The 113,081-nt window shown below is 68.6% G+C and carries 110 protein-coding genes, 3 pseudogenes and 2 riboswitches (2 of these 115 cut by a window edge); of the genes and pseudogenes, 49 read left to right on the forward strand and 64 right to left on the reverse strand.

What is annotated here, in order from left to right; all coding sequences use genetic code 11:
- A protein-coding gene (locus tag QGN31_RS13360) for a nitroreductase/quinone reductase family protein (protein WP_014384763.1) crosses the window boundary here: on the reverse strand, positions 1–59 show its beginning. Its footprint begins 388 nt before the window's first position; 59 of the gene's 447 nt are visible here — the first part of the coding sequence; its start codon is at positions 57–59; its stop codon lies beyond the left edge, outside the window.
- Between the two features lie 122 nt (positions 60–181).
- On the opposite strand from QGN31_RS13360, the gene QGN31_RS13365 reads away from it, so the two are divergent.
- The 3 genes from QGN31_RS13365 to QGN31_RS13375 all read left to right on the forward strand — a co-directional run bounded on the left by QGN31_RS13365 (position 182) and on the right by QGN31_RS13375 (position 3,049).
- A complete protein-coding gene (locus QGN31_RS13365; RefSeq protein ID WP_014384762.1) occupies positions 182–865 on the forward strand; it encodes a TetR/AcrR family transcriptional regulator in 684 nt (227 codons plus the stop codon).
- A gap of 137 nt (positions 866–1,002) precedes the next feature.
- Positions 1,003–1,506 (forward strand): VOC family protein, encoded by a 504-nt coding sequence (locus tag QGN31_RS13370; protein ID WP_009957622.1) that lies wholly within the window; start codon positions 1,003–1,005, stop codon positions 1,504–1,506.
- Between the two features lie 49 nt (positions 1,507–1,555).
- Complete coding sequence (locus QGN31_RS13375; protein WP_014384761.1) at positions 1,556–3,049, forward strand: FAD-binding protein; 1,494 nt, start codon at positions 1,556–1,558, stop codon at positions 3,047–3,049.
- 147 nt (positions 3,050–3,196) lie between these two features.
- On the opposite strand, the gene QGN31_RS13380 is transcribed toward QGN31_RS13375, so the two are convergent.
- Positions 3,197–5,116, reverse strand: coding sequence for an ABC transporter ATP-binding protein/permease (locus QGN31_RS13380; protein WP_008257000.1), 1,920 nt, complete (start codon positions 5,114–5,116; stop codon positions 3,197–3,199).
- 87 nt (positions 5,117–5,203) lie between these two features.
- On the opposite strand from QGN31_RS13380, the gene QGN31_RS13385 reads away from it, so the two are divergent.
- From QGN31_RS13385 to gcvP, 12 genes are all read left to right on the forward strand, one after another.
- Positions 5,204–6,847: an acetolactate synthase gene (locus QGN31_RS13385; protein ID WP_201359128.1), complete on the forward strand. Its 1,644-nt coding sequence runs from the start codon at positions 5,204–5,206 to the stop codon at positions 6,845–6,847.
- 37 nt (positions 6,848–6,884) lie between these two features.
- Positions 6,885–9,209, forward strand: coding sequence for an accessory Sec system translocase SecA2 (gene secA2, locus QGN31_RS13390; protein ID WP_009957618.1), 2,325 nt, complete (start codon positions 6,885–6,887; stop codon positions 9,207–9,209).
- 93 nt (positions 9,210–9,302) lie between these two features.
- On the forward strand, positions 9,303–9,932 hold the full coding sequence (locus tag QGN31_RS13395; RefSeq protein ID WP_201407371.1) for a CDP-alcohol phosphatidyltransferase family protein: 630 nt from the start codon (positions 9,303–9,305) through the stop codon (positions 9,930–9,932).
- Positions 9,925–10,836 (forward strand): DUF881 domain-containing protein, encoded by a 912-nt coding sequence (locus QGN31_RS13400; protein ID WP_038536441.1) that lies wholly within the window; start codon positions 9,925–9,927, stop codon positions 10,834–10,836. Before QGN31_RS13395 ends, QGN31_RS13400 begins: the two co-directional genes overlap by 8 nt.
- Positions 10,837–10,888: 52 nt before the next feature.
- Positions 10,889–11,221, forward strand: coding sequence for a small basic family protein (locus QGN31_RS13405; protein WP_008256991.1), 333 nt, complete (start codon positions 10,889–10,891; stop codon positions 11,219–11,221).
- Between the two features lie 24 nt (positions 11,222–11,245).
- Positions 11,246–12,058 (forward strand): DUF881 domain-containing protein, encoded by an 813-nt coding sequence (locus QGN31_RS13410; protein WP_008256990.1) that lies wholly within the window; start codon positions 11,246–11,248, stop codon positions 12,056–12,058.
- Positions 12,059–12,085: 27 nt separating this feature from the next.
- On the forward strand, positions 12,086–12,484 hold the full coding sequence (gene gcvH, locus QGN31_RS13415; protein ID WP_008256987.1) for a glycine cleavage system protein GcvH: 399 nt from the start codon (positions 12,086–12,088) through the stop codon (positions 12,482–12,484).
- A 238-nt stretch (positions 12,485–12,722) separates the two neighbouring features.
- A complete protein-coding gene (gene garA, locus QGN31_RS13420; RefSeq protein WP_014382626.1) occupies positions 12,723–13,196 on the forward strand; it encodes a glycogen accumulation regulator GarA in 474 nt (157 codons plus the stop codon).
- Positions 13,196–13,945 (forward strand): transcriptional regulator FtsR, encoded by a 750-nt coding sequence (gene ftsR / locus QGN31_RS13425; RefSeq protein WP_008256983.1) that lies wholly within the window; start codon positions 13,196–13,198, stop codon positions 13,943–13,945. Before garA ends, ftsR begins: the two co-directional genes overlap by 1 nt.
- A 111-nt stretch (positions 13,946–14,056) precedes the next feature.
- Positions 14,057–14,551 (forward strand): bifunctional nuclease family protein, encoded by a 495-nt coding sequence (locus QGN31_RS13430; protein WP_008256980.1) that lies wholly within the window; start codon positions 14,057–14,059, stop codon positions 14,549–14,551.
- Between the two features lie 255 nt (positions 14,552–14,806).
- Positions 14,807–15,436: a MerR family transcriptional regulator gene (locus QGN31_RS13435; protein ID WP_008256979.1), complete on the forward strand. Its 630-nt coding sequence runs from the start codon at positions 14,807–14,809 to the stop codon at positions 15,434–15,436.
- A gap of 61 nt (positions 15,437–15,497) precedes the next feature.
- A riboswitch (glycine riboswitch) is annotated at positions 15,498–15,595 on the forward strand.
- A riboswitch (glycine riboswitch) is annotated at positions 15,596–15,722 on the forward strand.
- A gap of 52 nt (positions 15,723–15,774) precedes the next feature.
- Positions 15,775–18,600 (forward strand): aminomethyl-transferring glycine dehydrogenase, encoded by a 2,826-nt coding sequence (gcvP, locus tag QGN31_RS13440; RefSeq protein ID WP_201409360.1) that lies wholly within the window; start codon positions 15,775–15,777, stop codon positions 18,598–18,600.
- Between the two features lie 20 nt (positions 18,601–18,620).
- Here the strand turns inward: gcvP and QGN31_RS13445 are convergent, their stop codons facing one another.
- The 7 genes from QGN31_RS13445 to QGN31_RS13475 form a co-directional block, all read right to left on the reverse strand.
- Positions 18,621–19,265 (reverse strand): TetR/AcrR family transcriptional regulator, encoded by a 645-nt coding sequence (locus QGN31_RS13445; RefSeq protein ID WP_201409359.1) that lies wholly within the window; start codon positions 19,263–19,265, stop codon positions 18,621–18,623.
- A gap of 120 nt (positions 19,266–19,385) precedes the next feature.
- On the reverse strand, positions 19,386–20,369 hold the full coding sequence (locus QGN31_RS13450) for an oxygenase MpaB family protein (RefSeq protein ID WP_009957610.1): 984 nt from the start codon (positions 20,367–20,369) through the stop codon (positions 19,386–19,388).
- 31 nt (positions 20,370–20,400) lie between these two features.
- Positions 20,401–21,291, reverse strand: a complete 891-nt coding sequence (locus QGN31_RS13455; RefSeq protein WP_008256968.1) for an oxygenase MpaB family protein — start codon at positions 21,289–21,291, stop codon at positions 20,401–20,403.
- Positions 21,292–21,641: 350 nt separating this feature from the next.
- Positions 21,642–23,765 (reverse strand): substrate-binding domain-containing protein, encoded by a 2,124-nt coding sequence (locus QGN31_RS13460; protein WP_201409357.1) that lies wholly within the window; start codon positions 23,763–23,765, stop codon positions 21,642–21,644.
- Positions 23,766–23,868: 103 nt separating this feature from the next.
- On the reverse strand, positions 23,869–26,064 hold the full coding sequence (locus QGN31_RS13465; protein WP_201409356.1) for a malate synthase G: 2,196 nt from the start codon (positions 26,062–26,064) through the stop codon (positions 23,869–23,871).
- A gap of 312 nt (positions 26,065–26,376) precedes the next feature.
- Entirely contained in the window at positions 26,377–27,417 is a 1,041-nt protein-coding gene (locus tag QGN31_RS13470; RefSeq protein ID WP_326544619.1) for a hemolysin family protein, read from the reverse strand.
- A complete protein-coding gene (locus QGN31_RS13475) occupies positions 27,414–28,784 on the reverse strand; it encodes a hemolysin family protein (RefSeq protein WP_009954823.1) in 1,371 nt (456 codons plus the stop codon). The genes QGN31_RS13470 and QGN31_RS13475 overlap by 4 nt, the downstream gene beginning before the upstream one ends.
- A 311-nt stretch (positions 28,785–29,095) precedes the next feature.
- Between QGN31_RS13475 and QGN31_RS13480 the strand changes: the two genes are divergently transcribed.
- A complete protein-coding gene (locus QGN31_RS13480) occupies positions 29,096–29,719 on the forward strand; it encodes a GNAT family N-acetyltransferase (RefSeq protein ID WP_008256958.1) in 624 nt (207 codons plus the stop codon).
- Here the strand turns inward: QGN31_RS13480 and mbtN are convergent.
- From mbtN to QGN31_RS13515, 7 genes are all read right to left on the reverse strand, one after another.
- A complete protein-coding gene (gene mbtN / locus QGN31_RS13485; protein ID WP_014384755.1) occupies positions 29,686–30,861 on the reverse strand; it encodes a mycobactin biosynthesis acyl-ACP dehydrogenase MbtN in 1,176 nt (391 codons plus the stop codon). The genes QGN31_RS13480 and mbtN overlap by 34 nt on opposite strands.
- Positions 30,862–32,430, reverse strand: a complete 1,569-nt coding sequence (gene mbtM / locus QGN31_RS13490) for a long-chain-fatty acid--ACP ligase MbtM (RefSeq protein ID WP_008256952.1) — start codon at positions 32,428–32,430, stop codon at positions 30,862–30,864.
- The gene (locus QGN31_RS13495) at positions 32,423–32,677 is read right to left on the reverse strand and encodes an acyl carrier protein (RefSeq protein ID WP_008256950.1); all 255 of its coding nucleotides are present in this window, start codon (positions 32,675–32,677) and stop codon (positions 32,423–32,425) included. The genes mbtM and QGN31_RS13495 overlap by 8 nt, the downstream gene beginning before the upstream one ends.
- A 54-nt stretch (positions 32,678–32,731) precedes the next feature.
- Positions 32,732–34,168, reverse strand: coding sequence for a GuaB1 family IMP dehydrogenase-related protein (locus tag QGN31_RS13500; protein ID WP_202284949.1), 1,437 nt, complete (start codon positions 34,166–34,168; stop codon positions 32,732–32,734).
- Between the two features lie 39 nt (positions 34,169–34,207).
- Positions 34,208–35,677: an NADP-dependent phosphogluconate dehydrogenase gene (gene gndA, locus QGN31_RS13505; protein WP_014711685.1), complete on the reverse strand. Its 1,470-nt coding sequence runs from the start codon at positions 35,675–35,677 to the stop codon at positions 34,208–34,210.
- Between the two features lie 101 nt (positions 35,678–35,778).
- Positions 35,779–36,729, reverse strand: coding sequence for a M56 family metallopeptidase (locus tag QGN31_RS13510; protein WP_008256947.1), 951 nt, complete (start codon positions 36,727–36,729; stop codon positions 35,779–35,781).
- Between the two features lie 14 nt (positions 36,730–36,743).
- Positions 36,744–37,163 carry a BlaI/MecI/CopY family transcriptional regulator gene (locus tag QGN31_RS13515; RefSeq protein ID WP_008256945.1) on the reverse strand — a complete coding sequence of 140 codons (420 nt, stop codon included), beginning with the start codon at positions 37,161–37,163 and terminating at the stop codon, positions 36,744–36,746.
- A gap of 337 nt (positions 37,164–37,500) precedes the next feature.
- Between QGN31_RS13515 and QGN31_RS13520 the strand changes: the two genes are divergently transcribed.
- On the forward strand, positions 37,501–37,923 hold the full coding sequence (locus tag QGN31_RS13520) for a PaaI family thioesterase (protein WP_065507922.1): 423 nt from the start codon (positions 37,501–37,503) through the stop codon (positions 37,921–37,923).
- A gap of 50 nt (positions 37,924–37,973) precedes the next feature.
- On the opposite strand, the gene QGN31_RS13525 is transcribed toward QGN31_RS13520, so the two are convergent.
- From QGN31_RS13525 to QGN31_RS13535, 3 genes are all read right to left on the reverse strand, one after another.
- The gene (locus QGN31_RS13525) at positions 37,974–39,359 is read right to left on the reverse strand and encodes an NAD(P)/FAD-dependent oxidoreductase (RefSeq protein WP_014384750.1); all 1,386 of its coding nucleotides are present in this window, start codon (positions 39,357–39,359) and stop codon (positions 37,974–37,976) included.
- A 206-nt stretch (positions 39,360–39,565) separates the two neighbouring features.
- Complete coding sequence (locus QGN31_RS13530) at positions 39,566–39,946, reverse strand: DUF4189 domain-containing protein (RefSeq protein ID WP_201407372.1); 381 nt, start codon at positions 39,944–39,946, stop codon at positions 39,566–39,568.
- Between the two features lie 212 nt (positions 39,947–40,158).
- Positions 40,159–40,836 carry an SDR family oxidoreductase gene (locus QGN31_RS13535; protein ID WP_008256934.1) on the reverse strand — a complete coding sequence of 226 codons (678 nt, stop codon included), beginning with the start codon at positions 40,834–40,836 and terminating at the stop codon, positions 40,159–40,161.
- A gap of 187 nt (positions 40,837–41,023) precedes the next feature.
- On the opposite strand from QGN31_RS13535, the gene modA reads away from it, so the two are divergent.
- On the forward strand, positions 41,024–41,800 hold the full coding sequence (gene modA, locus QGN31_RS13540; protein ID WP_201359119.1) for a molybdate ABC transporter substrate-binding protein: 777 nt from the start codon (positions 41,024–41,026) through the stop codon (positions 41,798–41,800).
- A gap of 36 nt (positions 41,801–41,836) precedes the next feature.
- Here modA and QGN31_RS13545 read toward each other — a convergent pair whose 3' ends face one another.
- Positions 41,837–42,499: a DUF2510 domain-containing protein gene (locus tag QGN31_RS13545; protein ID WP_014382616.1), complete on the reverse strand. Its 663-nt coding sequence runs from the start codon at positions 42,497–42,499 to the stop codon at positions 41,837–41,839.
- A gap of 229 nt (positions 42,500–42,728) precedes the next feature.
- On the opposite strand from QGN31_RS13545, the gene QGN31_RS13550 reads away from it, so the two are divergent.
- The 5 genes from QGN31_RS13550 (at position 42,729) to QGN31_RS13570 (ending at position 47,438) form a co-directional block, all read left to right on the forward strand.
- Entirely contained in the window at positions 42,729–43,526 is a 798-nt protein-coding gene (locus tag QGN31_RS13550) for an ABC transporter permease (protein ID WP_193375560.1), read from the forward strand.
- A gap of 9 nt (positions 43,527–43,535) precedes the next feature.
- Positions 43,536–44,639 (forward strand): sulfate/molybdate ABC transporter ATP-binding protein, encoded by a 1,104-nt coding sequence (locus tag QGN31_RS13555; RefSeq protein ID WP_201359118.1) that lies wholly within the window; start codon positions 43,536–43,538, stop codon positions 44,637–44,639.
- Between the two features lie 141 nt (positions 44,640–44,780).
- Entirely contained in the window at positions 44,781–45,932 is a 1,152-nt protein-coding gene (locus QGN31_RS13560) for an alanine and proline-rich secreted protein Apa (protein ID WP_201359117.1), read from the forward strand.
- A gap of 131 nt (positions 45,933–46,063) precedes the next feature.
- Entirely contained in the window at positions 46,064–46,363 is a 300-nt protein-coding gene (locus QGN31_RS13565; RefSeq protein WP_008256923.1) for a GlsB/YeaQ/YmgE family stress response membrane protein, read from the forward strand.
- Positions 46,364–46,409: 46 nt separating this feature from the next.
- Positions 46,410–47,438, forward strand: a complete 1,029-nt coding sequence (locus QGN31_RS13570; RefSeq protein WP_014382612.1) for a zinc-binding alcohol dehydrogenase family protein — start codon at positions 46,410–46,412, stop codon at positions 47,436–47,438.
- A 6-nt stretch (positions 47,439–47,444) separates the two neighbouring features.
- Here QGN31_RS13570 and QGN31_RS13575 read toward each other — a convergent pair whose 3' ends face one another.
- From QGN31_RS13575 to QGN31_RS13590, 4 genes are all read right to left on the reverse strand, one after another.
- Complete coding sequence (locus QGN31_RS13575; RefSeq protein WP_201359116.1) at positions 47,445–48,203, reverse strand: CPBP family intramembrane glutamic endopeptidase; 759 nt, start codon at positions 48,201–48,203, stop codon at positions 47,445–47,447.
- Positions 48,204–48,264: 61 nt separating this feature from the next.
- A complete protein-coding gene (locus tag QGN31_RS13580) occupies positions 48,265–50,628 on the reverse strand; it encodes a phosphoketolase family protein (protein WP_201359115.1) in 2,364 nt (787 codons plus the stop codon).
- Positions 50,629–50,658: 30 nt separating this feature from the next.
- Complete coding sequence (locus QGN31_RS13585; protein WP_201359114.1) at positions 50,659–51,507, reverse strand: SDR family oxidoreductase; 849 nt, start codon at positions 51,505–51,507, stop codon at positions 50,659–50,661.
- Between the two features lie 101 nt (positions 51,508–51,608).
- Complete coding sequence (locus QGN31_RS13590; protein WP_008256912.1) at positions 51,609–52,532, reverse strand: undecaprenyl-diphosphate phosphatase; 924 nt, start codon at positions 52,530–52,532, stop codon at positions 51,609–51,611.
- 206 nt (positions 52,533–52,738) lie between these two features.
- Here QGN31_RS13590 and QGN31_RS13595 point away from each other — a divergent pair, with 206 nt between their 5' ends.
- The 3 genes from QGN31_RS13595 (at position 52,739) to QGN31_RS13605 (ending at position 58,997) form a co-directional block, all read left to right on the forward strand.
- On the forward strand, positions 52,739–55,147 hold the full coding sequence (locus QGN31_RS13595) for a CaiB/BaiF CoA-transferase family protein (RefSeq protein ID WP_201359113.1): 2,409 nt from the start codon (positions 52,739–52,741) through the stop codon (positions 55,145–55,147).
- A 93-nt stretch (positions 55,148–55,240) separates the two neighbouring features.
- Entirely contained in the window at positions 55,241–56,725 is a 1,485-nt protein-coding gene (locus QGN31_RS13600; RefSeq protein WP_201359112.1) for an acetyl-CoA acetyltransferase, read from the forward strand.
- A gap of 112 nt (positions 56,726–56,837) precedes the next feature.
- Positions 56,838–58,997, forward strand: a complete 2,160-nt coding sequence (locus QGN31_RS13605) for an NAD-dependent epimerase/dehydratase family protein (protein ID WP_201409484.1) — start codon at positions 56,838–56,840, stop codon at positions 58,995–58,997.
- Here QGN31_RS13605 and QGN31_RS13610 read toward each other — a convergent pair.
- The 7 genes from QGN31_RS13610 to QGN31_RS13640 form a co-directional block, all read right to left on the reverse strand.
- Positions 58,971–60,203: an NAD(P)/FAD-dependent oxidoreductase gene (locus QGN31_RS13610; protein ID WP_201359110.1), complete on the reverse strand. Its 1,233-nt coding sequence runs from the start codon at positions 60,201–60,203 to the stop codon at positions 58,971–58,973. The two genes, QGN31_RS13605 and QGN31_RS13610, sit on opposite strands and share 27 nt — an antisense overlap.
- A gap of 45 nt (positions 60,204–60,248) precedes the next feature.
- On the reverse strand, positions 60,249–60,974 hold the full coding sequence (locus QGN31_RS13615) for a DUF72 domain-containing protein (RefSeq protein WP_201359109.1): 726 nt from the start codon (positions 60,972–60,974) through the stop codon (positions 60,249–60,251).
- A gap of 6 nt (positions 60,975–60,980) precedes the next feature.
- Entirely contained in the window at positions 60,981–61,607 is a 627-nt protein-coding gene (locus QGN31_RS13620) for an endonuclease (RefSeq protein ID WP_201359108.1), read from the reverse strand.
- 43 nt (positions 61,608–61,650) lie between these two features.
- Positions 61,651–61,983 (reverse strand): TfoX/Sxy family protein, encoded by a 333-nt coding sequence (locus tag QGN31_RS13625; protein WP_009953025.1) that lies wholly within the window; start codon positions 61,981–61,983, stop codon positions 61,651–61,653.
- Positions 61,984–61,991: 8 nt separating this feature from the next.
- Positions 61,992–62,369, reverse strand: coding sequence for a nitroreductase family deazaflavin-dependent oxidoreductase (locus tag QGN31_RS13630; protein ID WP_036390302.1), 378 nt, complete (start codon positions 62,367–62,369; stop codon positions 61,992–61,994).
- Positions 62,370–62,430: 61 nt separating this feature from the next.
- Positions 62,431–64,752: an endopeptidase La gene (lon, locus tag QGN31_RS13635; protein ID WP_201409485.1), complete on the reverse strand. Its 2,322-nt coding sequence runs from the start codon at positions 64,750–64,752 to the stop codon at positions 62,431–62,433.
- Between the two features lie 93 nt (positions 64,753–64,845).
- Positions 64,846–66,105: an alpha-hydroxy acid oxidase gene (locus QGN31_RS13640; protein ID WP_051444559.1), complete on the reverse strand. Its 1,260-nt coding sequence runs from the start codon at positions 66,103–66,105 to the stop codon at positions 64,846–64,848.
- A 19-nt stretch (positions 66,106–66,124) separates the two neighbouring features.
- On the opposite strand from QGN31_RS13640, the gene QGN31_RS13645 reads away from it, so the two are divergent.
- Positions 66,125–66,562, forward strand: a complete 438-nt coding sequence (locus QGN31_RS13645) for a DUF1810 domain-containing protein (protein ID WP_201408302.1) — start codon at positions 66,125–66,127, stop codon at positions 66,560–66,562.
- On the opposite strand, the gene QGN31_RS13650 is transcribed toward QGN31_RS13645, so the two are convergent.
- From QGN31_RS13650 to QGN31_RS13660, 3 genes are read right to left on the reverse strand one after another with little or no spacing between them, the layout of a single operon-like run.
- Positions 66,548–67,876: an alpha-amylase family glycosyl hydrolase gene (locus QGN31_RS13650; protein WP_036459060.1), complete on the reverse strand. Its 1,329-nt coding sequence runs from the start codon at positions 67,874–67,876 to the stop codon at positions 66,548–66,550. The two genes, QGN31_RS13645 and QGN31_RS13650, sit on opposite strands and share 15 nt — an antisense overlap.
- Before the next feature lie 10 nt (positions 67,877–67,886).
- Positions 67,887–68,423 carry an alkyl hydroperoxide reductase gene (locus QGN31_RS13655; RefSeq protein WP_009953017.1) on the reverse strand — a complete coding sequence of 179 codons (537 nt, stop codon included), beginning with the start codon at positions 68,421–68,423 and terminating at the stop codon, positions 67,887–67,889.
- A gap of 38 nt (positions 68,424–68,461) precedes the next feature.
- Positions 68,462–69,049: a peroxiredoxin gene (locus QGN31_RS13660; RefSeq protein WP_008256883.1), complete on the reverse strand. Its 588-nt coding sequence runs from the start codon at positions 69,047–69,049 to the stop codon at positions 68,462–68,464.
- A 101-nt stretch (positions 69,050–69,150) separates the two neighbouring features.
- Here QGN31_RS13660 and QGN31_RS13665 point away from each other — a divergent pair, with 101 nt between their 5' ends.
- From QGN31_RS13665 to QGN31_RS13680, 4 genes are read left to right on the forward strand one after another with little or no spacing between them, the layout of a single operon-like run.
- Positions 69,151–70,086, forward strand: a complete 936-nt coding sequence (locus QGN31_RS13665; RefSeq protein WP_014382600.1) for a hydrogen peroxide-inducible genes activator — start codon at positions 69,151–69,153, stop codon at positions 70,084–70,086.
- 36 nt (positions 70,087–70,122) lie between these two features.
- The gene (locus QGN31_RS13670; protein ID WP_014942169.1) at positions 70,123–70,824 is read left to right on the forward strand and encodes an EthD domain-containing protein; all 702 of its coding nucleotides are present in this window, start codon (positions 70,123–70,125) and stop codon (positions 70,822–70,824) included.
- Between the two features lie 9 nt (positions 70,825–70,833).
- Complete coding sequence (locus QGN31_RS13675) at positions 70,834–71,277, forward strand: TIGR03618 family F420-dependent PPOX class oxidoreductase (RefSeq protein ID WP_009953013.1); 444 nt, start codon at positions 70,834–70,836, stop codon at positions 71,275–71,277.
- An 18-nt stretch (positions 71,278–71,295) separates the two neighbouring features.
- The gene (locus QGN31_RS13680) at positions 71,296–72,045 is read left to right on the forward strand and encodes an enoyl-CoA hydratase/isomerase family protein (RefSeq protein ID WP_014711664.1); all 750 of its coding nucleotides are present in this window, start codon (positions 71,296–71,298) and stop codon (positions 72,043–72,045) included.
- A gap of 15 nt (positions 72,046–72,060) precedes the next feature.
- Here the strand turns inward: QGN31_RS13680 and QGN31_RS13685 are convergent, their stop codons facing one another.
- A complete protein-coding gene (locus tag QGN31_RS13685; protein WP_008256874.1) occupies positions 72,061–72,246 on the reverse strand; it encodes a (2Fe-2S)-binding protein in 186 nt (61 codons plus the stop codon).
- 339 nt (positions 72,247–72,585) lie between these two features.
- Between QGN31_RS13685 and bfr the strand changes: the two genes are divergently transcribed.
- The 6 genes and pseudogenes from bfr to QGN31_RS13715 all read left to right on the forward strand — a co-directional run bounded on the left by bfr (position 72,586) and on the right by QGN31_RS13715 (position 79,262).
- Entirely contained in the window at positions 72,586–73,065 is a 480-nt protein-coding gene (gene bfr / locus QGN31_RS13690) for a bacterioferritin (RefSeq protein WP_008256872.1), read from the forward strand.
- Between the two features lie 37 nt (positions 73,066–73,102).
- Entirely contained in the window at positions 73,103–75,175 is a 2,073-nt protein-coding gene (locus tag QGN31_RS13695; RefSeq protein ID WP_176476798.1) for an MDR family MFS transporter, read from the forward strand.
- A gap of 65 nt (positions 75,176–75,240) precedes the next feature.
- A complete protein-coding gene (locus QGN31_RS13700) occupies positions 75,241–75,735 on the forward strand; it encodes a carboxymuconolactone decarboxylase family protein (RefSeq protein WP_009953008.1) in 495 nt (164 codons plus the stop codon).
- Between the two features lie 110 nt (positions 75,736–75,845).
- Positions 75,846–76,726, forward strand: a pseudogene (locus QGN31_RS13705) (TIGR03854 family LLM class F420-dependent oxidoreductase).
- A gap of 57 nt (positions 76,727–76,783) precedes the next feature.
- A complete protein-coding gene (locus QGN31_RS13710) occupies positions 76,784–78,136 on the forward strand; it encodes a glutamine synthetase family protein (RefSeq protein ID WP_201409486.1) in 1,353 nt (450 codons plus the stop codon).
- A 10-nt stretch (positions 78,137–78,146) separates the two neighbouring features.
- The gene (locus tag QGN31_RS13715) at positions 78,147–79,262 is read left to right on the forward strand and encodes an amidohydrolase family protein (protein WP_014382595.1); all 1,116 of its coding nucleotides are present in this window, start codon (positions 78,147–78,149) and stop codon (positions 79,260–79,262) included.
- A gap of 412 nt (positions 79,263–79,674) precedes the next feature.
- On the opposite strand, the gene QGN31_RS13720 is transcribed toward QGN31_RS13715, so the two are convergent.
- From QGN31_RS13720 to ag85B, 8 genes are all read right to left on the reverse strand, one after another.
- Positions 79,675–80,118, reverse strand: a complete 444-nt coding sequence (locus tag QGN31_RS13720; protein WP_201359139.1) for a nuclear transport factor 2 family protein — start codon at positions 80,116–80,118, stop codon at positions 79,675–79,677.
- Between the two features lie 85 nt (positions 80,119–80,203).
- A complete protein-coding gene (locus QGN31_RS13725) occupies positions 80,204–81,526 on the reverse strand; it encodes a cytochrome P450 (RefSeq protein ID WP_014382594.1) in 1,323 nt (440 codons plus the stop codon).
- A 55-nt stretch (positions 81,527–81,581) separates the two neighbouring features.
- Positions 81,582–82,004: a lipoprotein LpqH gene (locus tag QGN31_RS13730; RefSeq protein WP_008256850.1), complete on the reverse strand. Its 423-nt coding sequence runs from the start codon at positions 82,002–82,004 to the stop codon at positions 81,582–81,584.
- Between the two features lie 12 nt (positions 82,005–82,016).
- A complete protein-coding gene (locus QGN31_RS13735; RefSeq protein ID WP_036459059.1) occupies positions 82,017–82,850 on the reverse strand; it encodes an SDR family oxidoreductase in 834 nt (277 codons plus the stop codon).
- Positions 82,847–83,326, reverse strand: a complete 480-nt coding sequence (locus tag QGN31_RS13740) for an SRPBCC family protein (protein ID WP_170320593.1) — start codon at positions 83,324–83,326, stop codon at positions 82,847–82,849. Before QGN31_RS13740 ends, QGN31_RS13735 begins: the two co-directional genes overlap by 4 nt.
- A 35-nt stretch (positions 83,327–83,361) precedes the next feature.
- Entirely contained in the window at positions 83,362–83,799 is a 438-nt protein-coding gene (rpfC, locus tag QGN31_RS13745; RefSeq protein ID WP_036459058.1) for a resuscitation-promoting factor RpfC, read from the reverse strand.
- Positions 83,800–83,904: 105 nt separating this feature from the next.
- Positions 83,905–84,489 (reverse strand): chorismate mutase, encoded by a 585-nt coding sequence (locus QGN31_RS13750; protein WP_051444558.1) that lies wholly within the window; start codon positions 84,487–84,489, stop codon positions 83,905–83,907.
- 90 nt (positions 84,490–84,579) lie between these two features.
- Complete coding sequence (ag85B, locus tag QGN31_RS13755; RefSeq protein WP_009952996.1) at positions 84,580–85,572, reverse strand: diacylglycerol acyltransferase/mycolyltransferase Ag85B; 993 nt, start codon at positions 85,570–85,572, stop codon at positions 84,580–84,582.
- A 626-nt stretch (positions 85,573–86,198) separates the two neighbouring features.
- On the opposite strand from ag85B, the gene QGN31_RS13760 reads away from it, so the two are divergent.
- Positions 86,199–87,335: a DUF7159 family protein gene (locus QGN31_RS13760; RefSeq protein ID WP_036459056.1), complete on the forward strand. Its 1,137-nt coding sequence runs from the start codon at positions 86,199–86,201 to the stop codon at positions 87,333–87,335.
- 19 nt (positions 87,336–87,354) lie between these two features.
- Here QGN31_RS13760 and QGN31_RS13765 read toward each other — a convergent pair whose 3' ends face one another.
- From QGN31_RS13765 to QGN31_RS13775, 3 genes are read right to left on the reverse strand one after another with little or no spacing between them, the layout of a single operon-like run.
- A complete protein-coding gene (locus QGN31_RS13765; RefSeq protein WP_009956806.1) occupies positions 87,355–87,915 on the reverse strand; it encodes a YceI family protein in 561 nt (186 codons plus the stop codon).
- Positions 87,916–87,927: 12 nt separating this feature from the next.
- Positions 87,928–88,941 (reverse strand): alcohol dehydrogenase, encoded by a 1,014-nt coding sequence (locus QGN31_RS13770; RefSeq protein ID WP_014382589.1) that lies wholly within the window; start codon positions 88,939–88,941, stop codon positions 87,928–87,930.
- A gap of 9 nt (positions 88,942–88,950) precedes the next feature.
- Positions 88,951–90,237, reverse strand: coding sequence for a cytochrome P450 (locus QGN31_RS13775; protein WP_014382588.1), 1,287 nt, complete (start codon positions 90,235–90,237; stop codon positions 88,951–88,953).
- 245 nt (positions 90,238–90,482) lie between these two features.
- Here QGN31_RS13775 and QGN31_RS13780 point away from each other — a divergent pair, with 245 nt between their 5' ends.
- The 3 genes from QGN31_RS13780 (at position 90,483) to QGN31_RS13790 (ending at position 91,488) form a co-directional block, all read left to right on the forward strand.
- On the forward strand, positions 90,483–90,887 hold the full coding sequence (locus QGN31_RS13780) for a hypothetical protein (RefSeq protein WP_008256836.1): 405 nt from the start codon (positions 90,483–90,485) through the stop codon (positions 90,885–90,887).
- Positions 90,888–90,898: 11 nt separating this feature from the next.
- Complete coding sequence (locus tag QGN31_RS13785; protein WP_008256835.1) at positions 90,899–91,189, forward strand: hypothetical protein; 291 nt, start codon at positions 90,899–90,901, stop codon at positions 91,187–91,189.
- A gap of 77 nt (positions 91,190–91,266) precedes the next feature.
- Positions 91,267–91,488: an Rv1893 family protein gene (locus QGN31_RS13790; RefSeq protein WP_008256834.1), complete on the forward strand. Its 222-nt coding sequence runs from the start codon at positions 91,267–91,269 to the stop codon at positions 91,486–91,488.
- A 26-nt stretch (positions 91,489–91,514) separates the two neighbouring features.
- Here QGN31_RS13790 and QGN31_RS13795 read toward each other — a convergent pair whose 3' ends face one another.
- Positions 91,515–92,645 (reverse strand): nitronate monooxygenase, encoded by a 1,131-nt coding sequence (locus QGN31_RS13795; protein WP_014384719.1) that lies wholly within the window; start codon positions 92,643–92,645, stop codon positions 91,515–91,517.
- Positions 92,646–92,897: 252 nt separating this feature from the next.
- Here QGN31_RS13795 and QGN31_RS13800 point away from each other — a divergent pair, with 252 nt between their 5' ends.
- Positions 92,898–94,847 (forward strand): flavin-containing monooxygenase, encoded by a 1,950-nt coding sequence (locus QGN31_RS13800; protein ID WP_202348989.1) that lies wholly within the window; start codon positions 92,898–92,900, stop codon positions 94,845–94,847.
- A 10-nt stretch (positions 94,848–94,857) separates the two neighbouring features.
- Positions 94,858–95,883 carry an alcohol dehydrogenase catalytic domain-containing protein gene (locus tag QGN31_RS13805; RefSeq protein ID WP_036459054.1) on the forward strand — a complete coding sequence of 342 codons (1,026 nt, stop codon included), beginning with the start codon at positions 94,858–94,860 and terminating at the stop codon, positions 95,881–95,883.
- A gap of 4 nt (positions 95,884–95,887) precedes the next feature.
- On the opposite strand, the gene QGN31_RS13810 is transcribed toward QGN31_RS13805, so the two are convergent.
- Together QGN31_RS13810 and dtd are read right to left on the reverse strand one after the other, a co-directional pair.
- A complete protein-coding gene (locus QGN31_RS13810) occupies positions 95,888–96,799 on the reverse strand; it encodes a class I SAM-dependent methyltransferase (protein ID WP_136245343.1) in 912 nt (303 codons plus the stop codon).
- Between the two features lie 16 nt (positions 96,800–96,815).
- Positions 96,816–97,247: a D-aminoacyl-tRNA deacylase gene (dtd, locus tag QGN31_RS13815; RefSeq protein WP_136245344.1), complete on the reverse strand. Its 432-nt coding sequence runs from the start codon at positions 97,245–97,247 to the stop codon at positions 96,816–96,818.
- A 52-nt stretch (positions 97,248–97,299) separates the two neighbouring features.
- Here dtd and QGN31_RS13820 point away from each other — a divergent pair, with 52 nt between their 5' ends.
- The gene (locus QGN31_RS13820) at positions 97,300–97,605 is read left to right on the forward strand and encodes an MTH1187 family thiamine-binding protein (RefSeq protein WP_136245345.1); all 306 of its coding nucleotides are present in this window, start codon (positions 97,300–97,302) and stop codon (positions 97,603–97,605) included.
- Here the strand turns inward: QGN31_RS13820 and QGN31_RS13825 are convergent.
- Positions 97,602–98,096, reverse strand: coding sequence for a macro domain-containing protein (locus QGN31_RS13825; RefSeq protein ID WP_179293464.1), 495 nt, complete (start codon positions 98,094–98,096; stop codon positions 97,602–97,604). The genes QGN31_RS13820 and QGN31_RS13825 overlap by 4 nt on opposite strands.
- 34 nt (positions 98,097–98,130) lie before the next feature.
- Here QGN31_RS13825 and QGN31_RS13830 point away from each other — a divergent pair, with 34 nt between their 5' ends.
- On the forward strand, positions 98,131–99,426 hold the full coding sequence (locus QGN31_RS13830; protein WP_014382581.1) for a competence/damage-inducible protein A: 1,296 nt from the start codon (positions 98,131–98,133) through the stop codon (positions 99,424–99,426).
- Between the two features lie 3 nt (positions 99,427–99,429).
- On the opposite strand, the gene QGN31_RS13835 is transcribed toward QGN31_RS13830, so the two are convergent.
- A complete protein-coding gene (locus QGN31_RS13835; RefSeq protein ID WP_407937426.1) occupies positions 99,430–100,626 on the reverse strand; it encodes an MFS transporter in 1,197 nt (398 codons plus the stop codon).
- 154 nt (positions 100,627–100,780) lie between these two features.
- Here QGN31_RS13835 and QGN31_RS13840 point away from each other — a divergent pair, with 154 nt between their 5' ends.
- Positions 100,781–101,848 carry an amidohydrolase family protein gene (locus tag QGN31_RS13840; RefSeq protein ID WP_064892902.1) on the forward strand — a complete coding sequence of 356 codons (1,068 nt, stop codon included), beginning with the start codon at positions 100,781–100,783 and terminating at the stop codon, positions 101,846–101,848.
- On the opposite strand, the pseudogene QGN31_RS26355 reads toward QGN31_RS13840, so the two are convergent.
- Both QGN31_RS26355 and QGN31_RS13845 read right to left on the reverse strand, forming a co-directional pair.
- Positions 101,789–101,967, reverse strand: a pseudogene (locus QGN31_RS26355) (gamma-glutamyl-gamma-aminobutyrate hydrolase family protein); the annotation flags it as partial. The gene QGN31_RS13840 and the pseudogene QGN31_RS26355 overlap by 60 nt on opposite strands.
- A 9-nt stretch (positions 101,968–101,976) precedes the next feature.
- Positions 101,977–103,371 (reverse strand): HNH endonuclease signature motif containing protein, encoded by a 1,395-nt coding sequence (locus QGN31_RS13845; protein WP_202348988.1) that lies wholly within the window; start codon positions 103,369–103,371, stop codon positions 101,977–101,979.
- A 214-nt stretch (positions 103,372–103,585) separates the two neighbouring features.
- Between QGN31_RS13845 and QGN31_RS13850 the strand changes: the two genes are divergently transcribed.
- A complete protein-coding gene (locus QGN31_RS13850) occupies positions 103,586–103,975 on the forward strand; it encodes a phage holin family protein (protein ID WP_008256813.1) in 390 nt (129 codons plus the stop codon).
- 2 nt (positions 103,976–103,977) lie between these two features.
- On the opposite strand, the gene QGN31_RS13855 is transcribed toward QGN31_RS13850, so the two are convergent.
- From QGN31_RS13855 to QGN31_RS13885, 7 genes and pseudogenes are all read right to left on the reverse strand, one after another.
- Entirely contained in the window at positions 103,978–104,940 is a 963-nt protein-coding gene (locus tag QGN31_RS13855) for an FAD-dependent oxidoreductase (RefSeq protein WP_036459048.1), read from the reverse strand.
- A 135-nt stretch (positions 104,941–105,075) separates the two neighbouring features.
- Positions 105,076–105,645 (reverse strand): annotated as a pseudogene (locus QGN31_RS13860) (hypothetical protein); the annotation flags it as partial.
- A 98-nt stretch (positions 105,646–105,743) separates the two neighbouring features.
- Complete coding sequence (locus QGN31_RS13865) at positions 105,744–106,238, reverse strand: SRPBCC family protein (RefSeq protein ID WP_009955988.1); 495 nt, start codon at positions 106,236–106,238, stop codon at positions 105,744–105,746.
- Entirely contained in the window at positions 106,238–106,867 is a 630-nt protein-coding gene (locus tag QGN31_RS13870) for a nitroreductase family protein (RefSeq protein WP_009955986.1), read from the reverse strand. The genes QGN31_RS13865 and QGN31_RS13870 overlap by 1 nt, the downstream gene beginning before the upstream one ends.
- 104 nt (positions 106,868–106,971) lie before the next feature.
- Complete coding sequence (locus tag QGN31_RS13875; protein WP_197748743.1) at positions 106,972–107,943, reverse strand: NAD(P)H-dependent flavin oxidoreductase; 972 nt, start codon at positions 107,941–107,943, stop codon at positions 106,972–106,974.
- Between the two features lie 8 nt (positions 107,944–107,951).
- Positions 107,952–108,344: a tautomerase family protein gene (locus tag QGN31_RS13880; RefSeq protein ID WP_008256803.1), complete on the reverse strand. Its 393-nt coding sequence runs from the start codon at positions 108,342–108,344 to the stop codon at positions 107,952–107,954.
- 188 nt (positions 108,345–108,532) lie between these two features.
- Positions 108,533–109,132, reverse strand: coding sequence for a TetR/AcrR family transcriptional regulator (locus QGN31_RS13885; protein ID WP_036459045.1), 600 nt, complete (start codon positions 109,130–109,132; stop codon positions 108,533–108,535).
- 103 nt (positions 109,133–109,235) lie between these two features.
- On the opposite strand from QGN31_RS13885, the gene QGN31_RS13890 reads away from it, so the two are divergent.
- Positions 109,236–110,804: a phytoene desaturase family protein gene (locus QGN31_RS13890; RefSeq protein ID WP_014384709.1), complete on the forward strand. Its 1,569-nt coding sequence runs from the start codon at positions 109,236–109,238 to the stop codon at positions 110,802–110,804.
- 10 nt (positions 110,805–110,814) lie between these two features.
- Here QGN31_RS13890 and QGN31_RS13895 read toward each other — a convergent pair whose 3' ends face one another.
- The 4 genes from QGN31_RS13895 to QGN31_RS13910 all read right to left on the reverse strand — a co-directional run bounded on the left by QGN31_RS13895 (position 110,815) and on the right by QGN31_RS13910 (position 112,702).
- Complete coding sequence (locus QGN31_RS13895; RefSeq protein WP_043954846.1) at positions 110,815–111,417, reverse strand: YbhB/YbcL family Raf kinase inhibitor-like protein; 603 nt, start codon at positions 111,415–111,417, stop codon at positions 110,815–110,817.
- Positions 111,418–111,479: 62 nt separating this feature from the next.
- Entirely contained in the window at positions 111,480–111,926 is a 447-nt protein-coding gene (locus tag QGN31_RS13900) for an SRPBCC family protein (RefSeq protein ID WP_009955978.1), read from the reverse strand.
- A gap of 36 nt (positions 111,927–111,962) precedes the next feature.
- Positions 111,963–112,379, reverse strand: coding sequence for an SRPBCC family protein (locus QGN31_RS13905; protein WP_014384707.1), 417 nt, complete (start codon positions 112,377–112,379; stop codon positions 111,963–111,965).
- On the reverse strand, positions 112,376–112,702 hold the full coding sequence (locus QGN31_RS13910) for an ArsR/SmtB family transcription factor (RefSeq protein ID WP_009955976.1): 327 nt from the start codon (positions 112,700–112,702) through the stop codon (positions 112,376–112,378). The genes QGN31_RS13905 and QGN31_RS13910 overlap by 4 nt, the downstream gene beginning before the upstream one ends.
- 91 nt (positions 112,703–112,793) lie before the next feature.
- Here QGN31_RS13910 and QGN31_RS13915 point away from each other — a divergent pair, with 91 nt between their 5' ends.
- Positions 112,794–113,081, forward strand: partial view of an MBL fold metallo-hydrolase gene (locus QGN31_RS13915; protein WP_014384706.1) — the 5' end (the start) only. Its footprint extends 426 nt past the window's final position; only the first 288 of its 714 coding nucleotides appear in the window; the start codon lies at positions 112,794–112,796; its stop codon lies off the right edge, out of view.

Genomic DNA, 113,081 nt, shown 5'->3' on the forward strand with positions numbered 1-113,081 from the left:
CGGATCACCACGTTGGCCGCGCGGGCGGCCCGGTTCGGCTCTTCATAGCGCGTGGGCATGGCGGGTCCTTCCGGCGAAGCTCCTCGGAATTAACGAGAGCGGCGCTCTCGCGTTTGATGACGCTGCCACACCCCGGTTCGGAAAGCAAGAGCAGCGTTCTCGGTTGTGTCAGACTGACCGCGTGGGCAAACGCCAGCAGTCGCGGGAACAGATCGAGGCGCGCATCATCGAACTCGGTCGCCGCCAGCTGGTGGAACGCGGTGCGGCCGGACTGTCGGTGCGCGCGATAGCCCGCGACCTGGGCATGGTGTCCTCGGCGGTGTACCGGTACGTCGCCAGCCGCGACGAGTTGCTGACCTTGCTGCTGGTCGACGCCTATTCCGACCTGGCCGACACCGTGGAACGCGCCCGCGAAACCGTGGGAGAACTGTGGAGCGACGACGTCATCGCCATCGCGAGGGCGACCCGGCGGTGGGCCGTCGCGCACCCCGCGTGCTGGGCGCTCCTGTACGGCAGCCCGGTCCCCGGTTATCACGCGCCTCCGGAGCGCACGGTGGCCGTCGGCACCCGGGTCGTCGCGGCCTTGTTCGACGCCGTCGCGTCCGGAATCGCCACCGGGGACATTCGCCTGACCAATGACCTTGCGCCGCAACCGATGTCGTCGGACTTCGACCGCATCCGGCACGAATTCGGATTTCCCGGTGACGATCAGGTGCTTGCCAAGTGCTTTTTGTTGTGGGCCGGGGTGCTCGGTGCCATCAGCCTGGAGGTGTTCGGGCAATACGGCGCGGACACCCTGACCGACCCGGAAGCGATCTTCGACACCCAGGTGCGACTCCTGGTGGACGTGCTCGCCCAGCATTGACGCCTTGGAGCGCCGGCGGGACAGGGGCGCGAATTAGAACGTGTTCACCCCGGGATTTCGGGCGGGGAACGATTCGGCATGGCAAAGTCGTTCGGCCCCTTTCTGGCGGCGCGGCGGCTGGACTATTGTGCGAGACGATGACCCCTCTTCTCGAATCGCCGACGCAGATCGCCTGGGTTACCACCGACCTCGACGCGACAGAAACGGCGCTCACCGGCCTGTTAGGCGTCAGGAAGTGGGTGCGCATCCCCGACGTGCACTTTGCTCCGGACGCCTGCAGCTATCACGGCAAGCCCGCCGATTTCATCGCCAGCATCTCTCTGAGCTATCTCGGCGACATGCAGCTGGAGCTGATCCAACCGGTGCGGGGCGAGAACATCTATAGTGACTTTTTGCGCGAGTGCGGGGCCGGTTTGCACCACATCTGCATGGAGGCTGAAAGCCCCGAGCAATTCGAGGCGGCGCTGGTCCAGGCCGCCGAGCGGGGCGCCGCGGTCGTGCAGCAAGGCGTGATGCCCGGCGGAATCCAATTCGCCTACGTCGCGGCGCCGCAGGCGGGCGTGCCGTTTGTGGAGTTCGCATACATCGCGCCCGAAATGAGGGCGTTTTACGACTACATCAAACAGGAGCAGCGGCGATGAGCCGCGCCGGCGACGATGCAAAGCAGAGCGATCAGGAGGAGTGGCGCCAATGAGCACCGAGATACCGCCAACAGTCAGCGCCAACGACGTGACGTCGTGGTCCGACGAGGTCGACGTGTTGGTGATCGGCTTCGGCATCGCCGGCGGCTGCGCCGCGGTCAGTGCGGCGGCCGAAGGGGCGCGGGTGCTGGTGCTCGAACGCGCGGCCGCGGCCGGCGGCACCACTTCCCTTGCCGGAGGGCACTTTTACCTCGGCGGCGGGACCGCGGTGCAGCAGGCGACCGGCCAGGACGACTCCGCCGAGGAGATGTACAAGTACCTCGTCGAGGTGTCGCGTGAGCCCGAACTCGACAAGATCCGCGCCTACTGCGACGGCAGCGTCGAGCATTTCAACTGGCTGGAAGACTTGGGCTTTCAGTTCGAGCGCAGCTACTACCCGGGCAAAGTCGTCGTGCCGCCGGGCACCGAGGGCCTCAGCTACACGGGCAACGAAAAGGTGTGGCCCTTCTGCGAGCGGGCCAAGCCGGCGCCGCGCGGGCACTCCGTGCCGGTCCCCGGCGAGCTGGGCGGCGCGGCCATGGTCATCGACCTGCTGGTGAAACGCGCCGACGCCCTGGGCGTGCAGACCCGCTATGAGACCCGGGCGACCAATCTGATCCTGGACGACGACGGCGCCGTGGTCGGCGTCGCCTGGAAGCACTTCACCGAAACGGGCGCCATCAAGGCCAAGGCCGTCATCATCGCGGCCGGTGGCTTCGCGATGAATCCGGAGATGGTCGCCGAGCACACTCCCGCATTGGGCCAGCCGCGGCGCACCAAGCATCACGGGCTGGCGGCGCCCTACATCCTGGGCAACCCCAACGACGACGGGCTGTCCATCCGGATGGGGGTCTCGGCGGGCGGGGCCACCAAGCACATGGACGAGCTGTTCATCACCGCGGCGGCCTACCCGCCCGAAATCCTGCTGACCGGTGTCATCGTCAACAAGGAGGGCAAGCGCTTCGTCGCCGAGGACTCCTACCATTCGCGCACCTCGGCGTTCGTGCTCGAGCAGCCGGAGCAGACCGCCTACCTGATCGTCGACGAGGCGCACACCGAGATGCCCGCGATGCCGCTGATCCGTTTCCTCGATGGCTACGAGACGATCGCGGAAATGGAAGCCGCGCTTGGCATCCCGGCCGGCAACCTCGCGGCCACGCTGGACCGCTACAACGAGTTCGCCGCCGCCGGTGAGGATCCCGATTTCCACAAGCAGCCGGAATTCCTTGCGCCGCAAGACAATGGGCCGTGGGCGGTGTTCGATTTGTCGCTCGGCCGCGCGATGTACTCGGGCTTCACGATCGGCGGCCTCGCGGTGACCGTCGACGGTGAGGTGCAACGGGACGACGGCACCGTGGTGCCCGGCCTGTATGCCGCCGGCGCCTGCGCGTCAAACCTCGCCCAGGACGGCAAGGGTTACGCCAGCGGGACACAGCTGGGTGAGGGTTCGTTCTTCGGGCGCCGCGCCGGAGCGCACGCGGCGCGGCGGGCCGGGGGAGCGTAGGCGCGCGACGACCCAGCGCCGGAGCGCACGCGGCCCGAAGGGCCGGGGGAGCGTAGGCGCGCGACGACCCAGCGCCGGAGCGCACGCGGCCCGAAGGGCCGGGGGAGCGTAGGCGCGCGACGACCCAGCGCCGGAGCAGCGTAGCCGCTAGACCTGCGCGGGCTCCTTTTCGACCGGCCCCAGCTGCCACGCGCCGCCGCCGAGCAGGTGCAGCTGCTGCTCGTGGTGCTGCTCGACGGCGGGCCGATGGCTCACGCTCACGAGCACGCATTCCGGCAGCTCCGCCCGAACCAGTTGGTACAGCGCGTATTCCAGGCCGCTGTCCAGCGCGGAGGTCGCCTCGTCGAGGAAGACCGCCTTCGGCCGGGTGAGCAGGACGCGCGCGAACGCGACGCGCTGCTGCTCGCCGGGGGACAGCACTTTGGCCCAGTCCTGCTCCTCGTCCAACCGGCTGATGAGCGGCGCCAGAACAACCTTGGTGAGCACGTCGCGCAGTTGGTCATCGGCGACGCCGTCCGGCGAATTCGGGTAACACACGACGGTGCGCAACGTGCCGAGCGGCACATATGGCAACTGCGACAAGAACATCGTCTCGTTGTCGCCATCCGGACGGCACAGCGTTCCCGAGGCGTAGGGCCACAATTCGGCCAGGCTGCGCAGCAGCGTCGTCTTGCCCGCTCCGGAGCGTCCGGTGATCACCAGGCTGTCGCCCAGGTCGAGCTGGATGTCCAAAGAGTCGACCAGCTGGTCGCCCTCCGGCGTGCGCACCTCGATGCCGCGCAGTTCGACGGCGGTCTCCTCGCTGGGTTTGACGAGGATGGTGGGCAGCGCGCGCCCCTTGTCGTTGGCATCGACGAGGCCGTGCAACCGGATGATCGCCGCCCGGAAGGCCGCGAACGCGTCATAGTTGTTGCGGAAGAACGACAGTGAGTCGTTGATGTTGCCGAAAGCCTGCGCGGTCTGGGTAACATCGCCGAAGGCGATCTCCCCGGTGAACAGGCGCGGCGCCTGAATCGCCAACGGCAGCGGAATGATGGTCTGCGTCGCCGACCAGTTCCATCCGTTGAAGATAATGGTCCGGCGCACGTACCTGCGGTAGTTGTCGATGATCGGCGTGAAGCGCCGCCACAATTGGGTACGTTCGACGCGCTCGCCACGGTAGAAGCCCACCGCCTCCGCGGCGTCGCGCAACCGCACCAGGGCGTAACGGAATGCGGCGTTGAGTTTCTCGTTGTTGAAGCTCAGCCAAATCAGCGGGCGCCCAAGCCAAATCGCGACCACCGTCACGATCAAGACATAGACCAGGACGGTCCAGAACATCGCACGCGGCACGTTCGCGCCGAAGAGATTGAAGTCCCCGGACAGGTTCCACAGGATCGCGGCGAACGAGATCACCGATGCCACCGCGTTGACGGCACCGAACAGCAGGGTGCTGGTCGTCCCGTTGGACGGGATGTTCGGGGTGCCGCCCACCCCCGCGGTGAAGATGTCGATATCCTGCTGGATGCGCTGATCGGGGTTGTCAATGGTCTTGTCGATGAACAGATCCCGGTAGTAGGCCCGGCCCGCGAGCCAGTCGTCGGTGAGATGGCCCGTCAGCCACATGCGCCAGGCGATGATGAACCGCTGCGTCAGGTAGATGTCGAGGATCACCCGGGCGATGAAGATGGCCGCCAGCAGGATGAAAATCCCCAGCGAGACCCAAAAGTTGTGGATCCCCGAGTGTTTGACTTCCTCGTTGCCCGTGGCGAGCCCCTTGAGTGCCACCTGCAAAGCCGTGTACATGTCGTTGCTCTGATAGCTGAACAGCACATTGAGCCGGACCGAGAACAGCACCAGCAGTAGCAGCACGCCGAGTCCCAGCCATGCCTTGACGCTGGTCGGCCCGACGAAGTAGCCGCGCGTGATCCGCCAGAATTGACGGCCCCACGGGGTCAGGTACCTGGCTGCGACCAGCGCGGCCAGCAGACAGACGGCACCGATGACCCACGCGATGGCGAGCCACCGCAGGGAGTCCTGAAATGCCGACGACCAATCAATGGACGGTTTGAAGAGCTTCGAGTCCAATTTCGGCGTCTCCTTCTGAGGTCGGCACTTTCCCGCAAGCTACCCGAGCCCGCAAGCTACCCGAGCGGTTGTCGATAGGCTGCGCAGATGAGCATCGACGCTCCGTCCAGCCAGACCGTACATGCCGGCCGACTCGTCGCGCGCCGGCTCAAAGCCAGCGGAATCGACACCGTCTTCACGCTGTCCGGCGGTCACCTGTTCTCGATCTACGACGGCTGCCGCGACGAGGGTATCCGGCTGATCGACACCCGCCACGAACAGACCGCGACCTTCGCCGCCGAGGGCTGGTCGAAGGTGACCAGGGTCCCGGGCGTGGCGGCGCTGACCGCGGGGCCGGGCGTCACCAACGGGATGAGCGCGATGGCGGCGGCGCAGCAGAACCAGTCGCCCCTCGTGGTGCTGGGCGGCCGGGCGCCGGCCCAGCGCTGGGGGATGGGCTCGCTGCAGGAGATCGACCACGTGCCGTTCGTCGCGCCGCTGGCCCGCTTCGCCGCCACCGCGCAATCGGCGGCCGACGCCGGGCGGCTCGTCGATGACGCGTTGCGCGCCGCGGTCGGCGCGCCGTCGGGCGTGGGATTCGTCGACTTCCCGATGGACCACGTGTTCTCCATGTCGGACGACGACCCGCGCCCGGGGGCGCTCGTCGACGTGCCGCCCGGGCCCGCGCCCGATGACCGGGCGCTGACCCGGGCCGTCGGTCTCCTGGCCGCGGCGAAGCGCCCGGTGATCATGGCCGGCACCAACGTGTGGTGGGGACACGGCGAAGCCGCGCTGCTGCGCCTGGCGGAGGAACTCCAGATCCCGGTGCTGATGAACGGGATGGCCCGCGGCGCGGTCCCGGCCGACCACCCGATGGCGTTCTCCCGGGTTCGCGGAAAAGCGTTGGGGGAGGCCGACATTGCGCTGATCGTCGGCGTGCCGATGGATTTCCGGCTCGGCTTCGGTGCGGTGTTCGGGCAACAGACCCAGCTCGTCGTGGTCGACCGTGTCCAACCCGAGCGCCGCCATCCGCGGCCGGTGCAGGCCGAGCTCTACGGTGACCTGCTGACGATCCTGGCGGCGCTGGCCACCGCCGGGGGCGCCGGGCACCGAAACTGGGTCGAGGAACTCCGGGCGGCCGAGACCGCCGCGCGCGCCAAGGAGAACGCCGAGCTCGCCGACGACCGCGTCCCGCTGCACCCCATGCGGGTGTACGCGGAGTTGGCGCCCATGCTGGACCGCGACGCCATCGTCGTCATCGATGCCGGCGACTTCGGCTCCTACGCCGGCCGGGTGATCGACAGCTACCTGCCGGGGTGCTGGCTGGACAGCGGCCCCTTCGGCTGCCTGGGTTCGGGGCCCGGCTACGCCCTGGCCGCCAAGCTGGCCCGGCCGCAGCGCCAGGTGGTGCTGCTGCAAGGCGACGGCGCGTTCGGCTTCAGCGGCATGGAATGGGACACGCTGGTCCGGCACAACGTGCCCGTCGTGTCCGTGATCGGCAACAACGGCATCTGGGGCCTGGAAAAGCACCCCATGGAAGCCTTGTACGGCTATTCGGTGGTGGCCGAACTGCGCCCGGGGACCCGCTACGACGAGGTGGCGCGCGCCCTGGGCGCCCACGGCGAGCGGGTGGCCGCACCCGGCGAGCTGCGGCCCGCCCTGGAGCGCGCCTTCGCCAGCGGAATGCCCGCCGTCGTCAACGTGCTCACCGACCCGGACATCGCCTATCCACGCCGATCCAACCTCGCATGATGAGTGGGCGCCGCAGCCCACCGCGTACCGTTGACCTGTGCCTAAGACGACCCGCGCTCAACCCGGACGGCTGAGCAGCCGCTTTTGGAAGCTGCTCGGCGCCAGCACCGAAAAGGACCGCAGCCGCTCCCTCACCCAGGTCAACGACTCCTCGGAATACGACGGCGAGGCGGCCGGTCTGAGCGACGAGCAGCTGCGCAAGGCGGCCGGGCTGCTCAACCTCGAGGACCTCGCCGACTCCGAGGACATCCCGCAGTTCCTCGCCATCGCCCGCGAGGCCGCCGAACGGGCGAGCGGGTTGCGGCCGTTCGACGTTCAGCTGCTCGGGGCGCTGCGGATGCTGGCCGGCGACGTGATCGAGATGGCCACCGGCGAGGGCAAGACCCTGGCCGGCGCGATCGCCGCCGCCGGGTACGCGATCGCCGGGCGGCACGTGCACGTGGTGACGATCAACGACTACCTGGCGCGCCGTGACGCCGAATGGATGGGTCCGCTGATCGAAGCCATGGGGCTGTCGGTCGGCTGGATCACCGCAGAATCGACCAGCGAGGAGCGCCGGGCCGCGTACGGCTGCGACGTCACCTACGCCTCGGTCAACGAAATCGGCTTCGACGTGCTGCGCGATCAGCTGGTGACCGACGTCGACGACCTGGTGTCGCCCAACCCCGACGTGGCCCTCATCGACGAGGCCGACTCGGTGCTGGTCGACGAAGCGCTGGTGCCGCTGGTGCTGGCGGGAACCACGCATCGGGAGACCCCGCGGCTCGAAATCATCAAGCTGGTCGGTGAACTCAACGCCGACACCGATTTCGACACGGACTCCGACAGCCGCAACGTCCACCTGACCGACGCCGGCGCGCGCAAGGTCGAAAAGGCGCTCGGCGGCATCGACCTGTACTCCGAGGAGCACGTCGGCACCACGCTGACGGAGGTCAACGTCGCGCTGCACGCGCACGTGCTGCTGCAGCGCGACGTGCACTACATCGTGCGCGACGACGCGGTGCACCTGATCAACTCCTCGCGCGGACGCATCGCCCAGCTGCAGCGCTGGCCCGACGGGCTGCAGGCCGCCGTCGAGGCCAAGGAGGGCATCGAGACCACCGAAACCGGCGAGGTGCTCGACACCATCACCGTGCAGGCGCTGATCAACCGCTACGCCACCGTGTGCGGCATGACCGGCACCGCGCTGGCCGCCGGTGAGCAGCTGCGCCAGTTCTACAAGCTCGGTGTGTCGCCGATCCCGCCGAACAAGCCCAACATTCGCGAAGACGAGTCCGATCGGGTCTACATCACCGGCGCGGCCAAGAACGACGCGATCGTCGCGCACATCGCCGACGTCCACGAGACCGGGCAGCCGGTGCTGGTCGGCACCCGCGATGTCGCCGAGTCCGAGGACCTGCACGAACGGCTGCTGCGCCGCGGCGTGCCCGCGGTGGTGCTCAACGCGAAGAACGATGCCGAGGAGGCCCAGGTCATCGCCGAGGCCGGCAAGTTCGGCGTGGTCACCGTGTCGACGCAGATGGCCGGGCGCGGCACCGACATCCGGCTCGGCGGCTCCGACGAGGCCGACCACGACCGCGTCGCCGAGCTGGGCGGGCTGCACGTCGTGGGCACCGGCCGGCACCACACCGAGCGGCTGGACAACCAGCTGCGGGGCCGCGCCGGGCGGCAGGGCGACCCGGGGTCGTCGGTGTTCTTCTCCAGCTGGGAAGACGACGTCGTGGCGGCCAACCTGGACCACAACAAACTGCCGATGGAGACCGACGAGGACGGCCGGATCGTCAGCCCCAAGGCGGCCGGGCTGCTCGACCACGCCCAGCGGGTCGCCGAGGGCCGCATGCTCGACGTGCACGCGAACACCTGGCGCTACAACCAGTTGATCGCCCAGCAGCGCGCCATCATCGTCGATCGGCGAAATACGTTGCTGCGCACCGCGACCGCGCGCGAGGAGCTCGCCGAGCTGGCGCCCAAGCGCTACGAGGAACTGGCCGAGGAGATCTCCGAAGAACGCCTCGAGACGATCTGCCGGCAGATCATGCTCTATCACCTGGACCGCGGCTGGGCCGACCATCTGGCCTACCTGGCCGACATCCGCGAGAGCATCCACCTGCGGGCGCTGGGCCGGCAGAACCCGCTGGACGAGTTTCACCGGTTGGCCGTCGACGCGTTCGCGTCGCTGGCCGCCGACGCGATCGAGGCGGCCCAGCAGACCTTCGAGACCGCGAACGTCCTCGAGGAGGAGCCGGGACTGGACCTGTCCAAGCTGGCGCGGCCGACGTCGACGTGGACGTACATGGTCAACGACAACCCGCTGTCGGATGACACGCTGTCCACCCTGAGCCTGCCCGGCGTGTTCCGCTAGACCACCCGCCGAGCGTGCGGCCAGCCGGGCGTTCGCGCTCGAGTGTGCGCCCAGCCGGGCGCTCGGCGTGGAGTCGCGTTAAGGTCACGGCTCATGGAGCCGGTGCTTCCGCCCAACCGGGTGCTGACGGTCCCCAACGCGCTCAGCGCCATCCGCCTGGCGCTCATTCCGGTGTTCGTCTACGCCTTGCTGGTCGTGCACGCCCACGGATGGGCGGTCGCGATCCTGATGTTCAGCGGCGCCTCGGACTGGGCCGACGGCAAGATCGCGCGGTTGCTCAATCAGTCCTCGCGGCTCGGCGTGCTGCTCGACCCCGCCGTCGACCGCCTCTACATGGTCGCCGTTCCCGTCGTGATGGCGTTCAGCGGGATCGTGCCGTGGTGGTTCGTCGCGATCCTGCTCGCACGCGATGGCCTGTTGGCCGCGACGCTGCCGCTGCTGTGGAGCCGGGGTCTCTCGGCGCTGCCGGTGACCTACATCGGCAAGGCCGCGACGTTCGCCCTCATGTCGGGCTTTCCGCTGGTGCTGCTGGGCACGTGGGACGCGCTGTGGAGCCGGGTGGTGGGCGCCTGCGGATGGGCGTTCCTGATCTGGGGCTTGTACGGCTACCTGTGGGCGTTCGTGCAGTATGCGGTCCAGATGACACTGGTGTTGCGCCGCATGCCCAAGGTCGATCGCGGGTCGCGCCCGCCGGCCGTGGCGAAGGCGACCGACCATGGCTGACGTGGACCGCCGGCTCGGCGGCTATGACCCCAACGCCGGTCACAGCGCGCACGTGGCGGCCCGGCCGCAACAGATTCCGGTGCCCTCGCTGTTGCGCGCGCTGCTGTCCGAGCACCTGGATCCCGGCTACGCCGCGGCGGCGGCCAAGCGAGCTACCACCGAAGGACGCCAGCGCGCGTTCGGTTGGCTGTGGCAGGCCCTGGCCGCGCTCCTCATCGCCACGGTTTTCGCCGCCGCGGTGGCGCAGGCCCGTTCGGTCGCCCCCGGGGTGCGTGACGCCCAGCAACTGCTGTTGGGCAACGTGCGGGCGATGGAAGGCTCGGCGACGCAGTTGGCGCAGCGGCGCAACCAGCTCTCGACACGACTCGACGACGTGCAGCGCCGCGTGCTGGCCGACGATGCCGAGGGGCAGCGGTTGCTGAAACGGCTCGACGCGCTCAGCGTGGCGGCCGCCAGCACGGCGATCATCGGTCCCGGCCTGAAGTTGACCGTGACCGATCCGGGCGCCAGCCCGAACCTTTCCGACGTGTCCAAACAGCGGGTCGGCGGCAGCAGGCAGATCATCCTCGACCGCGACCTGCAGCTGGTCGTCAACTCGTTGTGGGCCAGCGGCGCCGAGGCGGTCTCGGTCGGCGGCGTGCGGATCGGGCCCAACGTGACCATCCGGCAGGCCGGCGGCGCGATCCTCGTCGACAACAACCCGACCAGCAGTCCGTACACCATCCTGGCGATCGGGCCGCCGCGCTCGATGCGCGACGTCTTCGACAACAGCCCGGGGCTGCAGCGCCTGAGGCTGCTGGAGATTTCCTACGGTGTGGTGGTTACGGTGGATGTTGCCGACGGTCTTTCGCTGCCCGCCGGATCCGTCCGGGATGTCAAGTTCGCCAAGCAGATTGGGCCATAGTGAGAAAAGTCCCGAACACACAGTTTCGCCTGTGCGAGACGGGAAACCCCGCATGATCGGTATCGCGGCGCTGGCGATCGGCATCGCGCTGGGCCTGGTTTTTCACCCCTCGGTGCCCGAAGTCGTGCAGCCCTATCTGCCGATCGCGGTGGTCGCGGCGCTCGACGCCGTGTTCGGCGGGTTGCGTGCCTATCTGGAGCGGATCTTCGACCCCAAGGTCTTCGTGATCTCGTTCGTGTTCAACGTCTTCGTGGCCGCGCTCATCGTCTATGTCGGCGACCAATTGGGGGTGGGCACCCAGTTGTCGACGGCCATCATCGTCGTGCTCGGTATCCGCATCTTCGGCAACGCGGCGGCCCTGCGCCGCCGGCTGTTCGGGGCGTGACGCCATGACCCGATCGAGCTCAGCGTGAGTCAGGATCCGACGGATCGCGACGCCGGCGCGGCGCCGGATCAGGCCGCGCCACACGGGCGTCACGAACAGCGCGGGAAACACCCCCGCGGCGGGTTGTCCGGCATGCTGCGCGGCGGCCGCTCCCGCCTGGGTTTCGGCACGCTGGCCGTCCTGTTGTGTCTGCTTCTCGGGATCGCCATCGTCACCCAGGTTCGCCAGACCGAATCGGGCGATTCGCTGGACACGGCACGCCCCGCCGACCTGTTGGTGCTGCTGGATTCGTTGCGGCAGCGCGAGGGCACACTCCGCAGCGAGGTGAACGAGCTGGAGAACACGCTGAATTCGCTGCAGGCGTCCGGCAACAACGACCAGGCCGCCATCCAGTCCGCCCAATCCCGGCTGGCGGCGCTGTCCATCCTGGTCGGCGCCGTGGGCGCCACCGGGCCCGGCGTCACCGTCACGATCGAGGACCCCGGGCCGGGGGTTTCCCCCGAGGCGATGCTCGACGTGATCAACGAGTTGCGCGCGGCGGGCGCGGAGGCGATCGAGGTCAACGACGCCCACCAGTCCGTGCGGGTGGGCGTCGACACGTGGGTCGCGGGTGCGCCGGGGTCGCTGACCGTCGACTCCAAAACGCTGTCGCCCGCGTATTCGATTCTGGCGATTGGTGATCCGCCCACCCTGGCCGCGGCGATGAACATTCCCGGCGGCGCGCAGGACACGGTCAAGCGCGTCGGGGCGCGGATGTCCGTCCAGCAGGCCGACCGGGTGGACGTGACCACCTTGCGGCAACCAAAACCGCACCAATACGCTCAGCCCGTCAAGTGAGCAATTCCCGAACAGACAGGATCACTCGTGAGCGATATCCCGCCCGATCTGCGCTACACCGCCGAACACGAATGGGTTCGTCGAAGCGGCGATGACACACTGCGGGTGGGCATCACCGACTTTGCACAGTCGGCGTTGGGCGATGTCGTGTTCGTTCAGCTGCCCGACGTGGGCGCGGAGCTGACCGCCGGTGAATCGTTCGGCGAGGTCGAATCGACGAAATCGGTGTCGGACCTGTACGCCCCGGTCTCGGGCAAAGTGTCGGCCGTCAACACCGATCTGGAAGGCAGCCCGCAACTGGTCAACTCCGATCCGTACGGGGCCGGGTGGTTGCTGGATGTGCAGGTATCCGACGTCGCCGAAGTGGAGTCCGCCATTTCGTCGTTGCTCGACGCGGAGGCCTACCGCGGAACGCTGACCGAATGACGATTGCTAATGTCCCTGCAGCCTCGCACGGCGAGGCCGACGGTGCAGCCGGCACGTGGGGGAACCGACGTTTCGGATCGCCAAGTGGTGGGCGCATTGCAGGCCGGTGCGCGGTACCGTCGACAGATCTACCTTTTGAAGACCGGCATACCGGGCAACAAGACCTGGTGCGGAGGCCGGCCGAGCGGCCCGGACAGACAACGCCACAGCGGCCAGTGAGGAGCAGCGCGTGACGGACATGGACTCAGGAAGTCAGCAAGACCAGAATTCGGACGAAGTCACGGTAGAGACGACCTCTGTCTTTCGCGCCGACTTCCTCAACGAGCTCGACGCACCCGCGCAGGCGGGCACGGAAAGCGCGGTATCCGGGGTCGAGGGACTCCCGGCGGGTTCGGCGCTGCTGGTCGTCAAACGGGGTCCCAACGCGGGATCGCGGTTCCTGCTCGACCAGCCCACCACGTCGGCGGGCCGGCACCCGGACAGCGACATCTTCCTCGACGACGTGACCGTCAGCCGCCGCCACGCCGAATTCAGGTTGGAAAACAACGAATTCAGCGTCGTCGACGTTGGTAGTCTCAACGGCACTTACGTCAACCGTGAGCCCGTGGACTCCGCGGTGCTGGCCAACGGCGACGAAGTGCAGATCGGCAAGTTCCGCTTGGTGTTTCTGACCGGACCCAAGCAGGGTGAGGATGGAGGATCTTCGGGCTAGTGAGCGCACCCGATAGCTCGGCACTGGCCGGGATGTCGATCGGGGCGGTCCTGGAATTGTTGAGGCCGGACTTCCCCGATGTCACCATCTCCAAGATTCGCTTCTTGGAGGCCGAGGGGCTGGTGACGCCGCAACGGGCCGCGTCGGGTTACCGGAGGTTCACCGCGTACGACTGCGCGCGGTTGCGCTTCATCCTTACCGCGCAGCGTGATCACTACCTGCCGTTGAAGGTCATCCGGGCGCAACTGGACGCCCAGCCCGACGGCGAGCTACCGCCGTTCAAAACCTCCTATGCCGTCCCGCGCCTGGTGTCGGTGAACCGAAGCGGGGAGGCCGGCGCGGACGCGGGAGCGGACACCTCGGCGGTGGCGGCCACGCACGTCCGGCTGAGCCGCGAAGACCTACTGGCGCGTGCGGGCGTGGACGACGACCTGCTGACGGCCTTGCTCAAGGCCGGCGTCATCACCACCGGTCCCGCGGGTTTCTTCGACGAGCACGCCGTCGTGATCCTGCAATGCGCGCGGGCGCTGTCGGACTACGGCGTCGAGCCGCGGCATCTGCGCGCATTCCGGTCGGCGGCGGACCGGCAGTCGGATTTGATCGCCCAAATCGCCGGGCCGGTAGTCAAAGCCAACAAGGCCGGTGCCCGGGATCGCGCCGACGATTTGGCGCGCGAAGTTGCGGCGCTGGCCATCACGTTGCACACGTCGTTGATCAAATCCGCCGTTCGCGACGTTCTGGATCGCTGAGGACTAGACTTCGGTCGACAGCTTGGTTTCGGCGGTAGGGCGGATTTTTGACCTCGCCGCCGCTGGGAATGCCAATCCAACCGGCGCCACGAATGCGGAGGACAGACACAAATGGGTGAGGTTCGTGTTGTCGGCATTCGCGTAGAGCAGCCGCAAAACCAGCCGGTGTTGTTGCTGCGCGAAACCGACGGTGACCGTTACCTGCCGATCTGGATCGGCCAGTCGGAGGCTGCCGCCATCGCCCTCGAGCAGCAGGGTGTCGAGCCGCCTCGTCCGCTGACGCACGATCTGATCAGGGATGTCATTGCCGCGCTTGGGCATTCGCTCAAAGAGGTGCGGATCGTCGATCTGCAGGAAGGCACTTTCTACGCCGACCTGGTGTTCGACCGCAACATCACCGTGTCGGCGCGGCCCTCGGATTCGGTGGCGATAGCGCTGCGCGTCGGCGTCCCGATCTATGTCGAGGAACCCGTGCTTGCCCAGGCCGGGTTGCTGATCCCCGACGAGACCGACGAAGAGGGCGGCACCGCCGTCCGCGAGGACGAGGTGGAGAAGTTCAAGGAATTTCTCGACAGCGTGTCTCCCGACGATTTCAAAGCCACCTAGCGCGCTCCGGGCGGATCGCGCTCGACTAACCTGGTGGGGACATCACGGATCCGTCTCAACTGGCAACGTGATGTCGACACGCTGGCGGATAGCCCGCCCAGTTGGCCCCGGGGCGGCCATACTTTGATCACGACTTCAGGCGCGGCGGCTATCGGAAAGCGTAAGCTCACTAGCACTCGGGCCTGAGCAGACGTGGCTGCGGTGCAGCCAACAACGCAGCTAACGACGAGAGCGCGATCGCGGAGAGGAACCACCGTGAGCGAGCAGCCACGCCAAGAACAGCTCAACCTAGCTGAGCAGGGCACCGACGCGAGTAGCGACCGCAGCATCACCGCGGCCGGCCCCCCCGTGCAGCCCGGCCTGTTCCCGGACGACTCCGTGCCCGACGAACTCGTCGGCTACCGCGGTCCCAGCGCGTGCCAGATCGCCGGCATCACCTACCGGCAGCTGGACTACTGGGCGCGCACCTCGCTGGTGGTCCCGTCGATCCGCAGCGCGGCGGGCTCCGGAAGCCAGCGGCTCTACTCGTTCAAAGACATCCTGGTTCTCAAGATCGTCAAGCGGTTGCTCGATACCGGCATCTCGCTGCACAACATCCGCGTCGCGGTCGACCACCTGCGGCAGCGCGGTGTTCAGGATCTGGCCAACATCACCCTGTTCTCCGACGGCACCACCGTCTACGAGTGCACGTCGGCCGAAGAGGTCGTCGACCTGCTCCAGGGCGGGCAGGGCGTGTTCGGCATCGCCGTGTCCGGCGCCATGCGCGAGCTGACCGGCGTCATCGCCGACTTCCCGGGCGAGCGGGCCGACGGCGGCGAGTCGATCGCCGAACCCGAGGACGAGCTGGCGTCCCGGCGCAAGCACCGCGACCGCAAGATCGGCTGACGGCGCGCCCCGACAGCGCGCGACCGCGCGCACCCGTGGCCGAGTAAACTGGGCCGCGCATCGTATTCGAGCGGGAGAGTTCCGTGACGGCCAGTCACGGACGCCGAAGGAGCAACACCTCTCCGTCAACCTCTCAGGCACCCGGACCGCGCGAAACAATGATGCCTCTGGAAAGCGGTGACGACCCGGCGGGTCGACACCCGCCGATGGGGAAAGGCGCCCGGGACAGGCATCCGGCGCCGAATCTCTCAGGCGCCCGGCGCAGGGTGAAGACAGAGGGAGAGGGCCGTTCGTCCTCTGCCTCGATCCGTCGTCGCACGCCTACCCAGGAGTTTCCAGTGCCCGATCAATCCACGTTCGCCGCCCGGCACATCGGCCCGGACAGCCAGGCCGTCGCCGCCATGCTCGCCGTGATCGGTGTCGACTCCCTCGACGAGCTGGCGTCCAAGGCGGTCCCGGCGGGCATCCTGGATCGGCTCGCCGACAACGGCGCCGCGCCGGGACTTGACCGCCTGCCGGCACCGGCCAGCGAGACCGAGGCGCTGGCAGAGTTGCGGGCGTTGGCCGACGCCAACACGGTGGCCGTGTCCATGATCGGTCAGGGCTACTACGACACGCTCACGCCGCCGGTGTTGTTGCGCAACATCTTGGAGAACCCCGCCTGGTACACGGCGTACACGCCGTATCAGCCGGAGATCAGCCAGGGCCGGCTCGAGGCGCTGCTGAACTTCCAGACGATGGTCGCCGACCTGACCGGCCTCGAGGTCGCCAACGCCTCCATGCTCGACGAGGGGACCGCCGCCGCCGAGGCCATGACGCTGATGCACCGCGCGGCCCGCGGCAAGAGCAACCGGCTGGCCGTCGACGCCGACGTCTTCGCCCAGACCGCGGCCATTCTGGCCACCCGCGCCAAGCCGCTGGGCATCGAGCTCGTCACCGCCGACCTGCGGAAGGGCCTGCCCGACGGCGACTTCTTCGGCGTCGTCGCCCAACTGCCCGGCGCCGGCGGCCGGGTCACCGACTGGACGGCTCTGGTCCAGCAGGCCCACGACCGCGGCGCGCTGGTCGCGATCGGCGCCGACCTGCTCGCGTGCACGCTGATCACGCCTCCCGGTGAGATCGGCGCCGACGTCGCCTTCGGTACCACCCAAAGATTCGGTGTGCCAATGGGATTCGGCGGACCGCACGCCGGCTACCTGGCCGTGCACGCCAACCACGCGCGCCAACTGCCCGGCCGGCTGGTGGGGGTCTCGCTGGATGCCGACGGCAACCCGGCCTACCGGCTTGCGCTGCAGACCCGCGAGCAGCACATCCGCCGCGACAAGGCGACCAGCAACATCTGCACCGCGCAGGTGCTACTGGCGGTCATGGCCGCGATGTACGCCAGCTACCACGGCGCCGAGGGGCTGACCGCGATCGCGCGCCGCGTGCACGCTCACGCCGAGGCGATCGCCGCCGCGCTCGGTGATGCGCTGGTGCACGACAAGTACTTCGACACCGTGCTGGCCCGCGTGCCGGGCCGCGCCGCCGAGGTGATCGCCGCGGCCAAAGCCAAGGGCATCAACCTGTGGCGCGTCGACGACGACCACGTGTCGGTGGCCTGCGACGAGGTCACCACCGACGAACACGTCGCCGCGGTGCTCGAGGCCTTCGGGGTGCAACCGGCCGAGCCGGTGTGCGCCGGCGTCATCACCCGCACCTCGGAGTTCCTGACCCATCCCGCCTTCACCCAGTACCGCACCGAGACGGCGATGATGCGCTACCTGCGCACCCTGGCGGACAAAGATATCGCCTTGGACCGCAGCATGATTCCGCTCGGCTCCTGCACGATGAAGCTCAACGCGGCCGCCGAGATGGAGCCGATCACCTGGCCGGAATTCGCCCGCCAGCATCCGTTCGCGCCGGCCTCCGACACCCCCGGGCTGCGGCGTCTGATCGCCGACCTGGAGACCTGGCTGGTGCATATCACCGGCTACGACGCCGTCTCGCTGCAACCCAACGCCGGCTCGCAGGGCGAATACGCCGGCCTGCTGGCCATCCACGACTACCACGCCAGCCGCGGCGAACCGCACCGCGACATCTGCCTGATCCCGTCGAGCGCGCACGGCACCAACGCGGCGTCGGCGGCGCTGGCCGGGATGCGGGTGGTGGTGGTGGCCTGCCACTCCAACGGCGACGTGGACCTCGACGACCTGCGCGCCAAGGTGGCCGAACACGGGGAACGGCTGTCGACCCTGATGATCACCTACCCGTCCACGCACGGCGTCTACGAGCACGACATCGCCGACATCTGTGCCGCGGTGCACGACGCGGGGGGCCAGGTCTATGTCGACGGCGCCAACCTCAACGCGCTGGTCGGCCTGGCGCGGCCGGGGAAGTTCGGCGGCGACGTCAGCCACCTGAACCTGCACAAGACGTTCTGCATTCCGCACGGGGGCGGCGGGCCGGGCGTCGGGCCGGTAGCCGTGCGTTCGCATCTGGCGGCGTTCCTGCCCGGGCACCCGCACGCCCCCGAGCTGCCCCACGGGCATCCGGTGTCCTCGGCGCCGTACGGGTCCGCCTCGATCCTGCCGATCAGCTGGGCCTACATCCGGATGATGGGCGCCGAAGGTCTGCGCGCGGCGTCGCTGACCGCGATCACCTCGGCCAACTACATCGCCCGTCGCCTTGACGAGTACTTCCCGGTGCTCTACACCGGCGAGAACGGCATGGTGGCCCACGAGTGCATCCTGGACCTGCGCGGCATCACCAAAGACACCGGCGTGACCGTCGACGACGTCGCAAAGCGCCTGGCGGACTACGGCTTTCACGCGCCCACGATGAGCTTCCCCGTGGCCGGCACGCTGATGGTGGAACCCACCGAGAGCGAGACCCTGACCGAAGTCGACGCCTTCTGCGAGGCCATGATCGCGATTCGCCGCGAGATCGATCGGGTGGGTGCAGGGGAGTGGTCCGTCGACGACAACCCGCTGCGCGGCGCCCCGCACACGGCCGAGTGCCTGGTCATCGGCGAGTGGGACCACCCGTACACCCGCGAAGAGGCCGCCTATCCGCTGGGCAAGGACTTCCGGCCCAAGGTGTGGCCGCCGGTGCGCCGCATCGACGGCGCCTACGGCGACCGCAACCTGGTCTGCTCGTGCCCGCCCGTGGAGGCGTTCGCCTGACGGCGGGGTCTGGTGCGGGATCACCCCGGCGTTCGCGCCGGGGACTGCAACGCCAGCGGCACCAGGTATCGGCGGGCGAAGTCGCGGGCCTCGTTCGGGTTGTAGATCGGGATGACGGACTCGGGCGTCTTGATCAGCGAAATGATCAGGCGCCCGATCATCTCCCCGACGATCTCGGTGTCCAGGTCGGCGGCCAGTTCGCCACGCTCCTGCCAGCGGCGCAGCCACGTCGCGATGTAGCCGCGCGTCATGGCGATCAGGTGCTCGTCGGTCAGGTAGGCGGACAGCTCCCCGGCGGCGGGCGATTCGCGGATGCTTCGGGTCAACAACTTGGGGGCGGAGGCCTCGTGCACGAACGCGGCGAAGACTTCGGCGATCCCTTCTTCCGGTGATCCCGCGCGACCCGCGACCTCGGAGACCAGCGTGCTCAGCCGCAGCGATTCGTCCATGATGGTCAGCCGCACCAGGTTTCGCTTGTGCCGAAACCGGCGGTAGACGGTGGCGACGCCGACACCGGCGGTGTCGGCGATGTCCTGCATGGTGGTGTTGGAGAATCCGCGCTCGGTGAAGCAGGTGCGTGCCGCGGTGACGATCGTGCGGGCGGTCGGATCGAGGCTGGCCAGGCTGTCGGGCAGCGCGCCGAGCAGCATCGCGGGGTCTGACATCTGCCCTCCAGCCGGTTGGGGTATCAGGTCAATTCTGCGCTCCATCAGCGTATTCACCCGCATTCGCGGCGCGCCGGTGCGGGTGCGCCGCCACCGCCGCGAGAAAGCCGGGCTTGCGGGTCAATTCCGCTCGGGCGCCGCGAAGGAATCCAGCAGCACCGAACGGTAGCGGTCGCGGAGCCGCTCGTATTGGTAGCGGTTGTAGGCCAGGGGTTCCAACGTCAGCCGGCGCGGCAACCATCGCCAGCCCAGCTGCAACGCGGCGACGTAGACGACGAACTCGACCTGCTCGCGCGCGCCCCACCGCACATTGAGCAGCCGGCGCATCGTGGGGTGGGCGACGGCGGCCGAACACACGACCACCGGGCGCGATGCCAGAGTGGTCAGCACCGGCCAGACCACTTGCAGCACGGGCCGCAGTTGCCGGGAAACCAGCAGCTTCGGGATCGGCGGGGCGACGAAGCTGCGATTGGCGAATTGCAGAAACTCGTTGTCGGCCAAGTCTTTTGCCGCGACGGCGTCGTAATGTTCGAGCATGTCGTGCAGGGTCGCCGGCAGCTTCCCCTGCTTGCTGGGCAGCTCCAGAAACTGCAGTTCCGAACGCAGGGTCTGATAGACGACCTCTTTCTCCGCGAGGGTGAGGCGACGCCCGCACACCCGCAGATAACCCTGGTACAAGAGGTTGAGACCGCTCACGGCCACCCAGGTCCACACCTCGGGGTTGAGCGCGCTGTAGCGGGTGTCGCTGAACGAGTCCTTTCCCGTGCCGCGGACGTCGCGGTGCAACCGTTTGAGATCGTCCCGCGACGCCTTCACGTCCGAGCTGTCACCGAAGGCGGCGAGGGCGGTGAACGCCGCACTGCGGATCCCACGGTCGGTGAAGTTGTCGGCGAAGCGTCCGCTGCGGTCCACCGCGGCCGCGATTTCGCGATGCGCGACCTGGTCGAGGGCCAGGCGGCCGAACGCCGCGGCCAGCGGCGACCCGGCGAACCACCTGACGTCGTCGGCCAGCGCCCGGTGCGCGGAATTCCATTCCGCTTCGGGGGGCACGAACGTCGCCGCGGAAGCGTTGCCGCGCCGGTCGATTCGGCTTGTCATCGTCATCCCGTTCCTCCTTGTGCGCGTCGGTGGGCCGTCACACGACGGTCGCCCCGATCCGGTGCCGCAAACGCATGTCCCACACCACCGCCTGCACGCCGAGGCGCGTCAAGAACCGCGGCGTGAACAGGTCCAGGACCCCGAGGAGGCGCTGCCAGCGGTCGAACCGGCGTTGCTGCGCGGCCGTCCAGCCGAACCCGAGCTTTTCGCGCAGCTGCGGCGGCAGGTACCCCAGCGTCATGAAGAGGTTCCACCCGCCGAACAGCGCCGAGACGGGGGCGGGCAGAAAATCCAGGCGCGCGATGCCGATCAGGTAGCTGCGCATGCGGTCGTCGAAGTCGAGCCGGTCGAGTTGCTCCTGCCAGTACCGGTCTGCGGCTTCGCGGTCGGCGGGCCACATTTCCGGCGGCACCTGCAATGTGGTGGCGAACACCGACGCCGCCCGGTGGATGGTGTCGGGGTCGCGTCGGGAACGGCCGCCCCGCAGCCTGCGGGTGTCCTCGAACACCGCGGCCATGCAGGAGGCGACCCACAGCTGTAACTGCGGGTCGAAGGCGTTGTAGCGCACCGGGCTTTGCGGGCCGGAGCGCACCTGGGCGTGTGCGGCGTTGACGGCCTCCCGGTACACACGGCGGTCCCGTGCGTTGCCGGCGATGGCCACCGCGATGTAGGTGAAGGTGGTGCGGGCGCGTTTGAACGGATGCTTGTACAGGTTGCCGCTGTCCACCTTGCTTTCCATCACGCCATAGGCCACACCGGAATTCGCCAGCTGCATCACGACGTTCGCCGCGCCGTAGGCGGGGGACAGCCACGGCGATATCTCCTCGGCGAGAAACGAGGTGTCGGCGGAATCCGTGTCCGCCCGCCGGTCGCGCCGCTCGGGTCCGGCCGGGACGTCCTCCGGGTCGGTGGGCAGGGGCTGGGCCATGGGGTGCCTTCCTGGGTTGGCCAACGGCTCAACGAGATTCGGTGCGGTGCGCGAAGGGGAGGCGGGCGCGCCCGGGTGCCGCGCGGCCGCCGAGCAGGGCGCGCCAGGCGCTCCCGCGTCGCCGGGTCGCCGAAGGGGGTCCGGTCGGGCGCAAGGCCGGTGTCGCGGCGGCGTCCAGCGGTGCAGAGGACATCGTTGCGCTGCGTCTTCCTGGATCAACGTTGATAGAAAGAACGGTTTGTTCTATCACGAGTGTGGCACAGCCGACCGCGATTGGATAGACGGTGTCCGAATTTTCCGGTTTTCCGTGCACGATGCCGGCGGCCACATCGTGACCGACGCCGGGCCGGCTAGCCCAGGAAGGCGTTGACCGCCGTCGCGAGCTCCGGGGACGCCGACGTTGCGATGTTCTGGTAGCTGCCGCCGCTGAGCTGGGCGACGGCTTCCCACGTCGATCGGTCCGGATCGGCCCCGAAATCGATGACGTTCACCGCGATCGGCTTGGCCGGGTCGGCGCTCTTGCGGATGAAATCCTGTAGCCCCGGACCGTCCAGGGTTTGGTCGGTGTGGGGTCCGGAGGTGATCACCAGAAGCGAATTGGTTTGGCCCGCACGGTAGTTGGCCTGCATGTCTTGGTAGATCATGCGCAGCGTGGTGAACGACACCGCGCCGCCGCCCGAGGAGTATTGCTTGTCCAGGGCGGCCAATAGTGCGGCCGAGCGTGGCTGGCCGCTGGAGCCGCCGACGGGGTCGGCCAGCGGGCCGCTGGCCACCTCGGAGCGGCCCTCGTGACCGTCGAAGGTCCACAGGCCGACGACGGCGCTGGCGGGCAGGGCCTTGATCCGGTCCTGAAGCGCCGCAATCACGTTCGCCAGCCGGGACTTCGCGCCTTCCTGGCCGGGCATCGACTGGTCGAGCATGATCGTCGTGGCCTGCCCGGTCGACGGGGCGGCCATGGCCTCGGCAAGGGTGGCGCGCATCGGGTCGTCGCCGACGGTCAGCGTGGACGGCAGCGTCGGGAAGGTGGTCACCGGGCTGCTGGGGGTTTTGACCCCGTTGACCCGGAAGCCCGCCTTCGCCAGCTTGGCCAGCTGATCGGGCTTGTGCATGAAGCGGGAGAACTCGCTGGCCGCCGTGGCCTGTTCGCGCGTGAGCCACGAACCGCTGAGCAGCACGGTGGGATAGTCGGCCACCGGCGCGGGACCCGGCGGCAGCCAGGAAGCCAAGGCGCTCTTGGCATCCGGGAGCGATTGGCCGCGCTGGAACAGCTGCTGTTCGGTGGTGATCACGGCGTGCACCGGCGCGGTCGCCGGGTCACCGGGCTTCAGCAGCGTGTTCATCGCCTCGGTCAACGAGTTGTCGGCGAGCTTGGGTTGCGCGCTCAACAGGGAGCGCACCGCGCCTGTGCCCTGGGGCACCGGCGCGCCGGGCGGTACGGACGCGGCCGCGACCGCCTCACCGGCGAGAAACGATGCGTCCCCGTTGCCGCCCATCGGCAGCGCCAGTCGCAGCGACCCCCATGCGGGTAAGTTCAACCCCGCCAACGCGTTCGGGTTGGTCTGCAGCCCGGGCAGTGCCGCCCAGTTCTGCTTGGCGAGGGCCGGTGCCAGTTCGGGACGCACGGCAAGCACCACTGGGGAGCTGACCAGTGAATGGCTCTCGCTGATCGTCTTCTGAGTCGCGGCTCCCGCCAGCCGTGCGGCGGAGATCGAGCTGCCGGGGATCCACAGCGCCGGCTGGCCGCCCAGTTCCGCCGGCCACTTGCCGATGAAACCGTTGAGCACGGCGTCGGAGTCGGCCGGCTTGACGTTGACCACCATGCAGCGGTCGCCGATCGGTCCCGCCGATTTGTTGTAGCTTTCGGCGAGTTCCTGAACGGACGTGGCGATCGACGGGTCGGCGACGACGGCGACGGTCTCTTGACCGCCGACGCAACGGCCGGCCGCCTTGTGCGACCGCTTGGACAGCACGTCGCCGAAGAAGCTCCACAGGATCACCGATCCCACCACGACGACGACGGCGACCAGCGCGACGATCACCCCGATGCTGACGCCGCGGCGACCGCCCTCGCTGCGATGGCCGCCCCGCCAGTCGGCGAGCCCCCGGTGCCCGCCGCGAAACAGCGAGGGGGATTCGGCCGGCGGCTCCGAACTCGCCGGTCCGCCCTGGCGCGGCGGAAACTCCGGGTACTCGTCGGCCGTGCTGTCGGCGAACGCGTCGCCCGCGGCGTACGGCTCGTCGTCGGCGTAGGGCTCATCGTCGTCGGGATAGTGACGTTCGTCCGAGTAGTAGTCCTCGTCCGCGTAGTCGTCGTCGGCGTAGTCGTCGTCGGCGTCCGAGTAGTAATCGGCCGCCTCGCCGGCGTCCCGCTGCTGATGTCCTGCGTCGTCACCTCGGGACGGCTCGTCGACCACGTCGTCGCGAGAAGGCTCGTCGAGGGAGTCGTCAGGGTCGGGCGCACTGTGCCTACCCATAGCAGTGCCCGCGGCCTTTCCGTCGTTCCATCCGAATGAACTCGCCGCCGATTTTAGTCATCCGCGGCACTATTACACGTGCGAACCCGATTCCAGCGCAGGCTCAATTCGACTGCGCGGCGCGCGCCTTGGCCTCGCGCCGACGGCGGTGCAGGATCGGCTCGGTGTAGCCGTTGGGCTGCTGCGTTCCGGTCAGGATGAGGTCCTGCGCCGCCAGGAACGCCAGGCTGTCGTCGAAGTTGGGCGCCATCGGCAAATACGCCGCATCCTTGGCGTTTTGCTCATCCACCAGCGGGGCCATCCGCTCGAGGCTGGCCCGCACGTCCTCCTCGGTGATCACACCGTGGCGCAGCCAGTTCGCCAGAAGCTGACTCGAAATCCGCAGTGTCGCACGGTCTTCCATGAGCGCCACGTCGTGGATGTCGGGCACCTTCGAGCAGCCGACGCCCTGGGCGACCCAGCGCACCACGTAGCCGAGGATGGACTGGCAGTTGTTGTCGACCTCCTCGCGGATCTCCTCGGGAGCCCAGGCCAGTTCCTTGGCCAGCGGGATGGTCAGCAACTCGTCGATGTTGGTGCGCTTCTTGCCCGCCAGCTCCTCCTGCACGGCGCCCACGTCGACGTAGTGGTAGTGCATCGCGTGCAGGGTGGCCGCCGTCGGCGAGGGCACCCACGCGGTGGTGGCTCCGGCCTTGGGCTGGCCGATCTTCTGCTCGACCATGTCGGCCATCAGTTCGGTCATCGCCCACATGCCCTTGCCGATCTGCGCCTTGCCCTTGAACCCGGCGGCCAGGCCGATGTCGACGTTGGCGTCCTCGTAGGCCTTGATCCAGGTGGTGCTCTTCATCGCGCCCTTGCGGATCATCGGACCCGCCTCCATCGAGGTGTGGATCTCGTCGCCGGTGCGGTCCAGGAAGCCGGTGTTGATGAACACCACCCGGTCGGCCGCGGCCTTGATGCAGGCCTTGAGGTTGACGGTGGTGCGCCGCTCCTCGTCCATGATGCCGACCTTGAGGGTGCCCTGCGGCAGCCCGAGGACGTCTTCGACCCGGCTGAACAGCTCGCAGGTGAACGCGACCTCGTCGGGCCCGTGCATCTTGGGCTTGACGATGTAGATGGACCCGGTGCGGCTGTTGGCCAGCGGCCCGTTCGCCTCACTCGTCTTGAGCCCGTGAATCGCGGTCAGCCCGGTGAACAGCGCATCCATGATGCCCTCGAACACCTCGTGACCCTCCGCGTCGACAATCGCGTCGTTGGTCATCAGGTGGCCGACGTTGCGGACGAACAGCAGGCTGCGGCCCGGCAGGGTCAGCTCGCCCTCGCCGTCGGGCGGGGAGTAGGTGCGGTCCTGGTTGAGCACCCGGGTGAAGGTCTTGCCGTCCTTGTCGACGTCCTCGGACAGGTCGCCCTTGTTCAGGCCGAGCCAGTTGCGGTAGCCGAGCACCTTGTCGTCGGCGTCGACCGCGGCCACCGAGTCCTCGAAGTCCATGATCGTGGTCACGGCCGATTCCAGGATCACATCCTTGATGCCGGCGGCGTCGGTCTTGCCGATCGGCGAGTCCGGATCGATGAGGATCTCGATGTGCAGGCCGTGGTTGACCAGCAGCACCGACCAGCTGGGGGAGCCGAGCTCGCCGGTGTAGCCGGCGAACTTGTCCGGGTCGGCCAGGCCGGCGGAGCCGTCGGCGGTCGCGACCTTCAGGCGGCCGTCCTCGACGGACAGACCGGTCGCGTCGGCCCACGAGCCGGATTCCATCGGCACGGCCTCGTCCAGGAATTTGCGCGCGTAGGCGATGACCTTGTCGCCACGCACCTTGTTGTAGCTCGACCCCTTTTCGGCGCCGTCGTCCTCCGAGATGACGTCGGTGCCGTACAGGGCGTCGTAGAGCGAACCCCACCGGGCGTTGGCGGCGTTCAGCGCGAACCGGGCGTTGAGCACCGGCACCACGAGCTGGGGGCCCGCGGTCGTGGTGATCTCGTCGTCGACGCCCGAGGTGGTGATCGTGAAATCCGCGGGTTCGGGCAGCAGGTAACCGATTTCGGTGAGGAACTCGCGATAGGCGTCGATGTCAAGCGGCTCGATGACCCGCTGCCGGTGCCACTTGTCGATCTGGGCCTGCAGCTCGTCACGCCGGCGCAGCAGATCCTGGTTCTTCGGGGTGAGGTCGGTGACGACCTTGTCCACGCCGGCCCAGAAGCTGTCCGGGTCGATATCGGTGCCGGGCAAGGCCTCTTCGTTCACGAAGTCGTAAAGCACCCGGGCTACGCGCAAGTTCCCCGCCGACACGCGATCAGTCATGATTCTCCTCCGTCATGGGCCGCCCTGGACCCTCCATGGGCCGTCGAGGGACCAGAAAGGCCCAGATTGGCAATGTCATCAGCCTACCGAGCACAGCCTGGCGAGCGTTATCCGCCGACCTGCCACAGCAGGTCAGGACGCGCTGACAGCCCCAAGAATGATGCTGCGGTGGTAACCGGAATCGATGTCCAGCAACGCACATTCCGTGCGCAAGCGGCACTATGCCCTCCGGCGCCCTCCAGCACTTTCTTAACTGGTAGCCGTGAAAGATCATACGGGCTGCGCGCGGTCGGGCCCGCCGGGCCAGTCTCGCTAGGCCTCGCGCATCGTCCCGACGAAGTCTTCGACCAGGTCTTCCATCGCCACCATGGCCACCACGGCGCCAATCTCGTCGATGACCAGCGCCAGGTGGCTGTTGCTGCGGCGCAGCCGCGACAACGCCTCGGCCAGCGGCAGCGACCTCGGCAGTCCCGGCAGGGGCCGCACCTTTGCCAGATCGATCACCGTCTCGGGATCGTCGTCGAGCGTCAGCACGTCCTTGATGTGGAGGTAACCGACGAAGCTGCCGTCGACGTTTGCCACCGGGAAGCGGAAGTAGCCGCTCTGGGCCAGGGCTTCCTCGACCGCTGCGACCGTCGGGCCCTTCCCGGCGCCGGCCACCGGCACCGCGCGCACCCCGGACAGGGGCACCGCCACGTCGCCGACCACCCGGTGGCGGATCTGCAGCGCACGCGCCAGCCGGGTGCCCTCCTCCTGGTCCAGCAGCCCCTCGGACGCGGACTCGGCGATCATGGCGCTCAGCTCGACGGGGGAGACCGTGATCTCCAGCTCCTCCTTGCGCTCGACCCCGAGCGCGCGCACCACCACGCTGGCGCACTTGTCGTAGAACACGATGAACGGCCGGGCCGCCCGCACGTAGGCCAGGTACGGCGGGACCAGCAGCATGGCCGTGCGCTCCGGACCGGCCAGCGCGATGTTCTTGGGCACCATCTCGCCCAACAGCACGTGCAGCGTCACCACGATGACCAGAGCGAGCGCCAACGACAGCGTGTGCAGCAGCGCCGGGTGAATCGCGGTCAGCCCGAGCCCCGTTCGCAGCAGGTCCGAGACCGCCGACTCACCGATCCGGCCGAGCAGCAGCGACGCGGCCGTGACGCCCAGCTGCGCGCCGGCCAGCATGGACGGCAGCTGCTCCCCGGCGCGGATCACCGTGACGGCGGCGGCTATGCCCTGTTCCGCCAGCGCTTCGAGGCGGTCGCGCCGCGCCGAGATGAGCGAGAACTCGGCCCCGACGAAGTACGCGTTGACCGCGATCAGCAGGCACGCCAGCAGCACGCCCATGGTGTCGCTCATCGGTGTGCCTCCGGCGCGGGAATGTCGCCGTGACCGCTCAGTTCGGTCAATTCGAGCAAGTCGATCCGGCGGCCGTCCATCCGGATGACCCGTGCCTGCCAGCGCGTCACCGCGTCCAGCAAGCCGTCGGCGTCCAGGCCGGGAAGCTTCACCGTGTCACCGGCCGCCGGGATGTGACCGATCTCGCGCAGCACCAATCCGCCGATCGTCTCGTAGGGGCCCTCGGGCGCCCGGAATCCGGTGGCGGCGGCCACCTCGTCGATGCGCAACAGGCCCGACACCCGCCAGCCGGTGCCGGCGGGCACCACGTCGGGCGTGGCGTCGTCGTGTTCGTCGCGGACATCGCCCACGATCTCTTCGATCAGGTCCTCGAGGGTCACCATGCCCGCGGTGCCGCCGTATTCGTCGACGACGAGTGCGGTTTGCAAACTGTTGGCCCGGATCTCGGCCATCACCGCGTCCCCGTCGAGGGTGGAGGGCACCACCGCGACGGGTTGCGCCACCGTGGTCAGCAGCGTGCGCCCGCGGTCGGCGCGCGGGATCGCGAACACCTGTTTGACGTGCACGATGCCGACGGTCTCATCGAGGTCGCCGTCGACGATGGGGAAGCGGGAGAACCCGGACTCGGCGGCCGCGGTCACCAGGTCGGCGACCGTGTCGTCGGTCTGCAGCGCCACGATCTTGGAGCGGGGCGTCATCAACTCCTCGGCGCTCAGCGTGCCGAACTGCAACGATCGCCGCACCAGCGCCGCCGTCGAGGCGTCCAGGGCGCCGCTGCGCGCCGACGAACGCACGAGCGACAACAGCTCTTGCGGGGACCGTGCGGACCGCAACTCCTCGGCGGGCTCGATGCCCAACCGGCGCACGATCCAGTTCGCCGCGCCGTTGGTCAATCGGATCGCCGGGGTCAACAGCAGCGAGAACAGCACCTGAGCCCCCACGACGGCGCGCGCGGTCGACAGCGGCCGCGCCACCGCCAGGTATTTGGGGACGAGCTCGCCGAACACCATCGACACCGACGTCACGATCACCAGCACCAGCGCGGCCATGATCGCGTCGCCGACCCGGTCGGGGATGCCGAGCGCGTCCAGCCAGGGGTGAGGCAGGTCCTCGACCATCGGATCGGTCAGGTAACCGGCCGCCAGCGTCGTGACGGAGATCCCGAGCTGCGCGCCCGACAACTGAAACGACAGCCGCTGGTGCGCGCGGCGGATCCAGCGGTCGCGGCGGCCGCCGCCGCGGGCGTTTGCCTCCACGGCGCTGCGGTCCAGGGTGGTCAACGAGAATTCGGCGGCGACGAAGACGGCGTTGCCGAAGATCAGCACCGCGATCGCCACAATGCTGATCACGGTGACGGTGACGTTCATGAATTACGCCGCCCGCGGGTCGACGGTGGTGGGCCGGTGACCGGGGGAGGCTCCGCATCGGGCGGCTCGTCCGACGGCCCGTGCGCCGGCAAGCCGATGGCCTGCGCGGGTGCCTGCGGCACGTCGATCCTTTCGCTGCCTGGTGACCGAGCGGACGCGGTTGCTTCCGTCTTTGCTGCCTAATGCTAGCCCGGGCGACGGCGCCGCGGCGCCGACCGCTCGCGGCGGCGCCGCGGGTTGGCGCCGGAAACCGCCGCTGACCGAGGGCAACTACGGTATGCCTACCCTTACTCAGGTACGCTCTGCGCACTATGCCCGACGCCCCACCGGACACGCCTGCCGTCCAGATCCTGCCGCGCGAACGCTTCGACATCGCCGACGAGGTCGCACAGATCCCCCGGCCACCCACGCCCGCCCTGGATGCCCCCTTCGGGCTGCGCGCGGCCCAGCTCGAGGACGCGGACATGGTGGCCGAGTGGATGAACCGGCCGCACCTGGCCGAGGCGTGGGAGTACGACTGGCCGACCCCGCGCTGGCGGCAGCACCTGGACGCCCAACTCGAGGGCACCTACTCCCTGCCGTTGATCGGGAGTGTGCGCGGCAGGGATATCGCCTACCTCGAACTGTATTGGGGCGCAAAGGATCTGATCTCGCGCTATTACGACGCCGCGCCGTACGATCTGGGGCTGCACGCCGCCATCGCCGACGTGAAGCTGGTGAACCGGGGCCTGGGCCCGATGCTGTTGCCCCGGATCGTGGCCAGCGCCTTTTCGGCGGAGCCGCGGTGCCGCCGGATCATGTTCGACCCCGATCACCGCAACACCACCGCCCGCAGGCTGTGCGAGTACGTCGGATGTGAGTTCCTCGGCGAGCACGACACGACGAACCGGCGCATGGCGCTCTACGCGCTGGAAGCCCCCACCACCGACGCGTAGCCGGCGTAATCGGGCGCCATTGCGGCGGCGACCAACTCCCACAACACCTCGTCGGTGCCGCCGCCGACGCGGGCGAGCTTCATGTCGCGCCACCACGCACCCAGCGGCGTCTCGTCGATGAGGTAACCCGCGCCGCCGAATATGTGCATGCATTCCGACATCACTTCCTCGCCGAGGCGGGCCGCGGTCACCTTGACACCCGCGGCCGCGCGCAGATCCAGCCGGCCCTGGGCCGCGATGCCGAGCAGGCCGTGCCGCAGCAGGTCGACGCGCGCCTGCAGATCCGCCATCCGCAGCCGCAGCGCCTGGTGCTCGAACAACGTGTGACCGAACTGGCGACGAGTCATCATGCGCGCCAACGTGATCCCGATCGCCCGCTGGCACGACGCCGCGATCTGACCGGCGATCGACATCCGCTCGTGGGCCAGCCCCCAGCTGATGGCCGCCAGCCCGGTGCCGGCCCGCGCGACCAGGGCGTCGGCGGGGACCCAGGTGTCGATGTGCACGGCGGCGGTGTCCAGCGGCCCGGCGCCGACCTTGTTGTAGGGCCGCTGCACGCCGACCTGGGCCGTCGGCAACGCGATCAGCGCGACGTTGCCGTACTTGCTGGACGAGTCGTGGTCGACGCTGCGCGCCACCACCATGATGTGATCGGCGATGGGGGACAACGAGACGAACTTCTTGATCCCGCGGACATCGAAACCCCCGTCCCGAGAGGAGATCTCGGTCTCGACGATCTGCAGGTCGGAGCCGCCGGACTCCTCGGAGGCTCCGATGCACAGCACGGCCTGCCCCCGGATCGCCCGTTCGCAGATGTCCCGCAGGTAGTCGGACTTGCCGAACCGGCGCAGGACGGCGATCGCCGAGTCGTGCAGGCTGACCCCCACCCCGATGCCGGCCGAGGACAACCTGCCCAGGGCGAAGGCGAGCTCGACCAGCTTGCCGACGTCGGGCAGCGCGCCGTCGCCCCATTTTTCGCTGAAGACACCGCGCGCACCGAGGTGTTCGATCAGTTCACGCGGAAACTGTTGGCGCGCTTCGGCTTCCGTCGTCCACGCCAGGACCTGTTCGTTGAACGCGTCGGCCAGCAGGCCACGGTAGCCGTCGAGGCTCGTCGGGGTTGTCTCAGGCACTGCCGTCACTTAATCCACCGCCTCTAGGGAGCGCCGCACTTCCAGGCGGCGCAGCTTGCCCGACGACGTTCGGGGCAGCGACCCCGGCGCCATGAAGATGACGTCGGAGGGAACGACGCCGCACACGGATGCGACGCGCGCGATGACGTCGGCGCGCGCGCCGGCCTGATCCGCCCCCCGGAATTCGGCGGCGACGATCAGGCCGGGGCGCGCGGAACGTTCGCCGGTGGCCAGCGCCACCACGGCGCCTTCGCGCACCCCGCGGACTCCGGCGGCAACCGTCTCGATCTCGGTCGGGAAGATGTTGCGTCCGGCGATGGTGATGAGCTCCTTAGCCCGGCCGCACACCACCAGGCCGCCGTCGGCGATGAAGCCGAGATCGCCGGTGGGAAACCAGCTTTCGCGGTCGACGGGGTCGTGCCCCAGGTAGCCGTCCATCATCGACGCGCCGCGGATCTCGATCTCACCGATGTCGCCGTGCGTGTCGTCGCGCGGCGAGATCCGGATCTCGGTGCCTGCGATGGGTTCGCCCAGCATCGCGTGGCGGCGCGAGCCCGCCTCGTCGGTGACGTCGGCGAACCGCAGCCCGGTGCCGGGGGCGGGCACGCTCACCGCGCACGTCGACTCCGCCAGCCCGTAGGACGGGGTGGCGGCGCCGGCGTCGAACCCGAAGGGGCCCATCGCGTCGGCGAAGCGCTCGAATCCCTCGCAGTCGACCGGCTCCCCGCCGTTGATCGCCACCCGCACGGCGCCGAGGTCCACGTCGGAGACCCGGCGGGCGTACCTGCCGACCAGGTTGTAGGCGAAGTTCGGCGCCGCGGTGATCGTCGCGCGGCTTTCCGACAGCCAGCTCAACCAGCGAAACGGCGAGGCGGTGAAAGCCGATGTGGGAGAAAGCCATACCGACATGCCGCCCAGCGACGACGCGAGCAGGAAGGACAGGCCCATGTCGTGGTAGAGCGGCAGCCACGAGCAGCCGACGTCCGCGGGGGTGACCGAGAGGCGGTGATTGAGGCCGCGCAGGTTGGCCAGCACCGCCCGCGGCGACAGCGCGGCAGTCTTGGGCGAGCCGGTCGAGCCCGCCGTGCCCTGCAGGATCGCGGGATTCTCGCGTCGGGCCGGCGGCTCGCCACACGTGCGGCCCGTGCGCGCCGCGGGCCCAACGTCTTCGACGACCATGTCCTCGTCGAGGCCCGCGGGATCGAGCGATTGCAGGCCGTCCAGATAGGAGCCGTGGCTCAGGACGGTGCGCACCCCGATGCCGCGGAAGCGGGTCAGCGTCGCATCGGCCCACCGGCGGCCCTCGGCGCCGCGCACCGGCCCGGGCAGGATCGAGACGCTCGCGCCCGTCAGCCAGGCACCCTGAATGGCGGCGACGAACTCGACGGTCGGTTCGCCGACCAGTCCCACCGCGGCCGGCCGGCCCCGGTCCAGCAGCCACGCGGCGACGCTCTCGGCCAGCCCGTGCACCTCGGGCCAGGGGTGGCGGTGCCAGGCCGAGGCCTCGCGGTCGAACACCACCAGATCGCTGGTGCCGCCGCGCATCGCGACCGTCAGCGCCGTGGCCAGCTCACTCATCGCGATGTTTGGCGGCGATCGCGGCCTGCAGGTCGCCGACCGTGTCGCAGTTCAGGAGTTCCTCTTCGGACAGCGAGACACCGAGCCGTTCTTCGATGGCCACCATGCCCACGGCGAAGGCCACCGAATCCAGCCCGACGTCGTCGACCAGTCGGGCGTCGGGGGTCAGGCGGGACGCGTCGACGTTGAGGTCCTCGCGCAGGATGCTCAGCAGCTCGGCGCTGACGGTGGGGGAAGAGGAGGTCATGGCGCAGTAGGTTAGCAGGCTCTATTAGGCAAGGCTAGCCTTACCCTGCGCGTGTCACCACCCCAGCGGGAGTGGATGCCCCTCGGCGAAGCCCGCGGTCGACTGCACCCCGACCACGACCCGCTCATACAGTTCCGCCAGGTTCGCGGCGCCGACATAGGTGCAGGTGCTGCGCACCCCGGAGGTGATGTGATCGAGCAGATCCTCGACACCGCCGCGGGCGGGGTCCAGCCCCATCCGCGACGTCGAAATGCCCTCCTCGAACAACGCTTTGCGGGCCCGGTCGAAGGCGGTGTCGGCGCCGCTGCGGGCGGCCACGGCCCGCTTGGACGCCATGCCGTAGCTCTCCTTGTACGGTTGGTCCTCGCGGTCGCGCATCAGGTCGCCGGGCGACTCGTAGGTGCCGGCGAACCATGACCCGATCATCACGTTGGACGCGCCCGCGGCCAGCGCCAGCGCCACATCGCGGGGATGGCGGATGCCGCCGTCGGCCCACACGTGTCCGCCCAATTCCCTTGCCGCCGAGGCGCATTCGACGATGGCCGAGAATTGCGGGCGCCCGACCCCGGTCATCATCCGGGTGGTGCACATCGCGCCCGGGCCGACGCCGACCTTGACGATGCTCGCCCCGGCGCCGAGCAGGTCGCGGGTTCCCTCGGCCGAGACCACGTTGCCCGCCGCCAGCGGCACGCCGAGGTCGAGCGACGCGACCGTGCGGATCGCCTCCAGCGTCTTGACCTGATGCCCGTGTGCGGTGTCGATGACCAACAGATCGATCCCGGCCTCGACCAGGGACCGCGCCTTGGCCCCGACGTCGCCGTTGATGCCGACGGCCGCGCCCACCCGCAGCCGGCCGCGCGCGTCGACGGCCGGCGCGTACAGGCCCGCGCGGATGGCGCCGGTGCGGGTCAGCACCCCGGCCAGCGTGCCGTCGGCGTTGGTGACGACCGCGACACCGATCGGGGACTGCTCGAGCAGGTCGAAGATCTTGCGCGGCTCGGTGCCCACCGGGGCGGTGACGAAGTCGGTCATCGCGACGTCGCGCACCCGGGTGAACCGATCGACACCCAGGTAGGACGATTCGCTCACCAACCCCAGCGGACGGCCCTCGAAAGCCACCACGGCGACCCCGTGCGCCCGTTTGTGGATCAGGGCCATCGCATCGGACACCGAGTCGTCGGGCTCGAGCACCACCGGGGTGTCGAGAACCAGGTCGCGGCCCTTGACGAACTCGACCGTCTGCTCGACCGCGGTGATCGGCAGGTCCTGCGGCAGGATCACCAGCCCGCCGCGGCGCGCCACCGTCTCGGCCATCCGCTTGCCGGCCACCGCCGTCATGTTGGCGACGACGACCGGAATCGTCGTGCCCGAGCCGTCCGCGGTGGACAGGTCGACGTCGAACCGCGACGCGACCTCCGAGCGGTTGGGCATGATGAAGACGTCGTTGTAGGTCAAGTCGTATCCGGGCCGGTGCCCGTCGAGGAACCTCATCGCAACGCGAACCCCCTTACGCCCTCCAGTGTGGCCCAGCTAGGCGGGCACTTCGGTGCGATCGCCGCTCCACAGCGTGTGGAAGCGCTTGTCGGGGTCGTCATCGATGCGGCCGTAGGTGTGCGCGCCGAAGAAGTCCCGCAACCCCTGGGTCAGCGCGGCGGGCAGCCGCTCGGTGCGCAGCGCGTCGTAGTACGACAGCGCCGAGGAGAACCCGGGGATCGGGATGCCCAGCTGGGTGGCGGTCACCACGACACGGCGCCAGCCGTCGATGGCGTCCTCGATGGCGCTGCGGAAGTACGGTGCCACGATCAGCGTCGGCAGGTCGGGGTCCTCGTCGAAGGCGTCCTTGATCCGGTTGAGGAATTTAGCCCGGATGATGCAACCGCCGCGCCAGATGGTGGCCAGGTCGCCGGGCGTGATGCCCCAGTCGTATTCGGCGCTGCCGGCCTGAATCTGGTTGAAGCCCTGGGCATAAGCGATGATCTTCGACGCGTACAGCGCCTGCCGGATGTCCTCGGTGAACTGCTTCGCATCGCCGGGCTTGGTGCCCAAGCTGCCCGATGCCAGCCCGGTGGTGGCCTTGCGCTGGGTCACCGACCCCGACAGCGCGCGGGCGAAGACGGCCTCGGCGATGCCGGTGACCGGCACGCCGAGATCCAGGGCCGACTTGACCGTCCAGCGGCCGGTGCCCTTCTGCTCGGCCTCGTCGAGGATCAGGTCGACGAGCGGCTTGCCGGTCTTGGCGTCGGTCTGGCGCAAGACCTGCGCCGTGATCTCGACGAGGAAGCTGTCCAGGTCGCCGGAGTTCCACTCGTCGAACACGTCGGCGATCTCGCCGGCGGTCTTGCCGAGGCCGTCGCGCAGGAGCTGGTAGGCCTCGCCGATCAGCTGCATGTCGGAGTATTCGATGCCGTTGTGCACCATCTTGACGAAGTGCCCGGCCCCGTCGGGACCGATGTGGGTGCAGCACGGCACACCGTCGACGTGCGCGGAGATCTCCTCGAGCAGCGGGCCCAGCGACTTGTACGACTCGGCCGGGCCGCCGGGCATGATCGACGGCCCGTTGAGCGCGCCCTCCTCTCCGCCGGAGATGCCCGCCCCGACGAAGTGCAGACCGCGCTCGCGCATCGCCTTCTCCCGACGGATGGTGTCGGTGTAGAGCGCGTTGCCGCCGTCGATGATGATGTCGCCTTTTTCCATGGCGTCGGCGAGTTCGTTGATGACGGCGTCGGTGGGATCGCCGGCCTTGACCATGATCAGCACCCGTCGCGGCTTTTCCAGCGCGTCGAGGAACTCGGCGATGGTCTCCGACCGCACGAACTTGCCGTCGCCGCCGTGCTCCTTGAGCAGCGCGTCGGTTTTGGCGATCGACCGGTTGTGCAGCGCCACGGTGTAGCCGTGCCGGGCGAAATTGCGGGCGATGTTCGACCCCATCACGGCCAGGCCCGTGACGCCGATCTGCGCGGTGCCGGTCTTGGAACCCGCCTGGGTGTCCGACGAACTCATGTCTTCGCCTCTCAATCGGGAGAACATTTCGGCAAAAGCTTTCGGTGACACTGTGGCACAGCGCAGGAATGTGCGCCCCGGGTGATCGGCTCTGCGCGACGTCAGAGGTTGAACAGGCGTTCCAGCTCGGTGAGCCAGGGCACGGCGAGCGCGATGGTGGGCACCACGAACACCGCCGCCGCGGCGAGGTAGGCGGCCGCCGCCAGCGCGGCGCTGTTGCCGCGCCCCCCCAGCCGGCGCACGCGCAGCACCGTGCTGGGACCGCTCGCCGCCAGCGCGCCCGACGGCGCCCGCCCCGACGCGCAGGCGACCAGCGCCCGGGCCAGGGGAGCGCGGCCGGCGGCACGCACCGCGGCGTCGTCGGCGAGCAACTCGACCAACAGCTGGACGGCGCCCAACGCGTTGGCGCTGCGGACCAGCCGCGGGAAGGCCGCGTGCACCGCGGTGAACGCCTCCAGCACCAGGTCGTGCCGCGCCCGCAGGTGGGCGCGCTCGTGGGTGAGGATGGCCGCGACCTCGGCGTCGGCGAGCGTGCTCAGCGTGCCCTCGCTGACCACCACCCGGCTGCGCACGCCCGGCAGGCAGTAGGCGAGCGGTTGCGGGACATCCAGCACGCGCAGATCGCGGGTGCGGGTGCAGGACTGCGAGAGCGCCGCGTCGTGGCCGACCCCGACCAGGTCGACGACCATCCGGTGGTGGGCCCGGCGCTTCCGATTGGCGATGGCCACCCGGGCGAGGGCGACCATCAATCGGGCGCCGACCAGCACGGTTAACGCGAAAACCCCGATGTATGCCGCCCACAGCGGCCACCCGAGCCGGTCGGCGGCGCCGACGATGCTGGTCGTGGGTCGCCCGTCGGGACCGGGCATGAGCAGCCGGGTGGCGATCGCGATCCCGGCGCTGAACGCCGACAGGACCGCGGCCAGCGCGACGGCCTGCCACAACACCATGGCGGCTCTGGGGGCGCGCAGCGGCCACCGCGCGCGTGCCAACATGGCCGGCACGGGACCGGTCAGTAGCACCGCGAGAATGGTGAAAGCCAGCGCGGACACACTGTTAGTGTCTCTCAGCCCTCCGGGCCTGCGCCAGCAGATGGCGAGTTGTTGCGTTGATTGGCTTCCAGTTCGGCGAGCGCGCGCCGCAGCGCCTCCGCCTCGTCGGCGCCGACGCGCTCGACGAAGTGCACCAGCGCGGCCTGCCGGCCGCCGGAGTCCTCGGCCTGGGCCAGCGCGTCCACCATGAGGCCGGCGACGAGTTCGTCGCGGCCGTGCACGGGGGCGTACCGATGTGCCCGGTCGTCGCGGATCTGGGAGACCAGGTTCTTCTTGGCCAGCCGCTGCAGCACGGTCATGATCGTGGTGTAGGCGAGGTCGCGCTGCGCCGACAATGCCTCATGGACCTGGCGCACCGTCTGAGGCTCGGGCGCGGACCACAGATGGTCCATGACGGCCCGTTCCAGATCCCCCAGCCGTGTCAGTTTGGCCATAGTTCGTTCATCTCCTGAGCGTCGAAACCAGACTACTCCCGCTTACTACCGACCGTCGTACGGAAAGCTGACAAATCTCTGTGCCGGCCACCGCGCACGCCCCGTCGCGAACAAGTCGAACCATACCCCTTGCAAAGTTAGGGCAGCCTTGCCTATGCTACTCGAGTCGAGCGATAACGGACCGCGTGAGAGTCCTGAGGGCTGCAGTGACCCCCGGTCTTACTCGATCGGCGAGCCCCGTGCCCTGTGCACGGGGCTCAGCCGTTTTCGGGGGTGTATCCGGCGAGTTGTGCTGCCGCCGAAGCCGTCCCGCACGCGATGGTGTAGACACAGGGACGTGCCAGAGCCGCAGGAAACGATCATCCCGCCGCATTTCTCCGCGCCGTTCGACCGCGAGATCGGCTTGCAGTTCACCGAACTCAGTCCCGACGGCGCCCTCGCCCAACTCGAGGTGACGCCCAAGCTGTTGCAGCCGATGGGGCTGGTGCACGGCGGCGTCTACTGCTCGATGATCGAAAGCATGGCCAGCGTGGCGGCCTACACCTGGCTGGCCACCCGCGGTGGCGGAAATGTCGTGGGAGTCAACAACAACACCGACTTCCTCCGCTCCATCGGCTCCGGCATGCTGTACGGCAGGGTCGAACCGATCCACCGGGGCCGGAGCCAGCAGTTGTGGTTGGTCACCATCACCGACGACGACGACCGCGTGGTCGCCCGGGGCCAGGTGCGCCTGCAGAATCTCGAGCTTCGCGAGGGCTGAGCAGAGGACGCCCGGATGCGCCGAATCCCGCTGCCGGGCAACGGGTTTCGCTAGCTCGCCCGCCTGGCGACGGGGCGCTTGGTCTCGGCCGCGAGCACCGCCAGCTGTTCGAGCCGGGTGCGGGCGAACGCCTGCTGTTCGGTGATGGTGAGCTGGCCCCGTCGCGTGCTCAGGAATGTCACCGTCCACGACAGCAGCGTGCTGATCTTGGTCTTGAACCCGACCAGGTAGACCAGGTGCAGCACCAGCCACGCGAACCAGGCGAACAGGCCGCTGAATTCGACCGGGCCGATCTTGGCCACCGCGGAAAACCGCGACACCGTGGCCATCGACCCCTTGTCGAAGTACTGGAACGGTTCCCGCTCGGCCGGGTTGGCGCCGTCGAGCTCGGCCTTGATCGTGCTCGCCACGTACTTGGCGCCCTGGATGGCTCCCTGGGCGACTCCCGGCACGCCTTCGACCGCGGCCAGGTCGCCGATAACGAACACGTCGGGATGGCCCGGGACGGACAGGTCGGGCAGCACCTTGACGCGCCCGGCCCGGTCGAGTTCGACCGTCGACTGGTCGGCGAGGTCGCGGCCCAGCGGGCTGGCCGAAACGCCGGCGGACCATACCTTGCAAGCGGATTCGATGCGCCGGACGGTGCCGTCGGAGTCCTTGACGGTGATGCCGTTGCGGTCGACGTCGGTGACCATGGCGCCCAGCTGAATCTCCACGCCCATCTTTTCCAGCCGGTCGGCGGCCCGCTGGCCCAGCTTGTCGCCGAAGGGCGGCAGCACCGCGGGGGCGGCGTCGAGCAGGATCACGCGCGCCTTGGTGGAGTCGATGTGGCGGAACGAGCCTTTGAGCGTGTAGGTCGCCAATTCGGCGATCTGCCCGGCCATTTCGACGCCGGTGGGTCCGGCGCCGATCACGGTGAAGGTCAACAGCTTGGCGCGTCGCTCCGGATCACGGGACCGTTCGGCCTGTTCGAAGGCGCTCAGGATCCGCCCGCGGACCTCGAGCGCGTCGTCGATCGACTTCATGCCGGGGGCGAACTCGGCGAAATGGTCGTTGCCGAAATACGACTGGCCGGCACCGGCGGCGACAATCAAGCTGTCGTAAGGGGTTTCGTAGGTGTGGCCGAGCAGATCCGACACCACGAACTTGCCCGCCAGGTCGATGTGCGTGACGTCGCCGAGCAACACCTGGACGTTGCGCTGCCGGCGCAGCACGACCCGGGTGGGCGGGGCGATGTCGCCTTCGGACACGATGCCCGTCGCCACCTGGTACAGCAGCGGTTGGAAGAGGTGGTGCGTGGTGCGGGCGATCAGTTTGATGTCGACGTTGGCGTGCTTGAGTTTCTTGGCAGCGTTGAGCCCGCCGAAGCCCGACCCGATGATGACGACCTGGTGGCGACGCTCCGGTCCAGCTGCGTTACCTGGCTGGGGGCTCATGTTTCCGCTGCTCCTGACGAGGGCTTTTGGAGGCTTTTGGACGCGCGATTGCAACTAGCAACCACGCTAGTCAGGCGGATACCCCGCAACCTAACTCGCAACATGTGTAATCAACCACACCGTGCGCATCACGCCTGGTCGTCGACCGGCAGTGTGGTGAAGTTATCAATCCCGCAGAGACAGCAGCGCCGCGCATCGCGTGGCCGTCACTGGGGGGCGCCTTCTCCCGCGCAGTGGTCGTGGCCGGCCTGGACCATTCCGCCGGGTGCGCGCGACAGCGCCGCCGCCTCGGCGTCCTCGCGCGTCGGACCCCAGCCCCCGAAATATCGGGATTTGGCCCCGTTCAAGGCGAGTGCCAGGCAGCCGCCCTGGCCGCTGGCCAGCAGACGACAGTCGCTGATGCTCTTGCGGCACGTATCCATGGCCGCCTTTTCGGCTGCGCCCTGGCTGGCGGCGCCATCGGCGATGCTGATGTGCCCGGTGGAGTCCGATATCGCCATGGCGATCCAGTTGTCGTCGGCATGCGCGAGGGGGGCCGGGGCCAACGCCACGCCGACGGCAAGCGCGGCCCATGCTCGTTTATTCATGGCCTCCCCGGCTTTTCTTCTGCGCTGCGCGACCGTGGCGCAGATAAACGCTATTCGGGAAGTATTACCGCGCCACGACGAATCCGCGAGCCGCGTAGGGCCTACAGCCCGACGAGCGGGCGCAGCGCCGCGCCGGCCGCCTCGACCACGCTGATCACCGTAGCGATCGGCCCGGCACGGGAGAAGGGTTTGCGACGGGCGCGGGTTACACGTCAGGCGAACTGAGCCAGCGCGCCGTGGCTCACGTGCAACGTCTGACCGGTGATGTGGCGTGCCGCGGAAGTGGTCAAGAACAGGGCCAGGCGGGCGACCTCGGCGGCCACCGGGGCGGGGGTACGGGTGAGTCCGTCGTAGCCCGCCTGGGCGCTGCGCCCACTGGCGACGGCGTTGACGGTGATTCCACGGGTGCCGAAGACGCTCGCCTGCCCGGCGGTCCAATTCGCCAGCGTCGCTTTGATTGCGGCGTCGGCGCTGCCCGCCGGCGGGTTCTCGGGTACCACGCTGATGATCGACCCGCCCGAGCGCAGATGATCGCCCACGGTCTGCAGCGTCAGCACCGCCGAAAGCACCGTCGCGTCAAGCGCTTTGCGCCACGCATTGGCGGTGTCGGCAATCGAGTAGGTGCGCGGGTCGCCGGCCTCCCAGGTGGGCGCCGGCACGTTGACGATGGTGTCCAGGTGGTGGGGGAACAGCGGGCGAGCCTCTTCGAGGCTGGCCGGGTCGGTGGTGTCGCAGACGATCGCCTCGACCTCGAGTTCCTTGGCGGCGATCTCCAGATCGCTCTTGCGCGCGCCCACGAGGGTCACTTTGTGGCCGTCATCGCGGAAGCCCTCGGCCACCGCGCGCCCCAGCTCCGTGTCTCCGCCGGTAACCAGTACCTCCACTGCCATGACCTCCTCTGCCTGGGACCTCAGCGCGTTACGGCGTCAATCCCCGTATATGTTACTGGACAGTAGCTAGCTGGCGAAATTTTTGCGGCCGCGACGCGCGGATCACTTGGGTAACTATTTGTGCGTCACTTTTTGCGGCGATTCGGCCGCCAGGGGGACCGCATCGTCGGCGGGCTAGGGTGCATCCATGCGTCGGATCGGGTTCCGGACCGGGTTGGTTTCGGCGATGTTGCTGGCGGGGCTGGTCGGGTGCGGGTCCACGCCGCCGCCGGCGCAGTCGCCGCAGGCGTCCGGGAAAGTGATGGTGTTCGCCGCCGCGTCGCTCAAGCCGGTGTTCACCCGGCTGGGCCAGCAGTTCACGGCCGAAAACCCGGGCAGCGGCGTCGAATTCGAGTTCGCCGGCTCCTCCGAGCTGGCCACCCAGTTGACGCAGGGCGCGACCGCCGACGTCTTCGCGTCGGCCGACACCGCGCAGATGGACACGGTCAGCAAGGCGGGCCTGCTCAGCGGCGCCCCGCGGACCTTCGCGTCGAACACGCTGGTCATCGTCACCGCGCCGGGCAACCCGAAGCAGATCGGATCCTTCGCCGATCTGGCCAAGCCCGGGCTGAACGTGGTGACCTGCCAACGACCGGTGCCGTGCGGGGCGGCCACCCATCGCGTCGAAGACAGCACCGGGGTGCGCCTCAACCCGGTCAGCGAGGAACTCAGCGTGACGGACGCCCTCAACAAGGTCACCAGCGGCCAGGCCGATGCAGCGCTGGTCTACGTCACCGACGCCAAGACGGCCGGGAGCAGGGTCGCGACCGTGACCTTCCCCGAGGCCGCCAGCGCGGTGAACGTCTATCCCATCGCGGTGCTGAACAAGGCCGCGCATCCATCCCAGGCGCAGAAGTTCGTCGACCTGGTGACCTCCGCGGCCGGCCAGCAGATCCTGGCGCAGGCCGGCTTCGCCAGGCCCTGACCGTCGTCCTCACCGCAACTCGGCGAACGCCCTCGGTTAGGGCTGGAAGGCCGGAAGAATCGAGCCGGAATCGCGGATCTCCCAGATGCTGTTCTTGGTCACGCCGTCGAAGTTGATCTTGTTCAACGTCTCCCGCGAGTAGGTGAGGTCGATGGCGACCTGGGTCGAGGTGTTGCCGTACGGGTCGGTCATCGGGAACGTGCCTTGAACGTTCACGGCGGAAGCGTCGGGGTAGGTCGCTCGGGCGTACCGCAGAATGTCGATGGTGTCCAGCCGCGCACCGTCTTTGATCAGCAGCTCGGTGTAGTTGTCTCGAATGGCGAATCGGGCGTCGACGATTTCGCCGTCCGGGCTTTGCGTGGTCGTGAAGGTGACGCCGTCGGGCTTCTTGGGACCGGCCGGCGTCGACGGCGCCGCCTCGGTCGGTGTCGACGGCGCGGACGAGGGCAGTTGGCTGTCGTTTCGTTCGAAACCCCAGCTTTTGCCGACGATCACGAGGAGAACCAGCACGGTGAGTACAGACAGCGCCAGGGCCACCTTCCCGGAAAGGCCCTTCTTGGGCGGCTCCGTGGCGAAGGCCCATTCGCTGGTCCAATTGGTCCCGTCGAAATACCGTTGCAGCCCATGGCCTACCCCGGCGGGATCCGGGTACCAGCCCGGCGCCGATTTGGGCGGGGGCGGCGCCTGTTCAGATGGCATCCAAGCACCTTCGTCCTGACGGTGACCTTCCGGCTACCCGCGGCGATGGCCGCGCAAAACCATTCTCGCGCACCGGCTGACCACCAGTCATCGGGCCACCACTTACCGCCGGCGTCGGCGGGTCCCGCCCCCACTGCGGCGCGCCGAGCACGCCGTTCCGGTGTAATGCGAGGAGCGGGTGAGCGGGTTCCGCGAAGTTGTCGAGGTGGCCGTCGGCAGGAGGCTGGGTATTAGCGCGCACAGCACGGATCTGCCCCGCTGGGTGTACCTGCCCGCGGCCGTCGGGACCGCCTTCGTGGGGCTGCCATTGCTGGCCGTCGCGGTGAAGGTCGATTGGCCGCATTTCTGGTCGCTGATCACGAGCCCCTCGTCGCGCACCGCGCTGGCGCTCAGCCTTCGGACCGCGACCGCCAGCACGGTGTTGTGCGTGGCGCTGGGCGTGCCGATGGCGCTGGTGCTGGCGCGCAGCACGGCGCGACTGGTGCGGTTGCTGCGGCCGTTGATCCTGCTGCCGCTGGTGCTGCCCCCCGTCGTCGGGGGCATCGCCTTGCTCTATGCGTTCGGGCGGCTCGGACTGCTCGGCCAGTACCTGGAGGCCGCGGGCATCAGCATCGCGTTCAGCACCACCGCCGTGGTGCTGGCGCAGACGTTCGTCTCGCTGCCGTTCCTGGTGATTTCCCTCGAGGGCGCGGCGCGTACCGCGGGGGCCGACTTCGAGGTGGTGGCCGCGACGCTCGGGGCGCGGCCCAGCGCGGTCTGGTGGCGCGTCACCTTGCCGCTGTTGGCGCCGGGAGTCGCGTCGGGCGCGGTGCTGGCGTTCGCCCGCTCGCTGGGAGAGTTCGGCGCCACCCTGACCTTCGCCGGCTCGCGGCAGGGGGTGACCCGCACGCTGCCGCTGGAGATCTATTTGCAGCGGGTGACTGACGCCGACGCGGCCGTGGCGTTGTCGCTCCTGCTGGTCGTGGTGGCGGCCCTGGTGGTGTTGGGGCTGGGCACACGCCGGCTGACCGGGGCGGACGCGAGGTAGGGCCGGGCCATGAGCGAATTGCAGCTGCGCGCGGTCGTCGCCGACCGCCAGGTGGATGTGGAGTTCTCGGTGTCCGCGGGGGAGGTGCTTGCGGTGCTCGGGCCCAACGGCGCGGGCAAATCGACTGTCCTGCATGTCATCGCGGGCCTCCTTCGACCCGACCACGGGACGGTGCGGCTGGGCGATCGGGTCTTGACCGACACCGCGGCCGGGATCGACGTCCCGACGCACGACCGCCGAGTGGGGCTGCTGCTGCAAGACGCATTGCTGTTCCCCCACATGACCGTTGCCGCCAACGTCGCTTTCGGACCGCACAGTCGTCGCGCGAGCCTGCGTCCGGCCCGCGCGACGCAGAAAGCGACGGCATCCCGCTGGCTGCGCGAGGTGGACGCCGAGCGGCTCGCCGACCGCAAACCGCGACAGCTCTCCGGCGGGCAGGCTCAGCGGGTCGCCATCGCAAGGGCGCTGGCGGCCGAACCCGACGTGTTGCTGCTCGATGAGCCCCTGGCCGGGCTCGACGTCGCCGCGGCCGCGGCGATCCGGGCGGTGCTGCGCGAGGTCGTCACCCGCAGCGGCTGCGCCGCGATCCTGGTCACCCACGACCTGCTCGACGTGTTCACGTTGGCCGATCGGGTGCTGGTGCTCGAGTCCGGCAAGGTCGCCGAAATCGGGCCGGTGCCCGACGTGCTCACCGCGCCGCGCAGTCATTTCGCGGCCCGCATCGCCGGTGTCAACCTGGTCAATGGGACGGTCGACCGCGACGGCTCGCTGGTCGCGCACGGCGGCGACCGCTGGTACGCCGCCCCACCCGAGCGGGGCGAACTGGTCTCACCCGAGCAGCATGCGATCGCGGTGTTCCCGCCCACGGTGGTCGCCGTCTATCGCGACCGGCCGCACGGCAGCCCCCGCAACGCCGTGGAAGTCACCGTGGCGGAGATGGATGTCCGCGGGTCGGCGGTGCTGGTGCGCGGCGCCCAGCAACCCGACGGCGCCCCCGGCCTGGCCGCCGAGATCACCGCGGACGCCGCCGCCGAGTTGCGGCTGGCGCCGGGGGACCGGGTGTGGTTCTCCGTGAAAGCCCATGAGGTGACGCTGTATCCGGCCGCGCACTGAGCGCCGGTGGCGGAATGTCCGGCGACGTCCGCCGTCCGCAAGGCAGTCGGCAGGTTGCACATTGGCAACATCGACACAACTGCGCTGCAATAGTCCGCAAAGCTCCTTGCGTCACAGCCGTAACACGGTAGGTTCGTCGCCATGGAGCAGGTGGAACCGATTTCGACACGCCGCAAAGGACTGTGGACGACGCTGGCGATCACCACGATGAGTGGTGCCAGCGCACTCGCCATCGCGTTGCCGGCGACCTCGAGCGCCGATCCCGAAGTCCCGACCCCCGTCCCGCCGAGCCCGGCCGCTCCGGCGGCCCCGGCGGCTCCGGCCGCTCCCGCCGCACCGGCGCCACCCGCAGCACCGGCGGCTCCGGCCGCGCCGGCGGCTCCGGCGGCTCCGGCGCCGAATGGGCAACCGGCACCGGGTGATCCCAACGCGGTCCCACCGGCCGTGGCCCCCAACGGGGCACCGCCACCGCCGGTCGACCCCAACGCGCCCCCACCACCGCCCGTCGACCCCAACGCGCCGCCACCACCGCCCGTCGACCCGAACGCGGGGCGGATCAACAACGCCGTGGGTGGATTCAGCTACGTCCTGCCCGCCGGCTGGGTCGAGTCGGACGCTTCCCACCTGGACTACGGTTCGGCGCTGCTGAGCAAGGTGACCGGCCCGCCGCCGATGCCCGACCAACCGCCGCAGGTTGCCAACGACACCCGCATCGTGATGGGTCGCCTCGACCAAAAGCTTTACGCCAGTGCGGAAGCCGACAACGCAAAGGCCGCGGTGCGGCTGGGTTCGGACATGGGTGAGTTCTTCATGCCCTATCCCGGAACGCGGATCAACCAGGAGAGCACCCCGCTCGCCGGCGCCAACGGCAGCACCGGGAGCGGGTCGTACTACGAAGTCAAATTCAGTGACGCCTCCAAGCCGAACGGCCAGATCTGGACGGGCGTGATCGGTTCGGCCAACGGCGGGAACGCGCAACGCTGGTTTGTGGTGTGGCTCGGAACCTCCAACGACCCGGTGGACCGGGGCGCGGCCAAGGCGCTCACCGAGTCGATCCAGGCCTGGACACCGCCGGCGGCTCCGGGAGCCCCGCCGGCTCCGGGTGCGCCCGCACCGGCGGTTCCTGGTGCGCCCGCGCCGGCACCGGCGGTTCCTGGGGCGCCCGCCCCGGCTCCCGCACCCGGGGCTCCCGCAGCGCCGGCGGCTCCGGGGGCACCGGTCCCGGGCCAGGCGCCGGCCGTGGAGGTCAGCCCCACTCCCGCGCCGGCACCGCAGCAAACTCGCTCGGCCTGATATAGGCCGACGGAAAACCGGTTGGTCAACCGTCTCCGATTCGGCACTCGTTTCGTGACCCAAACTGGGTATACCGAAGTGACGGCCCAGCAAAGCGCTGGGCTTTGCCAGCGATTGCAAGGAGACCCGCAATGGACATCATGGCAGCTACGGAATTCCTCGCTCGATCAAGCACGCTCACCAGCGTCGGCTGGATCGGTTACATCATCATCGGTGGTATCGCCGGTGCGATCGCCAGCAAGATCATCCGCGGTAGCGGAGCCGGGATCCTGATGGACATCGTGATCGGCATTGTGGGCGCGCTGGTCGGCGGTTTCATCCTGAGCTTCTTCGTCGACACCGCCAGCGGCGGCTACTTCTTCACCTTCTTCACCGCCCTGCTCGGCTCGTTGCTCCTGCTCTGGATCGTCGGCATGGTCCGCAGGACCTAGCCGCCGAACCCGTTGCGGCCGTGGTGGTTAGCGGCATGATGGAGCGATGGCATCACCGGTGACCACCACGGCAATGCGCGCCTGGCGCGTTCGTCGACCCGGGCCGATGGATACCGGCCCGCTCGAGCAGGTCACCACCGAGGTGCCGCGGCCGGGTCCGTCCGAACTGCTGGTGGCCGTGCGAGCGTGCGGGGTGTGCCGGACCGACCTGCACGTCACCGAAGGCGACCTTCCCGTCCACCGCGAGCGTGTCACGCCCGGGCACGAGGTGGTGGGGGAGGTCGTCGAACTCGGCGCCGAGGCCGGCGACGAGTTCCGGGTGGGGGACCGGGTGGGTATCGCCTGGCTGCGCCACACCTGTGGCGTGTGCAAGTACTGCCGCCGCGGCGACGAGAACCTCTGCCCGAAATCCCGCTACACCGGCTGGGACGCCGACGGCGGCTACGCCGAATTCGCCACCGTCCCGGCCGCTTTCGCGCACCCCCTGCCCGGCGGGTACAGCGACAGCGAACTCGCCCCGTTGTTGTGCGCGGGCATCATCGGTTACCGCTCGCTGCTTCGCGCCGAGCTGCCGCCCGGCGGGCGGCTGGGCCTCTACGGATTCGGCGGCAGCGCGCACATCACCGCGCAGGTCGCCCTCGCGCAGGGCGCAGAGGTGCACGTGATGACCCGCGGAGCCCGGGCCCGCGAGCTGGCGTTGGAACTCGGCGCCGCATCCGCACAAGGCGCGGCGGATCCGCCCCCGGCGCCACTGGACGCCGCGATCCTGTTCGCTCCCGTCGGTGATCTGGTGCTGCCCGCGCTGCAGGCGCTGGATCGCGGTGGCACGCTGGCGATCGCCGGGATCCACCTCTCGGATATCCCGGCGCTGAACTACCAGCGTCACCTGTTTCAGGAACGCCAGGTCCGGTCGGTCACCTCCAACACCCGGGCCGACGCGCGGGCCTTCCTCGATTTCGCGGGCGAGCACCACATCGAGGTGACCACGCCCGAATATCCTCTCGGACAAGCCGATCGGGCGTTGACGGATCTGAGCGCCGGGCGCATCGCGGGCGCGGCGGTGCTGCTGGTGTGACCGTTCTCAGGTGGACAGGTGCCACACGAACGCGGCGGCGAGCGCACCGAGCCCATTCAGGGACCAGTGCAACGCGATCGGCGCGATCAGGCTGCCGCTGCGCCGGCGCAGCCAGCTGAAGACGAACCCCGCGGCTCCCGTCGCCACCACGGCGCCGGCCACCCCCGCCACCATTCCCACGATCCCGCCGCCGAACAGCCGGGTGAACCCCACGTTGCTGCTGGTCAGTCCGAACGACGTGGCCACGTGCCACAGCCCGAACAGCAGCGAGCCCGCCAGCGCGACCCCGCGAAAACCCCACGCCCGGTTGAGCGCGCCGTGCAGGACGCCCCGAAACGCCAGCTCCTCGGGGATGACGGTCTGCAGCGGGATGATGACCATCGAGGCGACCATCGCGCCCGAGATCGTGGCATAGCGGTTGTTCAGGAACATCGGCCGGGTCGCCGGCAGCAGCACGCCGACCGCGATCACCGAGGCCACCACCGCCACGGCCGCCAGCGCATAGCCCAGTCCCGGCTTCCAGTGCTCGCGCCCGAGGCCGAGGTCCGCCCAGCCCAAACCGCGGCACCGCATCAAGATGACCAGCCCGACGGCGGCGGCCGGGACCGTGCCGGCGCTCGCCCATGGCGTGGTGAAATGCGCGATCAAATCCGTCAGGACGAGAACCACGACGACGACGGCGATGTCCAGGTGGATCCGGAACCGGTGCAGTGCCGAAGGCTGGGACGCCACAGGGTGAACGTCGACTGTGCCGGCCTCATGCATCCGGCCAGTCTACCGGCGGCCCACGGCGCGACGGGCCAATGCGATTGCCGTCATGCGAATCTCAGTCGCTCGGGCCCCAGGTCCACCCCGAAATCTTCGGGTCGTCCTCCCCGTGCTCGCGGGTGTACATCCGCGCGGCCAGGCGGGCGTCGACCATGCGCTGCCGCAGCATGGCGGCGCGGCTGGCCAATCCGTCGACCCGGTCGATGACATCCATGACCAGATGGAAGCGGTCCAAATCGTTGAGCATCACCATGTCGAAGGGCGTCGTCGTGGTGCCGCGTTCCTTGAAGCCGCGCACGTGCATATGCGCGTGGTTGGTGCGGCTGTAGGTCAGCCGGTGGATCAACCACGGATAGCCGTGGTAGGCGAAGATCACCGGCCTGTCCGGGGTGAACAACGCGTCGAATTCGCGGTCCGGTAGGCCATGCGGGTGCTCGGTGTCGGGCTGCAGCCGCATCAGGTCGACGACGTTGACCACGCGGACGGCCAGCTCCGGCAGCTCGGAGCGCAGGATGTCGGCGGCGGCCAGCGTCTCGAGTGTCGGGATGTCCCCGGCGCACGCCAGCACGACGTCGGGGTCGTCGGTCGCGGTGCTCGCCCACTCCCAGATGCCCAGCCCGCGGGTGCAGTGCGCGACGGCCTCGTCCATGTCGAGATAGGCCAGCGCGGGCTGCTTGCCGGCGACGATGACGTTGATGTAGTCGCGGCTGCGCAGGCAGTGATCGGCCACCGACAGCAGCGTGTTGCCGTCCGGCGGCAGGTACACCCGGGTCAGCTCGGGTCGCTTGTTGGCGACGAGGTCGATGAACCCCGGGTCCTGGTGGGACGCCCCGTTGTGGTCCTGCCGCCACACGTGCGAGCTCAGCAGGTAGTTCAGCGACGCGATCGGCCGCCGCCACGGCAATTCCCGGCTGGTGGCAAGCCATTTCGCGTGCTGGTTCAGCATCGAGTCGACGATGTGCACGAACGCCTCGTAGCAGTTGAACAGGCCGTGCCGCCCGGTCAGCAAGTAGCCCTCCAGCCACCCCTGGCACAGGTGCTCGGACAGCACCTCCATGACGCGACCATCGGGCGCCAGGTGCTCGTCGTCGGGCTCGATCTCGGACAGCCACACCTTGTCGGTCGATCCGTAGACGGCGTCGAGCCGGTTGGAGGCCGTCTCGTCGGGCCCCATGAGCCGGAATCGGTCCTTGTTGCGGGCGATCACGTCGCGCAGGAACCCGCCCAGCACCCGGGTCGCCTCGTGCGTGACGGCCGCCGGTCGCTCGACGGCGACGGCGTAGTCGCGGAAGTCGGGCAGGTCGAGGTCGTGCAGCAACAGCCCGCCGTTGGCGTGGGGGTTGGCGCTCATCCGGCGATCCCCGCTGGGCGCCAGCGCCCGCAGCTCCGGCCGCAGCCGGCCGTTTTCGTCGAAAAGCTCCCCGGGCCCATAGCTGCGCAGCCACTCTTCGAGCTGGGCACGGTGTTCGGGGTTGTCGCGCGTCGCGGCCAGCGGCACCTGGTGCGAGCGCCAGGTGCCCTCAACCTTCTTGCCGTCCACCATCTTTGGCCCGGTCCAGCCCTTGGGGGTACGCAGCACGATCATCGGCCACACGGGCCGCTCGACCCCGTTGCCGGCGCGGGCCGCACTTTGGATGGCGGCGATGTCGTCGAAGGCGTCGTCGAGGGCGGCGGCAAGTTGCCGATGCACATCGGCCGGGTCGTCACCGGCGACCGTGATCGGGCGGTACCCGTAGCCGCGCAGCAGCGATTCCAGTTCGGCGTGCGGGATGCGGGCCAGCACCGTCGGGTTGGCGATCTTGTAGCCGTTGAGCGCCAGGATCGGCAGCACGGCGCCGTCGGTGACGGGGTTGAGGAACTTGTTGGAGTGCCAGCTGGCGGCCAGCGGCCCGGTTTCGGCCTCGCCGTCACCGACGACGCAGGCCACCACCAGATACGGGTTGTCCAGCGCGGCGCCGTAGGCGTGCACCAGCGCGTAGCCGAGCTCGCCGCCCTCGTGGATGGATCCCGGCGTCTGGGCGGCGACGTGGCTGGGGATCCCGCCGGGGAAGGAGAACTGCCGGAACAGCTTGCGCAGGCCCTCGGTGTCCTCCTCGATGCCCGTGTAGACCTCGCTGTAGGTGCCTTCGAGGTAGGCGTTGGCGACCAGCCCCGGTCCGCCGTGCCCCGGCCCGGTCACGTAGATGACGTCGGCGTCGCGGTGGCGGATGACCCGGTTCAGGTGCGCGTAGACGAGGTTGAGCCCGGGGGTGGTGCCCCAGTGCCCCAGCAACCGCGGTTTGACGTGATCGATGGTCAGCGGCTCGGTGAGCAGCGGGTTGTCCAGCAGGTAGATCTGCCCGACCGACAGATAATTGGCGGCACGCCAGTACTTGTCGATCAGGGCGAGTTCGTCGTCGGAGAGCGCGGTTGCGTGGGTCATCTCACCGATTGTTCCCACCGATCCCTCCCGCTACTCCTCGCCGCGGGCGCGGGCTTCGTACGCCTGCCGCTTTTCGACGTCGACGTCGTCGGTGAAGACGTGATCGCCGCCGAGCATCCGGTTGAGGCCCTCGGCGATGCGGCGCGGCCAGAATTTCTGGGACACCACCATCGCCCCCGCGGCCTTGGTGATCCGCACCCGCGGCTTGGGGTGGGCCACCAGCTTGACGATGGCGTCGGCGATCTCGGCGGGCTCGGCGTTGCGGAAGCCCTTGGCCCCGTTCGTGCCCGCGGTGAGCTCGGTGTTGACGAACGTCGGCAGCACCGCGGAGAACTTCACCCCGGCCGAGCGGTACTCCAGCCGCGCCGAGTCGGTGAACGCGACCACCGCGTGCTTGCTGGCGCAGTAGGTCGCCAGGCCGACGATGTAGAGCTCCCCGGCCAGGGAGGCGACGTTGATGACGTGGCCTGTGCCACGGGGCACCATGCGCTGGGCCGCCAGCTTGCTGCCCAGGATCACGCCGTAGACGTTGATGTCCAGAATCCGCCGCGTGACCGCGTCCGGCTCGTCGACGATGCGGCCGACCGGCATGATGCCGGCGTTGTTGATCAGCACGTCGATCGGGCCGAGCCGGCGTTCGACCTGGTCGAGGAAATCGGCGAAGGAGTGCGGGTCGGTGACGTCGAGCTTGCCGTAGACGTCCAGTCCGAGGTCGGCGCCCGACTCCTTCACCCGCACCTCGTCGACGTCGCCGATGGCGACCTTGGCGCCCAGATTGTGCAGCGCGGTCGCGGTGGCCAGCCCGATTCCCCGGGCTCCGCCGGTGATGACGATGACCTTTCCGCGGACTTTGAGGCCGAGGGAACCCGTGTCTGCCATGTTCGGTGCCTTCCAGATTCTTGACGGGTGTCAACTAGACAATCCGGTAAGCACAGCACTCGAAGTCCGGCCGCGCAACAACCGGTCGGACCGGGCGAGGTTCAGCGCACGGCCAGCCACACCAGGCTGGCGGCGCCGGCCAGCGCACAGTAGATCGCGAACGGGGTCAGCGTCCGGGTCTGGAAATAGCGGGTGAGGAAGCGCACGGCCAGGTAGGCGCAGACGAACGAGGCGACGCTGCCCGCCAGCACCTGGCCGCCGATGCCGGCGCCCAGCGGCCCGAAGAGCTCCGGGATCTTGTACACCCCGGCGGCCAGGATGATCGGCGTCGCGAGCAGGAAGGAGAAGCGAGCGGCGTCCTCGTGCGACAGGCCGCGCCACAGGCCGGCGACGATCGTGATCCCCGACCGGCTGATACCGGGGAACAGGGCCAGGATCTGCGCGGCCCCGATCACCAGGCCGCGCGGCAGCGGGAGTTGGGCCAGCCGCTGATCCGAGGCCTCGTCGCCGTGTTCGAGCTCCGCATCGGACGGCGCCGGCTGTCCCGGCGCGGGCGCGGGCGCGATGCGGCGGCGCAGCACCTCGCCCACGTACAGGGCGATGCCGTTGAGCAACAGGAACGTCGCCGCCGGGATCGGTTTGCCGAGCGTGGTCCGAAACAGCTGCTCGAGCGCCAGGCCGGCCAGGCCCACCGGGATGGTGCCCACCACGATCAGCCACGCCAGCCGCTCGTCGGGCGTCTGAATGCGGCGATACCGCAGCGACGAGAAGAACCCCGACAGGATGCGCAGCCAGTCGCGCCAGAAGAACAGCAGCAGGGCGGCGGCGGTGGCGACGTGAAGGCCGACGATGAAGGCGAGGTAGGGCGAGTGGGGGGCCGAGACGCTGAGGTCCTGCGCCCACCGCCCGCCGACGAGTGCCGGCACCAACACCGCGTGCCCCAGGCTCGAGACCGGGAACAGCTCGGTGACGCCCTGGAACGCGCCGACCACCACGGCCTCGACGTAGCTCAAGTGCGCGGTCATAGTGGGTGCCTCCATCGGACGACGGGTCGCGGTCGGCCTGTGACGATAGCCCACGCCGCGCCGGCGCGGGTCCGCGACCGAGCGTTGCGGCTGACCCGGACGGACAGAGACCGAATCAGCTTGCCCACCTGGCCTTTTGGCCGCCTCGTCGCTCGGCCGGGCGGCTAAACGCCCGCCGTGCAGCGCCCTGACCAGGCAGGTACGGTGTGCAGATGGTCGACGGGTTGCTCGATGCCGTGCGCGTCCTCGACTTGTCGGGCGGGGTCGCCGACGTGGTGACCCGCCTGTTCGCCGATCTGGGCGCCGACGTGTTGAAGGTGGAACCGCCGGGCGGCTGCCTGGCGCGTGACGCGCTGCCGACGCTGCGCGGCGCCAGCATCCCGTTCGCCGTGCACAACGCCAACAAGCGCAGCGCGGTGCTCGACCCGTTCGACGACGAGGACTGCGCCCGCTTCCTCGATTTGGCCGCCGACGCCGACATCGTCGTGGACACCGGCGCCGACGAGCGCGGCGCCATGTTCGGAACCTCCGGCGAGGAGCTCGCCGCCCGCTACCCGCACCTGGTGGTGCTATCGATCACCGACTTCGGCGCGACCGGCCCGCGGTCCTCGTGGCGCGCCACGGATCCGGTGCGCTACGCGATGTGCGGCGCGCTGTCGCGGTCCGGCCCCACCGCCGGCACCCCGGTGCTGCCGCCGGACGGCATCGCGTCGGCCACCGCGGCCGTCCAGGCGGCGTGGGCCGCGCTCGCGGCGTACTACAACCGATTGCGTTGCGGCACCGGCGATTACATCGACTTCTCGTGGTTCGACGCGGTCGTCATGGCCCTCGACCCGGCCTTCGGCGCGCACGGGCAGGCCGCCGCCGGCGTCCGGCGCACCGGGCGGTGGCGGGGCCGCCCGAAGAACCAGGACGCCTACCCGATCTACCCCTGCCGGGACGGCTACGTCCGGCTGTGCGTGATGGCGCCCCGGCAGTGGCGCGGCCTGCGGCGCTGGCTGGGGGAGCCGGAAGACTTTCAAGATCCCAAATACGACGTGATCGGCGCGCGATTCGCGGTGTGGCCGCAGATCAGCGAGCTGCTGGAGAAGCTCTTCGCCGGACAGAGCATGAAGGATCTGGTGGCCGCCGGACAGGCGCACGGGGTGCCCATCGCCGCGGTGCTGACGCCGGCGCGGATCCTGGGTTCGGATCACTTCCAGGCGGTCGGCGCGATCACCGAGGCCGAGCTCGTCCCCGGCGTGCGGACCGCCGTGCCGACCGGGTATTTCGTGGTCGACGGCCGGCGCGCGGGTTTCCGCACACCGGTGCCCGCCGCGGGCAACGACGAACCGTACTGGCGCGGCAATCCCTCGGTGGTGCCGTCGGCCTCCGGCCGGCTCGGCGACTATCCCTTTGCGGGACTGCGGATTTTGGATCTGGGCATCATCGTCGCCGGCGGTGAGCTGAGCCGGCTGTTCGGCGACCTGGGCGCCGACGTCATCAAAATCGAGAGCGCCGATTACCCCGACGGATTGCGCCAGGCCCGCGTCGGCGAGGCCATGAGCGAGTCCTTCGCCTGGACGCACCGCAACAACCGCGGTTTCGGGCTGGACCTGCGCAGCGCCGAGGGCAAGAAGGTCTTCGGCCGGCTCGTCGCCACCGCCGACGCGGTCTTCGCCAACTTCAAGCCGGGAACCCTTACCGCACTGGGGTTTTCCTACGACGAGCTGCGCGCCCTCAACCCGCGGATCGTGCTCGCCGAGAGCAGCGCGTTCGGCGACACGGGGCCGTGGAGCGCGCGGCTGGGGTACGGCCCGCTCGTGCGGGCCACGACCGGCGTCACCCGGCTCTGGACGAGCGACGGCCCGGGGGAGGGTACCGAGGCGGCGCGGCACGCGTTTTACGATGCGACGACGGTGTTCCCCGACCACGTGGTCGGCCGGGTCACCGCGATCGCCGCGCTGGCCGCGCTGATCCACCGCGACCGGACGGGCAACGGCGCCCACGTCCACATCTCGCAGGCCGAAGTCGTGGTCAACCAGCTCGACACCCTGTATGTCACGCAAGCCGCGCTCGCCGCGGGCATCGACCGGATCCGGCAGGACACCAGCCTGCACGCGGTCTATCCCTGCGCCGGTGACGACGAATGGTGCGTCATCTCGATCCGAACGGACGACGAATGGCGGCGCGCCGCTTCGGTTTTCGACCACCCCGAATGGGCGGACGACCCGCGCTTCGCCACCGGCGAAGCGCGGCTGGACAATCGGGACGAGTTGGTGGAACGGGTCTCGGCCTGGACCCGCACCCGCACCCCGCTGCGGGCCGCCGAACTGCTGCAGTCGGCGGGTGTTCCGGCCGGGCCGATGAACCGTCCGCCCGACATACTCGAGGACCCGCAGCTGATCGCGCGAAACGTCTACAGCGCCATGACTCATCCGCTGATCGAGAACCCGCTGCCCGCCGAGACGGGACCGGCGCCCTACCGCCACATTCCGTCGGCCCGGCGGGCCCCGGCACCTCAACCCGGGCAGGACACCGTCGAGATCTGCCGAAACGTGCTGGGAATGAACACCACCGACATCCAGCGGCTGATCGACGACCGCGTGCTGTTCGGCCCGGCCACCGACGCCTGAGCCGCCCCGCGGTCGCCCGAATGTGCGGCCGGCCGCACCCTCGCGCCCCACTGTGCGGCGAGCCGCACGCCCGGGGTCCGATAGGTTCGACGCATGACCGCTGACCCCAGGACCCCGGTTTTGATCGGCTATGGCCAGGTCAACCACCGCGACGAGATCGATCCGGCCACGCGGTCCGTCGAGCCGATGGACCTGATGGTGGCCGCGGTCGAGCGGGCCGCCGACGCCGCGGTGATCGAGGCGGTCGACTCGATCCGGGTGGTCAACATCCTGTCGGCCCAGTATCGGGATCCCGGGCTGTTATTGGGCCAGCGCATCGGCGCCTCGGATTTCACCACGCTGTATAGCCCGGTCGGCGGCAATGTGCCGCAATCGCTGCTCAACCAGGCCTGCCTGGACATCCAGGGCGGCCGCGCGGGCGTCGTGCTGCTGGCCGGCGCCGAAACCTGGCGCACCAGGCGGGGTCTGCGGGCCCAGGGCGGCAAGCTGGTGTGGACCGAACAGGACCGCTCGGTCCCGATGGCCGAGGTGAGCGGCGACGACGTCCCGATGGCCGGCGACGCCGAGATCAGGATTTCCCTGGACCGCCCGGCCTACGTCTATCCGCTGTTCGAGCAGGCGCTGCGGGTGGCGCGCGGCGAGTCGATCGACGATCACCTCCGGCGCATCGGGGAGCTGTGGGCGCGGTTCAACGCGGTGGCGGTGGACAACCCGCACGCGTGGATCCGCACGCCGTCCAGTGCCGACGACATCCGCCGGGTGGGCCCGCGGAACCGGATGATCAGCTGGCCCTACACCAAGTTGATGAACTCCAACAACATGGTCGACCAGGGCGCGGCGCTGGTTCTGACCTCGGTCGAGCAGGCCAGGAGGCTGAAGATCCCCGCCGAACGCTGGGTGTACCCGCACGCGGGCACCGACGCGCACGACACACCGTCCATCGCCGAGCGCCACGAACTGCACCGGTCCACGGCCATCCGGATCGCCGGCGCGCGGACGCTCGAGCTGGCCGGCCTGGGCATCGACGACATCGATTACGTCGACCTGTACTCGTGCTTTCCCTCCGCGGTGCAAGTCGCGGCGGCCGAACTCGGGCTGAGCGTCGACGACCCCGCCCGGCCGCTGACCGTGACCGGCGGACTGACGTTCGCCGGCGGCCCGTGGAGCAACTACGTGATGCATTCGATAGCCACCATGGCGGAGTTGCTGGTGGCCAATCCGGGCCGGCGCGGTCTGATCACCGCCAACGGCGGCTACCTGACCAAACACAGCTTCGGTGTCTACGGCACCGAACCGCCGGCCGAATTCCGTTGGGAGGACACGCAACCAGAGGTCGACGCGGAGCCGACGACCGACGCGGTGGTGGAATGGGAAGGCGTGGGCACCCTCGAGGCGTGGACGACGCCGTATGACCGCGAGGGACGGCCGGAAAAGGCCTTTCTGGCGGTGCGCACCCCCGACGGGTCGCGCGCGCTGGCCGTGGTCACCGACGCCGACGCGGTGCAGGCCTCGGTGCGTGAAGATCTCGGTGGCGCCAAGGTCGCCGTCGTTGCGGACGGCAGCGCGACGCTGCGCTAGCCCCGTCACCCGTATGGCGCCAGGTCAACGGCGCCGATCCTGGGTAACGGTCGCGTAGCCTATGCCGACTTGCCTATTGTTGAGTGCTGAGGGTTGGGGGAGGTGAGCCCAGGTGCACATCCTGGTTACCGACGCCACCGGCGCACTCGGGCGCCTGGTCGCTGGGCAGCTCATCGCTGCCGGGCACACGGTCACCGGCATTGCTGAGCTCCCGCATCCCTGCCTCGACCGCAACGTCGAATTTGTTTGCGGATCGCTGCGCGACCGCGTCTTGCGGGAGCTCACCGACGAGGCAGACGCGGTCATCCACCTGGCACCCATCGACCCCACCGCGCCCGGCAGTGCCGGCATGGACGGGCTGGCGCGGGTCACCGATGCGGCCGCGCGCGCCGGCTCCCGCCTGGTGTTCGTGTCGCAGGCCGCGGGACGGCCCGAGTTGTATCGGCCGGCCGAGGACCTGGTGTCCTCGAGCTGGGGACCCACCGCGGTCATCCGGATCGCGCCACCGGTCGGGCGCCAGCTCGAGTGGATGGTGTGCCGCACCGTGGCCACGCTGTTGCGCAGCAAGGTGTCCGCGCAGCCCATGCGCGTGCTGCACCTCGACGACCTGATGCGCTTTTTGGTCCTGGCGATGGACACCGACCGCACCGGTGTGGTGGACCTCGCCAGCCCGGACACCGTCAACATGGTCACGGCCTGGCGCGTGTTGCGAGCCGCCGACCCGCGCATCCGGCCGCATCGGGTGCGCAGCTGGGCCCAGCTGACGCCGGAGTTCGATGTCGCTGCGGCACAAGAGGACTGGATGTTCTCGTACGGCTGGCACGCGCTGGACGCCGTCGCCGACACCGCGCGGGGACTCGTCGGGCGCCGGCTGGACACCGCCGGCGCGATCAACCAGGGGGGACAGCTCGCGCTGCCCGTCGAGGTGCTGCCGCAATCTCGGCGACCGGCCGGTGACGACGTGCGCACGGCCGCGCCGGAAGGCCTGGAGGGCGAATTCGACGATCAGATCGATTCGCGGTTCCCGGTTTTCAGCGGCGCCGCACTGGCCGAGGCGCTGCCCGGACCGCTCACCCCCATCACGCTGGACGTCCAATTGAGCGGGCTGCGCGCCGCGAGCCGGGTGCTGGGACAGGCGCTCGCCCTCGGCGGCGTCGCCGATGCCGAATGGGGCAGCAGGGCCATCGCGGTGTTCGGCCACCGCGCCTACGTCGGCGTGTCGGTCAACATGGTCGCGGCCAGCCAGCTGCCCGGCTGGGACCAGGACGCCGTCGCCCGCAACGCCCTCGTCGGCCAGCCCCAGGTCGGCGATCCGCTGCCGTTCGGCGAGCCGGCCTGGACGGCCGGGGCGCTCGGCTCGGTCGCCAAGGCCGTCGCCGCGGGGCGGTCGGTCGCGCTCCTGCGTCACCTGCGGGCCGACACCCGGGCGTATTGCGCCGCCGCGGAAGCAGAGCACCTCGACGCCGCCCAACTGGCGTTGCTGCCCGAAGCGGCCCTTGAAGTGCGGCTGCGGCTGTTGCGCGACCGCATCCACCAGGGCTGGATCCTCAACGCGCTCTGGTTGATCGACACCGGCGTCACCGCCGCGGCGCTGCCGCGCAGCCAGGCGGGGCGCAGCGTGCCCGGGATCAGCATGATCACCGACAGCGGACTCGTCGCGGCGGAGACCGCCGAGCTGGCGTCGGCGCTGCGGGCCGACCCGCCGTTGCGCGCGCTGGCCGCCGAGGGCAACCTCGCGAGCATTCGTGCGCTGTCGCCGAAGACCGCCGCCACCGTGGACGCGGTCGTCGCACGAATCGGGCACCGCGGTCCGGGCGAGGCCGAGCTGGCCAGCAAGACCTTCGCCGACGACCCGACGATGTTGCTGACCGCCGCGGCGGCGGCCCCACCCCCCGAGCCCACGCCCGCCACATTGGCCGAGCGGCTTACCGCCAACGCGCGCGGTTCGCGGGAGCTGGCCCACGACACCACGATGCGGTTCACGCACGAACTGCGGATGACGTTGCGCGCGTTGGGATCTCTGCGCGTCGAGGCGGACCTGATCGACGCCGTCGACGACATGTACTACCTGACGTGCAATGAACTGGTCACGATGCCGGGCGACGCACGGCTGCGGATCAAACGCCGCCGCACCGAACGCGAACGCCTGCAGGCGCAGTTCCCACCCGACGTTATCGACGGGGCCTGGGCGCCCGTCCCGCACAGCCCCGACGACTCCGGCGCCGGGACCACCGCCGAGGATGGCTCAGCCGAGCAGCTCGCCCAGGGTTGACTGCGGGTCGGCCAGCTTGTCGGGGTCGACGGCGGCCTTCGACCGGATCAGCGCTTTGACGTCGTCGAGCACATCCCAGATATTGACGTTCATTCCGGCCAGCACCCGGTGGCCGCCGTCGAGCCAGAACGCGACGAACTCCCGGCCGGCGACGTCACCGCGAAACACCACCCGCTCGAAGCTGGGGGCGTGTCCCACGTACTCCATCCCGAGGTCGTATTGATCGGTGAAGAAATAGGGCAGCTCCGCGTATTCGCCTGGTGTGCCCAGCATCCCGGCCGCCGCCACGGCGGGCTGCTTGAGCGCGTTGGCCCAGTGCTCGGTGCGGATGCGGGTGCCCAACAGCGGGTGTTCGGCGGCCGCGATGTCGCCGACCGCATAGATGTCGGGATCGCTGGTGCGCAACGAGGCGTCGACGAGCACCCCGCCGTCGCCCAGGGAGAGCCCGGCCTGCTCGGCGAGTTCGACGTTGGGCTTGGCGCCGACGGCCACCAGCACGGCGTCGGCGGCCACCGTCGATCCGTCCCGCATCCGCAGGCCGGTGGCCGAGTCGTCGGCCCTGGTGATCTCCGCGACCTGCGTCTCGAGGCGAAGATCCACCCCGTGCTCGCGGTGCAGGGTGGCGAACACCTCGCCGACGGTCTCGCCCAGCGCGGCCAGCAGCGGCTGCCTGGCGGTTTCCACCACGGTGACGTTGACACCTCGCTGGCGCGCACCCGCCGCCACTTCCAGCCCGATCCACCCGGCGCCCACGACCGCGAGCGAAGCGCCTTCGGACAGAACGTCATTCAATGCCACGGCGTCTTCGTAGGTGCGTAGGTAATGCACACCGGGGGAGTCCGCCCCCGGTATCGGGGGCCGGCGCGAGGCCGATCCCGTGGCCAGCAACAGCTTGTCGTAGCCGACCGTGGTGCCGTCGGGAAGCCCTACCGTGTGGGCGGCGGCATCCAGGGTGCTCACCCGCGTGTTGAGCCGCAGGTCGACGTTGTGGTCGCGGTACCAGTCGGAGTTCTGCACGGTGAAATCGGTCAGCGACTTTTTGCCGGCCAGATACTCCTTCGACAGCGGCGGCCGCTCGTAGGGCAGATGTTCCTCGTCGGCGAACACAATGATGTGCCCATCAAAATCGTTGTCGCGCAAAGCTTCTACGGCTTTGGCGGCCGCGAGTCCGCCGCCGATGATGACGAAGCTGGTCGAGTTGGCCATGGATGGGGCTCCGTTCTGTGGAATTTTCAGCCTACTCGCGGGCGCTCAGCCCAACAGCTCGCGCAGGTCGAGAGCGTTGCGGACCGCGTGCCCGCCCAGGTCGTTGTTGAAATACATCCACACGTCCTTCCCTTCACCGTCCCAAGCGGTGAGCCGCTCGGCCCAGCGCCGCAGATCGTCAGCGGTGTAGGAACCGGCGTAATTGGCCTCGGGATCCGGCCCGTGCATCCGGATGTACACCAGATCGGTCGTCGCGCGGGGAATGCACTCGAGCCCCAGCCCACTCATCACCACATACGCGGCGCGATGGCGTTCCAGCAGCTCGAACACCGCGGGGTCATTCCACGACGGGTGCCGCAGTTCGACGGCGACGCGGATCGACGCGGGCATGAGTTGCAGGAACGAGTCCAGGCGCGCGTCATCGCGCTGCTGTTCGGGGTGCAGCTGCACCAGCAGCACGCCGTGGCGATCACCCAGCAGCTGCCAGCAGCGTTCGAATCGTTCGATCCACGGTTCGGGGGAGGCCAGCCGGCGGTAGTGCGTCAAGCCGCGATGCGCCTTGACCGACATGGTGAAGCCGTCCGGCAGCTGATCGCGCCAACCCTCGAACGTCGAATCCTTGGGCCACCGGTAGAAACTCGCGTTCAGCTCGACGGTGTCGAACGCCTCGACGTAGCGGGCGAGCCGGCGCGCCGACGGCGTTCCCGGCGGATACAACACATTGATCCAGTGGTTGTACGACCACCCCGAGGTACCGATTCGTATGGTCACCGCGGCTCAGCCGGCCACCCGCTGACGCACATCGGCGTCCAGCGACGCCCTGACCAACGCGGCGGCCAGTCGCGCATTGGCCTGCGGCGCAAGGCTTCCCAGTTTCTTCGGTTCGGCGGGCAGGCCAAATAGCTTGGCGGTGCCGGTGGCGCGGTCATCGAAATACGGCCGCACCCAGGTCCACACGTCCTGCACCTCGCGCAGGTAGATGTCGGCGCCCGTGTCGCCGATTCCCTTGAACTGCTTCAGCATCCGTTTCGCGGTGGCCACGTCATGCCCGCTGCGATCGGCCAATTCGCGCATGTCGCCGGAGTAGTCGTCGCGAAGTCGTTCGGCCATATCGGTGAGCCGGGTGGCCGAGCTCTCGTCGTAACGCACGTAGTGCGCGCGCCCAAAGGCGTCGATCATGGTTTTCCGGTCCGAGGCCAGCACGGCCTTGGGAGTCCGCAGGCCCGCCTTGAAGAGTTCGCGCGCGGCGGCCGTGGCGATGGTCGCATCGATCGGCTTGCTGGCCAGCATGCACAGCACCAAAAGCTGGAACAGCGGCATCGGCTTGTCGCTCAGCGTGATGCGCGCCTGCGCCGCGTAGGTGGTGCCCGCCACGTCGAGCAGTCGTCGCACCCGCTTGTCCATACCGCACCGCGTACCCCTACGCCGCGACGGCAAACCGCGCCCGCTATTTGGGCGGCAGGCTGCGCGCGTGGTCGACCCCGCGTTTGACCCAACTGTGAAGCTGGCGTTTGGTTTGCACCCCGGCGGCCTCGACGCGCAACCAGCCCCGGGCTTCCCGTCCGGCCATCACCATGGGGCTGACGTGCGCGCGCCCGGCGAGTTTGTCGGTGTCCTCGCGCGGCACCCGCACCAACAGTCCGCCCTGGCCGCTGACGGCCACCGACATGTTGCCGTTGACCAGGAACGCCAGGCCGCCGAACATGCGCTTCTCGTCGATGCCGGGCCGGCCCGCGAGGAGTTCGCGGATCCGGTTGGCCAGGTCTTCGTCGTAGGCCATCCGCGGGTTCAGTCCAGGTCGACCCGGACGGTGAGCAGGTCGCTGCCCATCAGGCGCACCATCGCGCTGTTCAGCCGCGGCAGGTTGCCCAGGCGCTGCACCGCGTCGTCGTCGGGCAGGAGGTGGGCGGTGCCGTGGCGCCACGTGCCGCCAACACGCACCCGCACAGCCGGATTGGCCTTGATATTGCGGATGTAATCCGAGTGCTCGCCGTGTTCGGAGACCATCCAGAACTGGTTGTCCACCACGCGCCCGCCCACCGCGGTGCGCCGCGGCTGCCCGCTCTTGCGTCCGGTGGTTTCGAGCATGGTCATCGGCAGCTGCCGGCCGACCGGGTTGACCAGCAGGCGTTGAACACGGTGGACCACTTGTCGTTTGAGAGTCACGGGTTCATTCAACGCCGGGCGTGACCGCGGGGAAAGCCCCGGGTCACGCCCGGCGCCCCGATCAGGCCGCGGCCGTGGCGGCCGAGGCCGCCGGTTCGAGCGCCTGGGCCACGATCTCGGCGACGTCGGTCATGGGCCGCACGTCCAGCGCCTCGAGCACCTCGGCGGGCACGTCATCGAGATCCGGCTCGTTGCGCTGCGGAATGAAAACCGTTGACAGCCCGGCACGTTGGGCGGCCAGCAGCTTTTGCTTCACCCCGCCGATGGGCAGCACCCGGCCGTTCAGCGTGACCTCTCCGGTCATGCCGACGTCGGAGCGGACCTGGCGTCCGGTGGCCATCGAGACCAAGGCGGTCACCATGGTGACACCGGCCGACGGGCCGTCCTTGGGCACCGCCCCCGCGGGCACGTGGACGTGGATGCGCCGGTCCAGCGTCTTGGGATCCACACCGAGCTCGGCGGCGTGCGAGCGCACGTAGGACAGCGCGATCTGCGCCGACTCCTTCATCACGTCGCCCAATTGACCCGTCAGTTGCAGGCCCGGGTCACCGTCGGTGGAGCCGGCCTCGATGTAGAGCACGTCGCCACCGAGGCCGGTGACGGCCAGGCCGGTGGCCACACCGGGCACCGCCGTGCGGTCGGCCGATTCCGGCATGAACCGCGGACGGCCCAGGTAGTCAACCAGATCCGGCTCGTCGATGGTGATCGGTCGCGGATCGTCAACCAGCTTGGTGGTCGCCTTGCGCAGCGCCTTGGCCAGCAGCCGTTCGAACTGTCGCACACCGGGCTCGCGGGTGTAGTCGGCGGCGATCTTGCGCAGCGCCGCGTCGCTCACCGCCACCTCGTCCTCGGTCAGCGCCGCGCGGTCCCGCTGCCGGGGCAGCAGGTAGTCCCGCGCGATGGCGACCTTGTCGTCCTCGGTGTAGCCGTCGATGGCCACCAGCTCCATGCGATCCAGCAAGGCCGACGGGATGTTCTCGATAACGTTGGCCGTCGCCAAAAACACCACATCGGACAGGTCCAGGTCCAGATCCAGGTAGTGGTCGCGGAAGGTGTGGTTCTGCGCCGGGTCGAGCACCTCGAGCAGCGCCGCGCTCGGATCGCCGCGGTAGTCGGAACCGACCTTGTCGATTTCGTCCAGCAGCACAACGGGATTCATCGATCCCGCCTCACCGATCGCGCGCACGATCCGGCCCGGCAACGCGCCCACGTAGGTACGACGGTGCCCGCGGATCTCGGCCTCGTCGCGCACACCGCCCAGGGCGACGCGCACGAACTTGCGGCCCAACGCCCGGGCCACGCTCTCGCCCAGCGACGTCTTGCCGACGCCGGGGGGACCGGCCAGCACCATCACCGCACCGGAGCCGCGCCCGCCGACCACCTGCAGCGCGCGTTGGGCGCGGCGCGCCCGCACGGCCAGGTACTCGACGATGCGATCCTTGACGTCGTCCAGCCCGTGGTGATCGGCGTCCAGGACTTCCCGCGCCGCCTTGAGGTCGGTGGAGTCCTCGGTCTTGACGTTCCACGGCAGGTCGAGCACGGTGTCCAGCCAGGTGCGAATCCAGCCGCTCTCCGGACTCTGGTCGCTCGAGCGTTCCAGCTTGCCGACCTCGCGCAGCGCGGCCTCGCGCACCTTCTCGGGCAGCTCGGCGGCCTCGACGCGGGCGCGGTAGTCGTCCGAACCATCGGGTTCGCCCTCGCCCAATTCCTTGCGGATGGCGGCCAGCTGCTGACGCAGCAGGAACTCCTTCTGCGTCTTCTCCATGCCCTCGCGCACGTCCTCGGCGATCTTGTCGCTGACCTCGACCTCGGCGAGGTGGTCGCTGGTCCAGTCGATCAGCACGCGCAGGCGCTCGGCGACGTCGACCGTCTCCAGCAGCTGGCGCTTCTGCGCGTTGCTCAGGTAGGACGCGTACCCCGAGGTGTCGGCCAGCGCCGACGGATCGGACAGCCGGTTGACGTAATCGATGATCTCCCAGGCCTCGCGTCGTTGCAGCATGGCCAGCAGCAGCTTCTTGTACTCCGCGGTCAGCGCCTTGACCTCGTCGGTCGCCTCGGCCTCGGGGACCTCGGTCACCTCGACCCACAGCGCCGCCCCGGGGCCGGATGCGCCCGCCCCGATCTGTGCCCGGCGCTCGCCGCGCACCACCGCGGCGGTGCCGCCACCGGCGATGCGCCCGACCTGCAGGATCTTCGCGATCACGCCGTGGGAGGGATACCGGTCCTCGAGCCGGGGGGCGATCAGCAGCTGTCCCGACTCGCTGGCCTGGGCGGCGTCGATCGCCGCGCGGGCCGCGTCGTCCAGCGCGATCGGCACCACCATTCCGGGCAGCACGATGGTGTCGGTGACAAACAGCACCGGCACCGACTTGGCTTCAGCCATCAAATCCTCCAAAAGTTGAGTCTGATGCGCTTAACCCAGCCCGGCGCCGGTTTGTTCCCGCGCGCCCCGGCCAGCGCGGGGGTGCGGCCGGCCTCACACCGGCGGCACGGGCCCCAGGCGCCGCAACTGCGTGACGTGCCGGGGCGAGAGCTCCTCGAGGCACGTGACGCCGAGCAGGCGCATCGTGCGGATCACTCCCTCGGCGAGGATGTCGATGGCGCGGCTCACCCCGGCCGCACCGCCGGCCATCAGGCCGTAGAGGTAGGCCCGACCGACCAGCGTGCACCGGGCGCCCAGCGCGACCGCCGCGACGATGTCGGCGCCCGACATGATGCCGGTGTCCACCAGGATCTCGGTGTGCTGACCCAGGTCGCGCGCCACCGTCGGCAGCAGGTGAAACGGCACCGGGGCCCGATCCAGTTGGCGCCCACCGTGATTGGACAACACGATCCCGTCGACACCGCGGTCGACGACCGCGCGGGCATCGTCAAGCGTCTGAATCCCTTTGACGACGAGCTTGCCCGGCCACTGCTCCTTGATCCACTCCAGGTCATCGAAGGTCAGGCTGGGATCGAACATCGTGCTCAGGTATTCGGCGACCGTGCCGGGCCAGCGGTCCAGCGACGCGAACGCCAAAGGTTCGGTGGTCAACAGGTCGAACCACCACTTCGGGTGGGGCACCGCGTCCAACACGGTGCGCAGCGTCAGCGTGGGCGGGATCGTCATGCCGTTGCGGTTGTCGCGCAGCCGCGCGCCGGAGACCGGGACGTCCACGGTGGCCAGCAGGGTGTCGAAGCCGGCCTCGGCGGCGCGTCTGACCAGCTCCATCGAGCGTTCGCGGTCCCGCCACATGTAGAGCTGAAACCACTTTCGGCCTTGGGGCACGGCCGTGACGAGGTCCTCGATCGCGCAGGTGCCCAACGTGGACAGCGAAAACGGGATCCCCGCCCTGGCCGCCGCCTGCGCGCCGGCGATCTCGCCCTCGGTGTGCATGAGCCGGGTGAATCCGGTGGGCGCGATCCCGAACGGCAGCACGACCGGCTGGCCGAGCACATCCCACCCCGCGGTCACTTGGGAGACGTCGCGCAGGATCGTCGGATGAAATTCGATGTCGCGGAAGGCTTGTCGGGCGCGTTCGATGGACAGCTCATCTTCGGCCGCGCCATCGGTGTAGTCGAACGCCGCCTTCGGGGTGCGCTGCTTGGCGATGCGCCGCAGGTCTTCGATGGTGTAGGCGGCGTCGAGCCGCCGCTTGGTCGCGTTCAGCTCGGGCCGCTTGAACTGCATGAGCGGGGCGAGATCGCGCACTTTGGGTACTCGTCGGCGAACGGCCTTCCGTCTTTCGAGTTCCATAATGTGCAACCGTAGTCAGGTGAGATCTGCAGGCGACCCGTTCGATCTCCAGCGTTTCGTGGACGCGCAGGAGCCGGTGTACGGCGACGTCCTCGACGAGCTGCGGGCCGGACGAAAACGCAGCCACTGGATGTGGTTCGTCTTCCCCCAACTGCGCGGCCTGGGCGGCAGCCCGACCGCGGTCCATTACGGCATCTCCTCGCTGGACGAGGCTCGGGCGTACCTGCGTCATGAGCTGCTGGGGCCGCGGTTGCGGGAGTGCGCCCGACTGGTCACCGCGGTGCAGGGGCGCTCGATCGGGCAGATCTTCGGCTCGCCGGACGACCTCAAACTGCGCTCGTCGATGACCCTGTTCGCCCACGCCACCGAGGACGACGAGGACTTCGTCGCGGTGCTCGACAAGTATTACGAGGGCCGCCAGGACGCGCTGACGTGCGAGCGCCTACACCGAGCTTAGGATCCGCCACCCGTGCGGCTCGACGGCGACGGCGTCCACGACCTCCGGCGGCGGGGCCGCCGATCCGCCGATGACCTGCGCGCGCCCCGGGCCCAGCTCCGGCAGCGACACGTGCAGGGGTTCGTCGTCGATGTTGAGCACCACCAGCAGGGCGTCGTCGCCGTTGCGCGCCTCGTAGACGTAGTGCCGGTTTTCCAGCCGTAACGCGGTGGTGGACGCCGCGTGCAGCCAGGGGTGGCGCCGTCGCAGCCCGACCAGGTACTGGTGCAGCCCCCAGGTCTGGACACCGAAGTCATCCAGTTGCAGTGGGGGAGAGCCGAATTCGGGGCGCACGGCGTCGTCGCCGCCGAACCGTTCTTCCTTGACGCCGCGGAACCCGAGCTCGTCGCCGGCGTAGACGCTGGGCACCCCGCCGATAGTGAGCAGCAGCACCAGCGCGTGGGCCACATGCGCGGGGTTGTCCAGCTGGCTGGCGATGCGGGTGACGTCGTGATTGCCGATGAAGGTCAGGGGCGCGAAGCGGCTCAGAAAGTCGTTGTGGCGCTGCAGCGCCCAGTCCAGCTCGAAGAAATTGCCGTCGTTGAGGCTGCTCCAGATCGCCTTCCACAGCTCGTATTGGGTGGCCGAGTCGAAGGTGGCGGCGTCGACGACCGCGGCGTAGTCGCCGTGGATGAGTTCGCCGACGAACCAGGCATCCGGATAGCGCTCGCGCACCCGGGGCAGGGTCGAGGCCCAGAAGTGTTGTGGTACGGCATAAGCCGCGTCGAGGCGCCAGCCGTCGGCGCCGCGGCCCAACCAGTGCGCCATCACCTCGACGGTGTAGTCGACGACGGCGGGGTTGTCGTGGTTGAGGGTGATCAGCCCGTCGTGGCCTTCGAACGTGTGAAAGCGCCCGGGACGTCCGCGGAACCAGCGCGCGGCGGCGTCGTCCTCGGCCGCCTCGCGGTGGCGCGGAAAATCCACCCCGACGTGGTTGAACACGCCGTCGAGCAGGACGCGCAGGCCGCGTCGGTGCGCCTCGGCGACGAGGTGGTCGAAATCGGCGTCGTCGCCGAGCCGGGGATCGATGCGGTAGTGGTCGGTGGTGTCGTAACCGTGTGTGCGCGAGGCGAAGATCGGGCCCAGCGCGATGCCGGACGCCCCGAGTTCGATGGCGTGGTCCAACCAGTCGACGAGCCGCCGCAACCGGTGTTGATGCGGTTGCGGCGGCTCGTTTGACTGCGGTACGGGGAACGCGCCCACGAACCCCAGCGGGTAGACCTGCCACCAGATGGCGTGCTGGACCCAGTCGGGTCCGGACACGGCGCTGGTCACGACGGCGCTATCAGCCGACGGTCGCCAGCGTCTGGGAAGCGACGATCGCTTGGGCCACGCCGGAAACGATCGCCGCGGCCTTCAGCGCCTCCTGGATGGTTTCGCGGCTGACACCGGCCTCGCGCAGCGTGTGCTCGTGGGCGGCCACGCAATCCGGGCATCCGTTGATCGACGACACTGCGAAGCACCACAGCTCGAAGTTCGCCTTCTCCACACCGGGATTGGCGATGATGTTCATCCGCAATCCCGCGCGCAGGTCGTCGTACTTGCCGTCGAGGAAACCCCGGCCACGGTAGAACACGTTGTTCATGGCCATGACCGATGCGGCTCCCAGCGCCGCGTTGTACGCCTCGGCGGACAGAATGTCGGCCGCCTCCGCGCCAATCTCGCTGAGCACCTGCGTGTTCCGGGTCGCCGCGGCGCTCGCCAACAGCGTGCCCCACAGCTGCTCCTCGTCGAGCTCGGTCGTGCGGGTGATCGAACCCAGGTTGAGCTTGAGGTCCTTGGCGTACTCCGGCAGCGCTTCCTTGAGGTTCTCTACGCTCATCTCGCCTCCTGTTCAGACCCTACGGGATCAGCCCCGGATCAGGCCGACTGCTTGAGCAGCTCGGTGGCGTCGAGCGTCGGGTCGCCCTTGCGCCAGTTGCACGCGCACAACTCGTCGGACTGCAGCGCGTCCAGCACGCGCAGCACTTCCTCGACGTTGCGGCCCACCGAACCCGCGGTGACCGAGACGAACTGGATCTCGTTGTTGGGGTCGACGAGGAAGGTCGCCCGGTCGGCCACACCGTCGGCGTTGAGCACGCCGGTGGCCAGGCTCAGCTCCCGCTTGATGTCCGAGAGCATCGGGAAGGGCAGCTTTTTGAGGTCCTCGTGCTGCGCACGCCAATTGAAGTGGACGAACTCGCTGTCGATCGACACACCCAGAACCTGCGCGTCGCGGTCGGCGAATTCGTCGTTGAGCTTGCCGAAGGCGGCAATCTCGGTCGGGCACACGAAGGTGAAGTCCTTCGGCCAGAAGAACACCACGCGCCATTTGCCGGCGTGGTCCTCGTTGGTGATGGTGGTGAAGTAGTCGCCGGGCTGCTTGGCGTCGACCTTGGACAGATCGCCGGCGATCAACGCGGTGAGCTCGTAGGCGGGGAACTGGTCGCCGATGGTCAGCAGAGGCATATCGCTCCTTATCTGGATTTACTCAAGATTAGCTTTCTTCCACCATGTTGCCGCGTACCCTGGTTGAAGTAAAGGTGATATTTCCCACTACACTTATAGGTATGACCGATAAGAGTTATCAGCCGACGATCGCCGGCCTGCGCGCGTTCGTGGCGGTGGCCGAGAAGCATCAATTCAGCGGTGCCGCAACGGCTCTCGGCGTCAGCCAGTCGACGTTGTCGCAGGCGCTCTCGGCGCTGGAGGCGGGCTTGGGCACCCGCCTCGTCGAGCGCTCGACACGGCGTGTCTTCTTGACACCCCAGGGTACGGAGCTGTTGCCACGCGCCCAGGCCGTCGTCGAGGCGACCGACGCCTTCACCGCCGCGGCGGCGGGCGCCTCGGATCCGTTGCGGGCCGGCATGAGGCTGGGCCTGATTCCCACGGTGGCGCCCTACGTGCTGCCGACCGTACTGGCCGGGGTGGCCGAGCAGCTTCCGGGGCTGGCGCTGCGGGTGACCGAAGACCAGACCGAGCGGTTGTTGGCGGTCTTGCGCGAAGGGGCATTGGATGCGGCATTGATCGCCCTGCCCGCCGAGGGCGCCGGGGTCAGCGCGATCCCCATCTACGACGAGGATTTCGTCCTCGCCCTGCCCCCCGGCCATCCGCTGGCGGGCAAGCGCCGGGTTCCGGCGACGGCGCTGGCCGACCTGCCGCTACTACTGCTGGACGAGGGGCACTGCCTGCGCGATCAGGCGCTGGATGTCTGCCACAAGGCCGGGGTCCGGGCGGAGCTGGCCAACACGCGGGCGGCCTCACTGGCGACCGCGGTGCAATGCGTGACGGGCGGGTTGGGCGTCACGCTGATTCCGCAGAGCGCGGTGCCCGTCGAGGCCTCGAGAAGCCGCCTGGGCCTGGCACAGTTCGCGGCGCCGCGCCCGGGCCGGCGAATCGGCTTGGTCTACCGCTCGTCGAGCGGGCGCGACGAGTCCTACCGTCAGCTGGCCGGGCTCATCGGGAAGCTGATCAGCAGCCAGCATCAGGTGCGCCCGGTGAAGTAGGCCTATCCGGCGGGCCCGCACCGGTAGGTTCGGCCTATGGAAAAGGTAATCGCGGTGCTCATGCGCGCCGACTCCGACGACGATTGGTGCGCCCGGCAGCGGGGGCCGGTCGCCGATGCGCTGCTGGAGCTGGGTGTGCCCGGATTGTCGGTCAACGTCCGCGACGACGCCGTGCGCCAGTCGTTGATGACGCTCACGACGCTGGACCCACCGGTCGCCGCGGTGGTGAGCATGTGGACCCAGCAGTGCTACGGCGAGCAGATGACGTCCGCGCTCGAGCTGCTGGCAAAGGAGTGTGAGCAGCTCGCCGCGTACCTGGTGACGGAATCGGTCCCGCTGAGCGCGCCCGCCGTCGAGTCCGGTTCCCGCACACCGGGTTTGGCCAACATCGCGTTGCTGCGCCGGCCCGCGGGCATGGACCAGGCGACGTGGCTGACCCGTTGGCAACGCGACCATACACCGGTAGCCATCGAGACACAGTCGACGTTCGGCTACACCCAGAATTGGGTGGTGCGCGCGCTCACCGAAGACGCGCCGGGAATCGCCGGCATCGTCGAGGAGTTGTTTCCCGCGGAGGCGATCACCGATCTTCAGGCATTTTTCGGAGCCGCCGACGACAACGATCTCCAACACCGGTTAGGACGAATGGTGGCCAGCACGACGGCCTTTGGCGCCAACGAGAACATCGACACCGTGCCGACGAGCCGCTACGTCATCAGCACGCCGTTCACGGACTGAGGACACCAGATGACGACACTGCGCGACGCCGTGGCATTGGCCGCGGCGGAGAACGGATTGGCGGTGGTATCGACCGTCCGGGCTGACGGGACCGTGCAGGCGTCACTGGTCAACGTGGGCCTGTTGTCGCACCCGGCGAATGGTCAACCGGTGCTGGGGTTTACCACCTACGGAAGAGTCAAACTGGCCAACCTGCGGGCCCGGCCGCAGTTGGCCATCACCTTCCGTAACGGGTGGCAGTGGGCGACGGTCGAGGGCCGCGCGGAGCTGGTCGGCCCCGACGACACCCAGCCGTGGCTGACCGATCCCGATCGGTTGCGAGTCCTGCTGCGCGATGTGTTCGTTGCGGCGGGCGGTACCCACGACAACTGGGACGAGTACGACCGGGTGATGGCTTCCGAGGGGCGCGCCGTGGTGCTGATCGCTCCGACCCGCGTCTACAGCAACGGCTAGCCTCGCTACGCTGCGGGGGTGACGCTGCAGATCGATGACGACAAGCGGGTGCGCACCCTCACGCTGAACCGCCCGGAGGCGCTCAACGCCTTCAACGAAGCCCTCTATGACGCCACCGCCGAGGCGCTGCTGGCCGCCGCCGACGATCCCGAGGTGGCCGTGGTCCTGCTGACCGGAGCGGGTCGCGGATTCAGCGCCGGTACCGACCTGGGCGAGATGCAGGCGCGCATCACCGACCCCGGCTTCACTCCGGGCAAGCATGGCTTCATCGGACTCATCAACGCGCTCAGCGCCTTTCCCAAGCCGCTGATCTGCGCGGTGAACGGTGTCGGCGTGGGGATCGGCGCCACGATTCTGGGCTATGCCGATCTGGCGTTCATGTCGTCGACGGCCCGGTTGAAGTGCCCGTTCACCAGCCTGGGCGTAGCCCCGGAAGCGGCGTCGTCCTATCTGCTGCCGCAGCTGGTGGGCCGGCAGAACGCCGCGTGGCTGTTGATGTCGTCCGAATGGGTCGACGCCGACGAGGCGCTGCGGATGGGCCTCGTCTGGCGGGTGTGCCAACCGGACGAGCTGCTCCCGCAGGCCCGCCACCACGCCGAAATCCTTGCCTCCCGGCCGATCTCGAGCTTGATGGCCGTCAAACACACGATGATGGAGCCGGTCCGCCCCGAGATCACGGCGGCCACCGCGCGGGAACACGCGCACTTCGCCGAGCTCATGGGCGCGCAGGCCAACGCCGCGGCGCTGGCTGATTTCAACAAGGGCTGAAACGGCGTTCCGGCGTCAGGCCGACGGCGCTGTCTCTAACTTCGCCGCGTCGGCGAGGATCGCGCGCAGGGTGCGCCGGCAGCGACCGCAGTCACCGCCCGCCCCGCATGCCGCGGCGATTTCCTTGGAGGTCGACGCGCCCTGCGCGACGACGTCGCACACGGTCTGGCTGGTCGCCCCGACGCACAGGCACACGTACATCAGCGCACCTCCCGCATGTGGGCGTCCCCTTCGTCGACGGGTCCTTCGAGCGACCCGATGCCGCTCCCGCGCCTGACCTCCCGGGGACTCGGGGCCCCGGCCGGAGGTGCGAAACGAACAAGCCGCATATTAGTGGAGTCTAACCTAACCTGCTTAGTGCAGTCTAACCTAACAACCGGGTGCTTAGACTAGCTCGACAACGCACTGAGTGCAGCCAAACCTTGCTAGAACATTTGCGGCGGCCGTGGCAAAGTGCTGCTACAGGCCGGGTTTGTGCGCTCCAGCCCAGCGCACGGATCGCGGCCGAACATGCCAGCAGCAGACACCGTAGGAGTGAAAATGCAAGGGGATCCGGAAGTTTTGCGTCTGCTCAACGAGCAGTTGACCAGCGAGCTCACCGCGATCAACCAATACTTCCTGCACTCCAAGATGCAGGACAACTGGGGTTTCACCGAGTTAGCTGAGCACACCCGCGCGGAGTCCTTCGACGAGATGCGACACGCCGAGGCGATCACCGACCGCATCCTGTTGCTCGACGGGTTGCCGAACTACCAGCGCCTCTTCTCGCTGCGCATCGGCCAGACCTTGCGCGAGCAATTCGAGGCCGACCTCGCCATCGAATACGAGGTGATGGACCGCCTCAAGCCGGCCATCGTCTTATGCCGGGACAAGCAGGATTCCACCACCGCCACCCTGTTCGAGGACATCGTCGCCGACGAGGAAAAGCACATCGACTACCTCGAGACGCAGCTGGAGTTGATGGACAAGCTGGGCGTGGAGCTGTACTCGGCGCAGTGCGTCTCGCGGCCACCCAGCTGACGCGGGCGGCGGGCAAGGTAGGTAACGTCGGGCCGGCATGACGAGCCCGAGAGCAGCGGTGACCCAGGCGACCCCGGCGGCGAATTCCGCGCCCAGCGGCGAGCTGATCAGCCCGCAACGGCGCAACCTGATCTTCGTCGCGATCGTCCTGGGGATGCTGCTCGCGGCGTTGGACCAGACCATCGTCGCCACCGCGCTGCCGACGATCGTCGCCAACCTGGGCGACGCCGGCCATCAGTCCTGGGTCGTCACCAGCTATCTGCTCGCATCGACCGTCGTCACCGCGCTGGCCGGCAAGCTCGGGGACTCCTACGGGCGCAAGCGGGTGTTCCAGGCGGCGATCGTCTTCTTCGTCGTCGGATCGGCGTTGTGCGGGCTGTCCCAGTCGATGGCCATGCTGGTGGGAGCGCGTGCGCTGCAAGGGATCGGCGGCGGCGCCATCACCGTCACCGCCAGCGCGCTGATCGGCGAGGTCGTCCCGCTGCGCGAGCGGGGCCGGTACCAGGGCATCCTCGGGGCGGTCTTCGGCGTCACGACGGTGATCGGGCCGTTGCTGGGCGGCTACTTCACCGATTACCTGACCTGGCGGTGGGCGTTCTGGGTCAACGTGCCGATCTCCGTGGTCGTCATTTTCGTTGCCGCCGCGGCGATTCCAGCGCTGGGCGCGTCCGCCAAGCCGATCATCGACTACTCCGGAATCGTGTTCGTCGGCCTGGGCGCGGCGGGCCTGACGCTCGCCACCAGCTGGGGCGGGACGCTGTACGCGTGGGGGTCGCCGACGATCATCGGCTTGTTCGTCGGCGCCGCGGTGGCGCTGGGCGTTTTCGTGGTGGTGGAACGTCGCGCCGCCGAGCCGATCCTGCCCATCCGGTTGTTCGCCAGTCCGGTGTTCGCCGTGTGCTGCGTGCTGTCCTTCGTCGTGGGTTTTGCGATGCTGGGCGCGCTGACGTTCCTGCCGACCTATATGCAGTACGTCAACGGGGTCTCGGCGACGACCTCGGGTCTGCGCACGCTGCCCATGGTGGTCGGGATGCTGATCACCTCCACCGGCAGCGGAACCCTGGTCGGCCGCACCGGCCGCTACAAGGTTTTCCCGGTGACCGGCACCGCGCTGATGGCGCTGGCGTTTTTGCTGATGTCGCGGATGGAGCCGTCGACGTCCGCCCTGATCCAGTCGCTGTACCTGGTCATCCTGGGCGCCGGGATCGGATTGTCCATGCAGGTGCTGGTTCTGATCGTGCAGAACACGTCGAATTTCGAAGACCTCGGCGTCGCCACCTCGGGGGTGACGTTCTTTCGCACCATCGGAAGTTCTTTCGGGGCGGCGATATTCGGCTCGCTGTTCGTGAACTTCCTCGACCGCCGCATCGGCCCGGCCCTGGCGGCCAGCGGCGCGCCGCCCGACGCGGTCAGCTCGCCCGGGGCCCTGCACCGGCAGCCACACGATGTGGCCGCGCCCATCGTGGCGGCCTACGCCGATTCGCTGACCGAGGTTTTCTTGTGGGCGGCGCCGGTGGCCGTGGTCGGTTTCGTGCTGGCCCTGTTCCTGCGCGAGGTCCCGCTGCGGGATATCCACGACAGCACAGTCGATCTCGGCGACGCGTTCGGCATGCCGACCTCCGAGACGCCGGACCAGATGCTGGAGAACGCGATCGCACGGATGTTGCGCGGCGAAACCGGCATGCGGTTACGCAGCATCGCCATGCGGCCCGATTGCCGGCTCGACGTGGCCGGGCTGTGGGGGGTCCTGCGCATCAATCGCTACACGCAGATGTACGGGACCGCCCGTCTCACCGACATGGCCGACTATCACCGAATACCGTTCGAGGTTCTCGAGCCCACTTTCGCGCGCCTGGCCGCCGGCGGTTACGCGCGAAGCGACGGCGACCAACTGTCGCTCACCCCGGCCGGGGCCCAGCAAGTCGGCTACGTGCACTCGCTGCTGGTGGCCTGGCTCGTGGACAAGCTCGCCCGCTCGCCGGGCTTCGAGGGCCGCCCGGACCGCCGCGCGGTGCAGGCCGCGCTCGAACGCGTCGCGCATCGGGTTCTCGCCCAACGTGATTGGCATGAGGAAACGCCAACCGCGGCGATCGGTCCGGCCGCTCGCTAGCCGGTGGCTCCACCCGTTTCGCGACAACCGCGACCCAGGTCCTTAGGCGGGCGTACCATCACGCCATGAGCCGAATCGGAACATTTGCTGACGACGACCTGGCCGGCTGGTTTGTGAAGTCTCCGGACATCGGCGGCGCGCTCGGTGCCTTCAGCCAGGCGGTCTACACCAAGAACCGGTTGCCGTTACGCACGCGCGAATTGGCGCGCGCCGTGATCGCTCACCGCAACGAATGCGTCGTCTGCGTCAACACCCGCGACGAGGACGGACCCGCCGCGGGTGTCGACGAGGAGCTGTACGACCACGTCCACGAATGGCGCACCTGGCCCGGCTACAGCGACCAGGAGCGGCTGGCGGCCGAGTTCGCCGACCGCTTCGCCACCGACCACACCGGCCTGCGCGACGACGAAGACTTCTGGACGCGCTGCGCCGAACACTTCTCCGACGAGCTGCTGGCCGACCTGGCGCTGTCCTGCGCGCTGTGGGTGGGCATGGGCCGGGTGTTGCGGACCCTCGACATCGGCCAGGCCTGCAAGCTCACCATTCCCAGCCGCGCATAGCCGTTTGCGCCCTCCGAACTCCGGGCAGCAGGCGATGACGCGCGCCGCGGGCACAAAACGGGGCGCCGCGGCGTTGCGCGACGGGTGAGACCACGCAGGAGGAGGCTCGGGTGAAGGTTCGCTTCGGCGTCGGGCTGGGCGCGGACACCGCCCCACATCAGCTGGCCGCCATCGTCGACCACCTCGAGGCCAACGGCGTGGATTCGCTGTGGTTTTCCGAGCTGGTGTACTCGCCGGCCGTCGATCCCACGGTCGGGATGGCGTACGCGCTCGCCCGGACGAGCCGGCTGAAGGTGGGCACCTCGGTGGCGGTGCTGCCGGGCCGGCATCCGGTGCTGGTGGCCAAGCAGCTCGCGTCGCTGGCGGCCGTCGCCCCGAAGCGGGTCCTTCCGGTGTTCGGCTTGCGATCGGCGATACCGGCCGAGCGCGAGGTGTTCGTGGTTCCCGACGGTCAGCGGGCGGCGGTCTTCGACGAGTCGCTACGGGTGCTGCGCGCGGCCCTGGAAGGGGATTCGGCCACGTTCACGGGCCAATACTTCACCGTCACCGGCGCGGCGATCGCCCCGAAACCGGTGCCGCCGCTGGACATCTGGTTGGGCGGCTCGGCGCCCGCCGCGTTTCGGCGTATCGGAGCGCTCGGCGACGGCTGGCTGGGCAGCTTCCTCACCCCGGCGGAGGCCAGGACCGGGCGCGAGGCGATCGAACGGGCCGCGGAGCGGGCCGGCCGGCACATCGAACCCGACCACTTCGGGATCTCGCTGGCCGTCACCGAGGGCGAGCTGCCCGCGGAATTGGCCGCGGCGGTCCGCAAGCGCCGACCGGACCTCGACCCCGGCGAGCTGATCCCGCCGGGTGGGCTCAGCTGCACCGCCAACTGGACGCGTACCTGGAGGCCGGGTTGACGAAATTCGTCATCCGGCCGGCCGGTCGGGCCCCCGTGGACGGATTCCTCGATCGCTTCGTCTACGAACTCGTCGGCCGCCAGAACTGACCGGCCACGCGGGACGATTACCCGACCGCACCACCACGAGGCTGCAGAATGACTGCCATGACCGGCACACCGCTTGCCGCCGCGGCGATTGCCCAGCTGGAGGGCGAGGGCGTCGACACGGTCATCGGCACCGTCGTCAATTCCGCCGGGCTCACCCTGGCCAAGGCCGTTCCGATCCGCCAGACGAACACCTTCGCCGATCCCGGCTTGGGCGCCAGCCCCTCCTGGCACGCGTTCGCCATCGACCAGACCGGCATCGCCTTCACCGCCGACGTCGGCGTGGTGGGGGACCAGCGGCTCCGGATCGACCTGTCCGCGTTGCGCATCGTGGGCGACGGCCTGGCGTGGGCGCCCGCCGCGTTTTTCTCCCAGGACGGCACGCCGGTCCCCACGTGCGGCCGGGGAACGCTGCGGCGCATAGAAACGGCGCTCGACGACGCCGGCATCGAGGCGGCCGTCGGGCACGAAATCGAATTCCTGTTGGTCGCGCCGGACGGCGGCCGGTTGCCGTCGGCGGTGTGGGCCCCGTACGGCCTCGCCGGCGTGCTGGAGCGTGAAGCGTTCATCCGGGAGGTGATCGGGTCGGCGACGGGAGCCGGCGTCGCGATCGAACAATTCCACCCCGAGTATGGCGCCAACCAGTTCGAGATCTCGCTGCCGCCGCAACCGCCGGTCGCCGCCGCCGATCAGCTGATACTGATGCGGCTCATCATCGGCCGCGCGGCGCGCCGCCACGGCCTGCGCATCAGCTTGTCACCCGCCCCGTTCGCCGGTGCCGTCGGATCCGGTGCGCACCAACATTTTTCGCTGACGACGCCGGAAGGACCGCTGTTCTGTGACGGCGCGGGCGCCGCGGGCATGACGCCGGCGGGGGAGAGCGCGGTGGCGGGCGTGGTTGGTGGTCTGCGGGAAGCCCAGGGCGTGCTGTGCGGATCGGTCGTCTCGGGTCTGCGGATGCGGCCCGGCAATTGGGCCGGCGCCTACGCGTGCTGGGGCACCGAAAACCGCGAGGCCGCAGTGCGATTCGTCACCGGCGGACCCGCCAGCCCGCGCGGCGGAAACGTCGAGGTCAAGATCGTCGACCCGTCGGCCAATCCGTACCTGGCGTCGGCGGCCATCCTGGGGCTCGCGCTGGACGGCATCAAATCCGGGGCCCCGCTGCCGCCGGAGGTCACGGTCGACCCGGCGGCCCGCTCCGATGCCGACCGCGCGCGTGACGGCGTGGTGCGCCTGACCGATTCGCAGGCCGAGGCGATCGCGGCGCTGGACGCTTCGGAGCGCATGCGGTGCATCCTGGGCGATCCGGCGGTCGACATGGTGGTCGCGGTTCGCCGACTGGAACACGAACGCTACGGCGATCTGGACCCCGAGCAGCTGGCGGACCGATTCCGCATGGCCTGGAGCCTGTGACGGGCCGGTGATGAGCGCCGAGACCCGCGACCTGGCCGAGCACATCGGCGCGGTGTCGCTGATCGATCAGCACGTCCACGGTTGTTGGTTGGCGGCCGGCGACCGACGGCGATTCGAGAACGCACTCAACGAGGCCAACACCGAGCCCATCGCCGACTCGGGTTTCGACTCCCAACTCGGGTTCGCCGTGCGCGCGCACTGCGCCCCCGCCCTCGGCCTGCCCGAGCACGTCGACCCGCAGGCCTATTGGGACCGTCGTCGCCAGTTCGCCGAAGACGAACTGGCGCGGGTGTTCCTATCGGCCGCCGGCGTCGGGGACTGGCTGGTGGACACCGGGATCGGCGGGGGCGGGGTCGCCGGCGTCGGGCAGATCGCCCGGATGTCGGGCGGCCGTGCGCACGAAATCGTGCGTCTCGAGGAGGTGGCCGAACAGGCCGCCCAAGCCGCGGGTGACTATGCGGCGGCGTTCGAGGAGATCCTGCATCGGCGCGCGGCCGACGCCGTGGGCACCAAATCGATCCTGGCCTACCGGGGCGGTTTCGAGGGTGACCTCAGCGAGCCGTCGACGGCGGAGGTCGCCGAGGCCGCCGACCGGTGGCGCGCGCGCGGCGGGACGCGATTGCGGGACCGGATCCTGCTGCGGTTCGGGTTGCATCAGGCGTTGCGACTCGGCAAGCCATTGCAATTCCACGTCGGGTTCGGCGATCGGGACTGCGACCTGCACAAGGCCAATCCGCTCCTGCTGCTTGACTTTCTGCGCCGGTCGGCCGACGTCCCGATCGTGCTGTTGCACTGTTATCCCTACGAGCGTGAGGCCGGTTATCTGGCGCAGGCGTTCAACAACGTCTACCTCGATGGCGGACTGAGCGTGAACCACCTGGGGGCGCGGTCGCCGGCGTTCCTCGGGCGGCTGCTGGAGCTGGCACCCTTTTCCAAGATCCTCTACTCGTCGGACGGTTTCGGTCCCGCGGAACTGCACTTTCTCGGGGCGGTCCTGTGGCGCCGGGGCCTACACCGGGTGCTACGCGAATTCGTCGACCGCGGCGACTGGAGCGAGGCCGACGCCATCCGGGTGGTCGATCTCATCGCCCGCGAGAACGCCCGCAGGATCTACGACCTCGGGTAGCCCGGTCTTCGGCCGCGAAAGCGCGGCCACGACATTTTTCACAAATTCCGCTGTAACCCGCCGCGGGGGCGCATAGGCTTCGGGAGACGAATCGGGCAACGTCACCAAACTGAGGCAACAAGGAGGTTTGGGCACATGTTGTCCCGCGCTGCGTTCGTCGACGCAGCCATCGTTACCGTCGCCGCTTCGGCGCCTCCGCCCTACGCGTCACGCAGTGGGGGTCGCCACGCCACCAGTTCTGGTGACTACGTGTCATATCCGCACCAGGGCGGGTTGTAGCCAAGCCCTATCGCCGTTGTGCCGAGGGAGTGCCGGAATGGTCTATGAGGGGTGGCCATGCCGGCATTCCACGGCAGCGCGTGCCAAGCCGGCGCATTACGTTGCGCGGCGGCGCAATTCGCGAACGTGTGATTCAGACCAGCGCTGACGCATCGAACACCCAGCTAGTGTCCCCATTTGCCAGTGCTTCGAAGTGGTTCGGGGGAGCGAACGCGACGAGGCTGTTCATGTCCCAATAGTCTTTCCAGACGGTGATCTTGTCGTCGACGACTTTGTGGACGGTCACGAACCGCAACACGCCCTGTTCGCCGGTCGCGAATGTCCATGTCTCCGAGTGCTCGTAGAGCACGTCGGAACCGTTGGACACCAGCACGCCGGTGTGGTTCTCGTAGCCCGCCAGGTGTTCCAGACCCATCTTGAGTCGTTTGACGATGCCCTCGGGGCCGCGGGCCGACAAGGCCGGAACCGGCATGTCGACGTAGAGGCAGTCGTCGGACAAGAATGTCGGGATCGCCTCCCAGTCGCGGCGCGAAAGGGCCTGCCACAGCCCACGGACGACATCCTCGACCGCGATCATAGATACCTCTGTCATACCGGCAAATAAACTCGGTTGCCGCGCCGGTGTCAACTACTGCGGCCGTTCGCGCCGCAATCGCGATCGGTCAGCTTTCGGCGGCGGCCATCGACCGGGCCGGCCCGAGCGCCACCGGCAGCGACGACCATCCCCGCAGCACGCGGGTCTCGCGCCGGCTGCCGGCGCCTGCCGCGCGCACCTCGGGGAAGCGGTCGAAGAACGTCCGCAGCCCGACTTCGCCCTCGGCGCGTGCCAACGCCGCCCCGAGACAGAAGTGCCGGCCACCGGAAAAGGCGAGATGCCGCCCGGCGTTTGGTCTTTCGATGTCGAAGCGGTGTGGGTCGCTGAACACCGCCGGATCCCGGTTGGCGGCGGCCAGGTACACCAGCACCAGGTCGCCTCGGGCGACCTGGTGCCCCGCGATCTCGACATCGCCCCGCGCCATCCGGGCGGTCAGCTGCACCGGCGATTCCAGCCGCAGGATCTCCTCGACGGCGTTGGGCCACAGCTCCGGTCGTCGCCGTAGCGCGTCGAGGTGCTCGGGCGCGTCCAACAGCGTGCGAATCCCGTTGCCGAGCAGGTTCACGGTGGTCTCAAAGCCCGCCGCCAACACCAGTCCGGCGATCGCCTGAAGCTCGTTTTCGTTGAGATAGGTCTCCGCGGAGCCACTTTCGGCGGTCTGGATCAGCTGGCTCATCACGTTGTCGCTGGGTTCCCGGCGCAGCCGCTGCAGGTGTTCGGCGAGCCAGGAACTGAAGCCGGCGATCCCGTCCTGCACGCTGCGGTACTGCCGCCACGGCAACCCGATGTCCAGGCTCGGCGCGGCCAGCTCACCGAATTCCAGGACCCGCGGCCGATCCGACTCGGGAACGCCGAGGATCTCGCTGATGATCGAGACCGGAAGTTGCGCGCAGTAGCGCCCGACGATGTCGACGACGCCGGACTCACCGGTCAACCGCTCCAGCAGGTCGGCGGCCGTCTGCTCGACGCGCTCACGCAGGGCGGCGACCGCCCTGGGCGTGAACACCGCCGACACGGTCTTGCGGTAGCGGGTGTGGTCGGGGGGCTCGACGGCCAGCAAGGAAGGGGCACGCAGGGGGTGCAGGAGGTCGTCGCGGGTGCGGCGCTCGAGCCATCGCAAGGGCGCGGGCAGATTCGATCCGAAGATCACCACCCGGAAGTCGTCGGACCGCAACAGCTCGTGGGCGAGCGCGTGATCGGCGGTCAGGTAGGCGACGCGGCCCTTCACCAGTTTGCCCCGGGCCCGGACCTCGTCGTAGAAGCGCACCGGATCGGCCGCCACCGCCGGATCGGCGATCAACCGGGCCTGGACGTCACCCCGGCGCGCGCCGTACGCCGCGGCGCCGCGGATGAAGCCGTGCATCGCGAACCAGTGCAGTCGTTCCTTCACCGGCCCTCCCTCGCTCAGGTGTCGCTACGAGCGTAGGCCGCGCGCATCGGGGGAGTCAGCACTCCGCGACGATTTTGAATTCGGTGGTCACCACCTTGTTGGGATTGCTGCTGTTGATGCCGTACGCGCTGCCGGTGATGGTGTACGCGTCATGGGCGAGGTCGACATGCGCGTCTCCCACGCCGCCTTGCCAAAAGCTGCCGGTGAAGCCGTCGACGTTGCGGATCTTCACCCACTGCGGCATGACCCGGTAGCCACTGAGCAGCATCACCGCCTCGACGCCGCCGTCGTGGTCCGGAATCTTGATGGTCCGGTACATCTGGTCTTGCCGGCACGCGGGGGGACGTGTCGTATGTGTGGCGCCGTCGATGGTCAGGCGGGCGGCGCGGCGGGGCGTCGTCTGCGCCGCGCTGCACCCCGCCACGCCGACGACGACCGCCGCCAGGATCAAAGCGACTGTGGGCAAGCGGTTTTGCACCAGCCGACCTCCTTACTGCCGCTTCGGCGCTAGCGCGGGTAGGGCCTTGACGATACTGCGTCGCACGAGTTCGGGGCTCAGGCCCTTGAAGAAGTCAATCAGGCGAATGCTTTTGGGCACATACCAATGCAGCCGCTTCTGATGGTGGTAGGCCTGCCACGCGGTTTCGGCGACGCTGCTGGCCGGCATCAGCCGCAGCGGGCCTCTTTTGGGGGCGGTGGCGCGCAACTCCTCGGCGGTTCTCGGCGCGGCGCCGTCGCCGGAGTGGTTGGTCGTCGTGGTGAGGATGGCGGTGTCGATCAGACCGGGCAGCACGTCGGCGACGCGCACCCCGTGCCGCTGCCATTCCACGCTGAGCGCCTCGGTCAGGCCCTTGACCGCGTGCTTGGTCGACGAGTAGACCGCGAGGCGGGGCATGCCGTAAGTCGCGGACGAGGACGACGTCGAAAACATCAGGCTGCCGGGGGTTTTCTTCAGGTAAGGCAGCGCGCCGTAGGCGCCGGTCAGCACCGCTTTGTAGTTCACATCGACGAGGCGCATCGCGGCGTCATACGGCACGTCCTCGAACCACCCGGATTCGCCGACGCCGGCGTTGTTCCACATCATGTCGAGGCCGCCGCCGGCGTTGCCGGAGCAGAAGTCGGCCAGGGCGCCGTCCAGGGCCGCCTTGTCCGTCACGTCGACGGCGCGGGTCCACAGCCGGTCGCCGCCCAATTCTTGCTGCAGCGTGGTCAGGCCGTCGTCGTTGCGGTCCACCGCGCCCACCCGCCAGCCCTTGGCGTGGAACAGCTTTGCGCCTTCGCGGCCCATGCCGCTGCCGGCGCCGGTGATGAAGACCGATTTCACGACGCGTCGGCCTCGACCACGTCTTTGATGCGGTTCAGCGTCTTGGTCATGTCGCGGATGTTGCGGCGCTTGCGCAGAAATCCGCCGAACAACCAGTACACGCCCAGCCAGGGCGCGGGGTTGAGCCGAAACGACTCGGTGACGTCGGTCCCGCCGCCGCTGGGCGCCAAGCGATAGTGCCAGTTGTTGACCTCCCGATCACCGAGCAGCACGGTGAAGCCGAATTCGCGGCCCGGATCGCACGCGGTGACCTTGCAGGTCGTCCAATACACGGGTCCCATTTCATTGCGCCGGACGTGGCCGCGGAATTTCGCGCCGAGGGCCGGGCCGGTCGCATCGCCCAGCCACTCGGCCTCGAAAACTTCCGGGGAAAACCGTCCGGTGTTGCGCACGTCCGCGATGAGATCCCAGATCTTGGCCGCGGGCGCCGCCATGTGAACAGTCGCCGAACCTTCCATGGGCTGATCCAAACACAGCTTGGTGCCGGGTCATAGACCACGCGGGCGTGTCATCAGTGCGGGACGGCCGCCTGGATCAACCCGTTGATGATCTGCTTGATGCCCTGCGCCGGGTGCGAGTACCAACCGATCGGCAAGCCGGACTGCGCACCGCACTTCGGCCAGGGCTCCACGCCCTCTTCCGCGAAAACCCGGTTGGCCACGGCGATTTGCTGCTCCCTGGAGGCGGCCGCCGGGTTGCCGACGCCGCCGTAACGCGCCCAGGTGGCCGGCTTGAATTGCAGTCCACCGTAATTGCCGTTTCCGGTGTTGGCGTGCCAGTTGCCGCCGGATTCGCATTGAGCGATCGCGTCCCAGTTGGGAGCGGCGTCCGCGCTCACCACACCCGTGGACGAAGCCATCGATGCTGCAACGAACCCGCCGACCGCTACGGACTTGACGAGAAGCTTGCAGAGATTCTTCATGTCAAGGTTTTCGGCGCGTGTGGCCAAAGCGTTACCTATTCGAAAATGGCGCGAGATATGCCTTCTATCTGCGGAAATCGCGTTATCGCCAGGCCAAATTCGACGGTTAGGAAATGGTGAGGAAAAATTAAATTATTGCTGGCAATACGATTGCGTCGCTGACCAGAGGGCGCGTCGGTAGAGGCCGTCGAGCCGACGACTCGCGACGACGGCGCCCCTGGCGGCGTCGAGCTGGCCCGCGCACGCCGGCGAGTGCAGCACGTCCCAGTTGGCCGATATCTGCGCCAGCATCGCCTGGTTGAGGCCGTCGATCGTCGACCGCGAGGCCGCGAGGTCCGGGGAGTCGGCCGGGGCGTCACCCGGATTGAGTTTCCAATCCGCGAACCGGCCGTATTCGATGGCCTCGGTCGCGCCGATCTGGTCACCGAAGACCCGGGTGATGTAGTCGCGGTCGATGCGTGCGGCGACGGCGTCGTCGTCGAGCTTTGCCAATTCCTGCCGGACGCGAACGGGGTCCTCAATTGCCCCGTGGGTGTTCCATTTATAGGCGGCCACCGGGTCGGCAACCTGTAGCCGTTGCGCGGCGGCGTCGACCAACGGGGTCAGGCGATTCGCGTCGTCGGCGCGGGCCGGCGCCGACCACACCGCAAGGGCGCCGACCACGGCGACACACAGGGGAACGAGACGGACTCGGTGCGGGCGCGCGCTGCGGGGCATAGCGACGATTCTGGCGTGAATCGCCGCCCCTTAACGCACTACTGCGCCTGACGTGTCGTCAAGCGCAGTAGTGGCGTCAGGTGAATAGGGTTATCCGCCGCCGCCCGAGGAAGCGCCCAGCGCGCTCTGCAGGTCGGGCTTCATGGCGTTGAGCTGGGCTCCCCAGTACTCCCAGCTGTGTGTTCCGTTGGCGTTGAAGTTGAACACGGCGTTGTGGCCGCCGGCCGCGTTGTACGCGTCCTGGAACTTCAGGTTGCTGCTGCGCACGAAGTTCTCCAGGAACTCGGCAGGCATGTTCGCCCCGCCCAGCTCCGACGGTGTCCCGTTACCGCAGTACACCCAGAGCCGGGTGTTGTTACCGACCAGCGCCGGGATTTGCAGGCTGGGGTCGTTGCGCTGCCAGGCCGGGTCGCTCGACGGGCCCCACATGGCGTCCGCCTTGTAACCGCCGGCATCTCCCATCGCCAAGCCGATCAGCGAGGGGCCCATGCCCTGGGACGGGTCCAGCAGCGCGGAGAGCGATCCGGCGTAGACGAACTGGTTGGGGTGGTTCACGGCCAGGATCATCGCCGAGGAGCCGGACATCGAGATGCCGACCGCGGCGCTGCCGGTGGACTTGACGCCCTTGTTCGAGGCCAGGTACTGCGGCAGTTCGCTGGTCAGGAAGGTCTCCCACTTATAGGTCGAGCAGCCGGCCTTCCCGCACGCGGGCTGGTACCAGTCGGCGTAGAAGCTGGACTGACCGCCGACCGGCATGATGACCGACAGACCCGACTGGTAGTACCACTCGAACGCCGGGGTGTTGATGTCCCAGCCGTTGTAGTCGTCTTGAGCCCGCAGCCCGTCCAGCAGATAGACCGCGGGGGAGCCGTTGCCACCGCTTTGGAACTGGACCTTGATGTCGCGACCCATTCCAGCGGACGGCACTTGCAGGTACTCGACGGGCAGGCCCGGACGCGAAAACGCATTCGCGGTCGCCGCGCCGCCGGCAATACCGATCAGGCCCGGCAGCGTTGCAGCCGCGGCTGCACCGACCACAAGTCGGCGCCCCCAGGCCCGGACCTTCTCGCTCAGATCTGTCATACCTGCCCCTTGTCGGATGTGATCGAATGTGATCGCGGTCTCACAGGAATTTACCGTGTAAGTCCGTCAAATGTCGATTGGGACGCGGACGCGTCTCGGTTTCGTATCGCTTTTACCTCGCAATTTCGCCACCCGGGGTTCCGAGCGGCGACCATCGGCGAGTACCCGCTCGGCGTCCGCCTAACCGAGCCGCCGCAAAAGTCGCCGGCCGGCGGCCTCCGGTGTGCGCAGCGCCGAAAGCCCTTGAGACCGCGCGATAGACACAGCGCGCGCCCGATCGACCCAGATGCGCTTTCGGCGGACGGTCAGCGGCGGTGCGTGTCGCGCCGTCGACCGTCTGAATCGGGCATCGGGTGCACAGCGACACCGGAATTGTGTGCATATCCGATGAGAACGGCGCGGCGTCCCCATCCGATCAACCCAATTGGGATTATCGGCGTGTCGCGAGGCGATGTGGACCGGCGCCGCCCGGTTTGCGCCGACCGCGTAGGCTCTGTCGAAGCAAGCCGATGAAGACCACGCTATCCCGTGTCTGTTCCGGCCCTCACGAACCTCCGCACCAGCGGTTTGATGGTGCGCGTCGGTGCGTCTGGGAGCCGAGGCGCGGGACCGATTGGGGCATAGATTTGGACACGGTACTTGGCCTGTCAGTGACGCCGACCGCCGTCGGCTGGGTCCTCGCTGAGGGACACGGCGCAGACGGCACCATCCTGGATCACCAGGAGTTGGCGCTGCGCGCCGGCCGGGGTGTCCGCGCCGTGAACACCGCGGAGCAAGTCGTCGACGAGGTCTTGCGGGTCGACACGGCGGCGGCCGCGAGCGATCAACGACTTCGCGTCATCGGGGTGACCTGGAACGACGACGCAGCCGCTCAGGCGGCGCTGGTGCTGGAGGCGTTGACCGACGCGGGTTTCGACAACGTCGTGCCGGTCCGGTTCCTCGAGGCCATCGAGACCCTGGCGCAGGCCATCGCACCCGTCATCGGTTACGAACAGACCGCGGTCTGCATTCTCGACCATGACGCCACGACCGTCGTCATGGTCGACACCCAGGACGGCGAGACCCAGACGGCGACCAAGCAGGTGCGCGGCGGCCTCGACGGCCTGACCCGGTGGCTGACCGGCATGTTCGACCGCGACGGATGGCAACCCGGCGGGGTTGTCGTCGTCGGCGCACACCGCGACATCGACGGTTTCTCATGGCAACTCGAAAAGGCCTTGCCGGTACCGGTTTTCGTGCAATCGATGGCCCAGGTGACGATCGCACGGGGCGCGGCGCTGTCCGCGGCCCGCAGCACCGAGTTCACCGACGACCAGCTGGTGGCGCACCACAGCGAACCCATTTCCTCAGCGCCGGCACGACAGCGGCACCTGTCGTACGCCGGGGCCCTCACGGCGTTGGCCGCCGGTGCGGTCACGTTCGTCGGCTCGGTGTCGCTGGCGGTGGGGATCCACGTGGGCCCGGCCAGCGCGCCCGCGTCCAAGCACACCACCCACCCGTCCACGCCCCAGGCCGCCGAGGCGGCCCCGGCCGTCGCGCCGCTTCCGGCGCCCCCACCGGTCAAACGACCCGCCCAGCCGCCCGCCGCCGGCGAGCCCGCTGCCGAGCCGGCCGCGCCGGAAGAGCAACCGGGCGTCGGTGGCGATCGGCAGCCGGATCCGGGTAACGGGCAGCCCTACTTGACCCGCGTGCTCGAGCACATTCCCGGGGACGCGGGCGACGCGGCCGATTCGGCGCCGCGCGCGGCGGGCGGGCAGCCCTGATTTCGCCCGGAAGTTTTGTTCACCCGTCCTTGGCGTGAACCGCGGTAAACGTCAATGACACGTCGTCGGCGACCTGGACCGAGCCCATCAGCAGCGAGTAGGGCTTGACGCCGTAATCGGTTTGCCGGACGGCGGTTTCACCCGATATGCGCCACGCGTTTCCGAGATCTTCGGTGCGCACGTCGACGACGTGGTCTCGCGAGGTGCCATGGATCTCGAGCGTGCCGGTGAGCCGGTACCCGTCGCCGGCCCGCTCGATGACATCCGCACTGTAGCGAATCTCGGGAAATCGCTTGGCGTCCAACGACTTCAATGCATTGGAGCGCACCTGCGCCTTCTCTGTCGCGGACAGCCCTTTGATGCCGCCCTCGGCGTTCACCACGGCGAAGGAACCGACATCGACCGCAAGTTCGGCGCTGACGGGTCGCGAACCCGCCCAATTCACGGTGGCACGCCAGCGCGACATCACGATGGTGAGGCGGTGGCCCATCCGCGCCGCTCGCCCGGCAACACCGGTGTGGAGCAACAGTTCACCGTCGGGCGGGCCGATCGTCCACGTCGCGCCCTTCTCAGAAGTCACGGACCGACGCTGTCACATGGTCAAGACGGTGCGGTAATGCGCTCGCCCCTGCTCCAGCGCCGCATAGCCGTCGGCCGCCTGCGCCAGCGGTAACTCCTCGATCCACGCCCGAACGCCGGACAGGACCGCGAAATGCATGGTGTCCTCGACGTCTTTGGCCGTACCGGAGGGATGCCCGACGATGCTGACGCCGGGGGTGATCAGCTGTACGGGGCTGATCGGCAGCGGCTCGGGCGTGACGCCGATGGTGACCAGTTCACCTTGCGGGACGATGCCGCCGACGGTGGCGGCCATCGCCTTCGAATTGCCCGCGGTGGCCAGGACGACGGTCGCGCCGCCCAAGTCCTTCAGCGCTTCGGCGGGATCGTTGGCGGTGGAATCGATGTAGTGATGGGCGCCCAGTTTCCGGGCGTCATCGGCCTTGCCGCTGCCGCGGTTGATCGCGATGGTCTCGAAGCCCATCGCCCGGGCGAACTGCACGCCGAGGTGGCCCAGGCCACCGACGCCCAGTATCGCCACGCGATCGCCGGGCAAGGCTTTCGTGTGACGCAACGCGTTGTAGGTGGTGACGCCGGCACACCCCATGGGGGCGGCTTCGGCGTCGGAGAGCTCGGCCGGTATCCGGGCCAGGGCGCTCACCGGGACGGTCACCGATTCCGCGTATCCGCCGGGATACTGCCAGCTCGGCACCTTCCCGTTCGCGCAGTGAATGAAGAGGCCCTTGCGGCATTGATCGCAGCGGTAGCAGCAACCGCCGAACCAACCGACCGCGACGCGATCGCCGATCGCGAAATCCTGCACGCCGTCACCGACTTCGGCGACCTTGCCCGCGATCTCATGTCCGGGCGTCAGGGGCCACGAGATGCCCGGGAACCCCCCGTTGACGAAGTGCGCGTCGGTGCCACAGATCCCGCACGCGCCGACCGTCAGTCGTACCTCGTCGCGGCCGGGTGGTTGGGTTTCGACTTCGGCCAGCTCTAGGGGGCCGCCTGCGGACTGGATCCGGACAGCTTGATGTTTGGGCATCGGCTTAGCTTAGTGCGCGGCAGGGGCTTTCGCTTTGCCATCGGTGTGGTAGTCCACCTGCCAGTGCTTGATCCCGTTGAGCCAGCCCGACCGCAGGCGTTCGGGCTTGCCGATGGACTCGAGGTCGGGGATGCCGTCGGCGATCGCGTTGAACATCAGGTCGATCGTCATGCGTGCCAGGTTCGCCCCGATGCAGTAGTGGGCGCCGGTTCCGCCGAACCCGACGTGCGGGTTGGGATCGCGCAGGATGTTGAACGTGAACGGATCGTCGAAGACGTCCTCGTCGAAATTGGCTGAGCGGTAGACCATTACGACCCGCTGACCCTTTTTGATCCGCACACCGGACAGTTCGTAGTCCTCGAGCGCGGTGCGCTGAAACGAGGTGACCGGGGTGGCCCACCGGACGATCTCGTCGGCGGCGGTGCCGGGGCGCTCCTTCTTGAACAGCTCCCATTGGTCGGGAAAGTCGGTGAAGGCCATCATGCCCTGGGTGATGGAGTTGCGGGTGGTCTCGTTTCCGGCCACCGCCAACAGGATCACGAAAAAGCCGAATTCATCGTCGGAAAGCTTGTGCCCGTCGATGTCGGCCTGGACCAGCTTGGTGACGAGGTCTTCCCCCGGATTCTTCGTCCGCTCGGCCGCCATCTGCATGCCGTACATGATGAGTTCGACCGAGGCGGTGATGGCGTCGTTGTTGGCGAATTCGGGGTCCTGGTCGCCGACCATCTCGTTGGACCAGTGGAACAGTTTCTTGCGTTCTTCCTGCGGCACACCCATCAACCCGGCGATGGCCTGCAGCGGCAGTTCACACGACACCTGCTCGACGAAGTCGCCGCGGCCCTCGGCGGCCGCTTGCTCGACGATGTGGCGGGCCCGCTCGGCGAGGTCTTCGCGCAGGCGCTCGATGGCCCGGGGCGTAAACGCCCGCGAAATGATCTTGCGCAGCCGGGTGTGCTGCGGCGCATCCATGTTGAGCAGGACGAACTTGCCGCGCTCGATCTGCTCGCCGACCGTGCCGTCCTTGTAGCGCGGCAGCGCGGTCTTCTGCAGGCTGGAGAACACGTCACTGCGCAGCGAGACCTCTTTGACGTCCTTGTGCTTGGACACCACCCAGAAGCCGCCGTCGTCGAACCCGCCGGCACCGATCGGTTGTTCGTTCCACCAGATCGGCGCCGTGCGGCGCAGCTCGGCCAGTTCTTCGACCGGCAATCGCTCGGCGTGGATGTCCGGATCGGTGAAGTCGAAGCCTGGAGGCAGATTGGGGACCGGCTTGGTGCTGGGCTCGACGGTTGACATGGCGCACTCCTCGATACGAAGTCGTCTAGGCGTCCTTGTGCAAGGAAACCATTGCCGGACCACGGTTGGGAAGCATTGACGCAAGATCGTCGGGGGCGAATTGGAACGTGTTCCGCGGGTGCGCTTTGTCGGCCACGGTCGTGCGCCGGCGGGGATCGCGGCCGAGCGCCGAAACCGTCTTGTGGCCCGCGGCTCGACCGATATGCTTTGGTGCAGGTCACCGGCGACGACAGGCGGGGTGGAACATGATTCGGGAATTGCTGAGCGCCGCTTCGATAGCGGGCATCACGATCGGCATGGCGCCGTGCGCGGCGGCCGACCCGCATTACGACGGCGACGTCCCGGGCATGAATTATCAAGCTTCGCTGGGCGCCCCGTGCGACAACTACGAGCGCTTCATCTTCGGACGAGGGCCCAGCGGCCAGGCCGAGGCCTGTCACTTCCCGCCGCCGAACCAGTTCCCGGCGGCCACCACCGGGTACTGGGTCGCTTCCTATCCGCTCTACGGGGTCCAGCAGACCGGCGCGAAATGCCCGGGCTCGCAAGCGGCGGCGCAGACTCCGGACGGGCTTCCCATGCTGTGCCTGGGGGAGCAGGGATGGCAGCCCGGATGGTTTACCGGCGCAGGGTTTTTCCCGCCCTCCGACTGATCGGTACGACAATGAAGCGTGGTGAGCAAGGCGCGTCGCCCGTGCCACGCTGGCTGCGTTTCGTCCTGGCCTCGGATCGCGCCGGGTCGGCGTGGTACATCGGCACCGGATTCTTCTTCGCGCCCGTGCTGGCCGTGTTTTCGCCGTGGCCCGCGGTCACCGCCGTGTTGTGGGGCGTCATCGCGGTGGCAGGGCTGTGGTTGGGGCTGCTGGGCATCGCGATGGCCATCGGTCTGGCCCGAATACTGCGCTCGGGGGCCGAAATTCCCGAAGACTACTGGCGCACCCTCGTGCACTACTGAAGCCCACCGCCGCCGAGAAATGGGGCCTCGTCCCGTCTAGAGTTCAGGGCAACGAACCTGCGACAAAGGAGACTCGAGTGGCCTTCAATCCCAAAGATGCGGTCGACGCGGCGAGGGACATCGCGACCAACGCCGTCGAGAAAGCCTCCGACATCGTCGAGCACGCCAGCGACATCATCCGGGGTGACCTTGCCGGCGGTGCCAGCGGAATCGTTCAGAATTCCATCGACATCGGCACGTACGCCCTGGACCGGACGAAGGAAGTGTTCACCGGCCGGCAGGACGTCGACGACGTCTAGCCCCGCCGGCCGGGCAAGCCCCGCCGTCAGACGGAGGCGGCCTCGTTGAGCTCGTCGAGCCTGTTGGTCGCTTCCAGGTACTCCTGCACCCAGCGCTCGATGACCGTCGACGTCTTCTCCACCTTGGTAAACTGCCCGACGACCTGACCGACCGGGTTGAACGCGACATCGACGGATTCGTTCGGGTACCTGTTCGTGGCACGAACCGCCATGCCGGACACCATGTATTGCAACGGCATTCCGAGGGGCTTCGGGTTCTCCGGGGCCTCCCACGCCTCGGTCCAGTCGTTGCGCAGCATGCGGGCCGGCTTGCCGGTGAACGACCGGCTGCGGACGGTGTCGCGGCTGCCCGCCTTGACGTAGGCCTCCTGCTGGACCGGGGTGTTCGAGGATTCCTCGACCATCAGCCACTGCGATCCGGTCCACGCGCCCTGTGCGCCCAGCGCCAGCGCGGCCGCGATCTGCTCGCCGCTGCCGATGCCGCCGGCGGCCAGCACCGGAACCGGGGCGACCTCCTTGACGACCTGCGGCCACAGCACGATCGAGCCCACCTCGCCGCAGTGCCCGCCGGCCTCGCCGCCCTGCGCGATGATGATGTCGACGCCCGCGTCCGCGTGCTTGCGGGCCTGCGAGGGGGAGCCGCACAGCGCGGCCACCTTGAGTCCGGCCTCGTGGATGTGCTTGATCATGTCGGCCGGCGGGGTGCCCAGCGCGTTGGCGATCATCTTCACCTTCGGGTGCTTGAGCGCCACCTCGACCTGGGGTGTGGCCGTCGCCTCGGTCCAGCCGAGCAGCTGCAGGGTGTCGCCGTCGCTGTCCTCGACCGGCACGCCGTGGTCGGCGAGGATCTTCTTCCCGAAGTCAAGGTGCTCCTGGGGCACCATCTTGCGCAGCGTCTCGGCCAGCTCCTCCGCGGACAGGTGCGAGTCCATGCCCTCGTACTTGTTGGGGATGACGATGTCGACGCCGTAGGGGTGGTCGCCGATGTTCTCGTCGATCCATTTGAGCTCGATCTCGAGCTGCTCAGGCGTGAAGCCGACGGCCCCGAGCACGCCGAACCCCCCGGCCTTGCTGACCGCCACGACGACGTCGCGGCAGTGGGTAAAGGCGAAGATCGGGAACTCGATGCCGAGTTCGTCGCAAATAGGGGTGTGCATTACAACTCCTGGGATGCTCGCCGAATTGGAACGTGTTCTAGTTTAGTACGGACGTCACTGACGTGGCCAGCGGGTCCTGAGCTGCGCCCCATCACTACGGGCCGTCGCCGCCGAGCGGGCCGCGACGCCGTTCGGCCTGCCACCGCCTTTGATCCCTTGATCCCGCACCGAGCGACCGGGTAGCGTAGTGCTGCCAATTACGAAACTACGCGTAGCGTAATTGGCTTCCAAACCACCGAGAGGATCGGCTTGATGCGCAGCCGCTACGCCGGCGATCCCTTCACCACGTCCACGCCCGAGATCGCCGCCGCCCTAGAGGATGTCAGCATCCCGACGCTGCTGCTCTCCCTCGTCCACATCACCGGCGACCCCCGATTCATCCGCGACTACAAGCAGATGGGCATCTTCCTCAACGAGGTCCAGGGGTTCATGTCGGAGGAGGACAAGGCGCGGGCCCGCGCCGAGGCGCTGACGGTGATCACCGAGTATCGGGATCGCGGCTGCCCCGAACCGGCGCCGCTGAGCCCGGAGCTCATCAGGGAAATGATGGATTGGGCGGCGTGTGAGCACGTTCCCGACGACTATCTGTCCCTGGTTTCCGAAGAACTGGACCTCGACGGGGTCGACCCCCGGCGGCCGGCCGCGTTGCCGGCAGAGCGCGCGGCGCAGCTTCCGGTTCTGGTCGTCGGGTGCGGCGAATCCGGCATCCTTGCCGGCGTGCGCCTCAAGCAGGCCAACATTCCGTTCACCATCGTCGAGAAGAACGCCGGCCCGGGCGGAACATGGTGGGAGAACCGCTATCCCGGCGCCCGTGTCGACGTCGCGAACCATTTCTATTGCTACAGCTTCGCACCCAACAACGACTGGACCCATTTCTTCGCCGAGCAAAACGAGCTGCAGGACTATTTCACCAAGGTCATCGACGAACACGACCTGGCCGACCGGATACGTTGGCAGACCGAGGTTCTCGCGGCCGAATGGGACGACGACGACGGCACCTGGACCGTGTCGCTGCGATCGGCCGACGGCCGCAGGTCGACCCTGCGCGCACGCGCGCTCATCACGGCGGTGGGCCAGCTGAACAGGCCCAACATTCCCGAATTCGCCGGAGCACAGACTTTCCGGGGCCCGTCGTTTCACTCGGCGGCCTGGGATCACTCGGTGGACCTCAAAGGCAAGCGGGTCGCGCTCGTCGGCGCAGGCGCCAGCGGGTTCCAGATCGCGCCCGCCATCGCCGAGGAGGTCGAGCGCCTGACGGTGTTCCAGCGGACCGCGCAGTGGATGTTCCCGAACCCGATGTATCACGACGAGGTCGGCGACGGTGTGCGCTGGGCGATGCGCCACCTGCCGTTCTACGGCCGGTGGTATCGCTTCCTGGTGCTATGGCCCGGCTCGGACAAGGGCCTCGACGCCGCCGAGGGCGACCCGAACTACGCCGATCAGGACCACGCCGTCAGCGACATCAACGCCGGCGCGCACATGATGTTCTCCCAGTGGATCACCAGCCAGGTCGGCGAAGACTCGCCGTTGTTGGCCAAGGTGTTGCCGGACTATCCCGCCTGCGGCAAGCGCACGCTGCAGGACAACGGCAGCTGGCTGAAAACGCTGCAGCGCGACAACGTCGAGTTGGTGCGCACACCGATCGACCGGATCACGCCGCAGGGCATCGTCACCGAAGACGGAGTGGCGCACGACGTCGACGTCATCGTCTACGCAACGGGGTTCCGGCACACCGACGTGCTGTGGCCGCTGAAGATCACCGGCCGCAACGGCGTCGACCTGCACAAGATGTGGGGGAGCAGGCCGTATGCCTACCTCGGGATCACCGTCCCGCAGTTCCCGAACTTCTTCATCGTCTACGGGCCCGGAACCCACCTGGCCCACGGGGGCAGCCTGATCTTCCAGTCCGAGCTGCAGATGCGCTACATCGACCAATGCCTGGCGCGCCTGGCCGACGCCGATGTGCACTCGGTCGAGCCGAAACCCGACGCCGCCACGGACTGGCACCGGCGGACGCAGACCCAGATCAAAAAGATGGTGTGGTCACACCCGGCGGTCAAGCACTCGTATTTCAAGAACGCCGACGGCGAGATTCACACCGTCAGCCCGTGGCGCCTCAACGAGTACTGGTCGGCGGTGCGTGAACCAGACTGGCCACAATTTGTAGTGCGCCAGAAAGATCAAGCGCGACAAGGGAAGTGAGCACACCGATATGCGCACGGTAGTCGTCGATGGGCCCCGCAGCATCCGGGTCGACACCCGCCCCGACCCAACGCTGCCGGGCCCGGACGGAGCGATCGTCGAGGTGACCGCCGCCGGAATCTGCGGCTCGGATCTGCACTTCTACGAGGCCGACTTCCCGATGCCCGATCCCATCGCGCTCGGCCACGAAGCCATCGGCACGGTGGTGGACGCCGGGCCGCAGGTGCGCAACGTCAAGGTCGGCGATCGGGTCATGGTGTCGTCGGTCGCCGGCTGCGGCGCGTGCGCGGGGTGCGCCACCCGCGATCCGGTCATGTGCCACTCCGGCTTTCAGATCTTCGGCGGTGGAGTGCTCGGTGGCGCGCAGGCCGATCTGCTCGCGGTGCCCGCCGCCGATTTCCAGCTCCTGAAGATGCCCGAGGGCATCAGCACCGAGCAGGCGCTGCTACTCACCGACAATCTCGCCACCGGCTGGGCCGCGGCACAGCGCGCCGACATTCCGTTCGGCGGGACCGTGGCGGTGATCGGCCTCGGAGCGGTCGGCCTGTGCTCGCTGCGCAGCGCGCTTTTTCAGGGCGCGGCAACGGTTTTCGCCGTCGATCAGGTCGACGGCCGGTTACAGCGCGCCGCGCGGTGGGGGGCGACGCCCGTCAAGGCGCCGGCGCTCGAGGAGATCCTCGCCGCCACTGGCGGCCGCGGCGTCGACGCGGTGATCGACGCCGTCGCCACCGACGCATCCCTGACCGAGGCGCTCAACGCCGTCCGGGCGGGCGGAACCGTCTCGGTCGTCGGTGTGCACGACATGAATCCGTTTCCGCTCAACGCGCTGGGCTGCCTGATCCGCAGCATCACGTTGCGGATGACCACCGCGCCGGTGCAGCGAACCTGGCCGGAATTGATCCCGCTGCTGCAGTCCGGCCGCCTCGATGTCGACGGCATCTTCACCACGACAATGCCTTTGGACGACGCGGCCAAGGGCTATGCGACCGCGGAATCGCGCTCCGGCGACGATGTGAAGATCCTGTTGCAGCCCTAGGCCTTCACCGGGTGGCGGTGATGTATTGGGACCGCATGAAACTGTCGATCTTGACGTCGACCTCCGGTGGGGTCATGCCGTAACCGGCTTGCAAATCGAGCGTGTTGCGGACGGGTTCGACGGCCCACCCGTGCGCGGTCAGCCACTCCGCGGGATCGGATTGCGGTTCGTACGTCAGAGCCGAAAAGTCAACGTTGCCCGACACGTTGACCCCCGGGTGATCCGCCTCCAAGGCGTGGAGCTGGTCATGGTCCAGCCGCGACCCCAGCGCGCCGATCGCGATCCGGCTGCCCGGCGCGCTGAGCCCGCTGATCCGGGTGAACAGCGCGTGTTGCGCCTCGTCGGTCAGGTAGGGCAGCAACCCCTCCACCGACCAGGCGCTCGGGCTCTCGACATCGAACCCGGCCGCCTCTAAGGGCCGCGACCAGTCGGTGCGCAGATCGGCGGCGACCTCGATCCGGTTCGCCTTCGGCGCGGCACCCTGCTCGTCGAGCACACGCGCCTTGAACTCGAGGACCTTCGGCAAGTCGACCTCGAAGACCCTTGTGCCGTCGGGCCATTCAAGGCGGAACGCCCGCGAATCCAGGCCGGCGGCGACGATCACCGCCTGGCGTATGCCCGCCTGGCCGGCGCCGACGAAGAAGTCGTCGAAGAACCGGGTCTGCACGCCATACAGCCGCGGAAAGGCCGTCTCGTCCTCGGTGCTGCCCGGGTTCGCAAGCACCCCCGCCAGATACGGGTCCCGCGAGGCGGCGATGAAGACCTTCGCGTATTCGTCGCGCACCAGCGGCTGCGGGCCCACGGCGTGCAGGGCACGCCATCCCGCCACGAGCAGCGCGGTGTAGCCGACGCTGCTGACGATGTCCCAGTTGTCGTCGTCGGAGCGGAGCGATCCGAATTCAGGTGTCGTGCCCACGGGGCCAACGTACCCTTCAGAGTTCGAGCAGCACCGTGACCGGGCCGTCGTTGACCAACTCGACCTGCATGTTCGCGCCGAACACCCCGGTCTGTACCTCGGCGCCCAGCCGCTGCAGCGTCGCGGCGAACTCCGCCACCAGCGGCTCGGCCACCGGCCCGGGGGCGGCCGCATTCCACGACGGGCGCCGGCCCTTGGCGGTGTCGGCGTACAGGGTGAACTGACTGATGACCAGGATGGGGGCTCGTGCGTCGGCCGCGGACCGCTCCTCGGCGAGGATCCTTAGGTTCCAGAGCTTTTCGGCGAGCCGGCGGGCCTTGTCGCGATCGTCGGTGTGGGTGACGCCGACGAATGCCAACAGCCCTTGGCCATCCGACCGGATCGCTCCCACCACCGCGCCGTCGACCGTCACCGTCGCCGACGAGACCCGTTGCACCAACACCCGCATGGGCCTCGATGGTGCCAGACCGGCCGGGGCGGGGGTGGGTACGCTCGACAGGGTGTCCGTGCTCGTCGCGTTTTCCGTCACCCCGATGGGGGTGGGCGAGGGTGTAGGCGAGATCGTCGCCGAGGCGGTTCGGGTGGTTCGCGAGTCCAGCCTGCCCAACAAGACCGACTCGATGTTCACGGTGATCGAGGGCGACACGTGGGAGCAGGTCATGGCGGTGGTGCAGCGCGCCGTCGAGGCCGTGGCGGCCCGGGCGCCGCGGGTGAGCACGGTGATCAAGGCCGATTGGCGCACCGGGGCCAGCGACGCTATGACGCAGAAGGTTGCCTCCGTCGAGCGCTACCTTTCCGAGAGCTAGGCCCGCAGCGCGGCCCGAAACGCTTGCTCCGCCGCGTCGCCGTGCACGGCGAACACCACCTTGCGCAGCGAGTCCGGCTGGTGCCGCCGGACGGTGTCGACCATCAGCCGGGCGGCCTGGTCGAGCGGGAACCCGCCGACACCGGTGCCGAAGGCCACCAGCCCCAGCGTGCGGCAGCCGAGCTCGTCGGCCTTGCGCAATGTCGAAGCCGTGGCGGCGCCGATGATCTCGGCCGAGGTCGGCCCACCGAGTTCCATGGTCGCCGCGTGGATGACGTAGCGCGCGGGCATGTCGCCGGCGGTGGTCTCGATCGCTTCGCCGAGCCCGATCGGCGCCTTCTCGGTCGATTCGCGCTGCACGTCGGGCCCGCCCGCGCGCGAGATGGCCGCGGCGACGCCGCCACCGTGCCGCAGCTGCGTGTTGGCGGCGTTGGCGATCGCGTCCACGTCGAGCTTGGTCACGTCGGCCGCAAGCACCTCTAACTCGATCATCGGCTCATTGTCCCGCAGGCCCATGCGTAGGCTCATGGCGGTGAGCGCACGTGCAGGCATCGTTGTCACCGGAACCGAGGTCCTCACCGGACGCGTCCAAGACGCCAACGGCCCCTGGATCGCCGATCGCCTCCTGGAGCTGGGCGTCGAGCTCGCGCACATCACGATCTGCGGCGACCGGCCCGCCGACATCGAAGCCCAGCTGCGGTTTCTCGCCGATCAAGGCGTGGACCTGATCGTCACCAGCGGCGGCCTGGGGCCCACGGCCGACGACATGACCGTCGAGGTGGTGGCGCGCTTCTGCGGGCGCGAGCTGGTGTTGGATGCCGAGGTCGAAGAGAAGATCGCGAACATCCTCAAGAAGCTGATGGGGCGCAATCCCGCGTTCCAATCCGCCTTGGACCCCGGCACTTTCGAGTCGCTGCGCGCCGCCAACCGCAAGCAGGCCATGGTCCCGGCCGGGGCGCAGGTGCTCGATCCGGTCGGCACCGCACCGGGTGTCGTGGTGCCGGGCAAGCCCGCGGTGATCGTGCTCCCGGGACCCCCGCGCGAGCTGCAGCCGATGTGGCACACGGCCATCCAGACACCGGCGGCGCAGGACGCGATCGCCGGCCGGACCATTTATCGGCAGGAGATGTTGCGGATGTTCGGGCTGCCCGAGTCGGGGCTGGCCGAGACGCTGCGCGACGCCGAAAAGACCGTGCCCGGCTTCGACCGCCTCGAGATCACCACCTGCCTGCGGCGCGGGGAGATCGAAATGGTCACCCGCTACGAGCCGGACTCCGCCGACGCGTACACGCAACTGACGAAGCTGCTGCGCGAGAGGCACGGGCATCAGCTGTACTCCGAAGACGGCTCGCGTGTCGACGATCTGGTCGCGCAGCTTCTCACCGGGCACCGGATCGCGACGGCGGAGTCGTGCACCGCGGGACTGCTGGCGGCGCGGCTGACCGATCGGCCCGGATCGTCGGACTACGTGGCCGGCGGGGTGGTGTCCTATTCGAACGAGGCGAAAGCGGAGGTGCTCGGCGTCGACCCGGCGCTGATCGAGGTGCACGGCGCGGTATCGGAGCCGGTGGCCGAGGCCATGGCCGCGGGCGCGCTGCAACGCTTCGGCGCCGACACCGCGGTCGCGATCACCGGGATCGCCGGACCGGGCGGGGGCACGGAAGACAAGCCGGTCGGGACGGTCTGCTTCAGCGTGAAGGTGGCGGGCGGTCGCACGGACACTCGCACCCTGCGCCTTCCGGGCAACCGGTCCGATATCCGGGAACGCTCGACGACGGTGGCCATGCACCTGCTGCGGCGCCTGCTGGCCGACGCCGACTAGCTTTTACGTCGCTTCCGTTGCGAGAAAAGAACTTTCCGTCGTGCCGAAGCGGATTCCCGTCGCGTCCTTTCCGATCAGCGTCAGGACCACCACGGCGGCCAGCACCGGCACGATCGTGGCCGCCAAGGCGAACGGGTAGCCATGGGATTCGGCGAGACGTTCCTGAATCGGTAAGTTGAACGCCGCCAACAGGTTTCCGAGTTGGTAGGTCACACCGGGGTAGAGGCCGCGGATGGCGTCCGGCGACATCTCCGTGAGGTGGGCGGGAATCACGCCCCACGCGCCCTGCACGAAGAGCTGCATCAAGAACGAGCCCAGGCACAGCATGGCCGCGCCGCGTGAGTATGCGAACAGCGGCACGATCGGCAGCGCCAGAACCGCACAGAAGACGACCGTGTAGCGCCTGCTCAGTCGTTGCGACAGCGTTCCGAAGACGAGCCCTCCGATGATGGCGCCGACGTTGTAGGCCACCACGATCCACCTGACCGTCGTGCTCGACAACCCGGCCCCCTGGTTGGCGTGCGCGCCGAGGAAGGTGGGGTAGACGTCCTGCGTGCCGTGGCTCATCCAGTTGAAGGCCGTCATCAGCAACGCCAGGTAGATGAAGCGCCGGATGATCGCGCCGCTGCGCAGCACGTCGCGGATTCTGGTGCTGGTGAGCCTCATCCGGTCTTGGGCGGCCTCCCACACCTCGGATTCCTCCACCCGGTAGCGAATGATCAAGCTGATCAGTGCGGGAACGATGCTCAGGCCGAACAACCAGCGCCACGAGAGCTCGAGCCAATCCATCACCACCAGTGCGGCCACGCTGGCCAGCAGGTAGCCGAACGCGTAACCCTCCTGCAGCAGCCCGGAGAAAAATCCGCGTCGCTGGACCGGAACCTTCTCCATGGCCAGCGCGGCACCGAGCCCCCATTCCCCGCCCATGCCGATGCCGTACAGCAGGCGCAGGATCACGAGCACCGTGAAGTTGGGTGCGAACGCGCACAGGAACCCGACCACGGAGTAGAACATGACGTCGACCATCAGGGGGAGCCGACGGCCGACGCGGTCGGCCCACAGCCCGAACAGCAACGCGCCGACGGGACGCATGATCAGGGTGGCGGTGGTGACGAACGCGACCTCGGCCTTGCTGTGGTGGAACGTCTTTGCGATGTCGGCGTAGACGAGCACCACGATGAAGTAGTCGAAGGCGTCCATCGTCCAGCCCAACAGGGCGGCGATGAAGGAGTTTCGCTGGTCGGCGGTCAACTTCTGTCGAGGGCTCTGTGTGGTCACGTCAGCATCGTGGCGTACCGAGCGCGTCGGCGCGACCTGTTTCGCCGCCCGTCGTGCGGGAGTAAGTTCCGGATGCATGCGGATCATCGATGCCGACGGCCATGTCGCCGAAAATTCGTCACTGGCAGTCGAAGCGATCAAGCGGTGGCCGGACCACGTCAGACCCGGCAGGCATGGGCGGCTCGGGTTGACCCTCGAAGGACGCAACTACCCCGAGGACCGCGGTCCGGGCGCGGGCTGCCCGCCCGAACACGGGATCAGTAGCGCGGCCGATATCAACTGCCGGTCGGCCGAAGGCGTGCTGGGTGACGCCGACCGCGATCACATCGACACGATGGTGCTCTATCCCAGCCTTGGCCTGTGCGCGCCGAGTCTCGAGGATCCCGAATTCGCGGCCGGATTCGCTCGCCTCTACAACGAGTGGATCGCCGATTACTGCGCCGCTTCGAACGGGCGGCTCCGCGGCGTCGCGGTGACTCCGATAGAACATGGCCGGCTGGCGATCGATGTCATGACCGAAGCCAAAGACCTTGGGCTGGTGGCGACTTTGGTGCCGCCGGCGCTCAAGACACGCAACCTCGACCACCCCGACCTCGACCCGTTCTATGCCGCCGCCGTCGAACTCGGGATGCCGCTGGGGGTGCATGGGGCGCCCGGCATTCATCTGCCCAAGATCGGGGTAGACCGTTTCACGAATTACATTCAGGTGCACTGCATCAGCTTTCCGTTTGACCAGATGACGGCGATGACCGCGATGGTTTCCGGCGGCGTCTTCGAGCGCCATCCGGAGTTGCGGGTGGCCTTCCTCGAGGCGGGCGCGGGCTGGGTTCCGTTTTTTATCGATCGGCTGCACGAGCATTACGAGAAGCGTGGCGACTGGGTGGAGCGCGGCTGGCGTCGCGATCCGCACGAGTATCTGGCCGCCGGAAACATCTGGGTGACGTGTGAACCGGAGGAGCCGATTCTGCCCGGGGTGATCGACGTGCTGGGCGCCGATTTCATCATGTTCGCCAGCGACTATCCGCACTGGGACGGCGAGTGGCCAGAAAGCACCAAGCACCTGCGCACTCGCGCCGATATCAGCGAGGAGGCCCGCGAGAAGATCGGTGGGCGCAACGCGCAGCGCTTCTACAACCTGAACTAGCGGCGATCGCGAGCGCGGCGCAGCCGGGCGAAGCGGGTCGCCGCCATCGGAGCTAGCGGCGATCGCGAGCGCGGCGCAGCCGGGCGAGGCGGGTCGGCGCCATCGGAGCTAGCGGCGATCGCGAAGTGTTATGCCGCGCCGGGATTGTCGGCTTCGTCGTCGTCGTGTTCGTGGTGGAGGAGTTTTTCGGGGTGGTGGTAGGTGTTGGTGCGGGGTTGGCCGCGCTCGAGGTGGGGTGGGGGTTTCCATTCGGTCTCGCCGCGGGTGTTTTTGCGGGTGCTCCAGCCGCCGGGGTTGAGCATGCGGTGATGCGGGCCGCAAGCGAAGGTGAGCTGGTTGATGTCGGTGCTGTGACACTTGCTGTAGTCGGTGGTGTGGTGGACTTCGCAGTAGTAACCCGACACGGTGCAGCCCGGGGCGGTGCAGCCGCGGTCCTTGGCGTACAACACGATTCGCTGCCCCGGGGAAGCCAGCCGCTTGGTGTGATACAACGCCAGGGCCTTGCCCTTATCGAAAATCGCGAGGTAGTGATGGGCGTGGCGGCCGAGGCGGATCACCTCACTCATCGGCAGGATGGTGCCCCCGCCGGTCAGGGCTCGCCCGGCGGCGGCCTCCAACTCGGCCAGGGTGGTGGTGACGATGATGGAGGCCGGTAACCCGTTGTGCTGACCCAACTCCCCGGAGGCCAACAGCCCACGCAGCCCGGCCAGCAGGGCATCGTGGCCGCGCTGAGCAGCCGAGCGGGTATCACGGTCGATGGCCTCTTGGCTGGGCGTGCCATCGACACACGGGGTGTCGTCGAGCGGGTTGCACATGCCCGGGGTGCCGAGTTTGGCTTCCACGGCCTCGAAGGTGGCCCGTAGTTCGGGGGTGATCAGGCCCCGCAACTCCGACATGCCGTCGGCTTGTTGGCGGCCCAGGGTCACCCCGCGGCTACGGGCCCGGTCCTCATCGGTGAAAAGGCCGTCGGGATTGAGGCAATCTTCCAGGACGTGGGCCAGGCCGTCGAGTTCGTCGGGCCGGTGATAGGCGGCGTGGCCGGCCAGGTCGGCTTCGACGCGCTCGCGGGTCACCGGGTCGATCCAGCCGGGCAGGCGGTGAAAGAATCGGCGGATCACCGCCACATGGGCGGCGCCGAGTTCACCGCGGGCCTGGGCGGCGGCGGTGGCGGCCAACACCGGGGGCAAGGGTTCACCGGTCAGGCCGTGGCGCGGGCCCAGATCGGCGGCGTCTTTGACCCGCCGGCCGGCCTCGGTGTGGCTGATCCGCAGCCGGTCGGCGATCGCCTGATCCATCGGGCCGCCGAGTTCGTGGATGCTGGCTTGGCGGGCCAGGTGATTGATCAACGCATGCTCAGCCACCGGCAGCCGGCGGCGCGCCCTTTCGCAGCGCTCCAACAGCGCCAGGCACTCCCGAGGAGCCAGCGCATCAAAACTCAGCCCCGCCAGGCCCTCGATCGCGGCATCAAGCGCGTCGAAGGCCGCGCTGATCGCGTCCCGATCGATGATGCCGCCCGAACTCATACCGTCAAACTATCGAGGCCCACCGACACAAAACCCCGCATTGTGACCACAGAAACCACAGTGACACAAGGGAATTCAATATCCGTTTCCGATATCCGAAACCGCGCCCGCGTGTATGCGCGAGAGCCGACGGACGAAGCCGGTCACCCGGTCAGAACTCACCCGCGCCGATTTGCTTACCTTCCCGGCCGACCGGATGGCAGGATCTAGGCGCATGGGCCCATTTTTGGTGCGCGCCGCGCTGACCGGCTTTGCGTTGTGGATCGTCACCCTTTTCGTGCACGGCCTGAGTTTCGTGGGCGGCAGCACGAGGCTGGAACGGGTCGGCATCATCTTCGTCGTCGCCGTGATCTTCGGTCTGGTCAACGCATTTATCAAGCCGATCGTCCAGATCCTGTCGATCCCGCTCTACATCGTGACGCTCGGTCTGTTCCATGTCGTCATCAATGCTTTGATGCTCTGGATCACGGCGTGGATCACCGAGCACACCACGCACTGGGGGCTGCAGATCGACCACTTTTGGTGGACCGCCATCTGGGCGGCGATCGTCTTGTCGATCGTCAGTTGGTTGCTGTCGTTGATAATTCGCCGCACCGGCGCCTGAGATCATGGGCCGTCGGCCAGGGCCACCACGTCGCGCGCGCAGCCCCAGGACAGGGTGACGCCGTTGCTGCTGTGACCGTAGTTGTGGATGCAACGCGCCCGCCCGAGCGGTTCGGCCTCCACGCGCACCGACGGACGGTCGGGGCGCAGTCCGGTGATGACCTCGATCACCTCGGCGTCACCGAGTCGCGGCTCGATTCGTCGGCAGCGCTGCAGGATGCGTTCGGTCACGTCGGGTTCCGCGGTCGTGTCCCAGCGACCGGGGATGCTGATTCCGCCGCACACCACCCGTTGTGGATGCGGGAAGAAACAGGTCCACTCGGGGCCGTCGTTCAATTCCAGAAACAGTTGCTGCAGACCGGGATTGGTCAGCACCACGTGCTGGCCGAAGAGCGGCCGCACGGTGTGGTCGTCGATGAGCGCGCCCGCGGCGAGACCAGTGCAGTTGACGACGATGTCAGCGGTGTCGGCGGCCTCGGCCAGGGATCGAACGGGGTGTTCTTCGATCTCGCAGCCGGCCGCCGCGAGCCGCCGGGTCAGATAGTCGAGGTAGTGCGGCATGTCGATCATCGGCACGGTGGCGCGAAATCCGGTGCCGAAACCCGGCGGAACGTCGGCCGGGTCGGCGGGCCGCAGGTCGGGGATCAGCGCGGCCGCCGATGACATCGCCTCGGTCGCGATCAACTCGCCGACGGCCAGCGCCGGCGCCAGCAACACACCCGAGTCGGGATCGCGGGCGAGATCACGGAACACCTCTAGAGAGTGCTCGGTCCAGCGCAGCGTATCGCCGGCGCGTTCCGCGGGCCGCGGGGGTGCCCACACGGCGCCCGCCACCGCCGAAGTCGTTCGCTTGGGCATCGTGTCCGCCCAGACCCGCACCGGCCAGCCCGCCTCGGCCAGGCAGATGGCCGACGTCAACCCGCTGACGCCAGCCCCTACCACGACGATCTGGTGCGTACTGGCCACGGCGCCGGCGGGGGATCAGGAATGCGCGGCTTGTGGGGCTACCGGAGTTGCGGGCGCGGCCGCCGGGGCTTGCGGGGCCGCCGGTGCTTGCGAGGCCGGCGCCGGTGCAGGTGCGGGCGCTTGCGGAGCGGGCGACGGTTGCGGGGGCCGCTGTGCGTTTCCGCCCAACAGACCGTTGAGGATGCCGAGCGTGCCCTGCACGCCCGCGGGCGGCGTTTGTGACGGCGGAACGGCGTCCGGGGTCAGCTGCCAGGGTTGGCAGCCCGAGGTCTTGAAGGCTTTGTCACCCGGGTCGATCTGCACGACCTGCGCCTTCTTGGTCATGGCGTTGTCGATGAGCGCGCCGTCGGGGTTGCCGGTCCGTTTCCAGTAGCACGTGCCGTTGCCGACGGGGCCACCGGAGCTGTAGATGCCCGGGACGATGTCGGTCCCCACGGCGTAAATGCCGTCCTTGTCGATGCTGGTCTTCGGCCCCGGCGGGGCGGGTGCCGGCGAAGCTCCGGGCGACGCCGCCGGTGCGGGTGCTGCCGAAGGCGCTGGTGTCGGTGCCGGCGACGCGGCCGGTGCGGGTGCCGCCGAAGGCGCCGGTGCCGGTGCCGGCGACGCGGCCGGGCCCGGGGCGGGCCCCCGTGTCTCGTCCGGATCGGCGCTGGCAACGACCGTCGAAGTGGCCAACCCCGCGACCATCAAACCCGCGGCGGCCAGTCGCGCCGCAGTAGCTACTCCACCCATAGAAATCGAGGGTACCGGGGCCAAGTACCTAATTCATGTCGTTGTGAAATGAACCCGGCAGCAAAGAACGGCTAGACGAGACGCCGGACCCGGCCCGCGCGGGCGAGCGCATGCTCGTACGTCTCGAGGTTGTCACGGGAAATCTTCGCGTAGACCGGGCGTTCGAGGAGGAAGCGCAGCACGGGGTTGTAGGCGCGATACGTCTCGTGGAACGTCAGCACGGTGGTGCCGTCGGGCTGCTCCTCGAGCTGGTGATACCCCTCGGCGCGCGACCACAGCGGCGCGCCGACGGCCACGTAACGCGACAGCTTGTCGATCTCGGCTTCGGTCACGGTTTCCCAGGAACGCGCCCGGCCGCCGGTGAGCAGGTATTTGGGCACTTCGAAGACACACGTGCGGACCAGGCCCTCACCGGCCTCGTTGCCCTCGTTGAGGATTTCCATGCTGCCGGTCGGCCACTCGAGCACCCGGGGGCGCGGGGCGTTCGGCGGGGCCGGCGGATGCAGCGCCCGCCAGACCTTCCGCGGCGGAGCGTCGATGTGGAATCGCACGGTGTAGGACTGCATCAGCCTTCCCCCCAGCCATCCCAGAACGTGATGGTCGCCGCCGGCGGGCGTGCGGCCGGCCGGAAGTCGGTGCCGATCGTGTACGCGACGGGGAACAGCGCGGCCTGCGTGACGGTGGGTGGGATGCCCAGCAGCTCGGCCACCTCGCGCTCCTTGAACAGGTGCATCGTCGTCCACACCGATCCCAGCCCGCGCGAGCGGAGCGCCAGCAGAAAGCTCCAGCCGGCCGGGATGATCGACGCCCACGCCGCGGCAGCGATGCCCGGTTCCGCGGTGTCGATGCGCTGGTTAAGGCAGGGGATGACGTGCACCGGGACTTGCCCGAGCGTTTCGGTCAAGCTCATCGCGCTCCGGTACACCCGCTGCGTCTGCGGATCCGTCGCGTTGTCGGCCGCGTACGCCAGGTACTGCGCGCCGATGCTGCGGTAGATCTCGGCGATGGCCGCGCGTTTGTCGGGGTCCGTGATCACCAGCCAGCGCCAATCCTGCGTGTTGCTCGCCGTGGGCGCCTGCATCGCCAGCTGGATGCACTCCAGGATCACGTCGCGGCCGACCGGCCGGGTGAGGTCGAGCCGTTTGCGCACCGACCGGGTGGTGCTCAGCAGTTCGTCGACGGTGGCGATGTCCATGGGATCCTTAGATGTGTCGGCGGGGGTGGTTAAAGGTGCGGCCCATCATCGCGACGTGAAGTTGAGGTGTCGAGCTGAGCAAACCAGACCCCGAGCTCGGCTGTCTAGGCCCTCGCCCGCCGATTGAGGATGTGTGCGGCCTCGGCGACCATGTCGGCGACGATGTCAGCGGCGGGACGGACGTCGCGAACGCGTCCCACGCCTTCGCCGGTCAGGATCGCCGCGGTATCGAAATCCTCTGCGGCAACGGCTTTTTCGTAGTCGGCGACCGCTTGGGGTAGCTGGGCCGTCAGCTCGGGTTCGCGACCGTGCCAGGTGGCGAGGAACGCGTTGCCCAGCGCCCGCGCGTCGTATCCGGCGGGCCAATCGAGGCGGCGCACAACGTCATAGACCCGGGTGCGCACGGTGTCGTCGCCACAGGCCGCGACGGCCCGCCGCTGCGCACGCGGTGACACCAATGCCTCCGGCGACGCCCACAACCTGCTACCCACGACCGCGCCGTCGGCGCCCAGCGCCAGCGCGGCCGCCAATCCGCGGCCGTCGACGACGCCGCCGGCGGCCGCCACCAGCGTGTCGGGTGAGCGTTCGGCCACGAAATCGACCACCTCGGGCACCAATGTGAACGTCGTCCGCCCGCTCATTCCATGTCCGCCGGCTTCGCTGCCCTGCGCGACGATGACCTCCGCCCCGGCGTCCACGGCCCGGCGCGCCTGGTCGAGGTTTTGCACCTGAGCGATGAGCGGGACGCCCGCCGCGTGGATGCGATCGGCGAACGGCCGTAAGTCGCCGAAGGACAACATGATCGCCGCGGGTTGGTGGGCGAGCGCGATGTCGAGCGCCCGCGGGTTGCCCGCCAGGCTCCAGGTGATGAACCCGCATCCGATCCGGGCGCTGTCGGCGTTGTCGAATTCGCGCTGCAGCCATTCGGGATCGCCGTAGCCCCCGCCGAGCAGGCCCAGGCCGCCCGCCCCGGTCACCGCCGCCGCGAGCCGACCCCCGGAGACCAGGGCCATCGGCGCGAGCAGGACGGGCTGCTCGATACCGAAGAATTCCGTCAGGCGGGTCCGCAACGGCACGATGTCGCTCACTTCAGCTCACCGGTGAGGAACTGTGCGCGGCCGTGGCCGAAAGACCAGTTCTCATCGTTGTTTTCGGTGACCGAGACGATCAAGTCCGCCGGGTCGAGTCCGCACCGGCCGGCGAGGCGGGACGCCAGCAGTTCGTAGAACTTCTGCTTGAGTTCGCGCGGACGTCGCCTGCTGACCACGTGCAGGATGACCTGCCGCGCCGAGCGGTCGATGCCGAGACCGGTGTCCAGCGCGATGACCTCGTGGGCCGGATGAGTGCGGACCACCTGATAGCGATCACGCTCGGGAACACCGAACGCTTCGACCACGGTCTCGTGGATCGCGTCCAGCAGCGCCCGAACCTCCGACGGCGAGCGGCCCTCGATCAGGTCGATGTACAACAGCGGCATGTGTCCTCCATCCGGAGTGGATCGTGGATCTCGACGTCTACACCAACAGACGGTAGGCCCGCGGAAATCCCTCGTGAGATGCGTGCTGCGACACATCGCTCATGAACTCGCGTCTTCGAAGCGGTCGCTACGCCGTGCCGCGCCGCTTTGTCGAGGCGGGGAATAGCGCGCGGGAACTGCAGGGTCGCTCAGGCGAGCCGCGCCAGACCGGAGCGCACCAGATCCAGGCTTGCGGCCACGTCTGCGCCGAGGTCGCCCGCACAACCCTTGCGGCCCCAATTCTCCACTGCCGCAACCAAGGCCGCGGCCAGCGCAGAACCCGCGACCTCGGCCGCCAGGTCGATGTCCGCCGTATCCGGATTGCGCTTCCTGACGAAGTCGGCGAGCACGCCGGCGAACGAGGACTGCACCACTCGCAGGTGGCCCGCGATCCGCTCGGCGCTGATCAGCTCCGCGCGCGCCGTCGCCGCCTGACGAACCACCTCGAGGTCGTGCGGGAACGCCGACACACTCGCCAGCACCGCATCGAACAACGACTCCGACGACGGGCGTTGCGCGAGCGCCTCGGCCAGCCATTCCAGCTGCGTCTCGTAATCCTGGAACAGGACGGCTTCCTTGGTGGGGAAGTGCCGGAAGAAGGTGCGCTCGGTGACGCCGGCCTCGCGCGCCAACTCGGTGACGGTGACATTCGCAAAGCCCTTGCGCGCGAAGCTCTTCAACGCCGCGCGACGTAGGGCCTCATGCGTCGATCGTCGTCGTTGTTCGTGACGGTTGCCCGAGGCGGTCATCTCAGGGGAGATGGTATCCCAGCCGAAGTGGTCACTACTGACATCTTCCAATTATGTCAGTACTGACATATTCTGCACGGGGTACCCGACGGAGGCGAGAACCATGAGCACAAATCATTACGACGCGATCGTGGTGGGGGCGGGACACAACGGGCTGACCGCGGCGGCGATCCTGCAACGCGCGGGACTGCGCACCGTGTGCCTGGAGGCCAACACCTATGCGGGCGGCATGGCCGCGACGGTCGAATTGATCGACGGCTTCCGATACGAGATCGCCGGGTCGGTGCAGTTCCCGATGGCAAGCCAGCTCACCAAAGACCTCGGCCTCGACACGCTGCCGGCGGTGGAGCCCGAGGTGATGTCGACAAACATCGGCGACCACGGCGAAGAGCCGATGATCTTCTATCGCGACCCGATGCGACTGATGACGCATCTGGGCGAGAAACACGGAGTCGAGGCCGTCACGGGCATGGCCGAACTGATCGGGTGGAGCCAGGCACCGGCGAAGGCGCTCGGCCGCTTCGACGTCCGCCAACGGCCGAAGACCCTGGACGAAATGTATGCCTGCGCGACCAACGACGCCGAACGCCGTGCCATTCACGACATGCTCTTCGGCTCGGCGATGGACGTGATCGACCGCTATCTGCCCGACCGGGAAAAGCACGCGGTCATGCGCGGGATGCTGGCGTTCCTGGCCGTCAACTCGACCTACCGCGGTCCGTATACACCGGGCAGCGCAACATGTTTGGCGTTCGCGCTGGCGGTGCCCGACGGCAGCACCGCGATGATGACCAAGCTCAAGGGCGGCATCGGCGCCCTCACCGAGCACCTGCGCGAGCTCTTCGTCTCCCACGGCGGCGAGATCCGCTTCCGCACCAAGGCCGAGCAGATCCTCGTCGACCGGCAGAAGGTGACCGGCGTGCGGCTGCGCGACGGGTCGACGATTTCGGCGCCGATCGTGGTGTCCAACCTGTCACCCGATGTCACCCTCACCGACCTCATCGCACCAGAACACGTTCCCGCGGAGCTCGTCTCGCGGGTATCCGGCCGCGACCACCGCGCCTCGTTCGTGCAGATCCACTTCGCCCTGGACGGGCTGCCCGAATTCGCCCCACCGTACGAGTTTCTCAACGACGACGGCATGCAACAGTCCATCGGCATCTTCGGGTCGCCCGAATCCCAACAGCTGCACTGGGAGAACTGCCGGCGGGGCATCGTCCCGGACGATCCGTCGATGGGCATGCAGATCCCGTCGGTCCACGACCCCGCCATGGCGCCGCCGGGCAAGCACGCGGCGAGCGCGTTCGCCTACGCGTTTCCGGTCGAATCCGACCGCGGTCAGCACGGGCGCCTCAAAAATGAGATGGCGCAACGGGTTATCGACAAGATCACCAGGTTGGCACCGAACTTCAAGGACATCGTGATACGCCACATCACGTTCGCGCCTTACCACATGAACACTATGTTCGGTGCGCCCGACGGCGACTTCTGCCACGGGCTTTTGCACCCAGACCTGATGGGGCCCAACCGACCCGGACCGCGCGGCTTCCTCGATCTACCCATTCCGATCGACGGTCTCTACCTCGCCGGCGCCGGCTGCCATGGCGGACCGGGCATCACCTTCACCCCGGGGTACAACGCCGGCTACCAGGTGCTCGACGACGCGTCCTGAGGCGAGCCGATCAGCCGCCGAACGCCCCGACGAGCTGCGCCTGCGCGGTCGCGGCGCCGGCGATCGTCTGCGCGGCCTGCACGCCCGCCAGGCCGCCGGGCAGCTGGTAGTCATTGGGAAGCTGATAGAGGGTGAACCGGTAACGATGCGTGCCTGTTCCGTTCGGGGGACAGGGACCCTGATACGCCGACTGGCCGGCCGTGTTCGGCAGAGTGGTTGCGCCGGCTGGGGTTTGGCCCTCGGCCGTGCTGCCGGGCCCGGGGGCGATTCCGATCACCACCCAGTGGACGTACAACCCGGCCGGGGCGTCGGGATCGTCGACGACGAGGGCCGCACCCAGCGGCGCCGACCACACCAACGGCGGTGCGACGTCGGCGCCCTTGCAGGTGTACTGCACCGGAATCGGCGCACCGTCGGCGAAGGCCGGGCTGCTGATCGTCAATGAGCCTCCGGCGGGCGCCTTCGGCGCCGTCTTGCCCAGCGTCGTGACCTTCGGCGCCGGAGACGACGTCGGGTGGCTATCCCCAGTTCCGCCGCAGCCGGTCAGCGGCCCCAGCAGCACCGCTGCTCCGATGAGCGCTGCGGTTCGGCGAAACACGTGCGACGAGTCCATGAAAACAGTCTGACCCGCGCGGGCGCGCCGCGAAAGCACCCGTTTCGGGGTGAGGGCCGCGGCTACTTGGCGCGCTTCTCGACTTCCAGTACCCGCTTGCGCAATCCCTCGGTGGCCGTGTCCATGAGGGTTTTGGCACCCCTCTTGACCAGGAATCCGGGAACGGGCGCCACCAGGTCGACGGTGAGGTCGAAGCGGACCCGGGTGGAGTCCCCCTCGGGAGTCAACGTGTACCGGCCCTCCTGAGCGCGTTGCTGTTTGGAGCTGATCAGGGTCCAGCCGACGCCATCGTCGTGAACGGTGTAGGCGAGCTCCTGTTCGTCGCTGACGCCGACGAGTTTGACCACCTGTCTGGATCGGGTCGGATGGTTTTGGTCGTCCCGCTCGAGCACCTCGACCTTTTTGTGCGCCGACGACCATTCGGTCAACGACTCGAGGTCGAACAGCACATCCAGGATTTCGTCGGGCGTCGCTTCGATGACGACTTCGCGGGAATCGGTGATAGCCATCTCGGGGAGATAGCCGGTGCGACGTCGCTCGAAACCCTAGGGGCTCACGTGAGCGACAACCCGCGTGAGCCGGGGGAGGACCACGTCGCGCCAGCCGGGTCCCATGCGTTCGAAGGCCTGCGCCATGCGGCCGTCGTCGAGGTCAAAGCCGCTGTGCTCCAAGAACACTCGCGTGCCGTCGCCTTCGGCTTCCAGCCGCCAAGTCAGCGTCCAGGCCGCGGTGAACGTGTAGACGAAGCGGTGCGGCGCGTCGACCTCGAGCACCGTGCACGGCTGCTGGCCATAGCCCGGCATGTCGAGCGTGAACGTGTGTCCCACCACCGCGGCCACCTGCCCCTCGGCCCACCAGAGTTTCATCAGGGCGGGTTCGGTGAGCAACCGCCACACCTTCTCCGGTGGCGCCGCGACGAATTGATCCACCCGGATCGTCGCGAACCGTGACGTTGCGGTCATTCCAGCTCCTCTGCCACCTCGGCGAGCCGGGCAAGCCGGGCACGCCAGAACTTCTCGAACGGATGAAGCCACTCACCCAGCTCCGCCAGGGGCTCCGCGGTCAGGTGATAGATCCGATGGCGCCCACGCGGCTCGTCGGCCACCAGCCTCGCGTCACGCAACACCTTGAGATGCTCGGCGACCGCGGGCCGGCTGAGTTCGAACCGCTCGCTGAGCTCCCCGGCCGACAATGGTTGCCGGAACAGGATCTCCAGCAGTTCACGCCGCACCGGGTTGGCCAAGGCGAGAAAGACGCGATCGACGCCAGTCACGGTCGACAACATATGTCGGACAATCCCGACATGTCAACTATTTCCGACACATCGTCCCGGCGCACCGCCGGCGCAGCCCACGCGTGGCCGCTACGTTGCTGGTGTGCATTTCGGCTGGGAAACGCTGTCCGGCGGCGTGCACCGCTGCCGGCTCCCGTTCTGCGATGTCACGATCGGCCTGGTGCGCGGCCGCACCGGAACGCTGCTCGTCGACTCGGGTACCACGCTGGCCGAGGCCGCCGCCATCGACGCCGACGTCCGACGGCTTGCCGGGCGGCCGGTGAGCCATATCGTGTTGACGCACAAGCACTTCGACCACGTCCTGGGCTCATCGTTCTTCGGCCGCGCGAAGATCTACTGCGCGCCCGAGGTCGTCGGGCACCTCCGATCG

The sequence above is a fragment of the Mycobacterium sp. 2-64 genome (assembly GCF_035918375.1).
GTDB classification, from domain to species: Bacteria; Actinomycetota; Actinomycetes; order Mycobacteriales; family Mycobacteriaceae; genus Mycobacterium; species Mycobacterium intracellulare.

Excerpts from the sequence above, each read along its gene's own strand:
- QGN31_RS13525 (WP_014384750.1), bottom strand. The coding sequence starts at position 39,359 with ATGAGCCCCCAGCCAGGTAACGCAGCTGGACCGGAGCGTCGCCACCAG.
- QGN31_RS13430 (WP_008256980.1), top strand. The coding sequence starts at position 14,057 with ATGGGTGAGGTTCGTGTTGTCGGCATTCGCGTAGAGCAGCCGCAAAAC.
- QGN31_RS13570 (WP_014382612.1), top strand. The coding sequence starts at position 46,410 with ATGGCATCACCGGTGACCACCACGGCAATGCGCGCCTGGCGCGTTCGT.
- gndA (WP_014711685.1), bottom strand. The coding sequence starts at position 35,677 with ATGAGTTCGTCGGACACCCAGGCGGGTTCCAAGACCGGCACCGCGCAG.
- QGN31_RS13750 (WP_051444558.1), bottom strand. The coding sequence starts at position 84,489 with ATGCCCCGCAGCGCGCGCCCGCACCGAGTCCGTCTCGTTCCCCTGTGT.
- QGN31_RS13840 (WP_064892902.1), top strand. The coding sequence starts at position 100,781 with ATGCGGATCATCGATGCCGACGGCCATGTCGCCGAAAATTCGTCACTG.
- QGN31_RS13555 (WP_201359118.1), top strand. The coding sequence starts at position 43,536 with ATGAGCGAATTGCAGCTGCGCGCGGTCGTCGCCGACCGCCAGGTGGAT.
- QGN31_RS13565 (WP_008256923.1), top strand. The coding sequence starts at position 46,064 with ATGGACATCATGGCAGCTACGGAATTCCTCGCTCGATCAAGCACGCTC.
- modA (WP_201359119.1), top strand. The coding sequence starts at position 41,024 with ATGCGTCGGATCGGGTTCCGGACCGGGTTGGTTTCGGCGATGTTGCTG.
- dtd (WP_136245344.1), bottom strand. The coding sequence starts at position 97,247 with ATGCGGGTGTTGGTGCAACGGGTCTCGTCGGCGACGGTGACGGTCGAC.
- QGN31_RS13590 (WP_008256912.1), bottom strand. The coding sequence starts at position 52,532 with ATGACCGCGCACTTGAGCTACGTCGAGGCCGTGGTGGTCGGCGCGTTC.
- QGN31_RS13780 (WP_008256836.1), top strand. The coding sequence starts at position 90,483 with ATGATTCGGGAATTGCTGAGCGCCGCTTCGATAGCGGGCATCACGATC.
- QGN31_RS13675 (WP_009953013.1), top strand. The coding sequence starts at position 70,834 with ATGACGACACTGCGCGACGCCGTGGCATTGGCCGCGGCGGAGAACGGA.
- QGN31_RS13890 (WP_014384709.1), top strand. The coding sequence starts at position 109,236 with ATGAGCACAAATCATTACGACGCGATCGTGGTGGGGGCGGGACACAAC.
- QGN31_RS13620 (WP_201359108.1), bottom strand. The coding sequence starts at position 61,607 with ATGGACAAGCGGGTGCGACGACTGCTCGACGTGGCGGGCACCACCTAC.
- QGN31_RS13445 (WP_201409359.1), bottom strand. The coding sequence starts at position 19,265 with ATGTCAGACCCCGCGATGCTGCTCGGCGCGCTGCCCGACAGCCTGGCC.
- QGN31_RS13515 (WP_008256945.1), bottom strand. The coding sequence starts at position 37,163 with ATGGCCAAACTGACACGGCTGGGGGATCTGGAACGGGCCGTCATGGAC.
- QGN31_RS13600 (WP_201359112.1), top strand. The coding sequence starts at position 55,241 with ATGACCGCTGACCCCAGGACCCCGGTTTTGATCGGCTATGGCCAGGTC.
- QGN31_RS13610 (WP_201359110.1), bottom strand. The coding sequence starts at position 60,203 with ATGGCCAACTCGACCAGCTTCGTCATCATCGGCGGCGGACTCGCGGCC.
- QGN31_RS13870 (WP_009955986.1), bottom strand. The coding sequence starts at position 106,867 with ATGGACATCGCCACCGTCGACGAACTGCTGAGCACCACCCGGTCGGTG.
- QGN31_RS13500 (WP_202284949.1), bottom strand. The coding sequence starts at position 34,168 with ATGAGGTTCCTCGACGGGCACCGGCCCGGATACGACTTGACCTACAAC.
- QGN31_RS13785 (WP_008256835.1), top strand. The coding sequence starts at position 90,899 with ATGAAGCGTGGTGAGCAAGGCGCGTCGCCCGTGCCACGCTGGCTGCGT.
- QGN31_RS13640 (WP_051444559.1), bottom strand. The coding sequence starts at position 66,105 with ATGGAACTCGAAAGACGGAAGGCCGTTCGCCGACGAGTACCCAAAGTG.
- QGN31_RS13665 (WP_014382600.1), top strand. The coding sequence starts at position 69,151 with ATGACCGATAAGAGTTATCAGCCGACGATCGCCGGCCTGCGCGCGTTC.
- QGN31_RS13835 (WP_407937426.1), bottom strand. The coding sequence starts at position 100,626 with ATGGACGCCTTCGACTACTTCATCGTGGTGCTCGTCTACGCCGACATC.
- QGN31_RS13395 (WP_201407371.1), top strand. The coding sequence starts at position 9,303 with ATGGAGCCGGTGCTTCCGCCCAACCGGGTGCTGACGGTCCCCAACGCG.
- QGN31_RS13910 (WP_009955976.1), bottom strand. The coding sequence starts at position 112,702 with ATGTTGTCGACCGTGACTGGCGTCGATCGCGTCTTTCTCGCCTTGGCC.
- QGN31_RS13695 (WP_176476798.1), top strand. The coding sequence starts at position 73,103 with ATGACGAGCCCGAGAGCAGCGGTGACCCAGGCGACCCCGGCGGCGAAT.
- QGN31_RS13625 (WP_009953025.1), bottom strand. The coding sequence starts at position 61,983 with ATGGCCTACGACGAAGACCTGGCCAACCGGATCCGCGAACTCCTCGCG.
- QGN31_RS13845 (WP_202348988.1), bottom strand. The coding sequence starts at position 103,371 with ATGAGTTCGGGCGGCATCATCGATCGGGACGCGATCAGCGCGGCCTTC.
- QGN31_RS13865 (WP_009955988.1), bottom strand. The coding sequence starts at position 106,238 with ATGCAGTCCTACACCGTGCGATTCCACATCGACGCTCCGCCGCGGAAG.
- QGN31_RS13470 (WP_326544619.1), bottom strand. The coding sequence starts at position 27,417 with ATGAGCGACACCATGGGCGTGCTGCTGGCGTGCCTGCTGATCGCGGTC.
- QGN31_RS13475 (WP_009954823.1), bottom strand. The coding sequence starts at position 28,784 with ATGAACGTCACCGTCACCGTGATCAGCATTGTGGCGATCGCGGTGCTG.
- QGN31_RS13895 (WP_043954846.1), bottom strand. The coding sequence starts at position 111,417 with ATGGACTCGTCGCACGTGTTTCGCCGAACCGCAGCGCTCATCGGAGCA.
- QGN31_RS13775 (WP_014382588.1), bottom strand. The coding sequence starts at position 90,237 with ATGTCAACCGTCGAGCCCAGCACCAAGCCGGTCCCCAATCTGCCTCCA.
- QGN31_RS13660 (WP_008256883.1), bottom strand. The coding sequence starts at position 69,049 with ATGCCTCTGCTGACCATCGGCGACCAGTTCCCCGCCTACGAGCTCACC.
- QGN31_RS13580 (WP_201359115.1), bottom strand. The coding sequence starts at position 50,628 with ATGACCCACGCAACCGCGCTCTCCGACGACGAACTCGCCCTGATCGAC.
- garA (WP_014382626.1), top strand. The coding sequence starts at position 12,723 with ATGGACTCAGGAAGTCAGCAAGACCAGAATTCGGACGAAGTCACGGTA.
- QGN31_RS13830 (WP_014382581.1), top strand. The coding sequence starts at position 98,131 with ATGGCGGTGAGCGCACGTGCAGGCATCGTTGTCACCGGAACCGAGGTC.
- QGN31_RS13885 (WP_036459045.1), bottom strand. The coding sequence starts at position 109,132 with ATGACCGCCTCGGGCAACCGTCACGAACAACGACGACGATCGACGCAT.
- QGN31_RS13460 (WP_201409357.1), bottom strand. The coding sequence starts at position 23,765 with ATGGGTAGGCACAGTGCGCCCGACCCTGACGACTCCCTCGACGAGCCT.
- QGN31_RS13385 (WP_201359128.1), top strand. The coding sequence starts at position 5,204 with ATGAGCATCGACGCTCCGTCCAGCCAGACCGTACATGCCGGCCGACTC.
- QGN31_RS13850 (WP_008256813.1), top strand. The coding sequence starts at position 103,586 with ATGGGCCCATTTTTGGTGCGCGCCGCGCTGACCGGCTTTGCGTTGTGG.
- QGN31_RS13710 (WP_201409486.1), top strand. The coding sequence starts at position 76,784 with ATGACCGGCACACCGCTTGCCGCCGCGGCGATTGCCCAGCTGGAGGGC.
- QGN31_RS13825 (WP_179293464.1), bottom strand. The coding sequence starts at position 98,096 with ATGATCGAGTTAGAGGTGCTTGCGGCCGACGTGACCAAGCTCGACGTG.
- QGN31_RS13450 (WP_009957610.1), bottom strand. The coding sequence starts at position 20,369 with ATGACGATGACAAGCCGAATCGACCGGCGCGGCAACGCTTCCGCGGCG.
- lon (WP_201409485.1), bottom strand. The coding sequence starts at position 64,752 with ATGGCTGAAGCCAAGTCGGTGCCGGTGCTGTTTGTCACCGACACCATC.
- QGN31_RS13405 (WP_008256991.1), top strand. The coding sequence starts at position 10,889 with ATGATCGGTATCGCGGCGCTGGCGATCGGCATCGCGCTGGGCCTGGTT.
- QGN31_RS13560 (WP_201359117.1), top strand. The coding sequence starts at position 44,781 with ATGGAGCAGGTGGAACCGATTTCGACACGCCGCAAAGGACTGTGGACG.
- QGN31_RS13375 (WP_014384761.1), top strand. The coding sequence starts at position 1,556 with ATGAGCACCGAGATACCGCCAACAGTCAGCGCCAACGACGTGACGTCG.
- QGN31_RS13655 (WP_009953017.1), bottom strand. The coding sequence starts at position 68,423 with ATGAGCGTAGAGAACCTCAAGGAAGCGCTGCCGGAGTACGCCAAGGAC.
- QGN31_RS13685 (WP_008256874.1), bottom strand. The coding sequence starts at position 72,246 with ATGTACGTGTGCCTGTGCGTCGGGGCGACCAGCCAGACCGTGTGCGAC.
- QGN31_RS13700 (WP_009953008.1), top strand. The coding sequence starts at position 75,241 with ATGAGCCGAATCGGAACATTTGCTGACGACGACCTGGCCGGCTGGTTT.
- QGN31_RS13715 (WP_014382595.1), top strand. The coding sequence starts at position 78,147 with ATGAGCGCCGAGACCCGCGACCTGGCCGAGCACATCGGCGCGGTGTCG.
- QGN31_RS13795 (WP_014384719.1), bottom strand. The coding sequence starts at position 92,645 with ATGCACACCCCTATTTGCGACGAACTCGGCATCGAGTTCCCGATCTTC.
- QGN31_RS13770 (WP_014382589.1), bottom strand. The coding sequence starts at position 88,941 with ATGCCCAAACATCAAGCTGTCCGGATCCAGTCCGCAGGCGGCCCCCTA.
- QGN31_RS13370 (WP_009957622.1), top strand. The coding sequence starts at position 1,003 with ATGACCCCTCTTCTCGAATCGCCGACGCAGATCGCCTGGGTTACCACC.
- QGN31_RS13535 (WP_008256934.1), bottom strand. The coding sequence starts at position 40,836 with ATGGCAGTGGAGGTACTGGTTACCGGCGGAGACACGGAGCTGGGGCGC.
- ag85B (WP_009952996.1), bottom strand. The coding sequence starts at position 85,572 with ATGACAGATCTGAGCGAGAAGGTCCGGGCCTGGGGGCGCCGACTTGTG.
- QGN31_RS13880 (WP_008256803.1), bottom strand. The coding sequence starts at position 108,344 with ATGCCGCTGTTGTACATCGACCTGATCGAGGGCCGCTCGCCGTCGGAG.
- QGN31_RS13575 (WP_201359116.1), bottom strand. The coding sequence starts at position 48,203 with ATGCATGAGGCCGGCACAGTCGACGTTCACCCTGTGGCGTCCCAGCCT.
- QGN31_RS13400 (WP_038536441.1), top strand. The coding sequence starts at position 9,925 with ATGGCTGACGTGGACCGCCGGCTCGGCGGCTATGACCCCAACGCCGGT.
- QGN31_RS13545 (WP_014382616.1), bottom strand. The coding sequence starts at position 42,499 with ATGCCATCTGAACAGGCGCCGCCCCCGCCCAAATCGGCGCCGGGCTGG.
- bfr (WP_008256872.1), top strand. The coding sequence starts at position 72,586 with ATGCAAGGGGATCCGGAAGTTTTGCGTCTGCTCAACGAGCAGTTGACC.
- QGN31_RS13465 (WP_201409356.1), bottom strand. The coding sequence starts at position 26,064 with ATGACTGATCGCGTGTCGGCGGGGAACTTGCGCGTAGCCCGGGTGCTT.
- QGN31_RS13720 (WP_201359139.1), bottom strand. The coding sequence starts at position 80,118 with ATGATCGCGGTCGAGGATGTCGTCCGTGGGCTGTGGCAGGCCCTTTCG.
- QGN31_RS13900 (WP_009955978.1), bottom strand. The coding sequence starts at position 111,926 with ATGGCTATCACCGATTCCCGCGAAGTCGTCATCGAAGCGACGCCCGAC.
- QGN31_RS13530 (WP_201407372.1), bottom strand. The coding sequence starts at position 39,946 with ATGAATAAACGAGCATGGGCCGCGCTTGCCGTCGGCGTGGCGTTGGCC.
- QGN31_RS13905 (WP_014384707.1), bottom strand. The coding sequence starts at position 112,379 with ATGACCGCAACGTCACGGTTCGCGACGATCCGGGTGGATCAATTCGTC.
- QGN31_RS13805 (WP_036459054.1), top strand. The coding sequence starts at position 94,858 with ATGCGCACGGTAGTCGTCGATGGGCCCCGCAGCATCCGGGTCGACACC.
- mbtM (WP_008256952.1), bottom strand. The coding sequence starts at position 32,430 with ATGAGTGAGCTGGCCACGGCGCTGACGGTCGCGATGCGCGGCGGCACC.
- QGN31_RS13800 (WP_202348989.1), top strand. The coding sequence starts at position 92,898 with ATGCGCAGCCGCTACGCCGGCGATCCCTTCACCACGTCCACGCCCGAG.
- QGN31_RS13585 (WP_201359114.1), bottom strand. The coding sequence starts at position 51,507 with ATGGCAGACACGGGTTCCCTCGGCCTCAAAGTCCGCGGAAAGGTCATC.
- QGN31_RS13455 (WP_008256968.1), bottom strand. The coding sequence starts at position 21,291 with ATGGCCCAGCCCCTGCCCACCGACCCGGAGGACGTCCCGGCCGGACCC.
- QGN31_RS13480 (WP_008256958.1), top strand. The coding sequence starts at position 29,096 with ATGCCCGACGCCCCACCGGACACGCCTGCCGTCCAGATCCTGCCGCGC.
- QGN31_RS13670 (WP_014942169.1), top strand. The coding sequence starts at position 70,123 with ATGGAAAAGGTAATCGCGGTGCTCATGCGCGCCGACTCCGACGACGAT.
- QGN31_RS13495 (WP_008256950.1), bottom strand. The coding sequence starts at position 32,677 with ATGACCTCCTCTTCCCCCACCGTCAGCGCCGAGCTGCTGAGCATCCTG.